Below are 115,343 nucleotides of genomic sequence, written 5' to 3'. Positions count from 1 at the left end.
CAATGGTCGGGATCTGTAGAGTCCATCCACCATGCATCGATCCCCATCTGATGGAGTTTTGATAGATATTTCCAATAGATATCGCGTGCCACAGGCGAGTAGCAGTCATAAACACGTACACCAGACGGATAGTCCTGACGTGGTGGCCACTGGGTAAGTCCCGACTCTGGCCATGTTTTGAAATGGAAGAGCAATCCCTTTTCATCGAGTTCACGATATGGTTTTGTATGTGGTCCGAACGATGCCCATACCGAAATGGTGAGATGTGCATGACGTTGGTGCACCTCATCTATCATAGCTTGTGGATTACTGAACGCATCATTAAGAAACTCCATAGCGTTCCAGTTGTAGTTACCACCCCAGTATTGCCAGTCTTGTATTATTCCGTCGAATGGTATTCCCATTTTGCGATAGCGTCTTACCACGTCGAGCAGTTCGTTTGCCGACTTGTATCTCTCACGACTTTGATGGAATCCATAGGTCCAACGTGGCACCATAGGCACTTTTCCGCTTAGCCACCGCATCTGTCGGATGACGCCATCAGCATCGTTACCATACATGAAATAGTAGTCAACAGCCTTTCCTACCTGACTCTCCAGTTGCAGTGTATCATCGTCGTTGATTGTTGTTGGCGAGTAATTGTCCCAATAGATGCCATATCCTTTAATGCTCTGGAAGAAATGAGTAAAGTCTTCCAGATTAGTTTGTATCATCAGTCTGTGTTCTCCTCTGAGATTCATTTTTCCGCTCTGCATCATTCCCAAGCCATAGATGGGCTCATCTTTTTCCAGTGCAAAAGCTTGTTTTACGCGATACGATCCCTTGTCTATACCCTCTGTAATAGGCGTAAAGGCAAAGTCTCCTTCAGTCATAAGCGTTGTACCGTCGGCTTTTGCAAAGCTTACCTGTTGCGATTTATCATCCACGGTAACGGTCAATGCATTCGTCCGATAGACTGTTTTGCCATCCGCCTTCTTGACACTGACCGCCACTTTTTGCGGTGTAGCCGTTATAACAAGGCTTTTCTTTTCTGCAAACTGCCCATCTGTAGTCTTCTCCACATGTACCACAGTAGGTGAGAAGAAGGTGATTTTCTGTGCTTCCATGCTTTCGAAACAAAGCAATGCAAGAGTGATAGAGATAATTTTCTTCATTGTTATTAGTTGTTTTATTTGAAGTTGATAAGCGCCCTCATTAGGGCTTTTCAGTTAGTATATTGGTTACAAAGGTAGTATATTTCTTTGATTTCTGATAAAAAAGCATGGTTTTTCCATTCAAAAATAAGAATTTGTAACTATATTAAATACAATGAAACACACGAAGTTAAATTTTATAAGCACCAAATGCCAATTGCTCATGATTCTGTCAAACGCTGCGTATGTGGCTTGTAGAAGTCACATAGAAGTCTTGCAGATATAAGAAAAACGAGTTTTTCTTTTGTACTTCGCTCACTTAATCGTACCTTTGTGACTACGTCGCGAAGGTGAAATGCACCTCGGAAATACAAAAGAAAATGGTCTTTTCTTTTGTATTTCGCTCGGTTTGCACTACCTTTGCACCTTGTATAATAATACAGATATGAGTTTAACAAATATTGTACGCCACATCTTCGTGCATCGCATGCATGAACTGGAACGCCATCAGAAGGAGGGCGAAGCCCTTCAGTGCGAGGTGTTGCACCGCCTGCTTGCTCAAGCATCCAACACCGAAATAGGACGCAAATATGCATTTTCAGCCACGAAAGACTATGATACTTTCGTGCGAAACTGCCCCGTCAACACCTACGAAGAACTGAAAGAACAGATAGATCGCATGCGCCACGGAGAGACAAATATCCTCTGGAACGGACGTGTGAAATGGTATGCCAAATCGAGTGGCACTACGAACGACAAGTCGAAATTCATTCCTGTCAGCAGCGACGGTCTGAGAAATATCCACTACAAAGGTGGCTTCGACTCTGTAGCCCTCTATCTCCGCAACAATCCTCAATCTCGATTGTTTGACGGCCGCGCATTGATTTTAGGCGGCAGCCATGCTCCCAACTATAATCTGCCAGATTCTTTGGTAGGCGACCTCAGCGCCATTCTCATCGAAAACATCAATCCTTTGGCAAATTTGGTGCGCATTCCGAAGAAGAAGACCGCATTGCTTGAAGACTTTGAAGTGAAGCGCGACCGCATTGCCCACGAAGCACTCCACAAGAATGTGACCAACATATCAGGCGTTCCCTCATGGATGTTATCGGTATTAAACCGTGTCATGGAGATTTCTGGCAAGACCCATTTGGAAGAAGTATGGCCCAATCTTGAAGTATTCTTCCATGGCGGAGTGGCTTTCACCCCCTACCGCAAGCAGTATGAACAACTTATCACGTCACCCAAAATGCATTATATGGAAACGTATAATGCGAGCGAAGGATTCTTCGGCCTACAGGATGACCCATCCGACAAAGCGATGTTGCTCATGCTCGACTATGATGTTTTCTACGAGTTCCAAGAGATGGGCACCGACAACATCGTTCCGTTATGGGGCGTTGAAAAGGACAAAAACTATGCCATGATAATCACTACATCATGCGGATTATGGCGATACATGATCGGTGATACCATCCGATTCACCTCCACCAACCCATATAAGTTTGTTATCTCAGGTCGTACCAAGAGCTTTATCAACGCTTTTGGCGAGGAACTCATCGTAGATAATGCCGAACAGGGGCTGGCTTATGCCTGTCAACAAACAGGTGCCGAGGTGCTGGAATACACCGCAGCCCCCGTTTTCATGGATGCCAATGCCAAATGTCGCCACCAGTGGTTGATTGAATTCAGCACCCCTCCAGCCGATTTGCAGCAGTTCTCCGACCTGCTTGACCGTCGCCTACAAGAGCTCAACAGCGACTATGAAGCCAAACGCTATAAGAATATCACCCTGCAACATCTGGAGATTATCCCTGCCAGAAAGGGACTTTTCAACGATTGGCTTAAGCAACGCGGCAAATTAGGCGGTCAGCACAAAGTGCCACGCCTAAGCAATTCGCGTGAACATATCGAACAGCTTCTCAAACTGCAATCATGAACAGACCCACAAACAGACACTTCCAGTTGATACTCATAGCAGCCCTATCCCTGCTGATGGTGGCATGCGCACGTATGGGACAACCCGATGGCGGATGGTTTGACGATGATCCACCCCGCATCATCGGCTCCAATCCAGCCGATCAGGCTGTCGGTGTGAACTCCAAAAGAATAACCATACAGTTTGATGAGTATATCAAGCTGGAGGATGCCACACAGAATGTTATCGTCTCTCCACCACAATTGGAGATGCCCGAGATTAAGGCAACGGGTAAAAAGATTGTTGTTGACTTGAAAGACTCACTAAAGGCCAACACCACCTACACCATCGACTTCAGCGATGCCATCAGCGACAACAACGAAAACAATCCGTTGGGCAACTACACCTTCACCTTCTCTACCGGTGAACGCATCGACACTTTCGAGGTGGCAGGAACGGTGCTCGACGCCTCAAACCTCGAACCTATCAAAGGCATACAAGTTGGGCTCTATGCCGATCTGGCAGACTCAGCGTTCCGCACCAAGCCCCTTTTGCGCGTTGCCCGTACCGATGGCAGAGGCCGTTTCGTCATCAAAGGTGTTGCACCTGGCGAGTATCGCGTCTATGCGCTACAAGATGCCGATGGCAATTATATGTTCAATCAGAAGAGCGAGATGGTGGCTTTCTCCCATACCACCTATAAACCGTCAGCCGGACCAGATATCCGACAGGACACCATCTGGCGTGATTCCTTGCGTATCGATAATATATTGCGAGTGCCATACACCCACTTCTATCCCGACGACATCATCCTTCTGGCCTTCCAAGAAGTTCAAACCGACCGCTATCTGCTGAAACAACCAGAGCGAAAAGATGCCGACCGCTTCACTTTATATTTCAGTTATGGCAACCCACAATTGCCAGAAATACGCGGCTTCAACTTCGATGAGAAAGACGCCTTCGTTCTTGAGGCCAGCGAAAAGAAGGACACACTGACCTATTGGTTGCGCGATACGGCACTGGTCAACCAAGATACGCTATCCATGCAACTCTCCTATCTCATGACCGACTCTACCGGAGTACTCGTCACACAGATTGATACGGTAGATGTGATAGCCAAAACCAGCTACGCCAAACGGCAGAAAGACCTGAAAAAACAGGTTGAGAGTTGGGAAAAGGAGCAAGCTAAACTCAAAAAGCAAGGCGAGCCCTACGACAGTATCATGCCGCGCGAGCCACTTAAAGTGCAGTATAACGTGCCCGGCACCATGGCACCAGACAGTCGTCCCACCATCAATATGCCCGCTCCACTGGCTCGATGCGACACCGCCTCTATCCACCTATATACTAAGGTTGATACCCTTTGGTATCGTGTGCCCGTTGATGTGCAGCGTCGCGACTCATTGCTCCGCACGTATGATGTGCTTGCCGAATGGACAGCCGGTAGCGAATACAGCTTAGAAGTAGATTCCGCCGCCTTCGAAGACATCTACGGCAACGTATCGAAACCCTTCAAACAAGGCATTAAGATCAGCACCCTCGATGAGTTCTCGACCATCGTCTTGCAACTCGCAGGCGTCACCGACACCACCTATGTGGTAGAGTTGCTCGACCAAAGCGAGAAGACCATCAAGCAAGTGCGTACCGAAGCCAATGGCGATGCCGTATTCTTCTATGTCAAACCCGGTGGCTATTACGCACGTGCCTTCCGCGATCGCAACGGCAATGGCGTATGGGATACAGGCAACTACGATGCCAACTTACAACCAGAGGAAGTATATTATTTCCCCGGACGCATAGACTGTAAGGAGAAATGGGACATCACCCGCCCTTGGAATCTTACCGCCACACCGCTCAACATGCAGAAGCCCGGCGAGATAACCAAGCAGAAACCGGATAAAGAGAAACAGAAGTTACTCAATAGAAATGCCGAGCGCGCACGTCGTTTGGGTATTTCCTACTACAAGAACGGCGTGTTGCAAACCGCTAACAACAACTCTAAATGACGATAAAAGATGAAACACCTGAATACCAACGGCAGACGCCTATTGCTCATGCTGATGCTCTGTCTGCCACTTTTCTCACACACCGTCACCACCTCGCAAGCGCAATGTGGCATCCACAACACCGCCTTCAAATCGGGCGAGTATCTCTCCTACGACCTCTATTTCAATTGGAAATTCGTATGGGTGAAGGTCGGCACGGCATCTATGTCCACCGTACAATCGACCCACAAAGGTGTGCCTGCCTTCCGGTCGAGCCTCATCACGCGTGGTAACGACAAGCTCGACAATATGTTTATCATGCGCGATACCCTGCTATGCTACACCACTACCGATATTACCCCACTTTATTACCGCAAAGGAGCACGCGAGGGCAAGCGCTATTACGTAGATGAGTTATGGTATAGCTACCCTAAGGGAAACAGCCACTTGAAGATGCATCGCATCGATGCCGACGGTAAACACCACTGGAAACAAGCAGAGTATAAGGACTGCATCTACGACATGATGAGCATTTTCCTTCGTGCACGCAACTTCGACACATCCAAGTTGCGCAAGGGCGAGAATATCCCCATGCCCATCAGCGATGCCAGACACCTAAGCAACTCATGGTTGAAATACGGCGGAAAGACTACGCTGAAGATGAAAAACAGCAATGCGAAGTTCCGTTGTCTGATATTCTCATTTATCGAACGTGAGGACGGCAAGAACCACGAACTCATACGTTTCTTCGTCACCGACGATAAGAATCACCTGCCCGTACGCTTGGATATGTTCCTTTCGTTCGGATCTGCCAAAGCCTATCTCACAGGCATGAAGGGTCTGCGCAACGAACTCACTTCAAAAGAGAAATAATTCCCAGCATACAAAAGTCAACCTCATGGAAACCGTAGAACTCAGACATCTCACCATCGGGTATATCGTCAAAGGACAGCAACGCATCGTGGTCAGCGATATCAACGCAACCATCAATGCCAGCGAACTGACTTGTTTGTTGGGGCAGAACGGTATCGGCAAATCCACACTGCTGCGCACTTTGTCGGCATTCCAACCCGCCCTTTCCGGCGAAATCTATCTCGACGGCACTCCGCTGACAGCCCTTTCGTCGCGCCAACTCAGCAAGAAAGTGGGTGTAGTACTGACTGAAAAGCCCGATGTGCGCAATATGTCTGTAGAAGAAATGGTAGGCATGGGGCGTTCGCCCTATACCGGTTTCTGGGGTTCACTCGATGCTGACGACCACCAAATGATAGACGAAGCCATCCGTTTGGTAGGCATCGACCGGCTTAGACGCCGTCCAGTTCACACGTTGAGCGACGGTGAACGCCAGAAATGTATGATAGCCAAAGCCCTTGCGCAGCAAACACCCACCATCTATCTCGATGAGCCAACAGCCTTTCTCGACTTTCCCAGCAAGGTTGAGATGATGCAATTGCTGCGACGACTGGCACACGAACAACAGAAAACGATATTTCTTTCCACCCATGATGTAGAACTCGCCATGCAGTTGGCAGACCGCATTTGGCTGATGGAACCCGACCGTTTGAGCATCGACACCCCTCACCAGCTCGCCGCCGACGGTTCGCTGAGTCGCTTCATCGAGCGCCCTGGCATACATTTCGATACTAACGATATGACCATACGGGTGGCACGTCAGACATGAACGAGCCGCCCTATATATATAAATAAGGTGTAGCCCTACACCTTGACAGGCATTACTTCACTTATTACCAAACATCCAACGATTCCTAAACTCTCCAGAAGAATAAGACAATGATAGAAGGACACGGTGACGATCTCTACCGCTACAACAGTCAGGTGCGCATCAATTTCAGTTCCAACATCTGCCAACAGACAGACCATACAGCCCTGAAAGCCCATCTTGCCAACCATCTTGACCTTGTAAACCACTATCCGGAACCTCAGCCTCGGAAGCTCGAAGAACAGTTGGCCGAGTATCACGACATCCCTGCCGAATGCGTGATGGTGACCAGCGGTGTGACCGAAGCCATCTATCTCATAGCCCAGATGACGCGTGGCGGCATGTCTGTCATCCCCCAACCCACTTTCAGCGAGTATGCCGATGCTTGTCGCCTCAACGAACATATCATCAGCTATGAGTATGAAAACGACCAGAAGTTGCTGCCTACGCGCCGCATCTACTGGCTCTGCAATCCTAATAATCCAACAGGAGGAGTGATGACCGAAGGCATCATCGACCATCTTATCGCCACCAATCCCATCCACCTTTTCGTGGTCGATCAGTCGTATGAAGGTTATACCGCCGCAAAATTAGTAGATGTGAAACAAGTGATGCGCTATCCCAACCTCATTCTGCTCCATTCGCTGAGCAAGCGTTATGCGGTGCCGGGCATGCGTGTAGGCTATGTGACAGCACATCCTGAGATATTGCGACACCTCCGCCAGTACCAGCGCCCATGGTCGGTAGGAGCCTTGGCTATCGAGGGTGCACGCTTTCTGATCGCTCAAGACAAGCCCGCCATCAGCGACCTTGAGGGACTGTTGAAAGAGACCGCACGCCTTCGCGATGCTTTGCGTGCCCTCCCTGGCATCAGCGTTTACGACACCGACAGCACTTTTATGCTCTGTATGATAGAGCAAGCCAGCAGCCTTCAACTGAAGAATTGGCTGATAGACCATGAGGGCATTCTGATTCGCAACTGTTCAAACTTTGCCAATCTATCGCCCCACCACTTCCGCATAGCCACCCAGAGTCCTGAAGAAAACGATGTCCTCATCAGTGCTTTGCATCGCTTTCTGAACGAATAGAGTCATTGCGGCTGACCAGTCGCTATGTCTTGTCAGCACATGAGAATACTGGATAGAGGTCTATGCGACTTCCATCCATTGCCTATCGGATAAACCTTGGTAGATTATTGTCGTGAGAAAACAGAAACAACCCCCGTTGGCCCGGTACAATTGACCAGTGCGTATTGTTCCAGTTTATGGTCGTCTTTACCGCCATTGACCACTATGCCCCGATTGTTGAGCATATATTGTCGCTTGCAAGTGGGACAGGTCGCCATGCCTTTATGATCCATTTGGATGATATACTTGCTACTTCCCAGCGAATTGCCGTTTCTCACACAGTTTGGACACTGTGCATCATAAGCAATAAATCCGCCGTTTGGCGTCGTATTAAAAGTTTGATAGCCCACAATGATGCCGTTGCTGAGTCCGAGCTGATAGTGGCTCTCGCTCTCTGCCGCCGTTTCGCGCTGTGTGGATGAAAGTCCGTCAGAATTGGTAAACACGAGGTGTTTCGCTCCTTGTCTTACGCTTTCGGTGATATGACAAAATATGCCACGCGACATGCTGTTGGTGGCTGTGGCGAGTGTTTGGTCGAGATGGAGTCCGTTATCATAGACAAAGCGACAGGGCCATGCACTGAATTCAGGGTCTGTGGAGCATGCCGTTGCCATCAGCAGTACTGCCACACCTGCCGTAAGGCGCCTTGTCCAAAGAGAAAGGTGCCCTGTCCAAGCAGAAAGTCGCCTTCCCGTTGGTGTTGACACAACGGTAGGGCGACTATCCATATTATAATGTTTGCTATAGCCTTCAGCCATATTGTTCTGTTGTTTGCCTTATGGTTTAAGCGTTTTCCAACAGCGATTTTTCTGCATCGGTGACACGGTTGAAACCGAAACCTCCAAGCACTTGCTGCATCAGATCGGCTATCTTGTCGTTGCAGAGATTGCCTATCGAACCCTCATGCGTATGGTGTATGTCCTTGTTGGGTGTGAAAGTTCCAGCCTCGATATCGAGCCCAACCTTCTTATACGCATCGCGGAAGGGCATTCCGGCAGCAGCCAAACGGTTGACTTCCTCTACGGAGAACATCGGGTCGTACATGGGATTGTCGAGAATATCCTCGCGCACTTCAATCTTATTGATGATGTATGCCGCCATCTGCAAACAGTCTTTCAGTTCGTCGAAAGCAGGCAAGAACACCTCTTTGATAATCTGCAGATCGCGGAAATAACCCACGGGGAGATTGTTCATGATGAGTGTCACCTGTTGTGGCAAAGCCTGAATCTTGTTGCATTTCGCACGGATGAGTTCGAAGACATCGGGATTTTTCTTGTGGGGCATGATGCTACTTCCGGTGGTACACTCTTTTGGAAGTTTCACAAACGAGAAGTTTTGCGAGTTGAAGAGACACGCATCAAATGCCATTTTAGCAAGTGTTCCTGCTATAGTAGCCATGGCAAATGCCACGTTGCGCTCCATTTTTCCTCGTCCCATCTGCGCATAAACCACGTTATAGTCCATAGAATCGAATCCCAAGAGGTCTGTGGTCATCTGTCTGTTGAGTGGGAACGACGATCCATATCCTGCTGCTGATCCCAACGGGTTACGGTTGGTCATCTTGTATGCTGCTTGCAGAAAGAGCATATCGTCTGCCAACGACTCGGCGTAGGCGCCAAACCATAGTCCGAAGGATGATGGCATTGCCACCTGCAGATGGGTGTAGCCCGGCATGAGCACGCTTTTATACTGTTCGCTCTTAGCGAGCAATTCGTCGAAAAGCACTTTCACCCCGTCTGCCAGTTCCATGAGTTGATGGCGTGTAAAGAGTTTCAAATCCACCAATACTTGGTCGTTGCGTGATCGGCCTGAGTGTATTTTCTTACCCATGTCGCCCAGTTTTCGTGTCAACATGAGTTCCACTTGTGAGTGTACATCCTCCACTCCGTCTTCTATGCGAAATTCGCCGCGCTGGCAAATGGCATATATTTGTTTGAGTTCAGCCAACAGTTGTTTCAGTTCGTCGGCTTCCAAGAGGCCAATACTCTCAAGCATAGTGATATGTGCCATAGATCCCATCACATCGTAGGGTGCGAGGTAGAGATCCATCTCACGGTCGCGTCCCACGGTGAAGCGCTCTATTTCTGCATTCACCTCAAAGTTCTTCTCCCAAAGTTTATTCATCTGTCGTGTATAATATATAATCGGTGTAAGGGTTGATTGGCAGAGGTGTGCCTACAAGGTGTAGGGCACCTGTGCCAAAGCAGTGGCAACTTTCTCTACTCCATCCTGCAGTGGACCGCTCACCATGCCTTTGAGCATGAATGGGATGTCGGCCTTTACGGTGACACGCATCTTGCTTTCGTGGTCGTTGACGGGCAGCACCTGTATCCAAAGGTTGAAGGGTACTGGCGATTTCTCTGCTTCAAACTTCACACACTTATTGTCTTCACGCTCTATGATGCGCAGTTTCAGAAGTCCTACCGGTGGCACATTGACCTGCACACTATCTTTGTCAAACTGAAAATCCTTCAGTTTGTCTTCGGGCACTCGGTCTTTAATACGCTCCAAGTTGGTGAGGTCGCTGATGTTGCGATAAACGTTTTCCACCGGATATGGAATCTGGTGTACGCTGCTTTCAAACTTTGTCATGCCTTCCAAGCAGCTGGGTCCTTACGCCACTCGTTCAACACTTCGATGTCTTCTGGCTTGATATATCCGGTGTCGGCAGCCTGTTCAAGCACGGCAGCATAGTTGCTCAGCGTAATCAGACGCACGCCAGCCTCCTTGAAAGCCTGTTCGGCAACGGGGAAACCATAGGTGAACGATGCCACCATACCAATGACTTCGCATCCATACTGGCGCAGTGCTTCAACGGCTTTAAGACTGCTTCCTCCGGTAGAGATCAGGTCTTCTACCACGATAACCTTAGCACCTTTTTCGATGTGTCCCTCTACTTGGTTGCCCATACCGTGGTCTTTTGGTTTCGGACGAACGTAGGCATAGGGCAGTCCGAGCTGGTCTGCCACGAGAGCTCCTTGTGCTATAGCACCTGTGGCAACACCAGCCACAGCCTCTGCCTCAGGGAAATTCTCCTGAATGGCGTGGCACAGTTCGAGTTTTACAAACGAGCGCACGTCGGGATACGACAGTGTTTTGCGGTTGTCGGTATAGATTGGTGACTTCCAACCAGATGCCCATGTAAAGGGTTCGTTGGGTTGCAATTTGATGGCTTTGATATCCATCAGCTTCTTTGCGAACAGTTTTTTGATTGCGTCCATATCTTTGTTTATTTGTTTTTCGTTTTGCAAAGGTACGATTAAGTGAGTAGAATACAAAAAGAAAACACATTTTTCTTTTTGTATTCCACATATTATTTCCGCTTCAAAGCCATATCATTTTCCCCTTGCCGACAACATTCTTTTACCCCATCTATATATTCCTTACGTTCAAAACGTTACGCGTACAGCTCAGCAATTTCAATGAATTTACTCAGCAATTTCAATGAATTTGCAGACCAAGTTCAATGAATTTACTCAGCAAATCAAATTGAATTGCTCGGTAAATCAATTTGTTTTCCTCGGCAAATCAATTTGTTTTCCTCGGCAAATCAATTTGTTTTGCTGAGAAAAGTATCTTTCATATAGGTGTAAACCATTATATTTCATACTATTACACACCATCGGAAACACCTTGGCAAATAGCATATAAAATCGGGAAGCAACCTGCCGTTGACGGCTATGCCTCCCGATAGTATATGGAATATGTATTTTCCAGGGGTTGTCCCGATGGATTATTCGTCGTCGTCAGCCAGTGTGAAGTCGAGCTGTCGCTTCTCTATATTGGCTCTTGCCACCTTGATGCGTACTGCATCGCCCAGTTGGTATTTGTGGTGATGACGTCTGCCAACGAGACAATAGTTCTTCTCGTCGAAGTCGTAGTAGTCGTCGTCAAGGTCGCGCATAGGTACCATTCCCTCGCAGTGGTTCTCGTCTATCTCGCAATAGATACCATACGACTGGATGCCACTGATATGCGCATCGAAGCACTGGCCCAACTTGTCTGCCATAAACTCTACCATCTTATACTTGATAGAATCGCGCTCAGCCTGCTGTGCCACCTGCTCCATGTCGGAACAGTGCTCGCAGAGTTCCTCGTATTTATCTTGGCTGGCACTGCGGCCTCCGTCCTGATAGCGTGTCAACAGACGGTGTACCATCGTGTCGGGATAGCGTCTGATGGGCGAAGTGAAGTGGGTGTAGTATTCAAAAGCCAGTCCGTAGTGACCTATATTATGGGTGGAATACTTTGCCTTCATCATTGATCGGAGAGCAACAATCTCTATCAGGTTCTGCTCTCGCTTACCCTGACACTCGTCCATGAGCGTGTTCAGACTGCGCGAGATCGCTCCTTTGGTGCCGGCAGTCTTCATCTTATAACCAAACTTCACTACAAATTCGCGCAATGCCTCCAGCTTGGTGGGGTCGGGCTGGTCGTGGATACGGTAGGGCAGTGTCTTGGCTTTAACACCTTTCTTCACCTTACCCACACTTTCTGCCACCCACTTGTTGGCTATGAGCATAAATTCTTCAATGAGTTGGGTAGCCTGGTTCGACTTCTTGAAATAAGCTCTGATGGGCTTACCCTTCTCGTCTATATCGAAATGCAACTCTTCGCGGTCGAAGCGCACGGCACCGCCTTTGAATCTGCGCTCACGCAGTATCTGCGACAAGCGAGCGAGGGTGCAGAGCATTTCTGCATTTTCAATGGTCTTGCGCAATGAGGGTTTAGCCTCACACTGCTGCAAGATGTCGAGCACTTCTTCATAGGCATAGCGTCTGTTGCTCTTGATGACGGTGTGTGCAATATGGAATTTCTTGATGTTTGCATTGTCGTCCATCTCGAAAATAGCCGAATAGGCGAGCTTCTCCTCATCGGGGCGAAGGGAGCAGATGAAGTTGCACAGCCGTTCGGGAAGCATCGGGATGGTGCGGTCAACGAGATAGATACTCGTGGCACGCTTCATGGCTTCCTTGTCAATGATAGATCCTTCGGTCACATAATGAGACACATCGGCAATGTGGACACCCACTTCCCAGAGTCCATTCTTCGTTTTGCGAATGGAGAGTGCATCGTCGAAATCTTTCGCATCCTTCGGGTCTATAGTGCAAGTGAACACATCGCGGAAGTCTTCACGACGCTTAATCTCATCAGGCGTGATAGTGGGATCTATCTTTTCGGCAGCATCTTCCACGGCTTTCGGATATTTGTAAGGCAGTCCGTATTGTGCCAATATGGCGTGCATCTCCACATTGTTGTCGCCTTCTTTACCAAGCACATCAATGACTTCGCCCACCATGTTCTTCGATTCCTTCGATGGCCATTGGGTGATTTTCACCACTGCCTTATCGCCATCCTTACCACCTTTGAGTTTTTTCTTCGGCACAAAGATGTCGTGAACAAAGATGTTTCCCTCGGTAACAAGGAAGGCATAGTCTTTTTCCACACGCAGACGACCCACCGCCTGATCGCGCTTATGCGACAAGATTTCTACCACCATTGCCTCCTTGATATGTTTTTCGCGACGTGCCATATAGGCCACTTTCACACGGTCGCCGTTGAGTGCATACATAGAGTTGCGCTCACTGACAAACACGGGCGTGCCGCCATCGTCGGGAAGGAACGAGTTTTTACCATTGGCCTTGCGCACAAAGGTGCCTTCCTGCACTTGTGTTTTGAGGTTGAGCCGGTAACTGTTTTCCGAAACCTTCGAGAGATAGTCGTCCCATGCCATTTCCTCCATCGTGTCGATGGCGAGCATTTTAGCGGGATGGGTTACCAATCGGAGTGCACGGAATATCTGTTTGAACGAGAATGTCTCGTTGGGATTTTCTTGGAAGAATGTCTGAAGCCGCTCCACGAGTTGCTTCTTCGTTATGCGTTTTCCACCTTTTTTCTTATTCATAATCGTAGTTTTTGGATTGTATTCTGCTACAAAGATATGAAAAAAGTCAATTTCTTGTACGCTTCGACGGTTAATTTTCATTAAATTGTCATAGACTGGCTGCCATATCTGACCATCATAACAGGACTAACCGCCACTCACAACAACCCGACACCCCCTCTACGTATCTGCAATGTAATATGGTTCAAAGGGTTACACCATGTCAAAATATGATAAAAAATAGGAACACCACGAAGAATATATCTGTTTTTTCTTTGTTTTCCGATTGCTTAATCGTAACTTTGCAAACTGATTGTCGTAATAACGACTGCACTGCATTTACAAAAGCATACATGACACAGAAACAACAATATACAGGACTGACACCGCAACAAGTGGCAGAGAACCGAAAAAAGTATGGGGAAAACATACTGACCCCACCGGAAAAGGATCCTTTGTGGCGGCAGTTCCTGGAAAAATTTCACGAACCACTCATCATAATCCTACTCGTTGCAGGATTATTGTCAGTGGGAATAGCATGCTACGAACACTACGGACTCGACAAAGGAGGCGAAGTTTTCTTCGAACCCGTAGGCATCTTTGTGGCTATCATGCTGGCTACAGGACTCTCTTTCTACTTTGAATGGCAAGCCAACAAAGAGTTTGCTATACTCAACCAAGTAAACGATGATGAACCCGTGGAGGTGATCAGACAGGGAAACACTACCATGATACCGCGACGCGAACTGGTGGTAGAGGATGTGGTGGTGCTCAACACAGGCATGGAAGTGCCTGCCGATGCCGTCTTGCTGACTTCCACATCGCTGCAAATCGACGAATCGACACTGACGGGCGAACCCATCTGCCACAAAAGTGAACGTCCAGAAGAGGCTGATCCCGATGCCACCTACCCCACCGACCAAGTGATGAAGGGCACGAAAGTAATGGAGGGACATGCCATCTGTCGCGTCACGGCAGTGGGCGACCATACCGCACAAGGCAAAGTGTTTGAGGCTGTACAGATAGACAACAGCATACGTACACCACTCGACGAACAGCTCGGACAACTGGGAAAATGGATCACCGTCGTCAGCTATATCGTGGCTACAGGTATTGTAGTGGGAAGAATCGTGGCATATCTCACTGCCATGGACCATTTTCAGTGGATCGACTTCACCGCTTATATGCTGCAAACCTTCATGATTGCAGTGACGCTGATCGTGGTATCGGTACCCGAAGGACTACCCATGACCGTCACACTGTGTCTGGCCTACAGTATGCGACGCATGCTGAAAAGCAATAATTTGGTGCGCAAGATGCATGCCTGCGAAACTATGGGAGCTACCACTGTCGTCTGTACCGACAAGACTGGAACATTGACGGAAAATCAAATGCGGGTGGATGAGATGAAGCTGTATGGCACAACAGATGCCGACATCGTAGCGGAAGGACTCGCTGTCAACGCTACTGCATCGCTCGACTATTCGAAAAGTGGCGAACCTGCCGTATTGGGAAACCCCACTGAGGGAGCATTGCTGCTATGGCTACACAGCCAAGGCAACGACTATCGCACCATCAGACTGCAGACCACGACACTGGCAGAACTGCCTTTCTCTACCGAACATAAATTCATGGCTACGGTTGTGGAGTCGGTTGCCCGTAAAGGACAACGCATACTCTATGTGAAAGGTGCACCGGAAATCGTCTTTGCCATGTGTCAGACAGCTGACGTGGAACGCAGAGAGATAGACCAACAACTGGCTGTCTATCAGCAACGCGCCATGCGCACACTGGGATTTGCCTATCAGATACTCGAACCGGGAGCACCCCTCCCCATTGTCAATCATAAGCTACAGGCATCCTGTCTGCATTTCATAGGCATTGCAGCCATAGCAGACCCCGTCAGAAGCGATGTGCCACAAGCCATCAACGAATGTATGGAGGCGGGCATTAAAGTCAAGATCGTGACTGGCGACACACCGGGTACTGCTCGCGAGATAGCACGACAAATAGGACTGTGGAACGATCACGACACCGACCAAAGCATCATTACGGGACCTGAATTTGAAGCGCTTTCCGATGAAGAGGTGCGCCTGCGTGTGGAGCAACTGAAAATCATAGCACGCGCACGACCTATGGACAAACGCCGACTGGTAGAAGCATTGCAGAAGAACGGAGAGGTGGTGGCAGTCACTGGCGACGGTACCAACGATGCCCCTGCACTGCGTGCTGCCCACGTGGGACTGTCGATGGGCGACGGAACGAGTGTTGCCAAAGAGGCCAGCGACATCACTATCATCGACAATTCATTCTCCAGCATAGGCAAAGCGGTCATGTGGGGACGGTCGCTCTACCAGAATATTCAGCGCTTTCTACTGTTCCAACTCACAGTAAACGTCACCGCTTGCCTCCTTGTGCTATTCGGTGCGTTCATGGATACTGAGTCGCCACTCACCGTGACACAGATGCTTTGGATCAATCTCATTATGGATACGTTTGCTGCCATGGCTTTGGCATCACTCCCACCATCACACGCTGTGATGAAAGATAAGCCACGCAACAGGTATAAATCCATTCTGACCAAGGAAATGCTAAGAGAGATTGTGGGCGTAGGACTGTTCTTCTTCCTACTGCTGCTCACCATGCTCTATGCTTTCCAACATACCGACATCACCTCGCTGACAGACTTTCTGCAACTGCAACTCAGCAATAAACGACATATCAGCGCTTACGAACTCACATTGCTGTTTACCGTTTTTGTCATGACACACTTCTTCTACCTCTTCAACGCAAGGGCATTCGGAAGTCATCGCAGTGCATTGCATTTCAAAGGGTGTAAGGGCTTGATCACTATCGTGGTCATCATCTTCGTAGGACAAGTGGCAATGGTTGAGACACCGGGCTTCCAAAAGTTCTTCAACGTGGTTAGTCTCCGATGGACTGACTGGCTCATTATCATCGCAGGATCGTCGCTCGTACTATGGATAAGAGAGGCTTGGAACCTGTTGGTAACACAAAAAAGAATATAAAAACAAGAAATAGATTATGGCAAAAGTTAGAATAAACACCTCAGAGGGCAGTATCACTGTGCGCCTCTACGACGAGACTCCAAAGCATCGCGACAACTTCCTGAAGTTGGCCAGAGAGGGATTCTTCAACGGAACGCTCTTTCATCGTGTCATCAAAGACTTCATGATTCAGGGCGGAGACCCTGACAGCAAAGGCGCACCTGCTGGCAAAATGCTCGGTACGGGTGGGCCCGGATATACCATTCCCGCTGAATTTGCATATCCACAGTGCTTCCATAAGCGTGGCGCACTTAGTGCTGCGCGACTCGGCGATGAGGTAAATCCTGAAAAAGAAAGCAGCGGAAGCCAGTTCTACATCGTCTGGGGAAAGACTTACAAACCTCAAGAGCTCCGACAAATGGAGCGACAAATGGCTATGCAACAAGAGCAAAACGTATTTAACCAACTGGCACGACAGAACCACGAACGCATCATGGAACTCAGACGCAACCGCGACCGCGAGGCACTCATGGCGCTGCAAGACCAACTCATAACACAAACAAAACAACAATGTAAGGACATGGGACTGCCTACCTTTACCCAAGAACAGACCAATGCCTATACTACCGTGGGCGGAACTCCGTTCCTCGACGGACAATACACCGTGTTTGGCGAAGTGGAAGAAGGACTCGACGTGGTGGAAAAAATACAAAACACAGAGACACTGCGCGGTGACCGTCCTAAAAACGACGTGACCATGACGGTGGAAATCATCAACGAATAAACTAAAAATGAAGATTCTCATCACTGGAGCCAGTGGTTTCATCGGCTCGTTTATCGTGGAGGAAGCTATCAGACAGGGTTTCGAAACATGGGCGGCTATACGCCGTTCGAGTTCGAAGGACTATCTGCAAGACCCACGCATACACTTCATAGAACTCGACCTTTCATCGGAAAGCAAACTGGTGGAACAGTTGCAAAACTGCTCGTTCGACTATGTAGTGCATGCTGCCGGTGCCACCAAGTGTCTCAACAAAGCCGACTTTGCGCGCATCAATACCAAGGGTACCAAGAATTTGGTTACTGCACTGCGCATCCTACAAATGCCTATACAGCGCTTTGTGTTCATCAGCAGCCTCAGTATCATGGGTGCTATACGTGAAAAACTGCCTTATCAGGAAATCTGCGAAACCGACACACCACAACCCAACACGGCTTATGGCAAAAGTAAACTGCAAGCAGAGCAATGGCTCGACACACAGAAAGACTTCCCATACGTGATACTCAGACCTACCGGTGTGTATGGCCCAAGGGAAAAAGACTACTTTCTGCAGTTTAAAAGCATTAAAGGACACACCGATTTCGCAGTAGGCCACCAACGACAAGATATCACCTTTGTCTATGTCAGCGATGTGGTACAGGCGGTTTTCCTGGCTTTGGAGAAAGGCAAAACAGGCCGCAGATACTTCCTGTCAGACGGTGAAGTGTATCAGTCGGCAGACTTCAGCAACCTCATACATGAGGCATTGGGACGCCCTTGGTGGATTCGCATCACTGCACCGATATGGCTTTTACGCATCGTTACAACATGCGGCGAATGGATCGGACATATCACCGGAAAGGTTACAGCACTTAACAACGACAAGTTTAACATACTCAAGCAACGCAACTGGCGCTGTGACATCACTCCTGCCATCAATGAACTGGGCTACAAACCACAGGTGAAACTGGAGGAAGGTGTGCGCAAAAGCGTGGAATGGTATCAAGCAAAGGGATGGCTATAAACATGCATACACCGAAATTCCTTATCAGACTGGTGGCACATGACAGTCACCCCACACGCGGACTGTTGGCTGTAGAGTGGGCTATGATGCTCTATCTGCTGTTTACACTGGCACTCATGGCATGTCTCTGGCCGCGCATCCAACAGCCTGCACCCATGCTCATAGGACGATTGGCAATGGTCATCGGGGTATTGCTGGCATGGATTATTTATCAATGGAAACCGTGTCGCATCACCCATTTGGCACGAATACTGCTGCAACTCGGACTCCTCTCATGGTGGTATCCCGATACCTATGAGATCAATAAACTATTGCCCAACTACGATCCATACTTTGCGGCGGCTGATCAATGGCTGTTCGGATGCCAACCCGCACTGCTCTTTTCACAGTGGATGCCGCAACATTGGTGGTCGGAACTCATGCATCTGGGGTACGCCAGTTATTATCCGCTGATGGTGGCAGTAAGCCTTTACTACTTCTGCTACCGCTACGAGCGATTTGCAAGAGCCACTTTCGTACTGCTGACATCGTTTTTTGTCTATTACGTCATCTTCGATGTCGTGCCGGTTACTGGTCCGCAATACTACTATCTGGCAGCCGGAACAGACCAGATCGGCGCCGGGGTGTTCCCTGAAATAGGACAATGGTTTATCAACCACACCGAGTCACTGCCCATACCGGGGTGGTCTGACGGTTTTTGCTACCATCTGGTGGCTGCCGCACACGCAGCAGGAGAACGCCCAACAGCGGCATTTCCCAGTAGTCACGTAGGTGTGACAACCATTCTCATGCTATTGGCTTGGAAGAGTGGAAGCCGCAAACTGCTATGGAGCGTAACACCTTTCTATATATTAATGTGTATGGCTACCGTCTATATCCAAGCACACTATGCCATCGATGTGATTGGCGGATGGGTCAGCGGTGTCATCTTCTATTTCGCTTTGGACGGATTTTATCGGAAAAATTTGGAAAGTAGGAAATAAATGCCTAACTTTGCAAACGATAACGAGACACAGTAGAAAAAGGGGATTCCGACATGAGCATAGTCGGAATTCTTTATTTTTTTGCATCTCGTGAAGTTATATTACAAGAAAACAGAAACCTTTTAAAACAAGAACAATTATGGCTTATATGTCACAAGAAGGCTATGACAACCTCATAGCTGAATTGCAGCGATTGGAAAGTATTGAGCGACCAAAGGCCTCTGCAGCAATCGCCGAAGCCCGCGACAAGGGCGATTTAAGTGAAAACAGTGAGTATGATGCTGCCAAAGAAGCACAGGCACATCTGGAAGACAAAATCAACAAATTAAAATCTACCATTGCCGAAGCTAAAATCATCGATACTTCACGACTCAGCACCGACTCGGTACAGATTCTGACCAAGGTGGAAATGACCAATATCATCACCAAAGCCAAGATGACCTATACCATTGTCAGCGAGAATGAAGCTGATTTGCGCGCTGGAAAAATATCTATCCAGACTCCTATCGCACAGGGACTTTTGGGCAAAAAGGTTGGCGACGAAGTGGAAATCAAAATACCACGCGGCACCATCAAACTGCGCATTGAGAACATCTCTATAGCCTAATATCCAAACAAAAAGGCCACAGAGAAGGGTTAAACCATATTAATACAAATGCTTATGGACATCTTTTCAAAGATTGCAGCTGGTGAAATTCCAAGCTACAAATGTGCAGAGAACGATGAGTTCTATGCCTTTCTCGACATCAATCCACTGGTGAAAGGCCACACACTGGTGATTCCCCGCCGTGAAGTGGATTACTTCTTTGACATGGACGATGAGGAGTTGGCACGCTACCAGAAGTTTGCAAAGCGTGTTGCAGCAGCTATCAAGCGCGCTTTCCCCTGTCGCAAAGTGGCACAGGTGGTGCTCGGTCTTGAAGTACCACACGCCCACATCCACCTCATTCCAATGCAGAGTGAGGCTGATGCAGACTTCCGTAGAGAGAAACTGAAACTCTCTGAGGAGGAATTTCAGGCTATTGCCGATAAGATTCTAAATGAGTTTAAGTAGATTTCAGACCGTCTCAAACAAACTCATCCCCGTATTTCATCTGCACTTCGTTCACATATTTGCGAACCAGTGCAGATGAATCTCCTTTCTTACAGATAAGCAATACATTGTCTTCCTCGGCCACAATATAGCCGTCGAGACCGCTGACAATACCCAAACGACCTTTAGGAAGCTTGATAACATTATTGTGCGACTCATCCAATATCACTTCCGAATCGACCACCACGTTATCTCCTTCACCACGACTTCTACATTCATAGATGGCATGCCAAGTACCTAAATCTGCCCAACCGAAGTTGCCGTGCATCACGCAAACCTCGTCGCAGCGCTCTAACACACCTCGGTCGATGGAGAGATTGGCATAGGAAGGATAGTTCTCGCTTACAAATTCCAACTCATCTTCTAAGGTGAAGTTGGGACGCACAGCATCCAAACGCTTCATCACATCGGGGAACAGCTGTCGGAAACAACTGTTCAGATATTGTCCGTTGGCTTGTATAAGACCTGTGTTCCATAGAAATTCACCGCTTTCCATAAACACTTTGGCGAAGTCGCGATCGGGTTTTTCGGTAAAAGACTTCACACGGAAGACCTCTGTAGCGCCTTCCATCGCATCACCCATCTGTATGTAACCATAGCCAGGTTCTGGACGTGTGGGAGTGATGCCTATGGTGAGCAGCGCCTGATGATGCTCCACAAAGCGGAAACCTTCCTCTATATTATGTTGGAAAGCCTCTTCGTTGAGCACAAACTGGTCGCTCGGCGTAATCACCACATTGGCATCGGCACACTGACGGCATATGCGCATGTTGGCCCACAATACAGCCGGAGCAGTGCCGCGACTTACTGGTTCTGCCAAAATGTTGTCGACATTCATGCCGGGCAATTGTTCTTTCACCAATTCGACATACTCTTTAGCAGTTGTGATGAAAATATTTTCTTGTGGTAATATCTTGGTGAAGCGGTCGTAGGTCTGTTGCAACTGTGTGCGACCAGAGCCAAAGAAATCTATAAACTGTTTTGGGTTTTTCTCTCTGCTACAGGGCCAAAGTCTTCTGCCTTTGCCTCCTGCGAGAATGATGCAATATTGTTTGTTGTCCATGTTATAGGCTTTAAAGGAACTATTTTACGGTACGAAGTTAGTCAATTTCTGCATATTGAACAAAAAAATCAATCATTTTTAATAATTTTTCTCCTTTCATAAACAGATATTCAAAGAAATTTTGTAACTTTGCACTCGCTAAATAAGCCCAGATGGCGGAATCGGTAGACGCGCTGGTCTCAAACACCAGTGGGGAAACCCATCCCGGTTCGAGCCCGGGTCTGGGTACAGCAGAGCGGCTAAGTGTTGGTTTCAACGCTTAGCCGCTATTTTTTTTATGAACTAAAAAGTATTGCCGCAGGATGTGTTGACAGTGGTTGCAACTTGTTTGAAAGCAATACTGATACTAAAGGAAGTGTTGCTTCCGGTTGTACAAACGTTGGCTGTTACCTTTGTACTAACCAAAAACACCACTAAGCAATCATATCAACATACAATAATAAACTTTCTTCATTTTCATAGATCTATTAATCATATAACATTTTTGTGACCGCAAAAATCCAAGAGCGGTATTACAATCGTATGATAATCGTATAAATATGGTGTTAAAGGTTAAACCCGAAGTGTTCCACCTATTATATATATACGAACCATTGATGCTGAAAAATGATGTTCAACCTTTCTCCATAAGATAGAAATCGAGCTGTAACACCATATCTATACTTTTACAGCCGAAAAAAAAATCCATATCGGATATGAACAGACTGAAGATTGTTTTGATAACAACAGTATTGGACAAATCAACACTTTACGCCAAACAAACACAACTCAAACGCATGATAGTAGTATCGGATGTACACCTGATGGCACCATCGCTCTTACGACACAAAGGAACGGCATTCGACAGCTACATCGCAAACGACAGGAAAATGCTTGTGGAAAGTACTGAACTATTAGATTCTGTGAGCAACAGCCTGACCAACTATCTGCCGCAAGTTGGTGGTCGATGGGTGGTCGAACTTTCAGACATCGACCACCACCTAAAGTACTATATGATAATGTGATACACACTTCGGTGGTCGAGTGGTCGAAATTTTCTTGAAAACTAAAATAACTGTACACATTAAGCGGTAATGTCCATTCGCCTACGACTTTATTCGAATTCGGTCATTATATTACATGCATGACCATGGATTATTATATTTCTAATGCCCGATTTGTGACTAATATCTTTTAGCTGAAAGGTGTATCGATAAAGCTTATCTAATACTTTTTGGGTGCAAAGATATGAGATGTATGTTTCAAAGATGTGATAGAAGTATGAATATGAAGTTAAAAATCAGTTGATTACCGATGTTATCCACAAAGTTATCAACCTATAAGTATCTATACCCGTTAACACCTGTATATTGGTTTAGAAACAAACAGATATGGCGGAGCGATTACAGCAAACTATTCTGGTTTCAAAACGAGCGATTCTGCAAACTTATAAATAATGATGCCTGCCGTAACAGATACGTTCATGGAGTGTTTGGTGCCCAATTGAGGAATTTCCAAACAACCGTTGCTGGCATCAACAACCTCCTGATGAACACCTTTTACCTCGTTTCCTAATACCACAGCATAACGCTTCGAAGGATCAGGAACGAAATGCTGCAGCTTGGTAGAATGTTCCACTTGTTCCACCGACAACACCTCGTAACCATCGTTCTTCAAAGCATTGACAGCCTCAAATGCCGTCTTGTAGTATCGCCAATCCACAGACTCTTCTGCGCCAAGCGCCGTCTTATGAATCTCAGTGGCAGGCGGTGTCTGACAAATGCCACAAAGATAAACAGCCTCTACCCTAAACGTATCAGCCGTACGAAATACACTACCTATATTATACATAGAGCGGACGTCGTCAAGGACAACCACTAAAGGCAGCTTTTCCGACTTCTTGTATTCCTCAATACTCAGTCGCTGCATCTCTATCGTGCGTATCTTTCTCATAGTTGGCAACAAAATTACAAATAAAAAACGATAACACCAATTATTGTGGATAACTATGTTGATAACCGTGTGGATAACGTGTTAATTATCCACTAATATCCACAACGACATTTCCGGTATATGGATATCCACAGGTTTATACAGTTGTTTTTAGCAACTTTTCCACGCAATTATGATGAAAAAAGATATAAACTTATTAAATTTGCACCAAAATACGGAATTGTGGATAAGTTATTCAGTGGTCTAAAAATCAGCACTTAACTATCAACACCTATTGTGGATAGTGTGTGACCACAAGTTGATAACGAAAAAAGCAAAATATCAATAAGAAAGTTTTGCACTTATCAACAGGCTATTATCATACACATTTCTATTTAAAAATTAAAATAAAAAATAAATAATATAATATTGTGATGTTGAAAAACGAATGGATAAAACAAGGATTCATTGATGAACCTATTGCTGACGGCACCGATCTGAAAAAAGAAATAAGACGGTTGGCGAAGGAGAAGAATGCCTTGATTCTGGCACATTACTACACTCGTGGCGAAATACAAGAGGTAGCCGATTTCATTGGTGACTCGTTGGCTTTGGCGCGTAAGGCAGCCGAAACCGATGCCGACATGATAGTTATGTGTGGTGTTCACTTCATGGCTGAAACCTGTAAGATACTCTCTCCTGAGAAGAAAGTGCTTTGTCCTGATGTGACAGCAGGCTGTTCGTTGGCTGATTCATGCCGTGCAGAAGATCTCAAGAAATATAAAGAGGAGCATCCAGGTTATCAGGTTATCAGTTATGTGAATACCACTGCCGCAGTCAAGGCATTGACCGATGTGGTGGTGACCAGTGGCAATGCCAAGAAAATAGTTGATACCTTTCCTGCCGATGCAAAGTTGATATTTGGTCCAGATTATAACTTAGGATCGTATATCAATTCAGTTACGGGTCGTAACATGCTTCTATGGAATGGCGGTTGCCATGTACACGAGCGTTTCTCGGTAGCAGAAATTGCCAAACTGAAAGCCGATCATCCCAAAGCCCTGGTATTAGCACACCCCGAATGTAAGGGTCCTGTGCTTGCTGTAGCCGATGTAGTGGGTTCTACGGCAGTTCTTTTGAAGTATGCGGTAGAACACCCAGAGCAAGAATACATCGTGGCTACAGAGTCTGGAATACTGCATGAGATGCAGCGCCAGTGTCCCACCACCATGTTCTATCCCGTACCTCCAGAGGTTAGTGAAGGCGGATTGGGTTGTTCGTGCAATGAGTGCGACTATATGAAGAAGAACACTTTAGAGAAGATCTATCATACCCTTCGTCACGAATGGCCTACCGTAGAGGTGGATGAAGCCACAGCTCGCGATGCCGTGAAGCCTATTGAGCGTATGTTAGCATTGAGTTAATGCGTGGAAATAATGGTGATAGGCGGTGCTAAAGCCATAATTCTTCGCCATTTTCTATGTGTGATAAAAAAAGAAAATAACAATTTCTTTTGTATTCTGCTTAGTTATTCGTACCTTTGCAGGCGAATTCCAAATTCCACTGCCGCGATGGTGGAATGGTAGACACGAGGGACTTAAAATCCCTTGGCCAGTAATGGCTGTGCGGGTTCGAGTCCCGCTCGCGGCACGTTTGGATAAGACAAGCCCCGTCGATGTTTCAGTTTTGAAACAACGGCGGGGCTTGCTTTTGTAGGATGGGAAGTAGGGATTTCCCGCATGAGAATATTTTGGAACGTTGGTCTTGCTATTGCTATAGATATAAAAAATGAGGGCCCGATACTTCACAGCATCGAACCCTGCGCAAACTTCAAACAACCAAAAAAAGAAATAGATTTGTTGTTATTGATGTCTATTCATCAGTCTTATATTAGCGGATGAACAATAGTTCACGATATTTAGGCAATGGCCAGCAGGTATCATCAACAATCAGTTCGAGTTTATCAATCTGATATCTGATGGTGTCCATCTTTGGTTCTATCGTGTCATGATATGCAATAGCCTTTTCATGTTCATCGGCAATTTTGTTTGCAACCTTTCTTGCGTTGACAAGTTCTTCTACGCCTTTCTCGATAGTTGATGTGCGTTCAGCAATTTCCTCTATGATTTTAATGTTGCGTGCTGATAGTTTATCAGCTTTGTCAACAGGGAAAATGGCGCGCATATTCTGTACATTATCGAGCAATTTACTTTGGTACTGAGTAGCTACAGGTATGATATGGTTCATAGAAAGATCGCCCAGAACACGTGCTTCAATCTGTATTTTCTTGGTGTATGTTTCCCATTTCACCTCATTTCTGGCTTCCAGTTCCTTCTTACTCATCACGCCGAGTTTCTCAAACATCTCTATACTTGCCTTGTCGAGATAGCGCTCAAAGATCTTCGGGCATGATTTTTCCACGTCAAGACCACGTTTGGTAGCCTCTTCAATCCATTCGTCACTATATCCATTGCCATCGAATCGGATAGGTTTGCAGGTTTTAATATCCTCACGCAATACTTCCACAATAGCGCTGGTCTTATCTTCACCTTTTTCAATGAGAGCGTCAACGCGCTTCTTGAAATTAACCAAAGCTTCAGCAACTGCCGCATTCAGTGCAATCATGGCTGATGCACAGTTGGCTTCAGAACCAACGGCACGGAATTCAAATCTGTTACCTGTGAATGCAAAAGGCGATGTACGGTTGCGGTCTGTGTTATCGATAAGCAGTTCAGGAATCTCCGGAATATCGAGTTTCATACCCTGTTTTCCAGCCATAGTAAATAGATCGTCCTTGTCTGCGAGTTCGATATGGTCGAGCAGTTCGGTCAACTGTTTGCCCAAGAATGATGAAATGATGGCAGGGGGCGCCTCGTTTGCACCCAGACGGTGTGCATTAGTAGCACTCATGATAGAAGCTTTGATCAGTCCGTTGTGCTTATAAACACCCATCAGTGTCTCTACGATGAAGGTCACGAAGCGCAGATTAGCCTCCGGAGTCTTACCAGGAGCATGCAACAATACGCCATTGTCGGTAGATAAGCTCCAGTTGTTGTGTTTACCAGAACCGTTGATGCCATCGAAAGGTTTCTCGTGCAGCAGAGCGCGGAATCCATGTTTGCGAGCTACGCGCTTCATCAACGACATGAGCAACATATTGTGATCGACAGCGAGATTAGTCTCTTCGAATATAGGAGCTACTTCAAACTGGTTAGGTGCTACTTCGTTATGTCTTGTCTTGCATGGAATTCCCAGTTCAAGAGCCTGCATTTCCAAGTCGCGCATAAATGCTGCAACACGCTCAGGAATAGATCCGAAGTAGTGATCATCCATTTGCTGGTTCTTTGCAGAATCGTGTCCCATCAGTGTACGTCCAGTGAGCAAGAGGTCTGGTCGAGCCGAATAGAGTCCCTCATCAACGAGGAAATACTCCTGTTCCCATCCCAAGTTAGATGTGACCTTCTTGACTGTTGGGTCAAAATAATGGCACACATCAGTAGCAGCCACGTTTACTGCATGTAATGCGCGTAGCAGTGGAGCCTTATAGTCGAGTGCTTCACCGGTGTAAGAGATGAAGATGGTCGGGATACACAACGTATCATCGATGATAAACACAGGGCTTGTAGGATCCCATGCAGAGTATCCTCTTGCTTCGAAAGTAGCACGTATGCCACCTGAAGGGAATGATGATGCATCAGGTTCCTGCTGCACAAGGAGTTTTCCGGAAAACTCTTCTACCATTCCACCTTTACCGTCATGCTCTATAAACGAGTCATGTTTCTCTGCTGTGCCCTCTGTCAAAGGCTGGAACCAGTGTGTGTAATGAGTTACGCCATTCTCTTTAGCCCACTGTATCATACCTGCAGCCACAGCGTCAGCTACTTTTCTATCGAGTCTTGCACCGTTGTCTATGACATCAATCATTTTTTCATAGACATCTTTCGGCAGGTACTTATACATTTTCTCGCGGTTGAATACCTTTTTACCGAAATACTCATACGGTCTTTCCGATGGAGCTTTTACGTCGAGTGGCTTTTTCTGAAAAGCCTCTTCCACGACCTGAAATCTTAAATTTGCCATAATCACTGTGTTTTTATTTTGTGTTTGTGTTTTTGTTATTTTGTGTCTGTGTTGTCTGTTATATTGTTGTTATTTCAACCAGTTTTCTATACGTAGCAGTGCTTCGTCGGTTTTCTCTTGTTGTCCGAAGGCAGTCAGACGGATGTATCCCTCGCCACTTGGACCGAATCCCACACCTGGTGTACATACCACATGAGCATCGTATAGCATCTGTTCGAAGAATCTCCAGCTCCCTTCTCCATTTGGTGTTTTCACCCAAAGGTATGGTGCGTTTTCACCTCCATATACTTCCAGTCCGAGTTTAGTGAGTGTCTCCTTCATTTTATGTGCATTGCGCATATAGTAGCTGATGGTTTCTTTCACCTGTTCCTTACCTTCTTGTGTATAGATAGCCTGTGCAGCTCTTTGGCTCAGATAACTTGTTCCGTTGAATTTTGTGCATTGTCTTCTGTACCAAAGGTGGTTCAGTGGAATGCGTTCACCCGTCAGTGTTGACGCTGTAATATCTTTCGGCACCACGGTATAACCACATCTTACACCGGTAAATCCAGCTGTTTTCGAATAGCTATGAAATTCTATAGCACATTTTCTTGCACCTCTTATCTCGTAAATAGAGTGTGGTATAGAGTCATCTTGAATATATGCTTCATACGCCGCATCGTAGAATATGATCGCATCGTTTTTTAATGCGTAGTTTACCCACTTTTTCAATTCCTCCTTAGGAAGTACCGTACCCGTTGGGTTGTTAGGATAGCAGAGGTAAATGATATCTACTCTTTTGTTAGGAATCTGTGGAATAAATCCGTTTTCAGCCGTGCATGGCATGTATAAAACATTTGACCATCGTCCGTTTTCCACTACCCCAGCTCTTCCAATCATTACGTTGGAGTCGATATATACAGGATAGATAGGATCTGTCACACCGATGCTGTTGTCCCATCTCACCAGTTCCTGTATGTTTCCTGTATCGCTTTTAGCACCGTCGTTGATGAATATCTCGTTGATATCGAGATGTATTCCGCGAGGCAGGAAATCGTTTTTCAGGATGGCTTCACGCAGGAAGTCGTAGCCTTGTTCCGGTCCGTAGCCTCTAAACGTGGCTTGTATAGCCATTTCATCAGCTGCGTGGTGTATGGCTTCCACTACTGCTGGACACAGTGGTTGAGTAACATCACCGATGCCGAGCGATATGATGTCGGACTTTGGGTGCATCGTCTTGAAGGCATTCACCTTTTTGGCGATGTCAGCGAACAAGTAATTGTTCGGCAATTTGAGAAAGTGTTCGTTTACTAATGCCATATCTTTGGTTGTTTTAAAAGTTGTCGTTTGTATTCAATTGGTGGGCGGTTCTCCGTCTGGAAGTTCTATTTCTCCTTCGAAAACAAATTCCGCCGGCCCTGTCATATATATATGGTTGTTGGTTTCGTCCCATTTGATAGTGACGTTGCCGCCGTCCATTTCAATGACCGACTCTCTTCCTTTTCTTCCAGTGAGTGCTGCTGCAACCGCTGTAGCACATGCCCCTGTTCCGCACGCCATGGTAATTCCGCTTCCGCGTTCCCATACTCTCATTCTGATATGTCCGTTATCCATGACTTGTGCAAATTCTATATTGCATCTTTCAGGAAAAGCCTCATGGTGTTCCAGTATATTTCCTATTCGTGCAATGTCTATTTGATTCAGTTTTTCTGTGAAGATGACGAAGTGTGGATTGCCCATCGACACGAATGTTCCGGGCCAATCCTCTCCGTCTGCTGTTAAGGTGATTAGTTGTTCCGACCGATTGTCTGAACCTATAAACTGCCTTGTGTTGTACAGTTTAGGTTCTGACATATCCACTGTGACACTGCACACTCTCTCATGGGCAACGTTCAGATGTAATGTCTTAATGCCCGATTTTGTCAACAGTCGGATATCGGTCTTATGGGTTATCCCTTTTTCGTAGAGGTATTTACCAATACATCTTGATGCGTTTCCACACATCATCGCCTCGCTTCCATCAGCGTTGAATATTCTCATGGAATAGTCGGCTTCAGGCATATCCACCTCACCGATGAGCACCAGTCCATCGCTTCCGATGCCTGTATGAGGCTTGCTCCATACTCTGGCAGCCTCTTCAGGGTTGGCTATATTATATAATAAGGTATTGACGTAAATATAGTCATTACCAGCCCCCTGCATCTTTGTGAAATGAACTTTAGCTTTCATCATGCTAATCTTTTTGCCTTTTTTAATTGCTTAATGTCTTATTTCTGGTGCAAAGATACGTCGATTTGATAGTATTTGCAAGTTTATTGCAAGTTTATTTGATAACTTTTTGTGTTATTTTTTTAATTTGAAAGCAAATAGGCTATATTGCTTTCAAATTGTAAGTAACTACAATAAAAACTATAATAAATGCAAACAAAACTAATATTTTATTTTCTTATTGATATAAATATCATTGTTTTACTTACTTTTTGCACTAATTTTGCATCCGAAACAATACAGTTTGTTATCAATACGACATATTAATATAATTAGTAACATTAAAGGTTTAAGGTATGAAAAAGATTGAAGCAATCATCCGCAAAACAAAATTTGAGGAGGTGAAGAGTGCTTTGCTCTCTTCCGACATCGACTGGTTTGAGTACCACGACGTACACGGAATAGGTCAGAGCAGGCAGGAGCGCATTTATCGTGGTGTTCAGTATAACACCGATGTGATAGAGCGTGTAGCGCTAACCATCGTGTGTCGTGAAATGTTTGTCGAACCAACCATCAAAGTCATATTAAATGTAGCCCATACCGGAGAGATTGGTGATGGTCGTATTTTCCTCAGTGAGGTTATCGACACCTATTCTATCCGTACAGGTGAGAACGGCGACACGGTTTTGCGCGATAAGAAATAGTCTGGTTGCGTAATATTGAAACACAACAAGAGAAACGGATAACACAATAACACAAACACAAAATTTAAAAGATTATGAATGAAGTAGGAATTTCTCTCGATACCGTATGGATGTTGTTAGCTGCCATGCTCGTATTTTGGATGCAGCCCGGTTTTGCGCTGTGTGAAGCAGGTTTCACCCGCAGTAAGAACACTGCCAATATTCTGTTTAAGAACTTTGTCGATTTCATGCTTGGTTCGGTATTGTTCTTTTTCGTAGGTTTTGGCTTTATGTTTGGCTCCGATGGCGCTGGTTTCATCGGTGCTCCCAACTGGGGCGACCTTTCTTTTTATAAGAGTGATCTGCCTGTAGAGGGTTTCTTGATGTTTGAAACAGTCTTTTGTGCCACTTCCGCCACTATTGTCAGCGGTGCCATGGCCGAGCGCACAAAGTTCTCTATGTATATAGTCTATAGCTTTATCATCTCTCTGATTATTTATCCTGTGGAAGGCCATTGGACTTGGGGAGGTGGATGGTTGTGCAACGACGCAGCCGAAAGCTTTATGATGACCACTTTCGGACATGTGTTCCATGATTTTGCAGGTTCAGCCATTGTTCATAGTGTAGGTGGTGTGCTGGCATTGATTGGTGCTATTGCCCTCGGTCCCCGTCGCGGCAAGTATGATGCAAACGGCAAGAGCCGTGCCATTCCTGGTCATTCACTCATCTTGGCAGCCCTCGGTGTATTCATCTTGTGGATGGGTTGGTTTGGTTTCAACCCCGGTTCTCAGTTGGCAGCAACGGGTGAAGTAAACCGCATCGCTATCTCTCACGTCTTCCTGACCACCAATCTTGCAGCCGCCTGCGGTGGTATCGCCACGATGTTTGTTACTTGGATGAAGTATGGCAAACCTTCATTCTCACTGACCCTCAACGGTGTATTGGCAGGATTGGTAGGTATTACTGCTGGTTGCGATGCTGTTGATGCTTGGGGCGCCATTATCATTGGTTTGGTTTGTGGCATAGTTCTTGTATATGCTATTGAGTTCATCGACCGGAAACTTCACATTGACGACCCTGTAGGTGCTTCTTCTGTACACGGTATATGTGGTATATTGGGAACATTGATGACCGGTCTGTTCTCTGTCAGCGAAGGACTTTTCTACGGTCATGGCTGGGGATTCCTCGGTGCCGAAGCCTTCGGTATACTGATAATCGACCTTTGGGCAGCAGTCACTGGTGTCATTCTGTTCTACTCTATTAAGAAGATTCACGGTCTGCGCGTTAGTGCCCGTATTGAAGATGAAGGTCTTGACATCTACGAACACGGTGAGACTTGCTACAACTGATCCTCTCTCTTGAGAGATCACAACAATAGTATTAATCAATAAAAAACATGAAGACGATGAAAAAGAATGTATTGCTTATATCGGTAGGACTGCTTTTTGCAGTCGCTACCGCCCATGCACAGGACAAAGTAGAAACCACTTTATCTGCCGATGTAGTAAACCATTATATCTGGCGTGGTACTGATTGCGGCAATGTAAGTATTCAGCCCACCTTGGGTGTTGCCTATAAAGGCCTGAGTCTTTCGGCTTGGGGAAGTGTCGGACTCGATAAAGACGACAACAAAGAACTCGACCTTACTGCCAGTTACAGTGTAGGTGGATTCTCTATCGGTGTCACCGATTATTGGTTTAATACCCCCGAAAAGCGTTATTTCTACTATAACGCCCATGGCACCAGCCATATCTTTGAAGGATATGTGAGCTACGATTTCGGTCCTGTTTCAGCAGCTTGGTACACCAATTTTGCAGGCAACGACGGTGTCAACAAAGACGGTGACCGTGCCTATTCATCTTATTTCGAAGTCAACGCTCCGTTTAAGTTGGGCGGTGTAGATTGGACAGCCACAGCCGGTGCGGTGCCTTTTGCCACCACCACTTACAACACTTCAGGTTTTGCGGTTACCAATCTTGCCCTCAAAGCCTCTAAAGACATTCAGATCACCGACCACTTCACCCTGCCTATCTTCGGTCAGGTGGTGGCCAATCCCAGTGATCAGAAAGCCTATTTCGTGTTTGGATTCACCCTGCAGCCCTAAGTGGCTGCAGGCTAATCCAGCCACTCCCCTATCCTAACCTCAACGCAAACATAAAAACAACAATATCATCATGTGTGGAATAGTAGCCATCTTCCATGTGGAAGAACAAACGCAAGCCCTTCGCGACAAGGCCTTGCGCATGAGTCAGAAAATACGTCATCGTGGTCCAGACTGGAGCGGTATCTATTGTGGAGGCCATGCCATTCTCGCCCACGAACGTTTGTCTATCGTCGATCCTGAGTCAGGTCAGCAACCTCTTTATAGTCCCGATCGCTGCCAAGTGCTTGCCGTCAATGGCGAGATCTATAATCATAAGGACCTTCGCGAGCGCTATAAGGATCAATACCAATTTCAAACCGGTTCCGATTGCGAGGTTATTTTAGCCTTATATCGCGATCGTGGCATCGATTTCCTTGAAGAATTGAATGGCATATTCGCTTTCGCACTCTACGACGAAACGCGCGATGAGTTTCTCATCGCCCGCGATCCGATAGGTGTCATCCCTCTTTATATCGGCTATGATGCCGATGGCAAGGTCTATGTAGCCTCTGAATTGAAGGCGCTCGAAGGTCAGTGCGACCACTACGAACCATTCCTGCCAGGCCATTACTACTGGAGTGGCGAGGGAAAGATGCATCGGTATTACCATCGTGATTGGATGGATTACGACCAGGTGAAGGACAATAAGGCCAGTGTGACTGCTATCCACGACGGTCTTGAAGCCGCTGTACGCCGCCAACTGATGAGCGATGTACCCTACGGCGTGTTGCTCAGCGGTGGTCTTGATAGCAGTATTATCTCAGCCGTAGCCGAGAAATATGCCGATATGCGTATTGAAGACGACAGTAAGACCAAAGCCTATTGGCCCCGTCTTCATAGTTTTGCCGTTGGATTGAAGGGAGCGCCCGACCTTGCCAAAGCCCGTTTGGTGGCCGACCACATAGGCACTGTCCACCACGAAATCAACTATACCATTCAAGAAGGCCTTGATGCCATTCGCGATGTCATCTATTTCATTGAGACCTACGATGTCACTACCGTACGTGCTTCTACTCCGATGTATCTCCTTGCCCGTGTCATCAAGTCGATGGGCATTAAGATGGTACTCTCTGGCGAAGGAGCCGACGAGATATTCGGCGGTTATCTCTATTTCCACAAAGCGCCCGATGCGCGTGCTTTCCATGAAGAAACGGTACGCAAGCTCTCTAAGCTTTATCTCTACGACTGCCTCCGTGCCAACAAGAGTCTTGCGGCATGGGGTGTGGAAGGTCGTGTACCATTCCTCGACAAAGAGTTTCTCGACATCGCTATGCGCACCAATCCTGAGGCAAAACTCTGTCCCGGCATGATGATGGAGAAGAAGATTTTGCGTCAAGCCTTTGCAGATATGTTGCCCGATGAAGTGGCATGGCGCCAGAAGGAGCAGTTCTCCGATGGTGTGGGCTACTCGTGGATCGACACGCTGAAAGCCGTTACCGCAGCCGCTGTGACCGACGAACAGATGGCACATGCCGCCGAGCGCTTCCCCATCAATACACCACAGAATAAGGAAGAGTACTACTATCGCAGTATTTTTGCTGAGCATTTCCCTTCCGATAGTGCAGCTCGCAGTGTTCCAAGTGTGCCAAGCGTGGCATGCAGCACTGCCGAAGCATTGGCATGGGACCGTTCGTTCCAACATCTGAACGACCCCAGTGGTCGTGCTGTGAAGGGTGTTCACGAACAGGCATATTAAGTCTGTGTTTTCTCCAGCCGATGTTTTTATGCTGGCAACAATGTCAGGTAGTAGTACTTTCTACAGTTTTTCAACTCCAAACAGTTGATATCCCCTACTCTTTTCAGTCTCCGACACGCTGTTTGTCGGAGACTGTTTTTCTTTCATTCCGCATCACTTCTCAGCCGTAGCTGACAGTTGTTTCAGCAGACAGTGGGTTGCGTATCGTCCTGATACCCTGTTTTTCAGTGGTTTTTTGATGTGGCGTAACCTATTGGTATATAGAAGATTAAATACCTATAAGCGTCATGTGGTTCAGCAAACTCAATGAATTTGCTGACCAATTTCAATGAATTTGCTGAGGAAATTCAATGAATTTGCTGACCAAACTCATTGAAATTGCATAGTCATCAACGTCATTCAGCATCATTGAGAACGTCATTCAACGTCATCGAGAACGTCATTCAGCATGGCTGCAAACGTCATGTAGTTGAGCAAAACAAATTGATTTGCCGAGGAAAACAAATTGATTTGCTGAGGAAAACAAATTGATTTGCTGAGGAAAACAAATTGATTTGCTGAGGAAAGTATGTTCCAAAGTGTTGAAACGTACATTATATCAGTACGTTATGCTTATTGTGTAGCAGTGGCAACAAAGGTCTTTTGTCCTACTGTGGTTTATTGTCATTTGCCAAAGAACGGCACTTCGTCCTGCCAATACAAGTGGGTATAGCTCGCCACCACATTGCCTTCGATGATAAACGGCGAAGGCGTTTGCTCATTGCGAGCGTTGAACACATCGGCGCCGGAGTGGGGCAGTGGCGGCAAAAACTGGGAGTAATGAAACTCATGACCGCGATATTCCTTCTCTCCAACTGTCACGCGGCGATAGCCTAAAGATAGTTTTCGGTCGCTCTTTCGGCTGCCAATAGAGTAGGGCAGTACGCCACACATCTCATAAGTACCTTCGTCGCTGACGATATCCTTGCAGAGATACATCATGCCGCCACACTCCGCCAGTATCTTTCCGCCACTGATGGCATAGCGGCGTATGCTCGCTCTGGTTTGTTGGGCGCGTTGCAATGCCTCTGAATGCTGTTCGGGATAGCCTCCCGGCAGATAGAGTAGGGTGGTGTCCGCCGGTATCGGCTGATTGTCTTCGGGATTGAAAAAGGTAACCCTGCCCAAGCGTTGCAGTAAATCGATATGGTGCTGATAGACAAACGAAAACGAATCGTCGTTGCGAGCCACTACGATGTGGCAGTCTGATAGTGGTCTATCGGTGTGATGGTCGATAGTTTCCTGCGGTCTCTCGCCACTTGTCAGCAGCAACAACCGGTCTATATCCACATGCTGTTCCACAAGGTCTGCCATCTCGTCCATATCCGTGGTACGACTAAAGTCCAGTCCCAAATAGCGCGACGAAGCCTCCGCTTGTCGCTGGCGCGGTACACATCCCAGACACACCAACCCTGCATCGGCTGCCGCCTCACGCAGCATGAGTTCGTGGCGTGGACTTCCCACCTTATTGAATATAACACCCTTGACATGGACATCGGCATCGTAACGCGCCAAACCCTGTAGCAGTGGTGCCACCGAATAGCCCGTATGGCTGGCATCCACCACCAGTATTACCGGCAAATGGAGTGTGGCTGCCACATGTGCCGCACTGCCTTGCTGGCGCTGAAAGCCGTCGAAAAGTCCCATCATGCCCTCCACCACACATATATCGGCATCGCGCGAAGCCTCAGAGTAGATAGCCTTCACGTGCGAATCTGTCGCCATGAAGAGGTCGAGGTTGTACGACGATCGGTGGCACGCCATACCGTGATATTTTGTATCGATATAGTCGGGACCGCACTTAAACGGTTGCACCACCCTGCCGCGACGCACCAGCGCCGCCATCATACCAATGGAAATGGTGGTCTTGCCCGACCCAGATGCCGGTGCCGCTATTAGAAATTGGGCGAAAGTATGCTTCATGGGTGCGAAATTACAAAAAAGGAGGATAATAATCCGATTTTTCTATGATTTTTTTGCCATATAACATAAAATGACTACATTTGCACCCGGAAAGAAAAGGCAATCAACGGCAGATGCCGTATGATGCAAGGGAATCCGGTGAAAGACCGGAGCTGTACCTGCAGCTGTAATCCCCCTTTGAAGCAAGTTTGTCAGTATAACGCCACTGAGGCAACTCGGGAAGGTATGACAGACTGGGGAGAGCCAGAAGACCTGCCTTATATGTTCTATCTCAGGCAAACGCCCAGACAAGACATTGCGCCCTCAGGATTAAGGGTTGACAATTTCCTATTTTATTTTAGAATGAATTATAAGGGTATTATGACTTGCAGAAACATTGCGGGTCTGCTACTTGCTATAGTAGTGTGTCCGCCGGTTTTAGCACAGAAAACCATTGAGAGCAAGGAGTCGCTGCAAGAGGTTGTGGTGACAGGAACTGGTACGCGCCACTTGTTGAAAGATGCTCCGGTACAGACCGAAGTCATCAATCGGCAGGTGCTGAAAACCTTTGCCGGACGCAGCATCGAAGACATACTCTCCCAGTTGTCAGCATCGTTCGACTTCGAACAGGGCGACATGGGATCGCAAATGCAGATGAACGGACTGGGCAATTCCTATATCCTAATACTCATCGACGGTAAGCGCCTGCATGGTGATGTAGGCGGACAAAACGACCTCGGACTTATCGATCCCAACAATATTGAGCGCATCGAGATTGTCAAGGGTGCCTCGTCGGCACTCTATGGAAGCGATGCCATAGCCGGAGTCATCAATATTATCACCCGTAAGCATAATGAAGGCGTGATGCTTGAAAACAAGACACGCTACGGATCGCATAACGATGTGAGACAGCACAACGGCATTGCCCTGCGCTTTGGACAATGGAAATCATACACCAACTTTCAACTTCAGCACAACGACGGATGGCAGAATACCGCCACCGAACATACACCAAGTTCGGCAACACCCGTCACCGACTCGAAAAGCAAAACTGCAAACGAGTTTACCAATTGGCAGATAGCAGAGCGGTTGGCATGGAATCCTACCCAACAATTAGAACTCTATGCCGAAGGATCATGGTATCAGAAGGGTATATACCGCAAGAGCGGCAAATATCCCAAATATGATGTCTATAACTACGACCTAAAGTATAAGAACGCTTCAGCCGTTGCCGGCATGCAATGGACCACTAATCGCGGTGACCTCGTCACGGCAGATGTCAGTTGGAACAAACATGCCTATTACCACGCTTTCACCTCGACAACACTGGCAGAAGGCTTCGATGAAGATGGCAACTTCATTCTCGACTACCCCTATTTCACCGGACAAAAACTGCTGATGAGCAATCAGGAGCGCACCATGTTTAATCTAAAAGGTGTGTTTGCACTCACCCCAACCAACAAACTCAGCGCCGGTATTGAGGCACGCTACGATTATCTCAAAGCTCCTGCAAGCATCAAAGGACGCACCGCCGACGATAATACCGAGGCCATCTATGTGCAAGACGAACTCCAACTGCTGCACATCCTCCAGGTGACAGCCGGACTCCGACTCAACCGCAACGAGAGTTTCGGATGGAAACTTACCCCCAAACTCTCTACCATGCTTAAACTTGGCGACTTCAGACTTAGAGCATCGTGGAGCCAGGGATTTAAGACACCCACCATCAAAGAGCTCAATTACCAGTATGCACGCGACATGAGCGGCATCATTCTGTTTTTGGGAAATCCCGACCTGAAGGCACAAACCAGCAATTACTTCTCGCTAAACGGCGAATATACCATAGGTCATTTCAACGTATCTGTTACGGGATATTATAATAAGGTGGATGATATGATAGCCTTGGTAACCATACCCAAGAGCGAAGCACCAGACGTTTACCGCCAACAGTATGGTGAGATGCTCAGTAAAGTGCGTCGCTATCACAACATGGAAGATGCCAAAACCTATGGTGTGGATGTCAATCTGCGATACACCACAGACCATCTGAGTATCGGGGCAGGGTATAGTTACCTTGATACCAAAGCCAATATCTACGACACCACACACGACAGAATGGTCAATGTCACCATCGATGGCATGGCACACCATAAAGCCAACGTCTTCGCTACATGGAACCATCAGTTTGCCACCAACTATCAGATGGGTGTCGGCATCTATGGCAAGATGTCAACCAAACGCTACTATCAGACCAACGGCAACGGTAAGGGATACCAGATATGGCGTCTCAGCACCACCCACGACCTTGGAAAAAGCAAACACATGACCTACCGTATAGAGGCTGGAGTGGATAATATTTTCAACTATGTGGATAAAACTCCACACGGATTACACCTCGGTACCAATACATCGGGTACTACGCTTTTCGCCTCGCTGACTGTCAGATTTGCGAAAGGAAAGAAGATTAGAAACATTTTTAATAATCAACATTATAACAAACAAAAAGACAATGAAGAAGATTAAATTTCTCATGATGGCAGCCGTAGCATTGCTGACTGCCTCAACATTCGTTGCTTGTGGTGACGACGACGATGACTCCAAGGGCGGACAACTGTCAAACATGGAGCGTTACCAGCAGGAAGTAGATGCTACCGTTAAGTCACAGAAGAAAAACGACAAGGCAATTCTCGTCGTTGCATTCGGTTCGACATGGCAGCAGGCATACGATGCTTTCGACCTTACCGTAGAGGAATACAAGAAAGAATTCCCTGGTTACGACGTCTATCTGTCGTTCTCTTCAGCTATCTGTATCAACCGTGCTATGGCTGGCGAACACGTAAAGCCCCGCAACTTCTATGAGCCAAAATACTGGCTGGAGGCTTTCGGACGTGTGCAGTATAAGGAAATCATCGTTCAGTCTATGCAGGTGATTCCCGGAGAAGAATACACACGTGTCATCAATGCTATGAAAGACTTCGCTAACAACTCTAACGGCGACCTCGACGACAAGTATCTGAGCACCATGACCCTTAAGCTGGGCTATCCTCTGATGGCTGAATATCCTTCAGATGTGAATAAGTTGGCTAAGGCACTCAACGACAACTTCAGTTCTTATGCACAGAAAGGCGCTATGTTGTTCATGGGTCACGGTAACCCCGACACCTACGATACCTACAAAGCTAATGTTCGCTACACCCAGTTGGAAACAGCCCTGAAGGCTTACAACTCTAACTACTATGTAGGAACTGTTGATATGAAGGAGAACTTCAAAACTCACGTTCACCAGCGCATGGCCAACGATGGCATCACCAGCGGTAAGGTATATTGCGCTCCGCTGATGTCTATCGCCGGTGACCACGCCCACAACGATATGGCTGGTGACGACGATGCTTGGGACAATGGATTTGAGACCAACGACGAAGGTGAGGTTGAAGACACCAGTTGGAAGATGTATTTCAAACACATGGGATACACCATCGAGGACGATAGCTATACCGACGACAAGGGAATTGTAAAGGGTCTGCTTGAGTTTGCCAATGTCCGCGCACTCTATAAAGCACACACCAAGAACGCTGAAACTGTGGATTACTATCACTCAAAGAACCCCGAATAAACCAGAAACAAACATAAAATCTGATAAACTTTGAAGACCAACAGACTACTCGTTATCTTCGCCTTATCAGTAAACGCAATAGTTGCATCGGCACAGATCCACAGCAAAAGCGGATCGGCAGATGCTGACAAACAGATGAGCCTCAATCCCGTTGTAGTGACGGGGTCGGGGCATCATCAGCGTTTGGGAGTCACTGCTACACCGGTGCACGTACTCTCGGCGAAGGAAATCAAAGAGCAGGGCATCACTACATTTGCTGATGCGCTCACACATACTATGCCGCAACTTTCCATGGCACCTAATGCCATGGGGTCGCAACTCCGTTTGAACGGACTCGGAGGAAAGTATATTCTCATCCTCATCAATGGACATAAACTCAGTGGAGATATCTCCAACAACGCAGATCTCAATCGCATCAACATGGCAAGAGTGAAGCGTATAGAGGTACTCGACGGTGCGGCAAGTTCACTGTACGGCAGCGATGCCATCGCAGGAGTAATCAATATCATCACAGACCAACCTACAGGCAATCTTGTCAGTGCCACTTCCAACTCGCGGGTAAGTGGGAAAGGACAGTTTACCGAGCAGGTCAATGTAGATATCTATAGCCATGGATTCGGATCATACACCTCCTTTTCACACGATAGGGCAGACAGTTATCGCATCAACCCACTGGAATATGTGAAGGGAGAAGAGGACAAAACACAGCAATCGCTGTCGCCCTTGTTTACTGGATATAGAAACAATCTGGTCAGTCAGCGCTTCACTTGGCAGACAACCAAGCAACTGGCATTCAATGCGGGTATGGAGTATGGATATAAAAAGACTGACCGTCCCAATACAAACCCCGACATCACCGGTGGTCTCGACTATGAAATGCGCTATAAATCGCTGCGCTGGAATGTGGGAGGAATATACAAATGGAACTCAAGAAACTCCATTCAGACGGATTTTACAGTAGATCGTTACCGCTATGGAAAGGAGTATGACGTAGAAACCAAAACCTACAAGGTGGGCGATTATGTGCAGTCGAAGAAGCAACGCACCATGGATGGCGAGGTGAAAGCCATACTCGGACTCACCCAAAACTCTACAACCATCTTCGGTGTTGATTGGCGCAACGATATGTTGGTGACTACATCAGGAAACATAGACAATAATGCCTATACCCTTTCTGGTTATGGACAGCACGAAATGGCATTGCCACTACACCTCAAAGCTACCGTTGGTGCACGCTATACCTACCATAAGGAGTTTGGTAGCAGACTGACACCAAAGGTGGCACTGATGTTTAGCAACGGACCTATACGACTCAGAGCAACCTATAGCAACGGATTCAGAGCTCCCGGACTCGACGAACTCTATTACCGTTACTTCTCTGTCAATCGCGGAAAACCACAGGTGTCGTTTGGCAACAAAAACTTGAAATCGGAAGCCAGCCACTATGTATCGCTGGGAGCAGAATATCGCGTTAGCCGCTTCTCGCTGTCGGTCATGGGTTATATCAACCGCATCAACGACATGATTATCAAGGATAATATCAAGCTCACTGACCCATTGCGTGAGATGCTGAAGGCTGAATTTCCTGAAATGACAGATGAACAAGCCAACAAAATGACGTCTTATGCACACTATGTCAATAGCGACAAGGGTGATGTGAAAGGACTACAGGTCAACATCTACGCTAATCCTGTCGATGGATTCAACTTCAATGTGAACTATGCCTATACCTATGCACAATCGAAATCGGGCGACGAATGGCAGATTCTCGACCGCAGTATCAAGAATGCACTTACGCTGTCGGCAAGTTATAGCCGCGCTTGGGGCATCTACCGCTTGTCGGCTAATGTCAATGGCAGACTACAATCGAAAACCTATTATGCGGCTTACGAGGATGCACCGGGCTATGGGGTGTGGAATATCAATACCACACACACCTTCTCGCTGGCTCGCCATCTGACCGTAGAGCCCAGTTTGGGTATAGACAACATATTCAACAAGACGGACAACCGAATAGACAGCAGCCTGCGACGCTATGCACTCTATTCACCGGGACGTATGTTGGTAGCTGGATTAAAAATTAAGTTATGAAACAAATCATCGTTGTAGGAATAGGTCCGGGAAGTATGGACGACATGACAATGGCTGTGCGAGAAACCCTCGCACAAGCCGATGTCGTGGTGGGATATAAGTTCTATTTCCAGTTTATAAAACCCTTGCTGCCCGATACCGCACAGTGTATCGACACTGGAATGAAGCGTGAGTATGAGCGTGCAAAAATAGCTTTTCAACTGGCAGAACTGGGCCATCAGGTGATTGTCATGTCGTCGGGCGATGCCGGCATCTATGGCATGGCATCGCTGATATGGGAGATGAAGGCGAAAAGTCAGTCGGATGTAGAGGTTATCGTGCATCCGGGCATATCCGCTTTTCAGAAGGCAGGCGCCTTGTTGGGCGCTCCTGTCAGTCACGACTTCTGTGTGATTTCACTCTCTGACCTGATGACTCCATGGAATCTTATAGAACGTCGCATCACTGCGGCAGCACAGGCAGACTTTGTGACTGCCGTCTATAACCCACGTTCCAACGAGCGCTATTGGCAGTTGGGACGTCTCAAGGAGATATTCCTCAACGCGGGCAGAAGTCCTGAAACCCCCGTCGGCTATGTCAGGCAGGCTGGGCGTGAAGGAGAAACGGTAGTGCTTACCACGCTCGGAAAGCTCAATCCGGATGATATTGATATGCTGACCATCGTCATCATAGGTAATTCGCAGACCTTTGCCTTTGCCGACAAGATGATAACACCGCGTGGCTATATACAGAAATATGGTCAGAAAGAGAGTGAAAAGTCGATAGGTGCGGGTATTATGACCGAGAGTTTTCACACTATTCTATCAGAGCTGCACCGCAAAGACTATCCCACCGACCATCGTTGGCTATTGCTACATGCCATCCATACCACTGCCGATTTCGAAATGGAGAATGTGCTCTATACAGATCAGGGTGCTGCGGAGTGCATCTTTGAGCGTATCAGACAAGGAAAGCTCAAGACCATCGTGACCGATGTCACCATGGTGGAGAGCGGCATACGCAAGGGTGCTTTGCAACGGTTAGGACTGGAAGTGAAGTGCTATCTACACGATTCAAGAGTGGAACAGATAGCAGCCCAACAGCATATCACACGGACACAGGCTGGCATACGACTGGCTGTGGAGGAACATCCCGATGCACTATTTGCCTTTGGCAACGCACCTACAGCACTTATCGAACTTTGCGAACTGATGCGTAAGGGTAAAGCACGACCGCAAGGTATCGTGGCTGCACCTGTTGGATTCGTACATGTGAAGGAGTCTAAGTATATGGTGAAGAGTTTTGCTGACGTACCCAAGGTCATTGTTGAAGGGCGCAAGGGTGGCAGTAATATTGCTGCAACACTGTGTAATGCCATCATGACACTCGACGACGCCATTCAACTCGTGCCGGGAAGAGATTTATAATAAAACACAATCGATGATGTTACAGTTTACAGTCATAGGTATCAACGACCATCCCAATCCAGTATTTCCTTCAGAAGTGGAACAGCTTATCGCTACATCGACGGTGTTTTCGGGTGGAAGCCGACATCATGAAATCATGGCGGAACGGTTGCCACATGGTGCACAGTGGATAGATATCACCGTTCCGCTTGCGGATGTGTTCAGGCAATATATGGCATGTGAGGGACACATCGTGGTGTTTGCATCTGGCGATCCATTATTCTATGGTTTTGCAACAACGTTGAAAAGACAGTTTCCTGAGGCTCCAATCCGCGTCGTACCCACGTTTCATTCCCTCCAAATGTTGGCACATCGACTCGTTTTGCCCTATCACGACATGACGCTTGTATCGCTCACAGGAAGACCATGGAATGCCCTCGATGCGGCACTGATAACTGGAAAACAGAAGATAGGATGTCTCACAGACCGTCACCATACGCCGGCTACCATTGCACAGCGCTTGCTGGACTATGGTTATGACAACTACGAAATAGCCATTGGCGAACACTTGGGAAACCCACAGACGGAGCATATCTGTCAAATCAGTATTGAACAGGCGGCATCGCTCTCTTTTGAACAACCAAACTGCTGCATACTGTTGCAGAAAGAATTCCGTGAAAATGTTCCCATGGGAATACCCGACGAGGATTTCTCCATACTTGATGGCAGACCCAAGATGATTACCAAGATGCCCTTCCGACTGTTGAGCATCCAACAGCTGGGACTCCATGCCGATAGTGTGCTGTGGGATGTGGGATTCTGTACTGGTAGCATATCGATAGAAGCCAAACGGCTCTATCCCACAATAGATATTGTGGCATTTGAAATAAGAAAGGAGGGGGAGGCGCTCATGCGCGAGAATACGCGCCGATTTGGTACTCCAGGCATACAGACTGTCATAGGCGATTTCATGCTGCAGCATCTTGATACGTTGCCCAAACCTACCAGTGTGTTTATCGGAGGACATGGCGGAAAACTCAAAGAAATGATGGCAAAACTCTGTGAAGTGTTGCCATCGGGAGGCTGTATGGTGATGAACTGTGTGACGGAAGAGAGCAACAGACTCTTTGAAGAAGCCTGTCAGAGCCTTCCGCTCACACCACAAACGCCATTACACCTGACACTTAACGATTATAACCCTATAACAATAAGGAAATGCATCAAGCAATAATTATCCTTTCGGAAGATCAGCGGATGCTGGCAGAAACGATGGCCAGAGAGACCGATGCCGATATCTTGTCGGTAAAAGACGTGGAAAAAAGCTGGAAATACTACGAGGCTTTTGTATTTATTGCCGCGCTGGGCATCTGTGTACGTACGATAGCACCGCTCTTGGAAGACAAGCATACTGATCCTGCAGTGGTTTGTGTAGATACCTGCGGACGCCATGCCATTGCCGTGGCATCAGGACATGTGGGGGGTGCCAACGAACTCACCCGGCATATTGCACATATCATAGGGGCAGAAGCTGTCATCACTACGCAGAGTGACTTAAATGATTTGTGGCCTCTCGACATATTGGCACAACGCTTTGGATGGGTCATGGCTGATACACACATCAATCAACAGATTGCTCTGTTTGTTGCCCAACAGCCTACCGCATTGTTGTTGGAAACAAGAGACAAGGGTACTGACTGGATGGAAAGCCATTGTTTGCCACACGTCAGCGTGTTCTATCATGCGGAAGACATCGACATGGAACGCTATAAACTACTTTTGGTGGTGGGGCCTGTAATGCCCGAAACTCAATTGCCGACCGTGTGGTATTCGCCTAAGTGCCTGCATGCCGGCATCGGACTGGCACATCAAGCGCCCATCACTCACTTGCAAAGCATCTGCAAGTGTATCAGTGATCATCGCATCATGCAGCAGGCAATCGTCGCTTGGCATACTATTGATGTGAAAGCTGACGAACCTATCATACGAAAACTACAGGAAGAAGCGCCTGTGCAACTATTGACTGCCGACGAACTCAATACCAAGGAGGTGCCCACACCCAGCGCAGTGGTGGAAAACCACGTAGGCACTAAGAGCGTTTGTGAAGCTGCGGCTATGTTGGGAGCAGCCACCAACGACTTGTTGATGACCAAGCAGAAGGGTACACACTGGACACTTGCCATGGCTGTCGAACCTCGCTATGAACGTCGTGGACACGTGGAAATAGTTGGGGCAGGCCCCGGTGATCCTGATTTGGTATCTGTGCGCGGACGCCGTTTCTTAGAGACAGCAGACCTTATATTATATGCTGGCAGTCTTGTACCGCGCGAACTCACGCTCTGTGCGAAGGATGGGGCTGTGGTGAGAAGTAGTGCTTCGATGGCATTGGAAGAGCAATGCGAACTGATGAAATCGTTTACCGACCGTGGACTCTTAGTGGTGAGACTCCATACGGGAGACCCTTGTATCTTTGGAGCTATACAGGAACAAATGGCATTCTTTGATGACAATGCCATCAGTTATCATATCACACCGGGCATATCATCGTTCTTGGCGGCTGCAGCAGAGTTGCGCTCGCAGTTTACCATACCTAAGCGTTGCCAAACGATAATACTTACACGCGGTGAAGGGCGTACGCCTATGCCTGAAAAGGAAAAACTGCATCTCCTCGCACGAAGTCAAAGTACGATGTGCATCTTCCTCAGTGCATCTATTGTGGATGATGTGCAACGGCAGTTGTTGCAGGAGTATCCGTCCCATACACCCGTTGCTGCATGCTACCATCTGACGTGGCCTGACCAGCATATCTACCGCGGCAGGCTCGATCAGCTATCTGCTATTGTCAAAGATAACCATTTGACATTGACCACCATGATTGTTGTGGGAGAGGCTATCGATAATCGACATGGATTGTCGGAACTATACAGCAGTCATTTTACACATCTTTTTAGAAAAGCTACAAAGGAATGATACTGGTATTGGGAGGTACCACAGAAGGACGAAAAGCCGTTGCCGAACTGGAAGAGGCTGGTAACATTTTCTACTATTCCACGAAGACGGGAGAGCAGGAAGTGGAACTTTGTCATGGCATTGCCATACAAGGTGCCATGACAGAAGAGGCTATGTTGGCGTTTTGTCAACAGAAGCAGATACGTCTGCTGGTGGATGCTGCCCATCCTTTTGCCACCATACTGCACTATACGGTGGCAAGGGTGGCAAATCAATTGCGGTTGCCCGTCATCAGGTTTGAACGCATCTTTCCTCCACGTGATACGGACATCACATGGGTGGATTCCTATGACGACGTGGTACAACTATTGAGCAAACAACCTGGAACGACAGTGGAAGCCACTACGGGGGTACAGAGTATTGCCCGGTTGAAAGTATTGGAAAACCATGGCATCAAGATGTATTATCATATTCTGGACCGACCATCGAGCCTGATCAAGGCTTTGGCTTGTGGTGTGAGCATGGATCAACTCATCCGATACGGACAGGAAAATCAACTCCATGCAGATGTCATGATACTGAAGGAGAGCGGACTTTCGGGTGGTTTCCAACAAAAGGTGGATGAAGCCAGACGGCGCAATATGAAGATGATTGCTATCCGCAGACCAGCTATGCCGCAGTCGTTTCAGAGTGTAAACGGTGAACATGGACTGCGATTGATGGTAGAAAAACTGTTGCCTGAGTTCTTTCCGCTACATAGCGGGCTGACTACGGGTACTTGTGCTACTGCTGCTGCTGTGGCTGCCTATCGTCAGTTGATGGGCAAACAACAAACCGATACGGTCGATGTCATGCTGCCCAACGGTGAGACAATACCTGTGGCGGTGGGTTATGGCATGGGGTATGCGTATGTGATCAAACCAAGTGGTGACGACCCTGATATTACCAAAGGAGCGGAAATACGTGCTGCGGTGACCTGTACAGGACAGCCGCTTTCCATCAAAGGTGGTGAGGGTATCGGTCGTTTCACACTTCCTGGTTTTGATTATCCACCAGGTGAAGCTGCCATCAACAAGGTGCCGCGACAGATGATACACCGTAATCTTCATGAGGCATCGGTATGTGTGACGCTGTCTGTAGTGGGAGGTGAAGAACTCGCACAACATACGTTTAATCCACGATTAGGCATTGAGGGCGGTATCAGTATCGTTGGTGTGTCGGGCATTATCAAACCTTTTTCAGAGCAAGCCTTCGTTGATAGCATCCGCAAATGTATGACAGTGGCAAAGGCTGCAGGTTTTGATACGGTTGTTATCAATAGCGGTGCGAAAAGCGAAAGAATGGTTCGCAACCGCTTTCCAACATTGCCAGCACAGTGTTTTGTGGAGTATGGCAACTATATCGGTGATACCTTGAAGATTGCGCAACAATTGCAGTTTGCGCAAGTATGTTTGGTGATGATGATGGGCAAGGCGGTGAAATTGGCAGCCGGACATCTGGATACCCATAGCAAGCGTTGTACGATGGACAAAGACTTCATTGCTAAGATGCTGGCAGAGGCTGGATGTGATGAGAATGTGTGCCGTAGGGCGCTGCAAATGACTCTGGCACGTGAACTATGGACTATCGTGCCCGCCGACCGCCAACAGGCTTTTATCGATGTGTTGACTGGTTATTGCTATCGGGTGTGTCATCCGTTGTTGCCCAATGGACAGTTGGAGATCATTATATTGAATGAAGAATAACAAAACAAACATAATAACTGACGAACATGAAGAAGTTCTACATTTATCTTTTCATCGCTTTCCTTGCTGTAACAGTGGGGTGTACAGGCAATAAAAAACAACAAGATGGGCAGTCTGCCGAACTGTCAAAAGCTACCGACAGTCTGAGTATAGTACAGCCAAAATATGCCAAGGGATTCCATGTGGAATATCCCGGTAACGGCATCCGATTAGTGGAAGTGAAGGACCCACAGAAAGGAAAAGGTATGACCTATCGTTTTGCACTTGTCAATAGAGGTGCCACTGATGAGATTCCTGACGGATATACTAAGATAGAGGTACCTGTGCGTAGTGTCGTACTGATGACCATGTTGCAACTTTCAAACTTTACTGTCCTTGACGCTACGCAAGTGGTGAAGGGTATTACGGGTACAAAAAATCTCTTTGATAAGCAGATCAAGGCTCGTGTCAAAGCTGGTGATATTGTGAAAATAGGTATGGAAGGCAACTTTGATCCCGAACTGGTGATGGCTGCCAAACCTGATGTGATCTTCATATCGCCATTCAAACGAGGTGGTTATGATGCCATCAAGAAGACTGGTGTGACGCTTGTGCCACATCTCGGCTTTAAGGAACTCGACCCGTTGGGACAGGCTGAATGGATTAAGTTTGTGGCTCTTTTCGTAGGCAGGGAGCGTGAAGCAAATACTGTTTTTCAGGAGATTGCCGACCGCTATGAGGCGTTGAAGGAGAAAGTGGCAAAGGCTAATGACAAACGTCCTACTGTGTTTAGCGGTGAAATGCACGGTGGTAACTGGCATGCTGTAGGCGGAAAGAACTATTTGGCACAGATCTTCCGTGATGCAGGTGCAGACTATGTTATCCAAGACGATAATACCGGAGGTGAGCCCATCGACTTCGAAGCGATGTATGTCAAGGCTGCGCAAGCCGACTATTGGCGTATTCTGAATAGTTTTCCGGGTGACTTTTCCTATGAAGCACTTGCTAAATCGGAACCTCGTAATAAGCTCTTTAAGGCTTATAATGACCGCCACGTGATCTATTGCAATATGAAACGCCAACCGTATTACGAGATTTCTCCTGTCTGTCCTGATAAGGTTTTGGCTGATTTCGTTGCCATTTTCCATCCCGAACTCATGCCGAAGGATTACAAACCGACATTCTATCATCTGTTGAAACAATAATATAGCTATACAAGTGAAACATCGTCCTGCCATCATGATGGCTTTCACTCTTGTGGGAGTGGCCGTCCTTTTCCTGTTCAACATCCTTATCGGAACGGTAACGATACCTTTGCGTGCCGTGACAGACATACTCCTTGGACTCGATACTACGGGATATGATGCCACGGAGGTTACCATCTGGAGTAATATTATATGGAACTCACGATTTCCACAGACGCTTACGGCGCTCTTGGCAGGCGCAGGTCTGGCGGTGAGTGGACTTCAGATGCAGACCGTTTTCCACAATCCTTTGGCAGGACCGTCGGTGCTTGGTGTGTCTAACGGTGCTTCGCTTGGTGTGGCATTCGTTGTGCTGTTGAGCAGTTCCATTGGTGGTGTGGCATTGAGTAGATTGGGTTATGTGGGCGATGTAGCTATGACTATTGCCGCTATGGCTGGTTCATTGCTCGTATTAGCACTCATCATATTTGTGGCAAGATACGTACAGGGAAATGTTACGTTGCTACTTATCGGTGTGATGACTGGTTATCTTGCCACATCTATAATAGGCATTCTGAAATTTTTCAGTGCTGAAGAGGATGTCAAGGCGTATGTGGTGTGGGGATTGGGATGCTTCACACGCACCAGTGGCACACAACTTATGGTCTTTACCGTTATGATGGCGGTGTTGTTGCCTATGAGTATGCTGCTCATCAAGTCGATGAACATGTTGCTATTGGGAGATAATTATGCACGAAATTTAGGACTTGATATCCGTCGCTCACGCACCTTGATTATCGTTTCTTCGGGTTTGCTTGCTGCTGTAGTGACTGCCTATTGCGGTCCTATCATGTTTATTGGATTGGCTGTACCCCATCTGGCGCGTGTTTTGTTTCGCACCTCAGACCATCGATGGTTAATGCCTGCCACCTTGTTTTCTGGTATTATGCTTACGTTGATATGCTGTTTGTTGTCGCGATTGCCCGGTTTTGAAGGCGCTCTGCCCGTCAATAGTGTGGCAGCACTGGTAGGTGCTCCTATCGTGGCGATGATGCTTATCAAGCGTAAATAGCAAATGAAAGCGTGCAGACACGAATGGATTCGGTCTGCACGCAATGGTTTTTGTGTTTGTATTGTTTGTGATGTTATTTCTTGAGGAAGTCATCCACCTTGGCGGCAGTCTGTTTACCGCTTGCTAATGCACGTACCACAAGACTGGCGCCATTGGCAGCATCGCCGCAAACGAAAACATTCTTGGGATACTGTGGATGTTCGGGCTTGAGGAATCCCATAGCGAGTAATACCAGTTCGGCTTTGATAATCTCTGGTTTTCCCTTTTCCACCATGAGTGGACGACCGCCCTCTGGATCGGGTTTCCAATCTATTTCTTGCACGCGTACACCAGTCAGTTTACCGTCCTTGCCTATGAATTCAAGTGAATTGATATTCCAGCGACGGGTGCATCCTTCCTCGTGGCTACTCGTAGTTTTGAGAGTTCTGGGGTATGCAGGCCATGGATTTTTAGGATCTTCTGGTCCTACAGGTGGCTTAGGCATGATTTCTATCTGTGTCACGCTCTTACAACCCTGACGGTGGGCTGTACCAATACAGTCGCTACCGGTGTCACCGCCACCAATGACGAGCACGTCTTTACCCTTAGCGGTGACGATTTCGTCTTTCTTAAACTCTATACCATCGAGTATTCTATTCTGTTGTGAGAGAATGTCGAGTGCAAAGTGAACTCCCTTGAGTTCGCGTCCGGGAATCTTCAAATCGCGTGCTGTTGGTGTACCGGTGGCAATCACTACGGCATCAAACTCGTTGGCGAGCGACAGATGCTGTAGGTCGATATCGGCTTCAAATACAAACTTAATACCTTCATCATACAACACTTTCATGCGTCGGTCTATAATGGCCTTGTTGAGTTTGAAGTTGGGAATACCATAACGCAACAGACCTCCGGCAGCTTCATGACGGTCATAGACGGTCACCTCATAACCCTTTAGATTCAAATCATTAGCTGCTGCTAGGCCGGCAGGACCTGCTCCGATGACAGCCACGCGTTTGCCGTTGCGCTTGGGATGGTGGGTAATAACATAACCCTCACGGAATGCGGCTTCTGTGATAGAGGCTTCATCTTCTCGGTTGGTAGTGGGTTCGTGTTCTATCAAATTGAGAATGCACGCTTTCTCGCACAATGCTGGGCAGATGCGTCCTGTGAATTCAGGGAACGGATTGGTGGCATTGAGTAGCCGATAGGCAAGTTCCCAGTCTCCACGATACAAAGCATCGTTCCATTCGGGTGGTTTGTTGCCCAGCGGACAAGCCCAGTGGCAGAATGGAACACCACAGTCCATGCAGCGTGATGCCTGTGCTTTGCGTTCCTTGGTATTGAGCGTTTGCTCCACTTCACCGAAGTCGTGGATACGGTCATGTATTGGACGATAGCCAGCTTCTTGCCGGTGTATCTCTAAGAATGCTTTTGGATTTCCCATAGTTGTCTATTGTCTTTCTGTGCTTCAATGCTTAATAGTCTCTTTGCATATCAGCGATTTTCTGTCTGAGTTTGTTCATTTGTTCTTCTTGCAGCACGCGTTTGTATTCGATAGGAACTACTTGAATGAAGTCCTCTACGTAACGCTGCCAGTCATCGAGCATGGTACGTGCCAGTTTTGAACCGGTGTACAGATAGTGTTGTCTGATGAGTTCGTGTAGTTCCTTGCGGTACTGTGCTTCTTCTACAAGGTTGATTTCTACCATATCCATATTGCAGAAATAGTCGAAGTTATGGTTTTTATCCCATACGTAAGCAACACCGCCCGACATTCCTGCAGCAAAATTGCGTCCTGTCTGTCCTAAAACGACGACGCGTCCGCCTGTCATATATTCGCAACAGTGGTCGCCAGCACCTTCTATAACGGCTATAGCTCCTGAGTTTCTTACTCCGAAACGTTCGCCAACCTTACCATTGATATAGAGTTCGCCGCTTGTAGCACCATAAAGTCCGGTATTTCCTGCAATGATATTATCTTCTGCATTGAAGTTAGATCGTACTGGAGGCAGTATGGCAATACGTCCGCCTGATAGTCCCTTTGCGAAGTAGTCGTTGGTTTCGCCTTCCAGTTTGAATGAAATACCCTTGTTGAGGAATGCACCAAATGACTGACCAGCCGATCCTTTGAACTTCACATTGATGGTTTGGTCGGGTAATCCTTGCTGTCCATAGCGGAGGGCAATGGTTCCTGCAAGTGTTGCGCCAACGGCTCGGTCGGTATTTCTGATGGCAAAGTCAAGATTGACTTCTTCCTGACGCTCTATGGCTGGCTCTGCACCGCGTATCATCTGTGCATCGAGCGAAGTTGTGTCAGTGTGCATTTCGCTGGTTGGGATATGGCAGAGTGCTGTCTTACTGTCACCCTCTTTAAAGAGCAGACGTGTGAAATCGAGCACAGGTTTGTGGTCTGTTGTTGTCTCTGTATCCTTTACCACAGCAAGTTCTGTATGTCCCACGATATCGTTAAGGCGACGGAAGCCCATTTCAGCCAAATATTCGCGTACTTCTCTTGCAAGGAAAGTGAAGTAGTTGACGAGATATTCGTAGCGTCCGATGAAGTGCTTACGCAGTTCCGGATTCTGTGTGGCAACACCCATAGGACAGGTGTTGAGGTTACATTTGCGCATCATCATACATCCTAATACGATAAGTACGGATGTGCCGAAACCAAACTCCTCGGCACCCATCAGTGCCATGAGTATGACATCGCGTCCGGTTTTGATTTGTCCATCAACTTGGAGGCGTACCTGTCCGCGTAATCCATTCTTTACCAAGGTCTGCTGAGTTTCGCTCAGTCCGATTTCAGGCGATATTCCAGCAAAGCGCATACTGCTGGCAGGTGATGCGCCTGTGCCGCCTTCAGCACCGCTGATAACGATAAGATCGGCCTTTGCCTTTGCTACACCGGCAGCAATAGTTCCTACACCACTTTCTGCAACGAGCTTGACGCTGATGGCAGCGCGAGGGTTTACGTGTTTCAAATCAAAGATGAGTTGAGCCAAATCTTCGATAGAGTAGATGTCGTGGTGTGGTGGCGGAGAGATAAGACTGATACCCGGAATGCTGTGACGTGTCTTTGCAATGACCTCATTGACCTTGAATCCGGGCAACTGACCACCTTCGCCAGGTTTTGCACCCTGTGCTACTTTGATTTGAATTTCTTCTGCATTGACAAGATATTCAGTTGTGACACCGAATCTACCACTGGCCACCTGCTTGGTTTTAGAAGATAGAGAGATGCCGTCAACGGTACTGTGAAAACGTTCAGAGTCTTCACCGCCCTCACCAGTATTACTTCTTGTTCCCAGCAGATTCATAGCCAGACAAATGGCTTCGTGTGCTTCTTTCGACAGTGCGCCAAATGACATTGCACCTGAAACAAAGTGCTTGACAATGCTTTCTACGGGTTCTACCTCTTCAAGAGGGATAGGATTCTTCTTGAAACCAAGGAAGTCGCGGATGAAGATGGGGTCTGCTTTGTCATCCACCAAGTGTGTATATTCCTTGAATTTATCATAGTTGCCTGTGCGAGTAGCAAGTTGCAAGGTGGCAATAGTTTCTGGATTCCATGCATGACGGATACCGTCTTTGCGCCAATGGAACTGTCCTAAATTGGGCAAGAAAGCCTCGGCTGCTGTTTCTGCATCGTTTCCGGTGGCGAAAGCCTTGTCGTGTAGTATGATAGCATCGCGTGCGATACGTTCCAAACCGATACCACCAATGGTGCTCACCTCTGTGCCGAAATATGCCTTCAGGAGACTCTCGTTGAGTCCGATGCTCTCGAATATCTTAGCACCGCGATAGCTACGGATGGTAGAAATACCCATCTTAGCCATAATTTTAAACAGTCCTTTCTTGACAGCCTTGATATAATTGGCCTCGGCTGTAGTATAGTCTTCCTGTATCTTGTGGCGCTTGACGAGGTCGTCGAGTATGGCAAACGTCATATAAGGACACAGCGCTGAGGCGCCATAGCCTAAGAGCAGAGCAGCATGCATCGTTTCACGAATCTCGCCACTTTCAACGATAAGGGCGGTTTGCACACGCTTTCCAACGCTGATGAGATAATGGTGGACGGCACTGACTGCGAGTAATGATGGGATGGCAGCGTGGTCTTGATCTACTTCACGGTCTGATAAGATAATGTAGTTGTAGCCTGCATCAACCGACTGTTCTGCATCGTGGCAGAGTTTCGATAGTGCATCGCGGAGTCCATCTTCACCCTTTTTACATTCAAAGAGCATGGGAAGCTTCACGGTGTTGAATCCTTTATAGCGAATATTGCAGAGTATATCGAGCTGAGTGTTATTCAAAATGGGGTGGGGGAGACGCACCATCTTACAATTGCTCTCGTCTGGAGTGAGGATGCCAGCGCCTACACGACCGATATACTCCGTGAGCGACATGACAAGTGATTCGCGGATAGAGTCGATAGCAGGGTTTGTGACTTGGGCAAACTGCTGACGGAAATAGTTGAAGAACGTTTGTGGACGATTGCTCAACACCGCCAATGGTGTGTCGTTACCCATGGCAGCGGTAGGCTCAACACCATTGACTGCCATCGGTGCGATGGTGCCATCGACATCTTCCTCGCCATAACCGAACATCACTTCTTTTTGCAAAAGGTTATCTACGCTGTTGGCTATATGGCGACCGCTCTTGAGTTTCTCCAACTGGATACGGTTGGTAGAAAGCCATTGGCGATAGGGATGCTCCTTGGCGAGCTGTTCCTTGATTTCGCCATCATAGTAGATTTTGCCCTCTTGGGTATCGATGAGCAAGATTTTACCTGGTTGCAAGCGACCTTTTTCAGCCACTTCCGTAGGATTGAAATCGATTACTCCTGCCTCAGAAGCTACTACCATCGTATCGTTTTTAGTAATGGTATAGCGTGCAGGACGTAGGCCATTGCGGTCGAGCATACCACCGGCAAAGCGCCCATCGCTAAAAAGTAGAGCTGCCGGACCGTCCCATGGCTCCATCAGAATAGAGTGGTATTCATAGAAAGCCTTAAGATCTTCGGATATTGGGTTCTTGTCGTTGAACGATTCAGGCACAAGAATACTCATGGCATGAGGCAATGACAGACCACTCATCACAAAGAATTCTAATACATTATCAAGTGATGCCGAGTCGCTCATACCCGGCTGTACGATGGGCGAGATTGCTGGAGTAAGTGGTGAATCCTCTTTCAACAATACGCTTTCGCGTGCCTGCATCCATCCACGGTTGCCGCGTATGGTGTTTATTTCACCATTGTGTGCCAACAGTCGGAAAGGTTGTGCGAGCGACCAAGTGGGGAAGGTGTTGGTACTGAAACGTGAGTGTACAAGTGCCAGACCACTGGTGAAATAGGGATTTGAAAGATCGGGAAAATACTCACGCAGCTGTTTGCTGGTGAGCATTCCCTTGTAAATGATGTTTGTGTTGCTTAGCGAACAGATATAGAAGTCTTCATCGCTGACGCGATGTTCTATCTTTTTGCGGATGACATAGAGTGTGCGTGGAAAGTCGGCAACGCTGTCGTCGGCAACTCCAGTAACGAAAACCTGCTTGATGTCGGGTTCATTGCCCAGTGCTGCCTGTCCCAAACATTCGGGATTGACGGGCACGTTACGCAGATGCATTAACTGCAACCCCTCGCGCTCTATTTCTTCTATCATAATAGAGAGTATCTCTTGTTGGCGTTCCTTGTCTTTTGGAAGGAAAATCAAACCTGTTCCGTACTTTCCTTTTTCAGGTACAGGAATGCCTTGAAGCAGTATAAACTCGTGGGGAATCTGCAACATGATACCTGCACCATCGCCGGTTTTCTTGTCAGCGCCCTCTGCACCGCGGTGCTGCATATTTTCCAGCACTCGTAAAGCATTATCTACTAATTCGTGACTCTTATTGCCATGGATGTTGACCACCATGCCCACACCGCAGGCATCATGTTCATAATCATGTTGATAAAGCCCTTGTTGTTTGTTGGTTTGCTTACACTTTGTCATATTATCCTCTATTTAAACTTTCGTTCTGCTTGCAAAATTACAAAATAAGATAGCAATATGATAGGATAAGCGGTGGTTTTCTATCTACAAATGAAAGCTTGCAAACGAATTGTAAGCAATATATATAAGATTGCTTACAATCTAACAAAAAATATCCATATATTATTTAAAATATTAAGAAACATGTAAAAAATGGATTTATATGCCGTTTTTTCGCGCAGAATGTTTAATTTTGCAGTTATGAAACAGCGTCTTTTCCACTTTGTATTGTTGCTTCTGCTGATGACTTTTGGTCAGCAGCAGGAGGTTTTTGCCGTGGAAAGATGTAACGAATCGGTGCCTGTTTCCGACCAGATCTATGATAATGATAGCAAACATCAACCTTTGGGTGAGGCACTGTTGACAGATGTTTATGATGGCTATCGTATTGCTATGCCACGCTTGTTGCGCTTGCCCACCATGGGCGGTGGGCATCCTACAGGCCAGCGATTAGTAGCCGTTTCGCTGAAAACCCCAATCATTCTTATACATGATCACTATGATGGGCGTCGTCGCCAAGAGGTGTCACCCCATCAGAGTGCCGTCTCGTGCCAGTATTATATCATTGCACTGAGGCGGATTCTGCGTTAGCAGTGTGTTTCTTTATTGGCCTTCTTGGCCTATAGCACATTTATTTATTTATTTTAAGAAACACATTCTAACATCAAAAAACAATGGCAAATTATAAACACATGGAGATGGCTGAGGCTCTCTCCAACGATTCTCGTATTAATATCAGTCGTGGTTTTCTCGGATTGAAGACCAATCTTACCTACGCCCCCACATCATCTAAAATCAATCTGAAGGTCAATGAGTATGCTCCAGATATGGAAGGCCGACTCACACAACTGCTTCAGACTGACGGTAAGACGATGCGTAGCGAAGTGGAAAAGGGTAAGTTGCCCACTGTTGCGGTTGGACCTTTCCGCTTGGAAATAGCTTGTTCGCAAGACTATGAATACCTTGCAGTTCAACTTTTCCGTTTTTCCAATTTCAACTATTCGCCCATGACAGAGATGAAAGTCTATGAAGGCGATGACGCACTGGCAGTCTCTGCGCTACTTTGTTAAGCGCTTTTATATATGTTGATAACAGGGCTGTTGCATCTCGATGCGGCAGCCCTTCATGGTATGTGGCTGACACTTTGTAAGTCGAGAAACTCTGGGTTGTCTCCATAAAGACAATCTTTTTGCTACGACTTCTCTTGTATTTGTTTATAGAAAAGGTGTAGAGTTCGAAAAAATAATGTATCTTTGCAGTCGAATAACTGCAACGCTAAATGATAGAAAACAAGGTATATAAATCGAGAGTGGATACTTGGCTCGTGATATTATTCATGTGCGTTATCGGCTTTTTGATATGGCAGGTGATAGTCACCAACTATGAATGGATAATTGTAGTGGTGACGGTGTTGATGACATGGCTCTTAGTAGATCTGTTGCTGCATACCGACTATACCATTGGAGAAGGGGTGTTGAAGGTGAGGTGCGGCATGTTTATCGGATGGGATGTACCTATCGACAAGATACTGAAGATAACGCCTTGTCGTACGATGCTTAGTTCGCCAGCATTGAGTCTTCAGCGCATTTGTATTTTCTACAACCGCTTCGATGATATTATCATATCGCCCAAAAACAGTCAGGAGTTTGTACAAGAACTGCTACGACAGAACCCTAATATAGAAGTGAAAATATGATGACCGAACATAATATGGTCGAATACCAGAAAATGGTGCGCGGCGAGGAGTATAATGCTTGTGATTCGTACCTTATACAACTATTGAATAAATGTAAGGAAGATTGTTGGGAATACAACCAGATACGTCCAACCGATTTGCAGGCACGCAACTTAAAACTGCAACAGATGTTGGGAACCAGTGAAACTGATACCTTTATTGTACAACCGTTCTGGTGTGATTATGGTACAAATATACACGTGGGTAAGCGTTTCTTTGCCAATTTCAATTGGACTGTGCTCGACGAAGCACCTGTAACCATAGGCGACGACTGTTTTATCGGTCCCAATGTTGGCATCTATACCGCTTGTCACAGTACTAATCCTGAGGAGCGTAACACACGTCGTGAATGGGCAAAACCAGTCACCATTGGCCATAGTGTGTGGATTGGTGGTGGTGCTACTATTCTTCCCGGTGTCACCATTGGCGACAATGTGACGATAGGAGCGGGTAGTGTGGTGGTCAGCGACATCCCTTCTAATGTGGTGGCAGTGGGTAATCCTGCTCGTGTTATCAAGCATTTGAAATGAGTTTTCCAGCAAGATAACCGATATAGTGCTATATCAGTGGGCTACACAGCTTATTCTGTAGCCATTCTGTAGTGTTTGGGTGAAAGTCCCGTGTGCTTCTTGAAGAATGTGCCGAAGGTGGAAGCATTGGGAAAATTCAACTCGTAGGAAATCTGTTGAATCGACATATTGGTATTCTTCATAAGGAAAATGCTACGGCGGATAATGGCTTTGAAGAGCAATTGTTGAACAGTGTTTCCGCATAGCGATTTCACCATGACAGATAAGTATTTTGGTGTAAGACACAGTTGATCGGCATAGAATGCCACACTGCGTTCACGCATGTAGTTGTCTTCAATGAGCTTGAGCAACGACTCGAAGATTTCTATCTTACGTGCCATATCCTTGCCTGCAACTTTATACGACATGGAGAAGATACTGCATAGTCGGTAAGTGACTGCCAGCAATAGGAGTTTTTCTTCGTAGGCACTATACGGACTGGTGTCTTCTTGCTGCTCCAATGCCTGCAACATGCGGGCATAAGAAGCAAGCATATTCTCAAAACCTGTATGGATAATGTGGCATGCTTTAGGATAGATGGTGGCATAGAGGCGCATGGTGACTACAGTATTGCCTAACATGGGGCGTATGTTTTCGCTGTGGTAGAAGAGTAAAGTGAACTGTAAATCGGAAGAACTTTCTGTCACTTGAAGCATGATGCCCTTTGACAGGAATACGGTTTCATCTGCTTTAGTAGTATATGAAGTGCCATCTACACAGAAATGAAACGTTCCCTGATGACAAACCACTATACCCACATAGTCGGAATAGAAGGGTTCGGTCAGCCAATGGGGAAAGGTGCTGGCGTTGCAGATGATGATGTTTTCGGTCTGTTCCATTTATTGTTTCTTTGCCCAAGTCATGAGAACGATGACCGTTCCCATGACCTTATTTGGTGCAAAGATAACAAAAATATCATTCTTTCCCGATGAAAGTCTTGCTTTTTTTGATATTTTGCCCCACTCTTATTTTGCCCCAAGTGAACTGACATCTACATTCTTGAGCAAATATTCGCGAGTGAGTTCCTTCAGATTGCGCTTGCGCCAAGGGATGATAAGCATCAGTAGCGCACAGGCCATACACCCATAGAAAGTCCAGCCGGCCATCTCCTTAATGGTGGTCAGCGTGGCTTGCACCTGAATCTTACCCTTGACGCTCATGGCTGCCATGTGTTGTGCTTCGGTCTCGTTCTTGCCTTGATGCTGCATGCCCCGAATTGTTTGGTCGTAGGTGGTGGCAGTCTCGATACTGGTGCGATCGAAATCCTGTGCGAAGCGTGTGACATAATACTGTTGACGGTACTGAAGCACATTACTATAGAGTGCAGAACCGATACTTGGTGCAATGACCATACGCACGGTGAGCATGATACATACCCAGGTGGACATAAATCGATAGGGCATGCGTTGGTTGGCAATAGTGGATATCAGCGAATAGAGCAACATCATTCCGGTGGAGCGGATAATGACGGGCCACTTCATGCGTTCATACATTCCATCGTTTTGAACCTCGAAATACATGAAGAGGGCGTATGCACCGATAAATACAAATCCAAGGGCATACATCCATTTCAAGTGGACGTTTTTGGCTCTGGCTATAATGGCAAAGATGAGTCCAACGGTATAGCCCACCATTACCCAATTGCCCAAAGTGGCATTCTGCCAGTTGTCTATCTTCATGCTGACATTGGTGAACACATTGACGAACATGCTGCTTGAATTACATAACATCAGCAGAAAGAACAGCATGATACCATAGTTGACGACCCTTACTTTAAATACCTCCATGATGAAATAAGGTGATCGGCGTGAGGCTTCCAAATAGATAAACAACCCCGTAAAGACGATGCATATCAGTGTGGAGAGGCAGATGGATTTGTCGTCAAACCAGTCTAATGTTTTGCCAAACACCATGACATAGACAAACGAGCAAAGCATAACGCTGAACACCGTGACATTGCCAAACTTTGAAAAGGATATGGGGAATTTTGGCAGTGCATATTCATGATAGGGCATGGTGAAGAAGACGATGATGATGCCTGCAAGCATAAATGCCATCATGAAATGATAGACATACTGCCACTCGTAAGCGTAGGCCAACCAAGCTGTAAGCCATGTTCCGAGTTGTCCGATAATCATAAAGAAAAGGTAGATGACCGGTTGTGATACCATCTTTTCGCTATCTGCAGCATCCCAACCTTCCTCTGTTGTAGGTTCACAACCTGGTGTGAGATTACGTGTGGCTTCTATGCCGAAAGCATACTTGATGAGTACGAAGAGATGGGCCATCAATAGCGTTTGGCGCACAAAACCCATGAGCAGACTGCACAAACCGAGAATGAAAAGCGATTCGGTCATAGCACAGACATAACTCAGCAGAAAGAGAATGGAGAAGCCTACGATACACATCATCTTCTCTCGTCGGATACACACTAAGTCATAGAAGAATGGCGAAAATGCTGCCATACCTATTGAGGTGCAGAAGCTGGCAAAGACGATATACTCCGACTGGATGCCGAGTCCGCTCATCATCTCACCGCTGTTGGCGGCATAGACACCACCCATAGTGATCATCGGTACGAAGAGGATGATCATAAAGATGATGCCAAGTGGTTTCGGCACCCAACTGTAAAACGGATAATTCTTATACTTTTCCGACATCTTACTATTTTCTCTGGGCTTTGACGATTACCATCATACCTGCGGCAAGGCGGGCATTGTCCTCTTTGCTGATATTGGTGAAGTCGATGCGTACTGGCACGCGCTGCTGAATCTTTACGAAGTTGCCGGCAGAATTGTCGGTAGGAACAAGTGAATACTTAGCGCCTGTGGCACCGGAAATGGCGGTAACGGTGCCTTCAAACTCCTTGTCGTGCATAGCATCTACGCTGATACGCACCTTCTGACCTACGTAGAGGTGCTCTATCTGGGTCTCCTTGAAATTGGCTACCACCCATTTCTGATTGTCGGGGACAATATAGGTGATGGTGGTTCCTGCATTGACCATCTGGCCTTCCTCAATAGATCGGCGTCCCAATTTACCGTTGCAAGGGGCCACAACAACACAGTAGGAGAGGTTTAACTTGGCCATTTCAACTGCTGCCTGAGCACGCTCGATGGCGGCAGCAACGTTTTGCTTGCGAGTGGTCACCTCGTTGACGCCTTTATAAGCAGCAGCTTGTTGCTTCTTGACGGCTTCGAGTTTCTTTTTCGTGGCGGCATATTCCACTTCCAGTTGTTCCAGTTGGATTGGGGTTGCGGCTTTCTTGGCCACCAAATTGCGGTAGCGTTCGCAGTCTTTGGCAAGTTTGGCGAGGCGCACTTCTATCTCATCGATAGAGGCAGAATAGATAGATGCCGAGGTCTCGGTGGTTTGCTTGGTGGCATCGATGACGTTGGCGCCAGCCAAAGCATCCTTCAGCGCAGCCTCTGCCTCCATCAGACGGATGCGGTATTCTCGGTCGTCGAGAATGAGCAGGGTGTCGCCTTTATGCACTTCTTGATGCTCTCTGAAACAAACTTTGGCTATGTAGCCTGATGCACGGAGGTTAACGGGAGAGATATACTGCTCTATCTGGGCATCGTTGCTCGACTCATTGGAAGAGTAATCGAAGAAGAGACAGCCGATTTTCCATAGACCATAGGCAAGAATGGCAATGCCGATAAGACTGACTACGAGGCGACGGCCTCTGAGCTTCTTAAACTCCTTGGCATTTTCTTCCTGTACTGTTTCTACGTTTTCCATTTCTTTATTTTCTTTGTTTTCCTTGTTTTCCATATCTTCGTTTTGTTTTGTTCGTTGTTATTGTATGATAATATAGTTTGAAAATGGCTTTATTTCACTTGGTCCAGTTGACCGGTGAGTTTGAGAAGTGACAGGTTGGCTATCTTATAGCTATAGCAGGCTGTAAGATAATTATTCATGGCTTCGCTCATACGCATCTCGTCTTGGAGTACTGCGGTCATCGAACTGACACCTTCTTTATATTGGTCGGCGGTCACGCTATATACATCTTGTGCCAAAAGATAATTGTCTGACTGCTTTTTGTAGTTGCGTTGGCAGTTGTTTACTTCGCTGACAGCATTGATATAGTTGGCCTGCATGCCTTTCAGGGCATTTTCATAGCCGATACGTGCATTGTCTTCTTCTATCTTGGCACGTCTGATTTTAGAGCGTTTCTCAAAACCGTCGAAGATGGGAACGCGCACCTGAAGGCCTAAACCGTTGGAGCCATACCAATGGTTGGAATCGCCCGAATGGAACCAATGTTCAAACTTATCGGTGAAAGCTGAGTACATCAGACTGCCGGTAAGGCTTAGTGTGGGAAGATAGCCGTCTTTGGCAAGCTTGGTTTGCTTCTTGGTCAATTCCTTTTTCTTCTCAAGCAGTTGCAGTTCGTAGAGGCCGGTATTGAGGCCGTTGGCCTTCACTTCCTCTATCTTGGCAGGCTCCATGTCGGTCACTTGGATGGCCTTGTCGGCAGGATAGTCGATGACATATTTTAGCATGGTATATTGCTGATCGAGCATGGCAACGGCATTGTCGCGCTGCACGGTGAGGTTTTCGATATTGAGGTTGACGCGCTTCAAATCTACTTCAAGGCTCATCTGGTTGTCGTAGAATGCTTGGGTGATGTCGCGCAACTCTTCCAAACGCTTGATATTATCGTTCACCAAGCGAATTTGCTCTAATGTGTTTTGCGCCATATAATAGGCTTTGGCGGTCTGCACGATGAGATCTTCGCGCGCTTTCTCATAAGAGAGCTGGTTCAGATGGTCAACAGTTTTGGAAATGTCGATAGCTGTAAGCACCATTTGGTTGTAGAGGGGCATCTGTAATTGTAAACCTGCTGAGGCATTGTATTGTAGGGTTTTGGTCACATTGTAGGACTTACCGTATGCCGAACCATCGGTGACAGATACTGGTGGAGTGAAGTTGTCGTTGAGCTGTGCCACTGCATTGATCTGTGGATACAGTTTGGCGCGGTTTTCGCTAATGGTTTGTTTACCTTTTGCAACCTCATTTCGACTGATTTTCAACGAGAGATTGTTGTCTATCGCCATTTGCAAACACTGGTTCAGCGTAAGGGTCTCCTGTGCTTTGACCATTGTGATTGCACAGAGAGCGATACAAAAAAACAATACTTTTTTCATCTTCTTATGCTTGATATATTTCTTCTGATATTCTAAACTATAACTAATCGAGCGCAAAGTTACGACTTTTCCATCACATCATACTATTCATAAATTACTACATAATGTTCAAAATTTCCATTTCTACCTTTTCTTTCACTTATTGTGCTGATTTTCATGGCGAATAAATGTGTTGTCGGTTGATAATAAGCATGTTTTCTATTGACGGCAGCAAGGTTGCTTTGTGGGCATCATTGTAAATCCGTGTCGTCCAAGAAAGTATTACTACCTCAGCACGCAGTTATTTTAGTTTTCAGAAAATTTCGACCACTCGACCATACCTATAGTATAACGTGCAGTATATTAGAACTTTAAGTGGTGGTCGATGTCTGAAATTTCGACCACACATCGACCATCGGATTGCCATCTATCATCAACACGGACCAGCTAAGCGATTGATGTATAAATGGGTTTACTATAGTTTATCAGCGTTTTTTCAGACCTTGATAATACTTTTATCAAACGTTGGATAACACCTTTATCAAACGTTGGATAATACTCTTATCAAACGTTGGATAATACTTTTATCAAACGTTGGATAATACTTTTGTCAAACGTTGGATAACACCTTTTTCAAACTTTGAAAAGACCTTTTTCAAACGTTAGACGATATCTTTGCCAAACCTTAGGAAATACCCTTACCAAACGTTGGACAATACGTTTTGCCAAACGTCTGGAAAACCATGGCAAAGCGTTATTAAAAGAATATCGATCTGTTTTATTTCTGAGCGACATCGAATAGATATAAGTTTTGCGGATATACTTTCGTGGGAATTATGACCGATATAAAATAATCGCCCGATAGGATGTTGAATCCACATCGGGCGATGGATAGGGTCTTATTGTTTGTTAGAACTGTAAGTGTAGTCTTTTCGGAAGACATACACTTTGATGCATTTCTTTTCTATCTTGCCGTTGGCAGAAGTGCTGTCATTTGTCTTTAGTGTTTCTATCTCTTCGGTGAAAGTGAAGATTTGATTGTTTGCATCTGTTGAGATATTGAAAGTTTTCTCGCTTACGTTACCTTTCGAACCGCTAACGGTCAGGGTGTTGGCGGTAAGTTTCCATTTCGTGAAATCTTCAAAACCACTAAGGGTGCCGTTTCTTTCAAACTTGGCTGTACCTTTTCTGTCGGTTCGGTGTTCAACAACCTTGTTGTTCTCGTAGTTGGTGACATCGACGCTTACATCCCATTTGCCGCAAATCCAGCTTTGAGAATCATCTGTTTTTGAGTCATCATCTCCGCAAGATGTGAACATTGCAGTAAGGGTCAAACATACCAATAGGGTAGTGACGGTCAGAAAGAGTTGTTTCCTTTTCATTTTGTTTGGTGTTATATAGAATAATGTTTAGAGTTCTATTGATTCTTGTCTGATGTTTAGTGGGCCTCAAGCCAGTTGGCTCCCCAACCGCTGTCGGCTACCAATGGAACATGGAGTTCGATGGTTCCTTGCATCTCTTCGAGTACGATGCGCTCCACTTGCGCACGCTCTTCAGGATAGACAGAGAAGTTGAGTTCGTCGTGTACCTGGAGAATCATCTTGCTGCGGATTCCTTCCTGTTGGAAACGTTGGAAGATGCGTATCATTGCTACCTTAATGATGTCGGCTGCAGTTCCCTGTATAGGAGCGTTGATGGCATTGCGCTCGGCAAATCCGCGCACCACGGCATTGGCACTATTGATGTCGGGCAAATAGCGGCGACGGCCAAACAGGGTAGTGACATAACCTTGTTCGTGAGCCAGCGCTTTGGCCTTCTCCATATAGTCATGCACTTGTGGGAAAGTATCAAAGTATCCGTCTATCAGTTGTTTAGCCTCACTACGGTCGATGTCAAGACGCTCGGCAAGACCAAACACGGTGATGCCGTAGATAATTCCGAAATTGGCGCGCTTAGACTTGGAGCGCTCATCGCGAGTAACCTCGTTGATATCTTTTTTATAGATGTTGGCAGCTGTGGCAGCATGCAGGTCCTTGCCTTCGCGGAATACCCGAATCATGTTTTCATCCCCACTTAGATGTGCCATGACACGTAGTTCAATCTGACTATAGTCGGCAGAGAAGAAAAGGCATCCAGGTTCGGGGATGAATGCTTTACGGATTTCTTTGCCATCTTCACCTCGCACAGGTATGTTTTGTAAGTTGGGATCGCTTGACGAAAGGCGTCCGGTGGCTGTGATTGTCTGGTTGAATGAGGTGTGGATGTGGCCGGTACGGGGATTGATGAGTCGGGGGAGTGCATCGATATAGGTGCCCAAGAGTTTCTTCAATCCACGATGTTGCAGAATCTTATCTACTATCTCGTGTTTGTGGCGTAACTGTTGGAGCACTTCTTCACTTGTGACATACTGTCCGGTCTTGGTTTTCTTGGGTTTTTCAACAATCTTCAGTTTACCAAACAGCACATCGCCAACTTGTTTGGGGGAGGCAATGTTGAATGTTTCGCCTGCCAAGGTATAGATCTCTTGTTCTATAGTGTTTATGCGTTCGGTAAGTTGTAATGAGGTATCAGCCAATGATGACGCATCAATACATACACCATTCATTTCCATTTCTGCCAATACAGGCATCAATGGCATCTCGATATCGTAGAACAGGCGGTCAGCACCATATTCTTTGAGTTGTGGCTCAAGGTGGTTTTTCAGTTGAAGAGTAATGTCTGCGTCCTCGGCAGCATATTCATAGACCTGTTCGGGAGTGAGGTCGCGCATCGAACGTTGCTTTTTTCCTTTCGGTCCTATCAGTTCGTCGATGTGGATGGTTTGGTAGTGGAGATATGCTTCTGCCATGTAGTCCATGTTGTGGTGCAGTTCGGGTTGGAGAAGATAATGGGCTATCATGGTGTCGAACATCGGACCTTGCAGATGAATGTCATAGTTGCGCAACACTTCCAAATCGTATTTTAGATTTTGTCCAACCTTTACTATTTTGTCGCTCTCATAGATCGGGCGGAAAATTTCAACTACTTTTTGTGCTTCGGCTCTATCTGCTGGCACTGGTACGTAATACGCTTCGTGTTCCTTTGTCGCAAAGCTCAAACCTACGAGTTCTGCGTCTATTGCTGTTGTCGAAGTGGTCTCTGTGTCTAGACTGACATTTTCAACTGTCCTAAAATAGTCACAAATGCGTTGCATTTCTTCCTCATTATCAACAAGATGATATTTGTGAGGAGTGGTTTTTAAGCTCTCAAAACTCGAAAATTTTGAGCTTTCCGCACTCTCGGGCGCAAATTCTGCAAAGAGAGAGAGCTGAGGATTAGCAGATGTTTGAGTATTTTTAGATTTTTTAAGAATCTTGTTGGCAAGGCTCTTAAACTCTAATTCTTCGAGTAAACGACCCAGTTCTTCCTCATTGGGGTGACTCACCTTCAATTCGTCAAGGTTGAGTTCGACGGGAACATCGGTTTTGATTGTGGCGAGGAAAAGTGATAGGCGGATGTCATCGACGTGGTTTTCGACTTTTGTCTTCAATGCACCTTTCAGTTCTGAGGTGTGGGCAAGGAGCTGGTCGATGTTTCCAAATTGGCCGATGAGCTTGGCTGCTGTCTTTTCTCCAACACCTGGGCAACCTGGAAAGTTGTCGGCTGCATCGCCCATTAAGGCGAGCAAGTCGATGACGGCAGTAGGCGAGGGGATGTTGTATTTGGCTTTCACTTCTTCTGGTCCCATTACTTCATAACCACCGCCATGTCGTGGACGATAGATGTGCACGTGTTCTGTCACCAATTGGCCATAGTCCTTATCGGGCGTGAGCATATAGGTGTCAACACCCAACTCGCCTGCCTTTGTGGCCAAAGTACCTATCACATCATCAGCTTCATAGCCATCAACTTCAAGGATGGATATGTTCCATGCACGCAAGAGGTCTTTGATGATGGGAACAGACTTGCGGATGTCTTCTGGAGTTGCCTCACGTTGTGCTTTGTATTCTGGGAATGCTTCGCTGCGAAATGTGGGTCCATGAGGGTCAAATGCCACGCCAATGTGTGTGGGTTGCTCTTTCGTAAGTACTTCCTGGAGGGTGTTTACAAACCCTACGATTGCTGAAGTATTCAGCCCCTTGGAATTGATACGCGGGTTCTTGATAAAGGCGTAATATGAACGGTATATCAGTGCGTAAGCGTCTAAAAGGAATAGTTTATTCATAACATTTTCTATTTTCTGCGTAAAATTACTAAATAATTTCTCATTACTGCGAGATTTTCACTATTTTTGCATTAAATTTCTGCGATTATGGATCATTTATCACTTATTAAGCACCCAATAGAGAAGGAACTCAACGATTTTATTGAGTTGATGAATAGTAATCTCAAACATGATGAAGCTTTGCTTTCTCAAGTGTTGGATCACATCAGACAACGAGGTGGAAAACGTATGAGACCTATGTTGACTTTACTCGTAGCGAAGAACTATGGGCAGGTATCGGTAGAGACCCAGCATGCTGCTGTAGGTCTTGAGCTACTGCATACTGCTTCTCTTGTGCATGATGATGTGGTGGATGAAAGTGATGAACGACGCGGACAGGCATCGGTTAATGCTACTTATAATAATAAGGTAGCTGTACTTGTGGGTGATTTTATACTTTCTACTGCGTTGCTCAATGTTGCTAAAACAGGTAATAAACGTATTGTGCAGAACCTCTCTGAACTCGGACGGACACTTGCTGCAGGTGAAATACTACAACTGTCGAACATTCAAAATCAGGACATTAGCGAGGAAGTTTATTATCAGGTTATCAAACAGAAAACGGCTGCGCTCTTTGAAGCATGTTGCGTAATCGGTGCCTTATCTACTGGTGCATCCGATGAAGAAATAGAAAAAGCTGGCGAATTTGGACAGACTTTGGGTGTTATGTTCCAAATCAGAGATGATATATTTGATTATTATGATTCTAAAGAAATTGGCAAGCCCACAGGAAACGATATGATGGAAGGTAAGCTAACGCTTCCTGTAATATATGCACTTAATCATACACCAATGGAGTCGATGCTGACTTTGGTACGTAAAGTAAAAGAAGGCACAGTCAATAAGGATGAAATTGCGGTACTGGTAGAGTTTGCGAAGAATAACGGCGGTATTGAATATGCTGAACAAAAGATGTTGGAAATGAGTAAGATATGTATGTCTTACATCAACAATAGCGTAAAAGAAAAGGCAGTCAAGGATGCCTTGACTGCCTATGTTGACTACGTGATAGAGCGTCGCCTTTAGAAGAACTTGGTCTCATGACCTACCACCTCGCTCAAAAGCAGGTTGGCAAGGCGTGATGTGCCCATACGGAACCATTGGTTGGTGAGCCATTTTTCACCCAAAACTTCCTTGACTATAGTGTACATCGTGATGGCGTCCATGACGGTATTGAGACCACCAGCAGGCTTGAAACCTATCTGGATGCCTGTCTTATCATAATATTCCTTGATAGCTTGACACATGACATAAGCAGCTTCCGGGGTTGCAGCGGGTTCTAACTTTCCTGTTGAGGTCTTGATATAATCTGCTCCTGCATACATAGAAAGGATAGAGGCCTTCTTAATATTGGCTGTTGTTTTCAAGCATCCAGTTTCAAGAATTACCTTCATCTTCTTCTCTCCACATACATTCTTCAGTTCGGAGATTTCATCTGCCACTTCTTCATAGTTGCCACTTAGGAATTTTCCTACTGGCATGACAATATCTATCTCTGTTGCACCATCCTTTATTGCAAGGGCAGTCTCTGCTACCTTTACCTCGATAAGTGCCTGTGATGAGGGAAAACTGCCGCTCACGCAGGCAATCTCTACTCCATCAACTTCAAGTGTTTCGCTAACTGTTTTAGCAAAACAAGGATAGACACAAATAGTGGCTACATGGGGTAGTTCTGGATATTGCTCGTCAAACTGGTTGACGCGCTCGGTAAATGCAAGTACACTATCCTCTGAATCGGTGGTCTTCAACGTTGTAAGTTCAACACTACCCATGAGGAATTTTTTCACCTCAAGGTTGTCGTTTTCATGAACTTTCTCTGCGATAATCTTGCGGACTGCGTCACGCACTTCTTCGTCGGATACTTCACAATTGTAGAGACTCAAAGCTTTTTCGTATTTGTTCTCGTCTTGTTTCTTGTTCAGTTTCTCTGCCATATTGTTCTTTTTTTATTGTTGTTTTTTTATTTGTAAATGAAATATTGCCCCTTGGAGGGGTGGGGCAATGACTTTTAGTTATTACTTCAACTTTGGGTTGTTGATGTGGCGTGTGGCGTCGCGTTGTGTTTTCTTTGCAAGGTTACGTGCCAATGCTTCTGTAAGGTCCACACCTGTTTGGTTGGCAAGGCATAGTAACACCCATAACACATCGGCCATCTCGTCGCTAAGGTCACACTTTTCACCTTCTTTGAAACTCTGATCGCCATATTTCCTGGCTATGATACGAGCCAGCTCACCTACCTCTTCTGTTAGGCAAGCCATATTGGTAAGTTCGGAGAAATAACGTACTCCGTATTCTTTGATCCAATTGTCAACTGTTTCTTGAGCTTCTTTTATAGTCATTATTTAGAAGTATTTACATGTTCAAAGATAGTTCTGACTGTTCTTCAAATATTGTATAGATAAGCAAGATGATGAGTACTATTATTGCGCAAATTCGAAATATAATCCCAAATTTTTTAGATGTTTCTGCTTGACGAAAAGGGTGGGGGAAATCTATGTATGTGTTGATGCTAAAGCCTAACACAATCAATAGCCCTCCTATTAAACCATACCATGGATTGTATGTATCCCATGATTTTCGTGTGAAGATCATCACTAAGCCCACTATGTTTAAGATATAGGCTATAGTTGACCACTTTTCTTCGGTTAAAACCCTTTTAATCATCAAGCTTATCTGTTTCTATTTGTTAGCTATTCCTTGTTTTTAGTGTCCATGCAGATGGTAACAGGACCATCGTTCAAGAGTTCCACTTTCATGTCTGCCCCAAATTCTCCTGTGCCAACAGGCTTGTTCATCGCTTCACTTAACTTACTGCAAAATTCCTCGTATAGAGGTATGGAAATCTCGTGACTGGCTGCACGAAACCACGATGGCCGGTTGCCTTTCTTATAGCTTGCATATAGTGTAAACTGGCTTACTACGAGTGCTTCACCATCTTCTTCCATAATAGAACGATTCATCACTCCGTTTTCATCTTCAAAGACTCTTAGGCCTACTATCTTTTTTACCAGCCATTCCACGTCTTCAGAAGTATCTTCTTCACACACTCCTAATAGGATAAGATAACCTTTACCAATTTTGGAATGTAATGTGCCTTCTATTGTTACGCTGGCATGCTGTACGCGTTGTATTACTACTCTCATGCTACAAAGGTACGATTAAGTGAGCGAAATACAAAAGAAAATCCCATTTTCTTTTTTATTTCCGAATGTTAGTACCTAAGCGCTGTAGTCGCAGAGGTACGATTAAGTGAGCGAAATATCAAGTAAGCGTTGTCTTACTCCTTACTATTATAATAAAGGTTTTTAAAATGATAGGTTTGTTTAACTATTACTTTGGTTGTTTTTTTTGTTAATGAATATGCTTTTTTTTCTATCTAAAGCCGTTTGATTAGTATTGTGGATAAACTCTCTATATATGTTGCTCGTTGTCTCTGAGCGGCAAATTAAAGTGTTTTTCGGGCATGTTTCTTTGCTGGTTTATCTTATGCTGCATGGTTATTGACTCAGACCGATCTTTTTGTGCATGCTTTATGGTTTGTTGAAATGCTCAAAGATAATATTTGCTTTGGCTTCGCCCACAATCTTATTTAGGGTATTTAAGTCTGCTTCGCGAATACGTTTTACGCTTTTTAGTGCCTTCAAGAGACTGTCTCGCGTTTTAGGACCAATACCTTTAATATCGTCCAGTTCGCTGTGGAGTTGGTGCTTGGAACGCTTGTCGCGGTGGAATGTAATTGCAAAACGGTGCACTTCATCTTGTATTTGAGTGAAAAGTCGGAACAGTTCTGAGTCTGTCTTCATTCCAATTACCCTTGGTGGAAATCCGTAGAGCAGTTCATTAGTTCTGTGACGGTCATCTTTTGCCAATCCTGCGATAGGAATGTCTAGTTTCAATTCATCTTGAATGACTTCGCGAATAACCTCCATCTGCCCCTTTCCACCATCGGCAATAATGAGATCAGGTAGAGGTTGTTGTTCGTCTATCAGACGACGATAACGCCTACCAACTACTTCCTTCATGCTTGCGTAGTCATCTGCACCAACCACAGTCTTTATATTATACTTACGATAGTCTTGTTTTGAAGGTTTTGCCTTCTTGAAAACGACGCATGCAGCCACGGCGTCTGTACCGCTAATATTGGAGTTGTCGAAACATTCTATCTGATATGGAAGTTTAGGCAAATGGAGTGCGTCCTGTATTTCTTTCATCAGTCGTACTGATTTCTGTTCAGGATTTAACTTTTCTGCTTGCTTTAGTCGGTCAAATTTATACTGTTTCCCGTTCATAAGGGAAAGATCGAGAAGCGTTTTCTTGTCGCCGCGTTGTGGTACAGTAATGGTTACTCCCTCCAGATTGCAGTTTATTTCCTGTGGTAGTATAATCTCCCGCGCATTGCTTTGAAAGCGTTCACGCATCTCTACAATCGCCAATTGAAGCAATTCTTCATCGCTTTCATCCAAGCGCTTCTTATATTCAAATGTGAAGCTCTGGTTGATTGCGCCATTCGCTACATGGATATAGTTGACGAAAGCAATTTTTTCGTCATTAGTAATCGTAAGTACATCAACATTATTAATCGTATGGCTTACTACTTCGCTCTTCGAAACAAATTGGTCGATGAGCAAATATCGACGTTTCACTTCTTCTGCCTCTTCAAACCGTAATTCCTCCGCCAAAGCCATCATTTCGTCTTTCATGGCGCGTAAAACATCACGCGTGTTGCCTTTTAGAATCTCGCGGGCCTGTTCGATGTTACGTTGATAGTCTTCCATACTCTGTTTACCAATGCATGGCGCACCGCAATTCTTCATGTGGTATTCCAGGCAAACCTGATATTTACGTTGCTCTACGCCATCCCAGGTGATGGGAAAACGGCAACTGCGGGGATGATAGAGCTTTTTGATAAGATCCAACACGGCATTCATCGAAGCCACATGAGAATATGGCCCATAATACGTTCCCCATTTCTTATTGATTGTACGCGTGCTGAAAATACGAGGAAGATACTCTTTGGTGATGCAAATGCTGGGGTAGGTCTTGCCGTCTTTAAGTAGTACGTTGTATCGAGGGTTATATTTCTTAATGAGAGAATTTTCCAATAATAGCGCGTCCTCTTCGGTGTTTACTACCGTATAGCTTATATCGTGAATCTTCGATACAAGTACTTTTGTCTTGAAACGATCTACTTCTGTGTGAAAATAGGAAGAGACGCGCGATTTTAAGCGTTTGGCTTTGCCTACATATATTATAGTGCCATTTTCGTCGTAGTACTGATAGCTGCCCGGTTTCTCTGGCATATTCAGCACAATAGATTTTAGTCTTGCAATGCGCGCCTCGTTCTCTTCTTTAGTCATGTTGCTGTTGTTTCACGTGAAACAGGGGTGTATGAGAATGATTTAAATAACCATCAAGGTTGTTACTTCTACGTCCTTTTCAAGGCAATCGCGTCCGTGCAGTCCTTCGTCGGTTATTTCGATGATAAAGTTCATATATACTTTCTTGGGATGGAAGTGGTTCACGAGTTTTAAAGTTGCCTTTGCGGTTCCACCGGTGGCAAGTAGATCGTCGTGGATAAGAACTACGTCGTTTTCATCGATAGAGTCGATGTGCATTTCAACGGTGTCTACTCCGTACTCTTTAGAAAAAGACTCTTTGATAACCGTAGCGGGGAGTTTTCCAGGTTTTCTTGCCAATACAACACCTGCGCCGAGTTTAGTAGCTAGGGCAGCGGCCATGACAAAACCGCGGCTTTCGATGCCTACAATTTTGGTGATTCCCTTGTCTTTGTAGAGTTCATACATTTCATTGACCATAATCTTCATGCACTCTGGATTCTTATAGAGTGTTGTTACGTCGCGGAAATTAATGCCTTTCTTCGGAAAATCCGGAATGCATCGAAGATTTTCCAATAAAACTGGGTTGTTCATAATCGTGTAATTTATTTAATATTGTTGTTGTTTCACGTGAAACTTTATCTTCCTAACAGCACGAGTAACACGTTGATATCGCTGGGGGATACGCCAGGTATGCGACTTGCTTGCGCGAGTGTTTCGGGGTTTATTGCAGTTAGTTTCTGTCTTGCCTCTGTGCTTAATTGCTGAAGCTCGTTATAATTGAAGTGGTCTTTGATGCGGATATTCTCCAAACGGTGCATTTTGTCGGCTACGATACGCTCGCGCTCGATGTAACCTTTATATTTGATATGTACCTCGGCAGCCTCTTTGATTTCCTCTCTGCGGTTTGGTAAGCGGTCGAGTTGCTCTTTCAGTTCGGGAATGACCTCCTCAAGTTTGTCGATGTTGAGTTCGGGTCGTGTGATCAAGTCTTCAAGTTTGCAACCATAGACGAGTGGGGTAGAACCCATTGCCTCCAGCGCTCCGTTGATGAGACGGGGTTTAATGGGGAATGTTTGGCAGAATCTTTCGATTTCTTCGATGCATTGTTTCTTCTCCATCCACCAGTTGAATCGGTCTGTTTTAGCCACGCCGAGTTGGTAAGCCTTCTCGGTGAGGCGTGCGTCTGCATCATCTTGTCGGAGCAGAATGCGGTATTCTGCTCTTGAAGTGAACATGCGGTAGGGTTCGTCGACACCTTTTGTGACGAGGTCGTCGATGAGTACGCCGATATAAGCTTCGTCGCGATGCAGAACGAGCGGTTCGCCTCCTGTGCAGAATATAGCGGCGTTGATTCCGGCAATGGTACCTTGTCCGCCAGCCTCCTCGTATCCTGTTGTACCGTTCACCTGTCCTGCCATGAACAGTCCAGATATGATTTTCGATTCCAACGAATGTTTCAGTTGGGTTGGGTCGAAGAAGTCGTATTCGATGGCGTAACCAGGTCGATAGACTTTGATGTTACGGAAAGCAGGAATTTGTCGCAAGGCTTCTATTTGTACCTCCATCGGGAGTGATGATGAAAAGCCGTTCAGATACATTTCGTTGGTGTCGGTTCCTTCTGGTTCGAGGAACAGCGGGTGCTGTTCGCGGTCTGCAAACGTCACGAGCTTGGTTTCTATCGAAGGGCAGTAGCGTGGACCTATGGATTGAATCTGTCCATTATAAAGAGGAGAGTCTTTAAGTCCAGAGCGCAGAATCTCGTGCACCTTAGCATTTGTGTTGCAAGTCCAACAGGTCAGTTGAGGTAACACTCTGTGTTTGCCCATATAGGAAAATTGGTGAAAATCGTGTTCTCCTTCTTGAACTACCATCTCGTTGAAATCTACCGAACGGCGGTCTATGCGCACAGGAGTTCCCGTTTTCATGCGTTCTGAACGAATTCCGTGTCGGGTAATACTTTCGGTAAAGTGGGGAACTGCCGGTTCTGCGATACGTCCACCCGGCACCATGGTACGTCCGATGTGCATCAGTCCGTTGAGGAAAGTGCCCGCTGTGATGATGATCGCTTTGGCACGCAGTTCCACACCCCATATTGTTTTCACACCTACGGCACATTTGTTCTCCACCAAGAGTTCGTCTGCTTGGTCTTGCCAAATATCGAGATTATCGGTTTTGTCGAGTATGTTTCTCCATTCCCAAATGAATTTTCCTCGGTCGCATTGTGCTCGTGGGCTCCACATGGCAGGTCCTTTGCTTCTGTTGAGCATACGAAACTGAATGGCAGTAGCGTCTGTCACGAGACCCATCTGTCCGCCGAGCGCGTCTATTTCTCGCACGATTTGTCCTTTGGCAATGCCTCCCACAGCCGGGTTGCACGACATTTGTGCTATTTTGTTCATATCCATGGTGACGAGACAAGTCTTTGCTCCCATGTTTGCCGAAGCGCATGCTGCCTCGCATCCAGCGTGTCCGCCTCCTATCACCAGTACGTCGTAATGAAGAATCATAGATGAATGATGTTTTATTATTCCGTGTGCAAAATTACAAAAAAAAGTTTTCAAGTAGTGTACTAAAGTATTAAAAAAGCATATTATGCAGTCTGATACGATTGGTTTCTGTATTGTAGTAAGAGGCTGAAACGGTGGTTTGTGGAGCAGGCGATAGGTTTGATAGATTGTTTGCCCCACTATGCAGGTAGGTTGTTACTCCCAATATTTTCCCATTGTAGTCCGCAGAATCATGGGACTTAGTTGGGACTTAGTTGGGACTTACAGCAGACTTATTTGAGGCTTTTCACGTATTTGCACCAGACTAACCGCGTATGGCTTATGACGACATCCCGAATGCATCCCGAATGCATCCCGAAGGTAAACGAAACGATAGAATTATTCAAAAATACGAAGTGAAATAGCGCGCATCAATACATAGTATAATATATAATATTGTGATGATTTTAACGAAAACGTTTGCGTGGTTCATTGTTTTTTAGTAATTTTGTCGGCAGAAAGCGCAAAAGCTTACTTATTAGTGGGTATTGTGCGAATATGCCGTGAGGCAAAGTTCCTTTGTATAAACAACAAAATTAAATATTTAATTAATTAAATTTCAACATTTTATGTGGTTAATCAATTCATCAATTGGTCGTAAGGTTGTGATGTCCGTAACGGGTATCGCGCTGATCCTGTTCCTGACATTCCACGGATGCATGAACATTGTTGCGCTGTTCTCTGGCGAGGCTTACAACTGGATTTGTGAAGCTCTTGGTGCCAACTGGTATGCTGTAGTAGCTACCTTGGGATTGGCTGCCTTGGCAGTAATTCACATTGTTTATGCATTCATCCTGACCGCACAGAACCGTTCTGCCCGTGGTTCGGAGCGTTATGCTGAGACAGAAAAGCCCGCAAAGGTAGAATGGGCTTCTCAGAACATGCTCGTTCTGGGAATCGTCGTTGTACTGGGTCTGCTGCTCCACTTGTTCAACTTCTGGTACAACATGATGTTTGCCGAGCTTATCGGTACCACCATGGGTCATCTGCCTTCAGATGGTTTCGCCTTTATCATCGACACGTTCCAGAACCCAGTCTATGTAGTGCTCTACATCGTTTGGTTGGTAGCTCTGTGGTTCCACCTGACCCACGGATTCTGGTCAGCCATGCAGACTATCGGTATCAGCGGCAAACTTTGGTTCAACCGTTGGCGCGTTATCGGCAACATCTATGTGACTCTGCTCATCCTTGCTTTCATAGCAGTAGTAGTAGCTTTCGCTGCTGGACTTGCTCCCAGCCTGTGGTAGTATAGAGCAGGATTAATGTCAAATCTTTAATTACTTTTGAATTATGGCAAAACAAATAGATTCGAAAATCCCTGCCGGACCAGTAGCCGACAAATGGAAAGAGTATAAGGCTCATCAGCGTCTGGTCAACCCAAAGAATAAACTGAAACTCGACGTCATCGTGGTTGGTACCGGTCTTGCCGGTGCTTCTGCCGCAGCCTCTTTGGGTGAGATGGGTTTCAATGTTATCAACCTCTGCATTCAGGATTCTCCCCGTCGTGCACACTCTATCGCAGCACAGGGCGGTATCAATGCAGCCAAATGTTATCAGAACGACGGCGACTCAGTATATCGTCTGTTCTATGACACCGTAAAGGGCGGTGACTACCGTGCCCGCGAAGCCAACGTATATCGTCTGGCAGAGGTGTCAAACAATATCATCGACCAGTGTGTAGCTCAGGGCGTACCTTTCGCACGTGAGTACGGCGGCATGCTCGCCAACCGTTCTTTCGGTGGTGCACAGGTATCACGTACATTCTATGCAAAGGGTCAGACCGGTCAGCAGCTTCTGCTCGGTGCCTACAGCTCACTCTCTTGCCAAGTACAAGCTGGTAAGGTGAAGCTCTACACCCGCTATGAAATGGAAGACGTAGTAATCGTTGACGGACGTGCACGCGGTATCATCGCCAAGAACCTTGTGACCGGCGAACTCGAGCGCTTCACCGCCAATGCCGTAGTAATCGCTACTGGTGGATACGGAAACACCTACTTCCTTTCTACCAATGCTATGGGATGTAACTGCACCGCAGCAGTACAGTGCTACCGCAAGGGCGCATACTTCGCAAACCCCTCTTACGTACAGATTCACCCCACCTGTATCCCCGTACACGGCGACAAGCAGTCTAAGTTGACCCTGATGTCAGAGTCACTCCGTAACGATGGACGTATCTGGGTTCCTAAGAAACTTGAAGACGCTAAAGCCCTTCAGGCTGGCACCAAGCAGGGATGGGAAATTCCAGAGGAAGATCGCGACTACTATCTTGAGCGTCGCTATCCAGCCTTCGGTAACCTCGTACCCCGTGACGTAGCCTCACGCGCAGCTAAGGAGCGTTGCGACAAGGGCTACGGTGTAAACAATACCGGACTTGCCGTATTCCTTGACTTCTCTGAGTCTATCAACCGTCTCGGCCTCGACGTTATCATGCAGCGTTATGGCAACCTCTTCGATATGTATGAGGAAATCACCGACGTATTCCCTGGCGATGTAGCCAACGAAATCAACGGTGTGAAGTACTACAAGCCCATGATGATTTATCCCGCCATCCACTATACCATGGGTGGTATCTGGGTTGACTACGAGCTGCAGACCACCATCCCCGGTCTGTTCGCCATTGGTGAGTGTAACTTCTCTGACCACGGTGCAAACCGCCTCGGTGCTTCGGCATTGATGCAGGGTCTGGCCGACGGATACTTCGTATTGCCTTACACCATCCAGAACTACCTGGCCGACCAGGCTGTATGGGCAAAGGTTCCTACAGATCTTCCCGAATTTGAGGAAGCTGAGAAGGCTGTCAACGCTGAAATCGACCGTCTGCTCAACATCAAGGGTAAGCGCTCAGTTGACTCAATCCATAAAGAACTCGGCCACATCATGTGGGAATATGTAGGTATGGGTCGCACCGCAGAGGGACTGAAGGAAGGTTTGAAGAAGATGCACGAGCTCGAAAAAGAGTTCGACACCAACCTCTTCGTGCCCGGTAAGAAGGAAGGACTCAATGTCGAACTCGACAAAGCCATCCACCTCCGCGACTTCTTCACCATGGGTGAACTCGTAGCTTTCGACGCTCTTTCACGCAACGAATCTTGCGGTGGACACTTCCGCGAGGAATATCAGACCGAGGAAGGCGAAGCTAAGCGCGACGACGAGAATTACTTCTATGTAGGTTGCTGGGAGTACAAGGGCAAAGGCAACGAGCCCGAACTCATCAAAGAGCCACTGGAGTATGAGGCAATCAAGGTACAAACACGTAACTATAAGAACTAAGCATCATGAATATATCATTTACCATCAAGTTCTGGCGTCAGAACGGACCCAAAGACCAGGGCCACTTCGATACTCACGAGATGAAGGACATCCCCGATGACACCTCATTCCTCGAGATGCTGGATATCCTCAATGAGGAACTCATCAACGAAGGCCAGGAGCCTTTCGTATTCGACCACGACTGCCGCGAGGGTATCTGCGGTATGTGCTCGCTCTATATCAACGGTACACCACACGGTAAGACCGAACGTGGCGCCACCACCTGCCAGCTTTACATGCGCCGCTTCAAAGACGGCGACGTTATCACCGTAGAGCCTTGGCGCTCGGCAGCCTTCCCCGTTATCAAAGACTGTATGGTTGACCGTGGAGCCTTCGATAAGATCATGCAGGCAGGTGGATACACCACCGTGCGCACCGGTCAGGCTCAGGATGCTAACGCTATCCTCATCCCGAAGGAAGACGCCGACGAGGCTATGGACTGCGCTTCATGCATCGGTTGTGGTGCTTGCGTAGCCGCTTGTAAGAACGGTTCTGCCATGCTCTTCGTATCATCTAAGGTTAGCCAGCTCGCACTCCTTCCACAAGGTCGCGTAGAGGCTGCACGCCGTGTGAAGAACATGGTTGCCAAGATGGACGAACTCGGATTTGGTAACTGCACCAATACCCGTGCCTGCGAAGCAGTTTGCCCGAAGAACGAGACCATCAGCAACATTGCACGTCTGAATCGTGAGATGATCAAGGCAAAACTTGCCGATTGATCTGATTCTTAGATAATTTATCACTTGAACCGTATCAGTCCCTATTGGACATGATACGGTTCATTTCATTTCCCGTCCCCATCTGTTGGTTAGCATAAGCAATAATCCTAAATTCCTCAAATATCATCCCCACCAAGCAGTAGGGTGGTGCAAAGGCGCATACAGAAATGTCGGTTTTCGGTTTTTTCCGACCACTCGACCACACCTATACCATAATTCTTTGGCAATTATAATTTTAATGTTGTGGTCGATGCCCATTTACTCGTGTTTTCGACCACACTTCGACCACACATCCACCACCCGATAATAAAATAACTTGTTTATAGCATTAGCGTCCTCTAAACGAACGTTATTTTTCGCTTTCCCAAATCACAGGCAAAAGTATTGCAAAACGTTAGACAAGGATATTGCAAAACGTTGGTCAAAGTCTTATCAAACGTTGACAGAGATCTTGCAACCATTGGATAAAGGTTTTACCAACCGTTGCGCAAAGATCTTATCAACCATTGTGCAATGGTATTGTCACACGTTGCATAAATGGCCTGTGTGGCGTTTTATAGGAAAATGAGGTATTCCCTAAGGATAGTCGTGCTATGCCCGCTTAGCGCGCCTGTAAATGCTTTCTATGGGTATTGTAGAGCCGTTGACCATCATCTTCGTAGTAATTACTCCATTGGCAATCGCTGTTAGCAAGTTTATATCGCCATTTTGCTATAAGTTAATGTATCATAAATATGTCTTGTGTAACCTGCAGACACTCAACAATAGTTACTTAAAGGTAAGTAACTATCTTCTGATTGCCCTCTTGTGGGAAAGGTAGAAACGTAGTAATTTTGCAGCGTCAAACCAAACAAATACAAAGTATATGAATCAGACAGAATTACAGAAAACAGGCAATGGCTACACCGTAGCTACAGTAGGAAACCTCGCCACCTTTGAAGGTAAGGCCTTTGTGAAAGACATCGTCGGTACTACCGGAATGGAAGTATCGTTTGGAACGCTTGCGCCCGGTCAGGCTATTCCGTTCAATCACTACCACAAACAAAACGAAGAACTCTATATCGTAGTTAGTGGAACAGGTGTATTTACGCTTGATGGCATAGAAGAACCCGTTGCATCTGGCAGTCTGGTGAGAATTGCACCGGCCGTAAGCCGTTGTACCAAGAATACTGGCAACACTCCCTTAGTATATATCTGCATACAAGCCAAAGAAGGTTCTCTTGAACAATATACAGCTACCGATGGTGTGGTAGAAGAATAAGCAAACACACGCAGGATAATTAAAAACCAAGGCGGGGAAGACAATAAACGTGCATCTTCTCCGTTCATGTTTTTATGGAAGATACTACCACAATGTTTCTAAACGAAATGTTTCCCAATTGCCCCGTGCGCAATATCTTGGCACGTGTAGGTGCAAAATGGTCGTTGATAGTGATGCACGAATTGTTGCAACACCACGAACCTATGCGCTTTTCAGCACTCCAAAAATCCATCCCCGACATATCACAAAAGATGCTTACCACCACGCTGCGTGACCTTGAAGCCGATGGATTCATTATCCGTAAGGTATATCCTGAAGTGCCACCACGCACAGAATATAGCATGACACCACGTGCTTGTTCGTTTATGGAAGCCTGTCGTCCTATGATACAATGGGCCATCGACAATTTCTCCGCCATCATCAAAGACCGTGAAAGCCGCGGTTAGTTCGTCTTTCTTCAGTCGTCACCACTTTCTCTGTTACTACAGCTTTTGTCGTGATGTCACGTATGTCATAGGCATTGTCCCCCTTCGTCTTGTTGCCAACATATATTTTTTCTTTTTCTTCTGCTTATTATTTCCGTTTGTACCATTTTATAAGAGCTATATGAACATAAAAGAATAAAAATTAAAACCGATAGCCTTTTATATTTTATAAGGTGTAAATGGCACAAAAAATAGGGGTTTAAAGTTCCAAAATATATGGTATGGCAAAAAAGTGGGTCTGTAGTGTGGCTATACAATATTTGCTTTCGCTTGCAAAATGTTGTACCTTTGCAATCGCAAGTCAGACGTCAGACACGCAAGAGAAAAACACAAGTTTAACCTTTAAAAGAAAAACACTATGAGCATTAATTACGAAGTTTACAAGAACAACAATTCAAAGAACAGCGCCTATGGAAAGTATTTTGGTCGTGTAGTAATCAAGTCTATTGTCGATACCGATACTCTTGCCGACCTCATCCAGCAAAACGTATCAGTCAAGGAGTCGGATGTTTATGCCGTACTGAAGGAGTTGAAGAATGCCGTTCGTCAGTCTTTCGACAACGGAAATGCGGTTCGCATCGAAGGCTTGGGCATCTTCAAGCCCACCATTTCCACTTCCTGTGTGGAAAAGGCAGCCGACTTTTCTGCCACCAACATACGCAAGAAGAAGATCCGTTTCATCCCCGAAACCGTCACCGAGCCCATGTCTCTGACTCGTACTGTTGATGGCAAGGTTGTAACTGTCAATACCCGCGTGCGCATCAAGAAGTTGTTGCAAGGCGTTAAGTTTACTGAGTGTCGCAAGTATGCAGCACCTGAAACCAACAAAGAGTAGGCCTGTTGCACTATCATGAAAGTCAATCGCAAATGATAGAAATCCCCTTCTTATAAGTTCGCCCCATCCGTAATCATGCGGATGGGGCGATTTTTTTTATCTCGTAATCGGATGTTTGATCGAAAGATGGTATTGCTGATTGTTGTTTTAGTCGTTTTTGATGCGTATTTCGCAGTTGTCGAGCGATTCAATAATCGCCATCGACTCTATCTGACTGATACCCTCTTTCTGGAGCAGTTCCCTTCCGTGTTGGAACTCTTTTTCAATGATAAATCCCATGCCCTCTATAGTAGCGCCAGCCTGTCGGCATAGGTCAACCACACCCTTACCAGCATTTCCGTATGCCAAGAAGTCGTCAATGAAGAGCACATGATCTTCCGGACCTAGATATTCCTTGCTGATCACAACGGTATAGTCACGTTGTTTGGTAAACGATGTCACGGTGGTGGAATACATATCGTTCATGGTCGAAGGTTTTTTCTTCTTGACAAACACCACAGGCAGCTCCATCATATATCCCAACATGATAGCCGGCGCAATGCCAGAAGCCTCTATGGTGATAATCTTGTTGACGGGCTTGTGTGCGAAACGTTTGATAAACTCCACAGCAATCTGTTTCATCAGGTAAGGGTCCATCTGATGGTTGATGAACCTATCTACTTTGAGTATGCCTCCTTCGAAGCATCTTCCATCCTTGAGGATGCGGTCGCGTAATACTTTTAATGCCATTTCCTGTTACGTTGTAGTTATTTTGTGCAAAAGTAAGACAATTTTTGCAATTATCCAACGATAGCGGCGGAATGATGGTTGTTTTATAGAAAAAATATGCTATCTTTGTTGCATGAATAACAAAACAACGATAGAAATACGTCCTGCCCGTATTGAGCAGTCGGCAGCCATTGCACGATTGGTGATGATGGCAATGACGGAAGAGTGCTGTCTTCACTTCTGTGGTGAGGGTGCCACGATTGATGATTTTCTCACGATGATGACGTTGCTGGTGGAGCGCGAAGACAGCCAGTATAGTTATTGCAACACGCTGGTGGCTATGGATGGCGACAGTGTGGTAGGTGCGTTAGTGTGTTATGATGGCGGCGGGCTCCGTGAGTTGCGCCAGCAGTTTGTGCGTTATGCCCTTGAATATCTGCATCGGAATCATTCCAATCTCGATGATGAGACGCAGGCAGGCGAACTTTATATCGACAGTTTGGCAGTAGATCCCGTCTATCGTGGTCGTGGCATTGCCACCCATTTGCTCAATGCTTCCTTGGAAAGGGCACGTCAGATGGGCCTTCCTGGTGTTGGTCTGCTTGTAGATAAAGGCAATCCCAATGCCGAACGCCTATATTTATCTTGCGGATTCCGCTATGTTGATGACAACCAATGGGGTGGCCATGCCATGCGCCATTTGGTGCGTCCTGTAGAATGACCTCTCAAACGCCTTTTGGTTAAGCCCTAATCGGTCATTAGACCATCTATATGATTATTGCAGTCTTTTGTTTCTTATGAGGTGATTTTAGTCCGTTTTGTAATTGTCATAGCATGCTATGATTCATTCAAAGCCGAACAATATCCATCTTCCAAAAAATACAAGATCAAGCCAATCATACCAATAGATTTGGGGTAAATACGACTGGTTGGCCGTTGATGATTAGAATTTAATCATCAGTTCGGCCACCAGTTTATCTTGTTCACTCTCTTTGGCAATACCGCCGTTGGGATACCAATACCGCTCGTAGTTGAGGTGAATTTCTGTGGGCAGGTATGGGTTGCGGATGCCGAAGGTCAGTCCCAGTGTCATGCGATGGCGTGCATAGTCGCTGATTTTCAATCGTGTGGTTTCGTTGTTGTCCGCATCGAGTTCAAATCCTTTCTTACCGTCAGCATGGTTGCCCATATAGTCGTAACGAGCCAGGTATGATACGCTTTGCATGAACCAGTCCTTGTTTTTTATCGGCATTTTGTAGATGACCATGGCGTTCACGGCGTCACAGTCGTCGAAAGCATCGTGTGCATATTGTTTGTGTAGGTATTCAGCTTCGAGGTGCCATCCGTTAGTTTCGTAGAAAGCGCCGAAGTCAAGCGATGTATATTCAGCTTTTCGGTCGGCAATAGCAGTATGCTGAATGCTAGGCACGATAGCCAGTCCTTCTACTGGAAACCATTGCAGTCGTGCAGAGTAGTTCAAGTCTTTGTTCCATGCAGTCTTTTGGTTGTCGAGGTTGCTACCGTTGAACATTCCCGCATCTGCAATTGCCAGAGTTCGTCCCTCTTTGTTTTTGAAGGTATATCCCAGTTGCAGTCCCACGTCGCGCATATCTCCCACCTGTTTGGCGATGAAGCTACGGTTGGCGAAATACTGGTTGGCAGGATTGCGGTGTGCGTCGATGGTGAAAGGCAAACGCTGTTGTCCGATGCTGACTCGCAGTTGTTTCCATGGCAACAGTCTTACCCATGCGTCCTTCATCTTGATGGATGATTCGTCGCATAGATCGACCTCCAGTTTGTATTCCGACCGTTTCGACAGTTTACCGCTGATACTCATTCGTGCGTTTCTCACCTCAAATCGTCCAGCATTCATCTCCGGTTGATACTCGTATTTACCGCGCAACACACCGTGTAGGTTTACCAAGCTGTCTCGTTGTTGCGCGTGACAGATAGCTGTACCTATAATATATAAGAGTACAACGAGGATTGCCAATCTGATCCATCCCACTATGGTGCGGATGTGATCTGCTTTCTTTTCATCCATAATGTAATAATTGTCTTTCATTTTTTGTTTGTTTTGTTATTCTGCTGCAAAGGTAAAACGACGGTGTTACGGAAAAGTGTCGAACATGTTAAGAACGTGTTACAGTCGAGCGCTGTAACAGAAATGTAACAAGGTTGTCACACGGCTGTAATCTATGTGACGTAATTTTGCGGCAGAAATCAACAAAATATATCAAATAAAAGATGGAAACAATCTACATCGTAATTGTCGCATTCCTGCTGATACTGGCAGTATTCGACCTTTTCGTCGGAGTCAGCAACGACGCCGTAAACTTTCTGCAGTCTGCCATTGGCGCCAAGGCAGCTCGCTTTCGTACCGTATTGATAGTAGCATCCGTTGGTGTTGCTGTAGGCGCTATGATGTCGGCAGGCATGATGGATGTTGCCCGTCATGGCATCATGCACCCTGTCAACTATTCGTTTCATGAGGTGATGGTGGTGTTTCTTGCCGTGATGGTGACCGATGTCATCATTCTCGACGTGTTCAACACCTTAGGCCTTCCCACCTCAACCACCGTATCTTTGGTATTTGATCTGTTAGGTGGTACCTTCATTCTGGCACTTGTGAAGATGGCAGGCGATCCCACTTTGGCACTTTCCGACCTTCTCAATAGCGACAAAGCCCTATCGGTCATTGTTGCCATCTTTGTCAGTGTAGCCATAGCCTTTGTTTGTGGTGTATTGGTACAATGGCTATCGCGTATCATCTTCACGTTCCGCACCAAGAATCACAAGGTAGCCGAGTCGGTATTTGGAGGTATCTCGTTTGCCATTCTTGCCTACTTTGTGTTTATCAAGGGCTTGTCAAAGTCGCCTGTGTTTGCAACTGAAGCCAAAGTGTGGATAGATGCCAATACCACGATGTTGCTGGGCGCTGTCTTTGCTGCCGCCACTTTATTATCCTATCTGTTGTTGCTGATGCGTGTCAGCGTGTTCCGCTTGGTTGTGTTGATGGGCACTTTCGCCCTCGCCATGGCATTTGCCGGCAACGACCTCGTCAACTTTATTGGTGTTCCTCTTGCCGGTTTGTCATCCTATCAAGATTGGGTAAGCCACGGTGCTGGCAATGTTGATACGTTTATGATGGGTTCCTTGATGGAATCCGCCAAGTCTCCGTTCCTTTATCTGATGATAGCCGGTGGTGTTATGATTTTTGCCATGGCCACTTCTAAGAAGGCACAGAATGTAGTAAAGACCTCTGTCGATTTGAGTCGTCAGGACGAGAGCGACGAAATGTTTGGTACTTCTCGCGCCGCTCGCAGTATCGTTCGCGTCACACAGGAGTGCGGTCAGTTTCTTGTGCGCTATTTGCCCAAGGGCATGATGCAGCGCATTGACAGCCGTTTCAACAAGGAAGAAGTCGTTTTGAAAGACGGTGCCGCCTTCGATATGGTTCGTGCTGCCGTCAACTTGGTATTGGCTTCAGTACTGATTGTTATCGGAACCAACTTCAAGTTGCCCCTCTCTACTACCTATGTCACTTTCATGGTAGCCATGGGTACCAGTCTTGCCGACCGCGCTTGGAGTCGCGAGAGTGCTGTGTTCCGTGTGACCGGTGTGCTGAGTGTGATTGGTGGATGGTTTGTCACCGCCGGTGTAGCCTTCGCCACCTGTGCTTTAGTCTGCCTGACCATCTATTTTGGAGGTTTCATCGCCATGTTTGCCTTCATGGCACTCGCCGTTTTCCTGCTTATTCGCAGCAATATCCAGTATGCCCGCAAGGCCAAGAAGGCGAGTCCCGAAGATGCTTCGTTCAAGTTGATGATGCGCAGTCGCGATCCAGAGATCGTTTGGGATGTGCTTTGCAAACATGTGAGTCGCACACAGAGCGGCACCTGCGAGTTTGCCCTCGACCAGTATAACGATATTGTGGAGAGTTTCTCCGACCAGAATCTTCGTGGTCTTCGTCGCGTACATCGCGCGCTAAACGATAAATTGGATGAGTTGACCAAGATACGCCGCCGTGAATTTTTAGCCTTGCGCCGTTCTCCATCCCAGATTTCTCTTGAGCGCAATACCTGGTTTCACCTTGGATTCAACAGCAACCAGCAGTATATCTACTGTCTGAAACGTATGCTCGATCCCGCCAAGGAACATGTTGACAACAATTTCACTCCGCTGCCACAGAGCTACCGCGACGAGTTTGAACCCATGCGCCAGCGCATCAACGACTTGATGAAGACCACCGCCCAGATGCTCGACACCCGCCGTTTCGACCGTTACCGCGAGACGATGCTCGAAGCCGACAGTTGCAAAAACACGCTGTCAGTCTATCGTAAGCGCCATATCGACCGCATGCAGCGCTCTACCAACAGTGCCGAATACAAAGTATCGCTCATCTATTTGAACATCCTCCAGGAGAGTCAGGAGCTTCTGAGCATCATGCGTCACCAGTTGCGTGCAGGCAAAAAACTGCTAAAACCCGATGAAGAAGAGGTTTTGGTTGATTTTTAATCATGAAACGTAGCAACATACGCAAAAAATCACTATATTTGCAACGATGAAAGAAGATAATAAGACCTATAAGATACTCGTAATAGATGACGAACAAAACCTATGCGAGATACTTGCTTATAACCTCCGTAACGACGGTTATGAGGTGACCGAGGCCAATTCAGCCGAAGAGGCATTGGAGTTGCCGTTGGCAGCTTTCGACCTCATGTTGCTCGATGTGATGATGGGAGGCATGTCGGGATTTGACTTGGCACGCCGCCTCAAAACCGAGGAAAAGACAGCTCATATCCCCATCATCTTCCTTACGGCCAAGGATACCGAGCAGGACATGCTCCACGGCTTTGGCCTTGGTGCCGACGATTACATAGCCAAACCCTTCCGCATTATGGAGGTGTTGGCACGTGTAAAGGCAGTGCTCAACCGTAGCACACACAGCACGCAGGTATCGCCTGAAACGCTGCGTTACGATCACCTGGTGCTCAATCTCAACACCAAGACCGTTTCGGTAGATGGCGAGGAAGTGGCATTTACCAAGACCGAATTTGAGTTGTTGCGCCTGTTGTTGGAGCATAAGGGTCGTGTGTTCTCTCGTCAGGAACTCATCGACCATGTTTGGCCCAGCGATGTGATGGTGCTCGACCGCACCGTCGATGTCAACATCACCCGAATGCGCAAGAAGATAGGTCGCTATGCCCCGTGCATCAGCACGCGTTTGGGCTACGGCTATTACTTCAATCCCTAATCTGAAAGTATCCGTTCGGTGTCAGACAATGACTGTTTGACACCGTTCGGTCATCAGATACCAACGCACAGAACATATCAATTCCATCATCACCTCTTCTTCGGTATTAGTGCCGAAAAACAACGAAAACCCTTTATCATCATGTCGATAGGCAATAAGTTTTCCTTGCAGATCATATCTGTATTCTGCATTTTTGCTGTGGTGTTCATCCTTTTCCAGCATCACCGTGAGAAAGAATTTAAGATAGAGCGCCTCAACACACAGTTGCAAGACTACAACGAGCAACTCTGTCAGTCGCTAACAGCTGCAGGCGATCACTCCGAACCCGCTATTGCCAGTTTTGAGCGCCGCCACCACATGCCTGGTTTGCGACTCACGCTGATTAGCGAGCAAGGTTATGTGCTCTATGACAACACGCGCAAAGACTATAGCGACATGGGCAACCACCTGCAGCGCAAAGAGGTGCAAGAGGCATTGACACAGGGCAACGGTTCCGACATAGACCGCCGCAGTGCCAGTACGGGCAAGGAATACTTCTATTCAGCATCTTATTTTCCCAAGCAACACTATATTGTGCGTTCGGCATTGCCCTACGACCACACCCTGACCGAAGCACTCCAGGCCGAGCAACGCTACATCTGGGTGGCCCTTGTCATTGTGGCATTGCTGTCGTTTCTGCTGTTCCGTTTCGGCAAGCGTCTCGATCGCAACATCAACCAACTGCGCATCTTTGCCCAGCGAGCAGCCGCCAATGAGAGTCTTGACGTAGAGGACTTGGCAGAGTTTCCCGGCGACGAACTGGGTGAGATAGCCGAGCGCATCATCAAAATCTACCGTCGTTTGCAATACACCAAAGAGGAGCAAAACCGGCTGAAACACGAACTCATACAGAATGCAGCCCACGAATTGAAAACCCCAGTGGCAAGTATTCAAGGCTATATCGAGACCATTCTGACCGATACCAAGATGACCGAGGAGAATCGCCAACTGTTCTTGGAGCGCAGTTTTGCACAGACGCAGCGTCTGACAGCCATTCTTCAAGACATCTCAACGCTTCACCGACTCGATTCCGGAACCATCGCCTACGAGTTCGAACCCGTTGACATCTACGAAACCGTCAGTCACATTCAGCAGGAAACAGCCCTCCAGTTGTCCGGGCGCCGCATGACATTTGTCAATCAACTGCCATCGCCACTCATCGTGCGAGGCAATGCTTCGCTGCTCTACAGCATCTTCCGCAATCTCACCGACAATGCCATTGCCTATGCCGGCGATGGCACCACCATCACGCTGACCGCCCGTCAGACCGGCGACTATTGGCATTTCTGTTTCTCCGACAATGGCGTAGGTATTCCGCAGGAGCATCTCATGCGCATTTTCGAGCGTTTCTATCGTGTGGATAAAGGTCGTAGCCGCAAGATGGGAGGTACCGGGCTGGGTCTTGCCATTGTAAAGAATGCTGTTATCATGCATGGCGGCACCATTACAGCCTGTCGCAACGAGGATTCAGGAGTACGCTTTGTGTTTGATATACATTGTTGATAGATAGTCTGTTGAGGCTTGTTGGCAGTTGCTTGAAAGGTATTTCTCTCTGCAAATTCAATTGATTTGCTGAGTAAATTCAATTGATTTGCTGAGTAAACTCAATTGATTTGCTGAGTAAATCAATTTAATTTGCAAACCAACACAATAGGCACACACCATCATGACAAGATATTTGACTGTGCCAAGTCATACGGTTTTTAGTTGTATGGCTATGGCTTTTTTGTTGCAACAATGTTGCTTGTGATGGGTGAAACACAAGAAAAACAGTTTTTTCCTTTGTGTTTTGCTTACTTAATCGTACCTTTGCGACAAGGAAATAACAACCATTATGAGTATGATAAATTTAGAGTTGCTTACCATAGATGTTTGTGCCGTGGCAAGAAGAGTGGCAGAATACATTCGCAACGAACGTCGCAACTTCAATCAAAACTGCGTGGAACACAAACAAGCACACGATTATGTGTCGTATGTGGATAAGCAGTCGGAAGAAAAAATCGTTGCCCAACTGCGACAACTATTGCCCGACGCAGGTTTCATCACTGAAGAGAAATCGGCAACCTATCAAGGAGAAGACTACTGTTGGGTGGTTGACCCACTGGACGGAACAACCAATTTCATACACGCCTATCCTCCTTATGCCGTGAGTATCGCACTGATAAGCGGAAAAGAGATACTCCTTGGCGTGGTGTGCGATGTGTCCACAGCCTCTTGCTACTATGCCTGGAAGGGCGGGGGAGCATGGATGAACGGCAACCGCATACATGTCAGTGACCGTCAGCTCGATGATGCGCTGCTCTGTCTGCAATTGCCCTACAACAACGAAGCCTACAATCCCGTTGCGAAACATCTCATCGACACCTTCTATGGCCGGGTGGCAAGCATCCGCATGATAGGATCTGCCGCCATAGCACTATGTCTGGTGGCACAGGGATGCCTCGATGGCTATATGGAGAAGTATATCGGTCAGTGGGACTATATGGCAGGTGCCATCATCGTCAATGAGGCAGGTGGACGAGTCAGCAACTATGCCGGTAGCACCGATTTCACTGAGGGCAACGATGTTGTAGCCACTAACAGACTTGTCCACGACGATATGTTGAAAGCTGTTGCAGGAGTCTGAAAAGATGTCAAATGGTAGCTAAATGCCCCTTGAAATGTTATTTTCTGTTGCAAACCAACGTATTGTGGCATAAATTGTTTACCTTTGCATAGCATACTAATAAAGAATACAGCAAACAATAGTACAATATAAAACAAGAAACGAAAGATGAAAATAGCATTGATAGGCTACGGCAAGATGGGCAAGATGATAGAACAGATAGCCCGCGAGCGTGGCCACGAGATTGTGAGCATTATCGATATTGACAATCAGCAAGATTTTGATTCACCCCAATTCCAGTCGGCAGATGTCGCCATTGAGTTCACCGCACCACAGGCAGCCTATGGCAACTATCTCAAAGCATTTAGTCACGGTGTTAAAGTGGTAAGCGGTTCGACCGGATGGATGAAAGACCATGGCGATGATGTGCGTCGCATGTGCTGCGAAGAAGGTCAGACACTCTTCTGGGCATCCAATTTCTCCATCGGTGTAGCCATCTTCTCGGCTGTCAACCGCTATCTCGCAAAGATCATGAACCAGTTCCCACAGTATGATGTGGAGATGGAAGAAACCCACCACGTGCATAAGCTCGACCATCCCAGCGGTACAGCCATCACACTTGCCGACGAGATCGTGGAGCGTATCGACCGCAAGGAAGCATGGGCAGAAGAGACCACCGACCCCAAAATGCTGCGTGTGGATCATATCCGTCGCGGCGAGGTGGCAGGCATACACACCGTGCGCTACGACTCGGATGCCGACATTATCACCATCACCCACGATGCCCATAGCCGCAAAGGCTTCGCACTTGGTGCCGTGCTTGCTGCCGAATACACCAAAGACCATCAGGGACTGCTCACCATATCAGACATGTTTAAATTCTAAATCATGGAGAAGAAAGAAAAGGAAAAACTCAATATGAAGGTGCAATGGACTAAGTTTGCCATTGTCATCATCCTCTATCTCTTGTTTCTCGTATGGTTGAAATCATGGCTCGGACTCATCGTCGTACCATTCATCTACGATATCTATATCACCAAGAAGATACGTTGGCAGTGGTGGAAAGACGCTGAAGGCCCCGTCAAGTTCATCATGTCGTGGATCGATGCACTGGTGTTTGCACTCGTGGCAGTATATTTCATCAACCTGTTCTTCTTTCAGAACTATGTCATTCCATCAAGTTCACTTGAGAAATCACTGCTGACGGGCGACTACCTCTTCGTTTCGAAGATGAGCTACGGACCACGCATTCCAGAAACACCACTCACACTTCCACTCACACAGCATACACTGCCCATCTTCGAGTGTAAGAGCTATATCGAATGGCCACACTGGGACTACCGTCGAGCCAAAGGTTTTGGAAAAGTGAAACTCAACGATATCGTGGTGTTCAACTATCCTGCCGGCGACACCCTGTGTGCCGCACCACAGTATCAAGCCCAAGATTTCTATCAACTCTGTTATCAGTTGGGATACCAGATATATCCGCAGCGTCCAAATCCCGACTCCCTCTCTGCCATGCAGCGCCGCATGTATTTCGACTTCATCTATCAGGCAGGCAGACAGGAAGTGGAGCGCAATCAGGCTGAATACGGAGAAATCATTACCCGACCAGCCGACCGCCGCGAAAACTATGTGAAGCGCTGCGTAGGACTGCCCGGACAGACCCTGCAAATCAAAAACCGCATTGTCTATCTCGACGGCAAAGCCAACAAAGAGCCCGACAATGTGCAGTATGCCTACAATCTGAAGCTCAAGCAAAACCTGCCCGAAGAACTCATGGAAGACTTAGGTATTACCATGGAAGACCTCATGTCGCTCAATACGGCAGGATATATGCCTTTGACAAAACGCGCCGTCAGCACACTTGCCAAGAGAAAAGATCTGGTGGAGAGCATCAAAATATCTGATGACAACAGCACACTCGACATCTACCCACTCAACGGCAATACCCACTGGACTCGCGACAACTATGGTCCGGTATGGATACCCGCTAAGGGACAATCCATCCAACTGACACTCGACAACCTGCCCATCTACGAGCGTTGCATACGTACCTACGAAGGAAATACCCTCGAAGTGGCTGACGGGAAAATCATCATCAACGGTAAGGTGGCAACAAGCTATACCTTCAAGCTCGACTACTACTGGATGATGGGCGACAACCGCCATAACTCGCTCGACTCAAGATACTGGGGATTTGTGCCCGAAGACCATATCGTGGGCAAGCCCATCTTCATCTGGTGGAGCAGCGATCCCGATAGAAACGGTTTCGGCGGCATACGCTGGAGCAGATTGTTCCGCTTTGTTGATAACATTAAATAGTATATAATGGCTAATTGGCTGAAGTTCGTGATAGCTCTTGCATCGGCATTCCTGCTGATGCTGGCATTTCGCGCTTTAGCCTTCACGCTATATACCGTGGACGGACGAGCACTCGCACCGGTATTCATCAACGGCGACAGACTCATCGTCAGCCGATGGAGTTATGGCTTGCGCATAGATGGCGGACGACTGTTGCCCTACAGCCGACTGCTGCGCGAAGGCGTCAGACGCGGCGATATCGTGGCATTCGACATGCCAGGCGACTCTGTCAAAGGCATCTGTGTGGCACGCTGTACCGCCATTCCTGGCGATACCATCCACACCACCAACGGACCGCTGATAGTCCCCGGACGCATCACATGCAGCGCCTTCGACTACTATTGGCTCGAAGCTATTGCCGATGACAACCCCGTAGATTCACGCCATTTGGGATTCATCAGCGAGCGCAACATCATCGGAAGGGTGGCTGGCATACTCTACAGTCACGACGATACCAAGAATATCTTCGAGGGTTATAGTCCAGAAAGGAGTGCAATATGGTAAAAACGGCAGTATTGCAAACAGCCTATTTCGGTCCTATACAGTGGTATCAGAAGCTCCACCGATACGACCGCACCATCATTGAGCAACACGACTCCTATCAGAAACAAACCTACCGCAACCGCTGTATCATCGCTACGGCCAACGGATTGCAGGCTCTCACAGTGCCCGTAGAACGGTTGGCGGACGGACACGAGGTGAAAGACCTGCGCATCAGCGACCACAACCAGTGGCGCCGCACACACTGGAATGCCCTTCAGAGCGCCTATAGCGAGAGTCCATTCTTTGAATATTATGCCGATGATATCCGCCCATTCTATGAGCGGCGAATCGACTATCTTATAGATTTCAACGAGGAAATCAGACAGACTGTATGCCAGCTGATTGACATCAGTCCCGCCGTGGAATACTCCACGGCATATCTGCCTGCCGATACTGCCCACGGCAAAACGGCACTAACGGCTGTCGGCGATGGATCCTACGACGATTTCAGACAGGTCATCCATGCCAAACATCCTTTGCCCGATGCCGATTTCCAACCTCGGCGCTACTGGCAAGTGTTTGAGCGGCGACACGGATTTCAGTCCAACCTCTCCATCCTCGACCTGCTTTTCTGCATGGGTCCAGAATCTGTATATTATCTATAATCATTATATTATTAACTTAAACACCACGACTATGAGAAAACTCAATGTGAAAGTAGCAGCATGGCTGCTCATCGGTTGCCTCGCAACCAGTTCGTGTATCGGTTCTTTCAGTCTCTTCAACAAGTTTGCTAAGTGGGAGACTCAGATGACAAACAATAAGTATGTCAACGCTATCGTTGGCTTCATCCTCACTCCTATCGTGGGCGGCTTGTGTCTGTTTGCTGACTCTTTGGTGCTCAACTCTATCGAGTTCTGGACAGGATCAAATCCCTTGGCTGATGTTGGAAAGACGAAGCAGGTGATGGGACAGGATGGTCGCTACTATGCTGTGACTACGCTGAAAAACGGATATGAGGTCAAAGCGCCTACCGGAGAAGTTACACGCTTCATCCACGACCAGAAAACTGACTCTTGGTCAATGGAGCAGGACGGCGTTGTGAAGGAAATCTTCCGCTTCAACGGTGATGGCACTATCATGGCAAATATCAACGGTGAAACCGAAAGCTTTACCCTCAATCAGGAAGGTGTAAACAAGGCTCGCCTCATTGCCAACAGCGACATCTTCTTCGCTATGAATTAATTTCATTGCTAAGCAACATAAAAATCTCCCGTCCGGATTGGGCGGGAGATTTTTTATGCCTATTCTCTTACTTATTACGGACTTAAAATTTGTCCTTGGTCACTATATCGTCTTTCCACAAGTGATCCTTGGGGAAGGGCTTGCTGTTCCCTGCCTTTTCCTGTGTCAGTGGGGCTTCAGCATCACTCCAAAACGGATGGGAAGCGGGAAGTCCAAGGGGCATGAGCGACAAAGAGGTCATATCGCTGTCATTGTGGGGCTCTGTGCTGCCGTTTCGCTCAATGCTGTGATCTATCGCGAACTGCAGAAAAACGACGAAAAACCTGTCGTTGTTGAATAACACAATCGATATTGCCAATCGACGCAATCGATATTGCCAATCGACACGAGCGATATTGCCAATCGACGCGAGCGATATTGCCAAAGCGTATTGGTGATATTGAAATCAAAACAATAAAAAAGGGAAGTCCGTTGTGGACTTCCCTCTTCCTTTGTAGATGTTCATCAGCTGTTATACATGGCTGAGGTGCCGAGTGCGCCAAGTAGTGCACTGAGTACTGCGATAATTGCTTTGATGATGGTTTGCCAATTCTTTTTCATTGTTTTCATGGTGTTTTTGAGTTAGACATGTTGTTGATAATCTCGTTGCATCCGGATTGCAGGTGCAAAGTTAATGTTTTTTAGAGGCGAAAGCAAATTGTCTTATCCCCCACAGGATACCTCGTTTTTTGCCAAGCCCCCCACACCTTATTTATATAAAAGGGTGGGAGACAAGTGTCCAGCAGTGCTGACATACGATTCTGGCATACTGCCTTTCGAGCATATTGATAGTTCGTAGGCCCTCTGCCAGTAGGCGCTTAGAGATAGACAGGGCGTGCATCGTGGCGGTTGGGATGGCGTTTGGTGTAGCTGACGTGTAGCCAAATACATCCGTTTGCCATTCGGTGTTCGAACAATAGCTGGTCGAAATCCAGGTTGTTGCGGATGTAATCATACATCTTTCGCCCCACTTCCCTGTTGCTGATGTGTAGGTCGGCTGCCTCACCCAACAGGTGTTGCGAGCAAATCACACCGCCAACCGCGTTGTTCAACCGTTTGCTGCGGAATCCGCTGGTCACTCTGATGACTCCAAAGCGCTTTCGCAGCGGTTCGAGCACCTGTTGACATAGGTTGCGCAGACATTCGGTTTGTGCCTCGTCGGGCGTGTTGTCAATGTTCAACTGCATGGCAGTGCCCGATGCAGTCATCTCTCTGAGCGAGAAATGTTCGCTCAACTGGCTTTGTTTGGTGTTTTTCATGATATTAAAAATTATTCGGTTGTTATGATAAGAGTGTGTTTTTGGGTTAATTGAAAATTGTTGGGCAGGCATTTCCCGCCCCGTGTAATCATCGTCCCACATACTGGTTGAGTAGTGAATCACCGTTGTTGTTGGTCATTGTAAACAGGTAACGGTCCAGAAACGAACACTGTCTGACACCTTTGCGCTGCGTGGCCTGGTTAGCACACCGTCGGGCATAGCGGGGCTGTTTGACATGCAGTTTGTTGCAAATCTCGGTTGCCATATCTCTAAACGTGCAGGGACATCCGGTCTTGTTGACGATGTTTCCTTCTTGGAACACCAGGAGTACCACCTCCATGAGATCGCTGATGGTACTGTTCCAATGCAGGTTAGGACTGTTCGGACTGTTTAGTAGTTGGCAAAAATCTTGTGCCAGTTTCGTACGTGCCATTCTTCTTTGTTGTTTGATCATCAACTGCTGCTCGCTCGAAGCAGGGTTTAGCGGGGTTCTGTAATTGTAGTTCATAGTATAAAAGATTATAGTGAATAATGTTTTTCGGTGGCAAAATTACTTGTAGTTTGTGCACAATAAGTTCACTTTCTATTTTTCTTAGTTAAAAAATGTTTTATATTAACATCTGTTAAGCAATAGCGCCTTTAGTATTTTCCTTATTGTTCTCATGGGTTTATAACACGCTATAAAGCCCATTTCAACAGCTTTTTTGCCTTTGTAAGGCATGGATGAAACAAAGTACAATATATTTGTAACATCTGTGAATGGTAATCAGCCACAAATTTTTTAATTTTGCAAGCAACTAAGCCAACTGTATTTGAAAACAATAAAACTATAAAGTAATAATGGCACAATTTGAATCTCAAAATGAAACGAAAGGCTTCTATAAGCTTTCGTGGTTGCAGCGAATCGGTTTCGGTTCCGGCGATTTAGCTCAGAATCTGATTTTCCAGACTACCTGCATGTATCTGCTATTCTTCTACACCGATATCTACGGACTCGATGCTGTCGATGTATCGGTCATGTTTACGGTGGGAAATGTGGCTAATGTGATATGGGACCCTATTGTTGGGGCACTCATCGACAAGCACAATCCTACATTGGGTAAATACAGGGCATACCTGGTTTATGTCGGCATACCACTATCGGGTTTTGCCATTCTGTGCTTCTGGAACGGCTTTGCACCGTCGTTGCTCTATGCCTACGTGACGTACATTGCCATGACATTGCTCTATACTTTCATCAATGTGCCCTATGGTGCGCTCAACTCTTCACTGACCCGCGACACCAACGAGATAACCATTCTCACCTCAGTGCGTATGTTTATGGCAAACTGTGGTGGTCTGGCAGTAGGCTCAGGTCTGCCACTGCTCATTGCTTACTTTACCGATGAGCAGGTGGAAGGACTGCCTAAAGATCCTGGCGCATGGTTTACCACGATGACAATCTATGCTTTGGTGGGTCTGTTGCTGCTGCTGTTCTGCTTCACACAGTGTAAGGAACGTGTGGTAATGAATGCAGAAGAGAGTGCCAATGTGAAGGTCAGCGACCTTTGGATGGAGTTTTTCCATAACCGTCCATTGCGTATCATAGCCTTCTTCTTCATCACAGCCTTTGCTATGATGAGTATTGGTAATGCTGCCGGTGCTTATTTCATGAACTGCAATATGCACGGCACTTCCGAGCAACTCTCCATATTCATGGGACTTGGTTCGGCGCCTTCATTCATCTTCATGCCACTGGTGCCAATGATTAAAAGAGCTATTGGCAAGAAGAATATGTTCTATGTATTCCTCAGCATTGCCATTATCGGTATGGCTTTCCTCTATATTGTGGCAAAGATGGATGCACCGAGCATGACACTTGTTTATGTGGCTCAGTTTGTGAAATCTACTGGTGTTATCGTTGCCACTGGTTATATGTGGGCACTGGTGCCAGAGGTAATCTCTTATGGTGAATACAAGAGCGGAAAGCGTATTGCCGGTATTGTCAACGCCCTGACTGGAATATTCTTCAAAGCTGGTATGACACTCGGCAGTGTGGTTGCACCTGCTATCTTGGCTTACGTAGCTTATAATCCAAAGAGCGTCGAACAGACACCATTTGCCGAGGAAGGAATCCTCTGGTTGGTATGTGTGATACCTGCTGTTCTGTTGGTTTTGGCTATGTTTATCATCTCTCGTTATGAGTTGACCGACGATGTAATCGATGAGATTAACATGGAAATTGAAAAGCGTGAGACTGCCGATGCTATAAATTGATAGGCTGTGTGGCGTGTGGTTTTATGCCCACGCTTAATGAAATAGACTACGGGTCGTGTGCATAGGCATGCGACCCGTAGTGTTTATAGGCGCTATTTATTTTTTGTAATCTACCGAACTGCCTTCTGTGGTAAAGCGACACCATATTATATATAAACAGCAATCGGTATTGTTGATAGTGATAATAGTCCTTGCTACATCCTATCACCATATTGTATAAACAACTATCAGCCCCATCTGAGGAATCACAGATGAGGCTGACGAATTGATATAATGCCGATGGAATCGGCTAAAAATGAAGAATATTAGTGTTCGATAGCTATTTCAAACGGACTGGCAGGAACGGCTTTTGCCGATTGTAAGCGTGCTTTCAATGGGTTGTCCTTAAAGGCATAACGCACGCGGACAGGGTTGGCAACAGGACTCTCGATAGTGACTGTGGTGCCATCGCATGTGGCTTTGGCGTTGACAAAACGGCCTGAAGCGTCGCAAACTTCAAACTCTGGCTGTTCGCCCGACAGCATGGGTTGGTTGAAGCTGACGGTTACTTGGCGCTCGTTGGCTGTTGCTTTCACGGGTTGTGGCGACAGCCATGCCTTCTTGCCATATACTAAATGATCCATGCAAGCGCCTACACGATCAGCAACCTCCTTTTTGCGCAACGGATGGATATCTACCGTTTCACCCATATCGATGGCTACTGCCAGTTCGGCAAACGGGTCGTTGATGGCTACCAGACGCTGTGCTTCACGCAGTCGTGCCCATGCCGAGCGAGGCTGAGGCTGTTCGCTGGGCGCCATGAAGTTTGCCAATTGTACGATGCAGAACGGCAGTTGTTCGTTGTTCCACAGTGCGCGCCAGTTGCCCATCATCTTTTTCAGCAGTTTTCCATATACGGCAGGGCCATTGTCTTCCACCCATCCATCGTTGGTACCGGTATTCGATTCACCTTGATACCACACCACACCATTAATAGTATAAGGTGCCAAGGGGTAGAGCATAGCATTGTAAAGTACCGAAGGCAAGTTTTGTATGGATGTACCGCCACTTGGACAGGTTGTCATCAATGCTCCTTCCTGCACTTTCCATTGTTCGCTGAGACGCAGGGTGTCGCCATCTTCAAAGATGAGCATATAGGGTTTTTCGTGGATGAAATGGGGTATTCCGTATTTGCTGATGAAGCGTATGGACAGTACGTTGTCACCTTTGTGGAGCAAACCGGTAGGAATCTGGTAGCGGCGTGGCGGATATTGATAATAGGTGCGACCCACCTCGCGACCATTTACAAAGGTGTAATCCATGTCGAAGAGGGTTCCCACCAACAGTCGCGCTGCTTTTCCGGCATGCTTGCTGTCGATGTTGAGGTGTTGGCGAAGCCACAGCGACCCCCTATAGTTGCCATGGTAGCCTTGTGTCAGCGTGCTGTATTGGTTCACGGTGCGCCAGTCTTTATCGTTATAAGCCTCGCTGTTCCATCCTTCAGCCATGCCTTTGTCGCTCTTGTCAAGCAGTTCAGACCATCGGTTGTTTGCCATATTGTTGGCTTTATCCTGTGCTGCAACCATCTCCGGATTATCGTACAGCATGGTTTTCTGTACCATTATGGGAAATTCAGACAGTAGTGAATCGGCAGAAATCCAAGCCTCGACGGGTGTTCCACCTAAGGAGTTGCAGATCACTCCTTGTGCCACACCGGTTTGTTCAAACATCCTTTTGGCAAGAAAATAACTGATGGCGGAGAAACCCTTAACGTTGGCTTGTGTCAATGGTTTCCAACTTGTGGGTAGCACATCGGCTTTCGGAGCATGGGTGTCCTTATCTGTTTGTACGCGGAAATAGCGTATCTTGGAGTTCTCATAATGGTCGATTTCATCGGGATACTGTGGATATACGCGCTCAATAGTGACATCCATGTTCGATTGTCCGGCGCACAACCACACGTCGCCAATCATCACATCATTGATAACCGTAGTGCCAATGGTCAGTTGGTAAGGTCCGCCAGCCTTCTGTGGTGCAAGAGTGGCACGAAAATGTCCGTCGGCATCAGCCGTTACCATCGTTTTCTGCTTGTGCAGCCTGATGCCTATCTGCTGTCCGGGTTGGGCATCGCCCCATATTACGGTGGGTTTGTTGCGTTGCACCACCATACCATTTTGAAAGAGTTGTGGCAGTCGCACTTGTGCTGTACCGCTCATGGCGATGCACAAGAGTGTAAGGAGAGTAGTGGAAAGTCTTCGTTTCATTTGTCTTATAGTTTTTTGTTTTTTCTCTTGCAAACTTACATAAAAAAAGCGATGAAAACGAAAAAAAACATGGATTTATCCCGAAATGAAACAAATGATGTGGTATTGTGTGACACCATCAAATGAAAGTGAAGCAGAAAAGTGTTATCTTTGCACCGTAAAACTACGCTTAAAGCATCAATGAAACATCTAAGAACAGCACTCCTGACAACAGCCACAGTCGTGGCAACTGCTGCTTTTGCGCAGCAAATCACCTTGAAAGACGCCTACCGTGACTATTGGAATACTGGCGTAAGTGTTAACCAGTGGCAGGTGAAAGCCAACTCAAAGAGTCTGGCAGATCAGACTATTACCGGCGGAATCGATACCGATCAGACTATAGATTGGGATGTTATCGTCCGTAATTTCAATTATGTAGTGGCTGAAAATTGCATGAAATGCGAAGTTATCCACCCCCAAGAGGGTGTCTATGACTTTACGCTTGCCGATCAATTTGTAGATAAGGCACGTGCAGCAGGACTGAAAGTGCTGGGCCATTGCTTGATTTGGCACTCGCAATGTGCCCCATGGTTCCATTATGACGAACAAGGGAACCTCGTTTCGCCTGAGGTTTTGAAGAAACGCATGCGCGAGCATATCACCACTATCGTCAGTCATTTCAAAGGAAGAATCGAAGCCTGGGATGTGGTCAATGAGGGATTTGAGGATGACGGAACACTTCGCAAGAGCCTCTTCTATCAGATTCTGGGTGAAGACTACATACCTCTGGCATTCCAATATGCCCACGAGGCAGACCCAACAGCCCAACTTTACTACAACGATTTCTCGATGAATAGGGCGACAAAGGTGGAAGGTGTAGCTCGATACTTCGCTCCACTCATCCGCAAAGGACTGCCCATTACCGCCATCGGCATGCAGGGGCATCTCATACTCGATGATAACAACTATGTAGAGGAATACGAACATTCCATCAAGACCATTACCAGTTTGGGCGTAAAGACCTTCTTCTCAGAGCTCGATCTGTCGGTGTTGCCCAATCCGTTTGGCTTTGCTGGTGCCAATATCTCCGATATGTTTGCCTATCGTCCAGAGATGGATCCCTATAAAGATGGTCTCCCTGCAGCGAAGAAGAAAGAGGTGGAAGACTTCTGGACTCGTTTTTTCCAGATGTTGGTGCGCCATCGCGACGATATTCTGAGAGTCAATTTCTGGTGTCTGAACGATGCTTGTTCGTGGCGAAACGACTTCCCCATCAAGGGTCGCACCGATTATGCCACACTCTTTGACCGTCAGAACCAACCCAAACCGGAGATCCAAGCCATCATCAATGTGGTGCGCCCTGAAGGTGGTGACTGCTGTAAAGCAGCAGCAAAGATCAAAGGCAAGAAGAAAACAAAGAAATAAATAACTAATAAAACAACTGACTATTATGGCAAAACTACCCCGTTACCTATTTCCGAAAGATTATATGGCTGACCCTTCAGCCAATGTGTTCAACGGTAAGCTATACGTCTATCCCTCACATGATAGGGAGAGCGGTGAGGCTTTCGATGATGATGGCGGTCATTTCCAAATGAAAGACTACCACGTATTGTCGTTCAACGATGTGGAAAACGATGAGGCTACTGACCATGGCGTAGTGCTCGATGTAGAGCAAGTGGCATGGGCAGAGAAGCAGATGTGGGACAACGACGTGGTAGAGAAGGATGGCAAATACTATCTGATATTCTCTGCAAAAGATTATAATGGCGTGTTCCATCTTGGTGTGGCTGTGGCTGATTGTCCCGAAGGACCGTTTGTGCCGGAACCACAGCCCATCCGCGGCTCGTTCAGTATCGACCCATCGGTATTCAAAGACGATGACGGACAGATTTATTGCTATTTTGGCGGACTCTGGGGCGGACAGCTTCAGTGGTACGGCGACAATGGCGTAACTCCCGTTCCAGGTGAGCAGGGCGTTGTGATGGGCCCGGCTCCCGACAAAAAAACTCCGTTGGTATTGCAGGAAGGTACACCAGCACTGCCCAGTCGTGTGGTTCGCATGAGCGACGATGTGAAGCAGTTTGCTGAAGCACCACGCCCAGTTCTCGTGGTTGACAAAGACGGACAGCCCCTTAAGGCCGACGATCCTCACCGTTTCTTCGAGGCATCGTGGATGCACAAGTATAATGGTAAGTACTATTTCTCATATTCTACTGGTGACTCCCACTACCTCTGCTATGGTATTGGCGACAATCCTTACGGACCGTTCACCTATCAGGGTGTGATACTCGATCCTGTTGTGGGATGGACCACTCACCATTCTATCGTAGAGTTCAAGGGTCAGTGGTATCTCTTCTACCACGACTGTGTGCCCAGCAACGATAAGACATGGTTGCGTTCACTGAAGGTACAACGCCTCTTCTACAATGAGGATGGCACCATTCAGAAAGTTATCAACGAGTAGCCAGACCATACTGGCAACTGCCAATCCTAAGTATAAGAGGATGCTATAGAGCTTTTGCTCCGTAGCATCCTCTTACTGTCTGATGGCTGTTTCTGCCGTAGTTTCTGGCGAAACGCGCTGTGTAGCTCTATTCGTAGATGAGTGTTTGCAACCGTTCAGGATCAAACGTATAGCGTGCCACATCGAGCAGTTGGTCGGCAGTCAAGGCGTCAATCTGCTGGAGTAGCAAGTCGATGTCGCGCTCCTTGCCGTAGTGCAGATACGATTTGGCAATGTCGAGTGCATACTGTTCGCGGTTGTCGCAGGCTATGGCAATCTGTCCTTTCAACTGTTGCTTTGCATCGTGCAGTTGTCGTTGACTGAGCGGACGCTGCATCAGTCGGTCCAGTTCGTGGTGAACCAGTCGCAGGCAGCGCTTCACATCGTGGTGGTCGCAACCGAAATATACCGACCACACCCCTGTGTCGTGATAGCTCGCCATGCTGCTTTCTACGGTATATACCAGTCCGTTGCGCTCGCGCAGCGACAGGTTGAGGCGTGCATTCATACCCGGTCCGCCCAATATGTTGTTGAGCAGATAGAGTGGCAGACGTCGCTTATCGTCGAAACAGAAGGTGCGACAGCCCAGCATGACGTGTGCCTGATGGGTGTTTCGTTGCACGATATGGGTATGCTCTCCCGGGTCGGTATAAGTTTCGGACAGGTCTGTAGAGCCCGATGAAATGGGCGCTTTTTCGTCGCTTTTCATCGTTGTGCCTATGGCGTCCGCGTGGCGTTCCAGCAGTTTGATGAGCTTCTGAAAGTCTATATCGCCGTAGGCAAAGAAGATGGCATTGTCAGGGCGATAGTGTTTTCTGGTGAACAGACGTGCATCGTCGGCAGTGAAGTGTGCCACCACGTCGCGACTGCCCAGTATGTTGTGGCCCAAAGGGTGTCCGCAGAACAGCAAGTTCTCGTAGTCATCGTAGATAAGTTCGGCAGGCGAGTCGTTATAACTCTCTATTTCGTCGCATATCACATCCAGTTCGCGCCCCACTTCAGTATCAGGATAAGTGCTGTGGAATACGATGTCGCACAATAAATCTACCGCCTTGGGCAGGTGGTCGCGCAGTATAGCAGCGTAAAACACCGTGTCTTCCTTGTTGGTAAAGGCATTGAGGTCGCCACCCACACGCTCCAGTGTGTTGAGAATCTGTAGTGCCGAGCGCCGTGCAGTGCCTTTGAAAGTTACGTGTTCGCAGAAGTGGGCAACGCCTTCTTTGCCCGTTTCTTCCTGGCAGGACCCCGCGCGCACGCCGATTCCGCAATATACAACGGGCGAATCAGATGGCAGATGGATTACTCGGAGACCATTGTTGAGTGTATAGGTGTGATAGTTGTTCATCTCAAAAAACAATATTTCGTTTGCAAAATTACAGCTAATAATTGAGAAAAAGCCATAAATGGATGGAGGATATTAAAAAATGGTTGGATTTCATCATTGTTTTCACGACATGACATAACTCGACCCAGTTCGGTTCCGATGAAAACGTTCATAAAAAATATTTTTTTCTTTTTGTATTTACGCAAAATTGCGTTAACTTTGTCTGCTATATAGAAACAACAACACACAAATGCTATGCGAAAAGTAATAGGAATAGGCGAAACGGTGCTCGACATCATCTTTCGCGACGAGAAACCCATCAGCGCACTGCCTGGTGGTAGCACTTTCAATGCCATCATCTCTCTCGGACGTTCGGGAGTGAAGGCGAGTATGATTAGTGAGACTGGCAATGACCGTATCGGACAAAATATCATTAAGTTTATGGAAAGCAATGGTATCGATGCTTCCTACGTCAATGTCTATCCTGAATCAAAGTCGCCATTGTCGTTGGCATTTCTCAACGACCACAACGATGCCGACTATATTTTCTATAAAGACCATCCCCACGATCGCATAGACTATGTCTATCCTGAGGTTAATGCCGATGACATCGTGCTTTTCGGCAGTTTCTTTGCTCTCAATCCTGTCATCCGTCCCCAGGTATATGCCTTCCTTGACTATGCTCGCCAACGTGGCGCCATACTTTATTATGACGTCAATTTCCGTGCTTCTCATAAGAACGAGGTGATGAAGGTGACGCCCAATCTGCTCGACAATTTAGAGATGGCAGATATTGTGCGTGGCAGTTCGGAGGATTTCGAAATACTCTTCCGCCAGCATGATGCCGACACCGTTTATCGTTCGCAGATAGCCTTCTATACCAAAAAGTTCATCTATACCCGTTCGGCAGATCCTGTTGAGGTGCGTGGTGATAGTGGTTTCAGCAAGCAATATCCCGTTTTGCCCACTGAAACGGTCAGCACCATCGGTGCCGGCGACAATTTCAATGCAGGTTTCATCTACGGACTCATCAAGAATGGCATTACCCGCCAGCATATTGACCAAGGGCTTACCGAATCGCAATGGGACGCTCTTGTATCGTCAGCTCTTGATTTCTCGGCAGAGTGTTGTAGGGATATTTACAATTATGTGTCGGAGGAATATGGCGAAAAGATGCGGAAAGGTTTGCAGAATAATGGTTTGTGATGCATGAAATAACCGAATATAACTGGAGAAACAAACATCCGTTTCTCCAGTTTATATATCAGGTTTTATGGTCGCTAACTATTATATGCTTGTGACGAAATATTGAAATTCTTGAAAAGAAATTATTTTCAGGGTTCTAACAAACCTTGATAATGTTTTTATCCAACGTTTGACAAAGGTGTTATCCAACGTTTGACAAAGATGTTATCCAACGTTTGATAATGATGTTATCCAATGTTTGATAAAGGTGTTATCCAACGTTGTAAACAAGTCCTTTCAACGTTGTAAACAAGTCTTTTCAAACATAAGAAACAAGTACTTTCAAATATTAGAAACAGGTGTTGTCGCTATTAGTTTACTTCGCTGTCTAAACAGTCATCATCTTAACAACAACAAGCGCATAATGGTCGATGGGTGGTCAATCGGTGGTCGAAAAAACACTCAGAGAACAATCGACCACCACTATAAACGGGTAATTTACAGAGAGTTATGCTATGTGGTGGTCGAGTGGTCGATTTTTTCGACATCGCGTGCGCGTGCATACATACGCATGCGTGCGCACGAGAACGATGTAGATTCTATTTCTTTCCTACTTCATGGTCGATTCGGGTTAAGGTCACAACTTCGGCATCTGTACCATCTTTGTTATATTCGCTCACGAGAATATACTTCTCATTACACGCAACACCATAGCAACGACCATTTGATTTCTGAATCTGAGTTCCCCAATATGCCTCATCATCATTAAGAAGTTTGGTGTTATTGCCATTGACGGTATAGGATTGGTTGACCATAGCACCCATGAAGACATAGAGATTGTTCACGTGAAGTTCGTCAATGCCGAGTGCATTGATATGGTCGATATATACCTGTTTCATGGGATGGTCGGCATGTGGGATGGCATCCTGTGGCATGCTCCATCGCTTGAGTTTCGGAAACCACTGCAGTAGTTGTTGCTTGTATTCACACTTTGTGAGTTGTTTTCCCATGTTCTTGTTGTATTCATCTACAAACATTGAACAATAATCTGCCATCTCTTCCATAGTGTAGTTGCCGGTAAATGCCCCGTCTTTATAGCAGTAGATGCAAAACTCTTCACTCTTGCTGCCATCGGTATTGGTACCAAGAATATCGTCTGTCAGCGGCATACCGCAGCTTTGGCAAAATCTCATTTCTTTCTTATCCATATTATAATAGTGTTGATTGATATCCAATTGCAAAGGTATGGATATTCCGAACAAACCATTTTAACGTAACGGAAAAGATGGCATGTACATGAATGATTTTGCAACGAAGGAAGATCATGCTGCAACAGCCTATCGCCGAAAGGTAACCATATATGTGTTTTTTACTTCTTCTTTTCTCCCATAGCCGATGTTACTTGATCTCTCTAATCAACATGCCAGGATAGAAATCTTTACCGCTGACCTTCTCAAAAGTTGTGAATCCCAATTCTGCACCTTCTGCCTTTTCCTCTTTTGCCATAAAGCGGTTGTCCCAAATCAGATTTTTTGCAGGACGTATAACACCAACACGCTTATATTCTATGTGGCCTTTATCGTCTTCTACAGCCTCTAAGACTTCAAAACGACTCTTCTCGGTAATACCTTCTTTCTTTCCAATTTCACATTTCAAAGGTGCAACGGCCAATAATGGTGACTTAATCTTGAATACATCGAAGTTCTTCTGGAGGTTTGCCACATTTTCATCCAAAGCCCGTTGACAAGCCTTGCGCACCATGACCTGTGGCTCTGATTCGTTGATACCCATGAAAGAAATGTCTTTGCCACTGCTTTCCTGCATGCCAAGGAATATCAGTGTGAATTTGCCTCGGTTGTTTTCGAAGTTTTGTTTCTTTCTATCGTCTATAGTGTCTGTATATATTTCATTATAAAAGAACGATGAGATATCTTTATCCCACACCAATTGATAAAGGTAAGTGTTGATTTTAACATTGAATCCTTTGTATGTGGCGATAAGTGTTCCTAAATCATCCTGACCAATGGTGTTGGAACCATTCAGAATATTGTTGGTTTGAATAGCAGCACTCACTATTCCGCCAATAACAGCAGATCCGGAACTTTTATCTATATAGCGAATATCGTTGATCAATACAAATGTACTGCCGATTAACTCCTCGCCAGCATCCTGCAACAGCGCATCTTTGCGCACAGAAAGGGCAGCAAGGCGTTTCTCCATTTCAGATGCATTATTATAGCCACGCTCTTGAACAAGGTTCATACTACAAATGCCTGTGGATTTCTTGCGCTGAAACCATCGTGCAACAAGGCGACTCGCAATGTGTTGCTGCTGAAGAATCAGGTCGAAGTCGTTCATCTTTGCTTTGTCAGACAAGTCGTTGATCTTGAAACCATAATGATGATCAAGTTCCTTCATCTTCAGTTTTCGTTCTGTGGTATAGAAGACTCTCTTTCCTACATTGTGGTCGTTATATTTGTCAGGAATAGGCATAGCATTGAAAGCCTGTTCTATTTCGGTGGAAAAAGCTAAATCGCGGTGACATATCATAAAAGAATATATCGACCCTCGTCTGTATAGAAACAAGGAGTCTTCTTGCTGGGCGAACCCAGCAGAAGAAACCATTGTCAGTAATATGATAAATCGTAGTCTCATACGTTTTAATAATCCCAGTCTTCGGAAAGGTTGTCATAGATCTTGGGTGCCTCATCTGGAGCTTCTTGCCACAGCCCATTCTTCTTGAGATACTTAGCATTTTCCTGTATGATCTTAATCATCTCTTTTGGTTTCTCATTTATATCCACCATTTTGATATCCGCAGGAATCTCAAATTCAGAATCGTCAACAGGGCGCATAGTAATTTTCTTTAAAGTGCTGGAGATATTAAACTGCATGTCCATATTGAGCATTTCCGATGTAGATTGAACGACAATATTTGATGTGGATTTCAAAACTCTGCTTTCTGCCAGTGGTGTATTGCCTTTTCCCGCTGTAACAGAATCAGGGATAACAGCCCATTCGCAGTGGACGTTTGTCACAGCATGGTTGTCCAAAGTATCTGACACTAACTCATACTTTACTTTATATACATCACACTTGTAACTGTCAACCATCATTTCACCGGTCTTTTCTATTTTTGACTGGTTGATAGTCACACCACCAATTGTTGTTCCTCCTTCTCCTGTGGCATTATTAGCAGCATCAGTGAAGTAATAGCCTTTTTTGATGTAGGGATAATAGATGGCAGTTTTTGTCACATTTCCATTTGTCTGAGTAATCGTAACACTATTTTTACCACCATGATGCTCGCGTATCTTTGATCCTTTAATAAGAAGGGTGGTGGTACAGATGCCGTTGTAAAAATCAGGATTATTATCAACGTTCTTCTTGATAATAGATCCCGCTATCATTTTGGCAATAATATTCTTTGTTTTGAGTTTGGTCTTTACCTTTTGGTAAGAGTTTACTTTAGACACTATTTCTCCTTCAAATGGTTTTGCTTCATTGGTTTGGGCTGTACTGTTTCCTATTCCTAAAATAAGAAGTAACGCAAATGTAAATACTGTTTTCTTCATAATCATAATTTTTTTGAGGTTATTGTAATATTGATATCTGTTTTTATATATTGAAATATGAGTTGTTGTTTGATTCTATTCGTTTCGGATAGCAAAATATTCATATCCACTATCTGTTGAAGAAGACTCATTAATTAAATTTCCATTTTTGTCATACGCTTCATACTCAATTTTTTCTTCTGCTATAGTTTTTCCAAAATACATCTTGTCTATTCCGTTTTCCATATAAGTGCCTCTGAATTCAAGATCATAAGTCAAGGTATGTTTTTCTATTCCATAACAATTACCCACCATCGGGTATTTTATAGTAAAACTACAAGTCAAAGTAGCAGTGTTCTGACTTGTTTTAGTGTAATTATATGTTATAGGTTCTGTCAAACCATCCCATTCACAACCCTTTGCGAAGAGCGCCTTTCCTGTTTCGTCGAAATAAAGATTGTAGTATCTGTCTATTTCGCAGTTAAAACGGCAATTCTTCAGTTGTTTCGGTGCTTTGTTTTTGAAAGCAGCCCTTCTGTTAAGAGTAACCGTTTCGCCTTGCATCTTTAGTGTAATTTTATCACGTTCTATTTTATAGTCAGTAATGGTAAGGCTCCCTTCTCCAGTTTCGATAATTAAAGGAGAACTATTGCCATTGTAGATGATTTTGCCACTACCTTCCCATTCGATATATTCACTAGACTCCGGTTCTCCGGGATTTAGTCCGATATTAATTATTTCGTTGATTACCTCGTATGTGCCATCTGGTTGAATGACCCATTGAGCATAGTCACCTTGCCAAATTCCTGCAAGTGATGCTTGGACAGAAGCTGTTCCATTGTCATCGTTTGAACAACTACTGCAAACTCCTTGCATGATGCATACGGTAAGAATGCCTAAAAAATACTTGAAGTTTAAATTTTTCATATTCATTGTTTCGGGAGTTATAAGTTAAATTCTGCTTAAAGATATTTATTTATCTAAGAATAGAAGTTTGGTCTCTGTCTGTGGCATGTTCTCTGCGTAGGCTTTAGCTACTTCCTTGGAAGCATCGAGGCGACGTTGCTCCATATCGATGTTGTCGTCCATGACTTTTAGTGCAATATCCCATGGCGTATTCAGTTCAGCCTTCTCTTTGATTTCCTCAAGAAGTTTGATAGCAGCCTCATAACTTGATGATTCGGGATCTATCTCTGCCAACAGATTGGCGGCTTCGATAGCAGCATCACTATTTGTACGACCAGACCAAATGGCAACGGCTTTGGCCAATAGTCGTTCGCCTTCGGTGTTGATACGGTGCTGCCATACTTCCTTGACACATGATAGCGCACGATCATAGGCTGCTGCACATTCGGGAATAATGAGCAACTCGTAGATGGCTTCATCATACTTTCGGGTCTGGTCCAACATCTTGGCACGGGCAATGATACGGTCTGCTTGTGCATCATAGTATGCAACAATCTTTTTTTGAGATTGAGCTATGAAGTCTGACAATCCTTGATGACGTGGCGTCAGCCGTTTTACGGCATCGCTGAATGCGGCAGCATCACTCTGACCGACACCATCGAGTTGAGTGGTATATGCCGAGAATACAACACCATCGTCAGCGTTGAGCACCTTTAGGTTGAGTTGTATCTGACAGACTGTTTGGCGGGGAGGACCTGCTGTGATGCTCTTGCCTATGATTTCATATTCAGGGACCAATGCAAAACTATGGAGTCCTGCCATTGCCGATACACCATTCGTTGTCAACAACTGGCGCAGTTTGCCTGCTACCACTCGTTGGTAAGATACTGGAATGGCAGACGCACCAGACTGGAATGCAATGCCAATAGGCAGACTGCACTCTTGAGCCTGAACGGAAAGTGCCGTTGTGCAGGCTATGATAAACGATGCAATATATTTCTTCATAGTCGTAATACTTTATTTTTCTCCAACAATAAGCAGACAGCGACCCAGTCCACGGTTGACCACCTTAGTGGATATGTTGCGTGGGGCTCCTTTCAGATATTTACGTAGTTCGCGTGCAAAACCTTCTGCATCCATAGCCATACCGTTGGTGTGGTAGAGTGGGATGCGAACTTGATCGAAGAGCAGATAGTTTTCGGTGGCATCGCTCTTGTTGAAACGATGTTCTACGGTATTGTTTGCCATCCATTCGGTAATCAGTTCGCCAAGTTCCTTACCATCATACTCTGTTTCGAAATCGAGTTCTTGTCCGTTGTCTGGAATCTGTAATTCGATAACAACCTCGCGGCCTTTGGCAAGAAGGTCATCGAAGTGCTGGCGGAGCAGAGATGTGAAACTGTCCATGTGGTCTTGTACCGCCTCTTCTATGAGCACTGGAACTTCTGCAGAGAATGATGGTGCTCCAGTTCCTTCTGCACCAGCAACCTGCTTGTTACTATAGGCATCGAGTCCGCGGAGATTGTAGGTAATGGAACGTTTCGGCCCATTGACATTCACTCCCCAATCTACTTCTAAGATAATGTCGGCACGAGCCGTGCGACGCAAACGATCAACAGGACTCTCTGCCAAACCAACACCTGAGGTCTTGGTACGCATCACACTGTTCTCTTGATTGAGACGTTCTATACTTTTGATGGTCTGTGAGAGGTCCTGCAAAGGGAAACCACGTTCTGCCATGAGTGTATTGATTTTGGAGATGACCGCCATCAGGTCGCGGTTTTCCTGTAGTGCCTTCTTATAGTTGGGAATCATTTCCTTGATGCCCATTATATCTACAGTATCCATACAATGGTGTTCGTTACACCAGACATCACTTGGCACAACCATCAATTTCGGCAGTTTGGCCTGTCCGAACGATGGCATGGCAATTGCCAACAATGCTATCAGTATAATGTTAATCCTTGTGTTCATTATTATAGCGTGTCTATTTATAGTCTTTCTGAATAATTTTATCTTTGATGAGTCGTTGGCGCAACTGTGGACATTTCACGGTTACCACAATGCTCCATCGGGTTCCCAACGTACTCTCGGTATGTTCTCTTGACTTTTTCTTCTTTTTCTCATCCTTGAAAGAAACATATTTCTTGAAGCGGTTGCCGTCGGCAAAGAACTTGTTGAAATAGGCTTCGTGACGTTCGCGAGCATTGACTTCTGTCAGCATAGGACGTGTGTTGCAACCTTCCATGCCAGCATGAATACCCTTGAAGAGAATGTCACGTACGGCAGTTTTCATAGCTTGTTCTACCGCATCTTTCTTCTTGCTGCCGAATCCCCATACACGTAGTGTCTGAGTGCCATCTTCCTCCACACCGAGACATTGGGTCTCGAATCCTACTCGTGGCGACATGGCCACTTGTGCCTTTGCACCTGCCATCATAAATATGGCGATGCTGATGAGAATGGTTTTCTTCATAATGTTTCGTGTTAGGGTTAAAATCCACTGTTTAATCGTTTCACCACTCCTGCTGCTTCTAAATCTTTGCGGAGTTGTTCTTTGGATACAGAGATGATGCCGGTAACGATATACTGTTTGCCTTGACGCACTACCTGCATAGATCCTTCTATCAGAGTGGCATAAGCCTCGCATCCTCCTCCTTTGCGGAAAAAAGGAATAAAGAAGTCGCTATACTGTTGTTCAACCATGGCACTACCCGCCATTGGCGGTTGCGAAATGCATCCACCGCCACCTGAATAGCCTCGGAATAACACGCCATGGATAGCGCAACGCTTTAGGATATTGTCGCCGATTTTTTTTTTATCGCCCCCGGCTTTCTCTTTTACAAAAAAAAAACCTTGTTTTGCTGCCCCGCCACAACTTACTTCATATATAAGTGGTTTGTCTTTTTCTTTAGCCTCCATTGTGATTGGCATAGCAACCAATAATAGGAGGAGCACCCGTATCGTCCAGTCTCTCATAATGGGTATAGTTTTTAGTTATTTTTTTAATCATTTCCTACTTGCAAATTTACTGTGTTTTTTTAGATTCTACAAGTCGCCAAAATACCCATATACGATGACAGGTAATAAGTGCAGATAAGAGGAAAAAATTGGTTGATAAGAGGACAAAAATATTTTTGCGTCAACTTTGCAAGTGTTCGGAAATAAAAGAAAATTTCTGATTTTCTTTGTATTTCGCTCACTTATTCGTACCTTTGAGACTTTGTCTCTTAGGTAGGCTGCACCTCGGAAATAAAAGAAAATTTCTGATTTTCTTTGTATTTCGCTCGGTTTGCACTACCTTTGCACACGAATTTAGACCATGTGTATGATGGTCCGCAGGATTTTTGGAAGGTTTTTGCACCCTGATGATCCCATATCGTTAGTGTGGGATAATGGCTGGGAGGGTGAATTCAGCCTTCTTTATTAGCAATATTATCAAGGTAAAAAAACATTGAAAACATTTGAAGAATTGGGCGTCAGCGAAGAGATTCGCCACGCTATTGACGAGCTTGGATTCGAACATCCAATGCCAGTACAGGAAGAAGTAATCCCTTATTTGTTGGGTAACAAAAACGATGTCATTGCATTGGCACAGACAGGAACAGGTAAAACTGCTGCCTATGGACTGCCGTTGTTGCAGAAAACTGATGCATCGCGAAAAGAAACACAAGCCATCATCCTTAGTCCTACACGTGAACTCTGTCTGCAAATTGCTGACGATCTCAACAGTTTTGGAAAATATATCGACGGCATGCATATTGCCGCTGTATATGGTGGAACGGATATCGGTTCGCAGATACGTACACTAAAACATGGTGTGCAGATTATCGTTGCCACACCAGGACGTCTCATCGACCTCATCAACCGTGGAGTTGCTAAACTCGATCAGGTGAATAATGTAGTGCTCGACGAGGCAGACGAGATGCTCAATATGGGATTCTCTGACAGTATCAATGCTATTTTCGAGTGTGTGCCTGCCGATAGAAACACGTTGCTTTTCTCGGCTACTATGAGTAAGGATATTGAGAAAATAGCACTCAACTATCTGCACGACCATAAGGAAATTGTGGTGGGATCACGAAACGAAGGTGCTGAACACGTGAACCACATCTATTATCTGGTCAATGCACGTGATAAATATCTCGCATTGAAACGAGTGGTAGATTTCTATCCTCGCATCTTTGCCATTATCTTCTGTCGCACTAAGATAGAAACACAAGAGATTGCCGACAAACTCATCAAGGATGGATATAATGCCGAGGCACTCCACGGAGACCTCAGTCAGCAACAACGCGACCTGACCATGCAGAAGTTCCGCCAGCACACCGTACAGTTCCTTGTGGCTACCGATGTTGCAGCACGAGGCCTTGATGTGGATGATCTTACCCATGTTATCAACTACGGATTGCCCGACGATATTGAGAGCTACACCCATCGTAGCGGTCGTACCGGACGTGCAGGCAAGAAGGGAACGTCTATCTCTATCATCCATACCAAAGAGAAATTCAAGGTGAGACAGATAGAGAAACAGATTGGTAAGGACTTTGTGGATGGTACGTTGCCTGCTCCTGAGGAGATTTGCAAGAAACAGCTTTTCAAGACCATGGACGATATTATGAAGACTGATGTTGATGATGAGCAGATTGCTCCCTATATGGAAGAAATCAACCGTCAGTTTGAATATATCGACAAAGAGGATATTATCAAGAAGATGGTGACAATCACCTTCGGTAAATTTCTCGACTATTATAAGAATGCACCCGAAATCATCAAGCCCGATAGCCGTAGTGCCAAGGCTGCAAGGGGCGAAGGTAAAGCAGACGGCAACCGTCGTACTCGTCAGA

General features: G+C 46.4%; 93 protein-coding genes, 2 tRNA genes, 1 pseudogene and 1 riboswitch (2 of these 97 only partly in view). Of the genes and pseudogenes, 55 read left to right on the top strand and 41 right to left on the bottom strand.

Annotated features, from left to right (window positions below):
• On the bottom strand, nucleotides 1-1,154 hold the 5' end (the start) of the coding sequence (locus CIK88_RS04920) for a TIM-barrel domain-containing protein (RefSeq protein WP_094434919.1). 1,234 nt of this gene lie to the left of the window's left edge; only the first 1,154 of its 2,388 coding nucleotides appear in the window; it begins with the start codon at nucleotides 1,152-1,154; its stop codon lies beyond the left edge, outside the window.
• 424 nt (nucleotides 1,155-1,578) lie between these two features.
• Here CIK88_RS04920 and CIK88_RS04915 point away from each other — a divergent pair, with 424 nt between their 5' ends.
• From CIK88_RS04915 to CIK88_RS04895, 5 genes and pseudogenes are all read left to right on the top strand, one after another.
• Nucleotides 1,579-3,072: a GH3 auxin-responsive promoter family protein gene (locus CIK88_RS04915; protein ID WP_094434917.1), complete on the top strand. Its 1,494-nt coding sequence runs from the start codon at nucleotides 1,579-1,581 to the stop codon at nucleotides 3,070-3,072.
• Nucleotides 3,069-5,057 carry an Ig-like domain-containing protein gene (locus CIK88_RS04910; RefSeq protein ID WP_254046655.1) on the top strand — a complete coding sequence of 663 codons (1,989 nt, stop codon included), beginning with the start codon at nucleotides 3,069-3,071 and terminating at the stop codon, nucleotides 5,055-5,057. The genes CIK88_RS04915 and CIK88_RS04910 overlap by 4 nt, the downstream gene beginning before the upstream one ends.
• 9 nt (nucleotides 5,058-5,066) lie before the next feature.
• Nucleotides 5,067-5,909, top strand: a complete 843-nt coding sequence (locus CIK88_RS04905) for a DUF3108 domain-containing protein (protein ID WP_094391004.1) — start codon at nucleotides 5,067-5,069, stop codon at nucleotides 5,907-5,909.
• Between the two features lie 25 nt (nucleotides 5,910-5,934).
• Nucleotides 5,935-6,702, top strand: a pseudogene (locus CIK88_RS04900) (ABC transporter ATP-binding protein); the annotation flags it as partial.
• 125 nt (nucleotides 6,703-6,827) lie between these two features.
• Complete coding sequence (locus CIK88_RS04895) at nucleotides 6,828-7,844, top strand: aminotransferase class I/II-fold pyridoxal phosphate-dependent enzyme (protein WP_094391006.1); 1,017 nt, start codon at nucleotides 6,828-6,830, stop codon at nucleotides 7,842-7,844.
• Between the two features lie 104 nt (nucleotides 7,845-7,948).
• Here CIK88_RS04895 and CIK88_RS04890 read toward each other — a convergent pair whose 3' ends face one another.
• From CIK88_RS04890 to rnr, 5 genes are all read right to left on the bottom strand, one after another.
• Nucleotides 7,949-8,641: a hypothetical protein gene (locus CIK88_RS04890; protein ID WP_144007230.1), complete on the bottom strand. Its 693-nt coding sequence runs from the start codon at nucleotides 8,639-8,641 to the stop codon at nucleotides 7,949-7,951.
• Between the two features lie 25 nt (nucleotides 8,642-8,666).
• On the bottom strand, nucleotides 8,667-10,007 hold the full coding sequence (gene argH / locus CIK88_RS04885) for an argininosuccinate lyase (protein ID WP_094391008.1): 1,341 nt from the start codon (nucleotides 10,005-10,007) through the stop codon (nucleotides 8,667-8,669).
• Between the two features lie 51 nt (nucleotides 10,008-10,058).
• Nucleotides 10,059-10,475 (bottom strand): polyketide cyclase, encoded by a 417-nt coding sequence (locus CIK88_RS04880; RefSeq protein ID WP_094391009.1) that lies wholly within the window; start codon nucleotides 10,473-10,475, stop codon nucleotides 10,059-10,061.
• The gene (gene pyrE / locus CIK88_RS04875; RefSeq protein WP_094391010.1) at nucleotides 10,472-11,104 is read right to left on the bottom strand and encodes an orotate phosphoribosyltransferase; all 633 of its coding nucleotides are present in this window, start codon (nucleotides 11,102-11,104) and stop codon (nucleotides 10,472-10,474) included. Before pyrE ends, CIK88_RS04880 begins: the two co-directional genes overlap by 4 nt.
• A 512-nt stretch (nucleotides 11,105-11,616) precedes the next feature.
• A complete protein-coding gene (gene rnr, locus CIK88_RS04870) occupies nucleotides 11,617-13,788 on the bottom strand; it encodes a ribonuclease R (RefSeq protein ID WP_094434915.1) in 2,172 nt (723 codons plus the stop codon).
• Nucleotides 13,789-14,120: 332 nt separating this feature from the next.
• On the opposite strand from rnr, the gene CIK88_RS04865 reads away from it, so the two are divergent.
• The 6 genes from CIK88_RS04865 (at nucleotide 14,121) to CIK88_RS04840 (ending at nucleotide 20,596) form a co-directional block, all read left to right on the top strand.
• A complete protein-coding gene (locus tag CIK88_RS04865; protein ID WP_094434913.1) occupies nucleotides 14,121-16,796 on the top strand; it encodes a calcium-translocating P-type ATPase, PMCA-type in 2,676 nt (891 codons plus the stop codon).
• A 16-nt stretch (nucleotides 16,797-16,812) separates the two neighbouring features.
• On the top strand, nucleotides 16,813-17,559 hold the full coding sequence (locus tag CIK88_RS04860; protein ID WP_371591509.1) for a peptidylprolyl isomerase: 747 nt from the start codon (nucleotides 16,813-16,815) through the stop codon (nucleotides 17,557-17,559).
• Nucleotides 17,560-17,566: 7 nt separating this feature from the next.
• Nucleotides 17,567-18,559, top strand: a complete 993-nt coding sequence (locus tag CIK88_RS04855; RefSeq protein WP_094434909.1) for an NAD(P)-dependent oxidoreductase — start codon at nucleotides 17,567-17,569, stop codon at nucleotides 18,557-18,559.
• Nucleotides 18,550-19,542 (top strand): phosphatase PAP2 family protein, encoded by a 993-nt coding sequence (locus CIK88_RS04850; RefSeq protein ID WP_094434907.1) that lies wholly within the window; start codon nucleotides 18,550-18,552, stop codon nucleotides 19,540-19,542. The genes CIK88_RS04855 and CIK88_RS04850 overlap by 10 nt, the downstream gene beginning before the upstream one ends.
• Before the next feature lie 139 nt (nucleotides 19,543-19,681).
• Complete coding sequence (greA, locus tag CIK88_RS04845) at nucleotides 19,682-20,149, top strand: transcription elongation factor GreA (protein ID WP_094391016.1); 468 nt, start codon at nucleotides 19,682-19,684, stop codon at nucleotides 20,147-20,149.
• A 54-nt stretch (nucleotides 20,150-20,203) separates the two neighbouring features.
• Nucleotides 20,204-20,596 (top strand): HIT family protein, encoded by a 393-nt coding sequence (locus CIK88_RS04840; RefSeq protein ID WP_094391037.1) that lies wholly within the window; start codon nucleotides 20,204-20,206, stop codon nucleotides 20,594-20,596.
• 13 nt (nucleotides 20,597-20,609) lie between these two features.
• Here the strand turns inward: CIK88_RS04840 and CIK88_RS04835 are convergent, their stop codons facing one another.
• Nucleotides 20,610-21,698, bottom strand: a complete 1,089-nt coding sequence (locus CIK88_RS04835; RefSeq protein WP_094434905.1) for a mannose-1-phosphate guanylyltransferase — start codon at nucleotides 21,696-21,698, stop codon at nucleotides 20,610-20,612.
• A gap of 146 nt (nucleotides 21,699-21,844) precedes the next feature.
• On the opposite strand from CIK88_RS04835, the gene CIK88_RS04830 reads away from it, so the two are divergent.
• Nucleotides 21,845-21,926 (top strand) — tRNA-Leu (locus tag CIK88_RS04830).
• A 467-nt stretch (nucleotides 21,927-22,393) separates the two neighbouring features.
• Nucleotides 22,394-22,702, top strand: coding sequence for a hypothetical protein (locus CIK88_RS04825; protein WP_094434903.1), 309 nt, complete (start codon nucleotides 22,394-22,396; stop codon nucleotides 22,700-22,702).
• Between the two features lie 388 nt (nucleotides 22,703-23,090).
• Here CIK88_RS04825 and CIK88_RS04820 read toward each other — a convergent pair whose 3' ends face one another.
• Nucleotides 23,091-23,630 carry an RNA methyltransferase gene (locus CIK88_RS04820; protein ID WP_094434901.1) on the bottom strand — a complete coding sequence of 180 codons (540 nt, stop codon included), beginning with the start codon at nucleotides 23,628-23,630 and terminating at the stop codon, nucleotides 23,091-23,093.
• 413 nt (nucleotides 23,631-24,043) lie between these two features.
• On the opposite strand from CIK88_RS04820, the gene nadA reads away from it, so the two are divergent.
• Together nadA and CIK88_RS04810 are read left to right on the top strand one after the other, a co-directional pair.
• The gene (nadA, locus tag CIK88_RS04815) at nucleotides 24,044-25,033 is read left to right on the top strand and encodes a quinolinate synthase NadA (RefSeq protein WP_094391020.1); all 990 of its coding nucleotides are present in this window, start codon (nucleotides 24,044-24,046) and stop codon (nucleotides 25,031-25,033) included.
• 141 nt (nucleotides 25,034-25,174) lie between these two features.
• A tRNA-Leu gene (locus CIK88_RS04810) sits at nucleotides 25,175-25,259 on the top strand.
• A gap of 240 nt (nucleotides 25,260-25,499) precedes the next feature.
• On the opposite strand, the gene CIK88_RS04805 is transcribed toward CIK88_RS04810, so the two are convergent.
• From CIK88_RS04805 to dapF, 3 genes are all read right to left on the bottom strand, one after another.
• Nucleotides 25,500-27,689 carry a glutamine synthetase III gene (locus tag CIK88_RS04805; protein WP_094434899.1) on the bottom strand — a complete coding sequence of 730 codons (2,190 nt, stop codon included), beginning with the start codon at nucleotides 27,687-27,689 and terminating at the stop codon, nucleotides 25,500-25,502.
• Between the two features lie 69 nt (nucleotides 27,690-27,758).
• The gene (locus CIK88_RS04800) at nucleotides 27,759-28,988 is read right to left on the bottom strand and encodes an LL-diaminopimelate aminotransferase (RefSeq protein ID WP_094434897.1); all 1,230 of its coding nucleotides are present in this window, start codon (nucleotides 28,986-28,988) and stop codon (nucleotides 27,759-27,761) included.
• Between the two features lie 33 nt (nucleotides 28,989-29,021).
• Nucleotides 29,022-29,897 carry a diaminopimelate epimerase gene (gene dapF, locus CIK88_RS04795; RefSeq protein WP_094391023.1) on the bottom strand — a complete coding sequence of 292 codons (876 nt, stop codon included), beginning with the start codon at nucleotides 29,895-29,897 and terminating at the stop codon, nucleotides 29,022-29,024.
• Between the two features lie 335 nt (nucleotides 29,898-30,232).
• Between dapF and CIK88_RS04790 the strand changes: the two genes are divergently transcribed.
• From CIK88_RS04790 to asnB, 4 genes are all read left to right on the top strand, one after another.
• Nucleotides 30,233-30,580 carry a P-II family nitrogen regulator gene (locus CIK88_RS04790; protein WP_094391024.1) on the top strand — a complete coding sequence of 116 codons (348 nt, stop codon included), beginning with the start codon at nucleotides 30,233-30,235 and terminating at the stop codon, nucleotides 30,578-30,580.
• Between the two features lie 74 nt (nucleotides 30,581-30,654).
• A complete protein-coding gene (locus CIK88_RS04785) occupies nucleotides 30,655-31,908 on the top strand; it encodes an ammonium transporter (protein WP_094434895.1) in 1,254 nt (417 codons plus the stop codon).
• Nucleotides 31,909-31,955: 47 nt separating this feature from the next.
• Nucleotides 31,956-32,663, top strand: a complete 708-nt coding sequence (locus CIK88_RS04780; protein WP_094391026.1) for a hypothetical protein — start codon at nucleotides 31,956-31,958, stop codon at nucleotides 32,661-32,663.
• A 70-nt stretch (nucleotides 32,664-32,733) separates the two neighbouring features.
• Nucleotides 32,734-34,398, top strand: coding sequence for an asparagine synthase B (gene asnB / locus CIK88_RS04775; RefSeq protein ID WP_094391027.1), 1,665 nt, complete (start codon nucleotides 32,734-32,736; stop codon nucleotides 34,396-34,398).
• 663 nt (nucleotides 34,399-35,061) lie between these two features.
• Here the strand turns inward: asnB and CIK88_RS04770 are convergent.
• Nucleotides 35,062-36,360: a cobyrinate a,c-diamide synthase gene (locus CIK88_RS04770; protein ID WP_094434893.1), complete on the bottom strand. Its 1,299-nt coding sequence runs from the start codon at nucleotides 36,358-36,360 to the stop codon at nucleotides 35,062-35,064.
• Between the two features lie 80 nt (nucleotides 36,361-36,440).
• A riboswitch (cobalamin riboswitch) is annotated at nucleotides 36,441-36,635 on the top strand.
• Between the two features lie 85 nt (nucleotides 36,636-36,720).
• On the opposite strand from CIK88_RS04770, the gene CIK88_RS04765 reads away from it, so the two are divergent.
• Genes CIK88_RS04765 through CIK88_RS04725 form a run of 9 tightly spaced genes read left to right on the top strand, consistent with a single transcriptional unit; the run spans nucleotide 36,721 to nucleotide 50,354 of the window.
• Nucleotides 36,721-38,862, top strand: coding sequence for a TonB-dependent siderophore receptor (locus CIK88_RS04765; RefSeq protein ID WP_094435048.1), 2,142 nt, complete (start codon nucleotides 36,721-36,723; stop codon nucleotides 38,860-38,862).
• A complete protein-coding gene (locus CIK88_RS04760; protein WP_094434891.1) occupies nucleotides 38,849-39,952 on the top strand; it encodes a sirohydrochlorin cobaltochelatase in 1,104 nt (367 codons plus the stop codon). The genes CIK88_RS04765 and CIK88_RS04760 overlap by 14 nt, the downstream gene beginning before the upstream one ends.
• A gap of 30 nt (nucleotides 39,953-39,982) precedes the next feature.
• Nucleotides 39,983-42,043, top strand: a complete 2,061-nt coding sequence (locus CIK88_RS04755) for a TonB-dependent siderophore receptor (RefSeq protein ID WP_094434889.1) — start codon at nucleotides 39,983-39,985, stop codon at nucleotides 42,041-42,043.
• Entirely contained in the window at nucleotides 42,040-43,449 is a 1,410-nt protein-coding gene (gene cobJ, locus CIK88_RS04750) for a precorrin-3B C(17)-methyltransferase (RefSeq protein ID WP_094434887.1), read from the top strand. The genes CIK88_RS04755 and cobJ overlap by 4 nt, the downstream gene beginning before the upstream one ends.
• Nucleotides 43,450-43,462: 13 nt before the next feature.
• Nucleotides 43,463-44,659 (top strand): precorrin-6y C5,15-methyltransferase (decarboxylating) subunit CbiE, encoded by a 1,197-nt coding sequence (cbiE, locus tag CIK88_RS04745; RefSeq protein WP_094434885.1) that lies wholly within the window; start codon nucleotides 43,463-43,465, stop codon nucleotides 44,657-44,659.
• Nucleotides 44,644-46,395: a precorrin-4 C(11)-methyltransferase gene (gene cobM, locus CIK88_RS04740; protein WP_094434883.1), complete on the top strand. Its 1,752-nt coding sequence runs from the start codon at nucleotides 44,644-44,646 to the stop codon at nucleotides 46,393-46,395. The genes cbiE and cobM overlap by 16 nt, the downstream gene beginning before the upstream one ends.
• A complete protein-coding gene (gene cbiD / locus CIK88_RS04735; RefSeq protein WP_094434881.1) occupies nucleotides 46,392-48,119 on the top strand; it encodes a cobalt-precorrin-5B (C(1))-methyltransferase CbiD in 1,728 nt (575 codons plus the stop codon). The genes cobM and cbiD overlap by 4 nt, the downstream gene beginning before the upstream one ends.
• Nucleotides 48,120-48,145: 26 nt before the next feature.
• Entirely contained in the window at nucleotides 48,146-49,303 is a 1,158-nt protein-coding gene (locus CIK88_RS04730) for an ABC transporter substrate-binding protein (protein ID WP_094434879.1), read from the top strand.
• A gap of 13 nt (nucleotides 49,304-49,316) precedes the next feature.
• The gene (locus tag CIK88_RS04725) at nucleotides 49,317-50,354 is read left to right on the top strand and encodes an iron chelate uptake ABC transporter family permease subunit (protein WP_371591505.1); all 1,038 of its coding nucleotides are present in this window, start codon (nucleotides 49,317-49,319) and stop codon (nucleotides 50,352-50,354) included.
• 73 nt (nucleotides 50,355-50,427) lie between these two features.
• Here the strand turns inward: CIK88_RS04725 and CIK88_RS04720 are convergent, their stop codons facing one another.
• Together CIK88_RS04720 and gltB are read right to left on the bottom strand one after the other, a co-directional pair.
• On the bottom strand, nucleotides 50,428-51,777 hold the full coding sequence (locus CIK88_RS04720; protein ID WP_094434876.1) for a glutamate synthase subunit beta: 1,350 nt from the start codon (nucleotides 51,775-51,777) through the stop codon (nucleotides 50,428-50,430).
• A 31-nt stretch (nucleotides 51,778-51,808) separates the two neighbouring features.
• On the bottom strand, nucleotides 51,809-56,329 hold the full coding sequence (gene gltB, locus CIK88_RS04715) for a glutamate synthase large subunit (RefSeq protein ID WP_094434874.1): 4,521 nt from the start codon (nucleotides 56,327-56,329) through the stop codon (nucleotides 51,809-51,811).
• 240 nt (nucleotides 56,330-56,569) lie between these two features.
• Between gltB and CIK88_RS04710 the strand changes: the two genes are divergently transcribed.
• The 4 genes from CIK88_RS04710 (at nucleotide 56,570) to CIK88_RS04695 (ending at nucleotide 58,633) form a co-directional block, all read left to right on the top strand.
• Complete coding sequence (locus tag CIK88_RS04710; protein WP_094434872.1) at nucleotides 56,570-56,959, top strand: hypothetical protein; 390 nt, start codon at nucleotides 56,570-56,572, stop codon at nucleotides 56,957-56,959.
• An 83-nt stretch (nucleotides 56,960-57,042) separates the two neighbouring features.
• Nucleotides 57,043-57,438: a hypothetical protein gene (locus tag CIK88_RS04705; RefSeq protein WP_094389992.1), complete on the top strand. Its 396-nt coding sequence runs from the start codon at nucleotides 57,043-57,045 to the stop codon at nucleotides 57,436-57,438.
• 209 nt (nucleotides 57,439-57,647) lie between these two features.
• Nucleotides 57,648-58,064 (top strand): PH domain-containing protein, encoded by a 417-nt coding sequence (locus CIK88_RS04700; RefSeq protein WP_094434870.1) that lies wholly within the window; start codon nucleotides 57,648-57,650, stop codon nucleotides 58,062-58,064.
• Nucleotides 58,061-58,633 (top strand): sugar O-acetyltransferase, encoded by a 573-nt coding sequence (locus CIK88_RS04695; protein ID WP_254046850.1) that lies wholly within the window; start codon nucleotides 58,061-58,063, stop codon nucleotides 58,631-58,633. Before CIK88_RS04700 ends, CIK88_RS04695 begins: the two co-directional genes overlap by 4 nt.
• 50 nt (nucleotides 58,634-58,683) lie before the next feature.
• On the opposite strand, the gene CIK88_RS04690 is transcribed toward CIK88_RS04695, so the two are convergent.
• The 6 genes from CIK88_RS04690 to polA form a co-directional block, all read right to left on the bottom strand.
• A complete protein-coding gene (locus CIK88_RS04690; RefSeq protein ID WP_094434868.1) occupies nucleotides 58,684-59,511 on the bottom strand; it encodes an AraC family transcriptional regulator in 828 nt (275 codons plus the stop codon).
• Between the two features lie 126 nt (nucleotides 59,512-59,637).
• Entirely contained in the window at nucleotides 59,638-61,332 is a 1,695-nt protein-coding gene (locus CIK88_RS04685; protein ID WP_094434866.1) for an MFS transporter, read from the bottom strand.
• A gap of 4 nt (nucleotides 61,333-61,336) precedes the next feature.
• On the bottom strand, nucleotides 61,337-62,449 hold the full coding sequence (locus CIK88_RS04680) for an HlyD family secretion protein (RefSeq protein ID WP_094434864.1): 1,113 nt from the start codon (nucleotides 62,447-62,449) through the stop codon (nucleotides 61,337-61,339).
• Between the two features lie 56 nt (nucleotides 62,450-62,505).
• Nucleotides 62,506-63,825 carry a TolC family protein gene (locus CIK88_RS04675; protein ID WP_094389987.1) on the bottom strand — a complete coding sequence of 440 codons (1,320 nt, stop codon included), beginning with the start codon at nucleotides 63,823-63,825 and terminating at the stop codon, nucleotides 62,506-62,508.
• Between the two features lie 878 nt (nucleotides 63,826-64,703).
• Nucleotides 64,704-65,186 carry a hypothetical protein gene (locus tag CIK88_RS04670; RefSeq protein ID WP_094449308.1) on the bottom strand — a complete coding sequence of 161 codons (483 nt, stop codon included), beginning with the start codon at nucleotides 65,184-65,186 and terminating at the stop codon, nucleotides 64,704-64,706.
• 56 nt (nucleotides 65,187-65,242) lie between these two features.
• Nucleotides 65,243-68,008 carry a DNA polymerase I gene (polA, locus tag CIK88_RS04665; RefSeq protein ID WP_094434860.1) on the bottom strand — a complete coding sequence of 922 codons (2,766 nt, stop codon included), beginning with the start codon at nucleotides 68,006-68,008 and terminating at the stop codon, nucleotides 65,243-65,245.
• Nucleotides 68,009-68,095: 87 nt separating this feature from the next.
• Between polA and CIK88_RS04660 the strand changes: the two genes are divergently transcribed.
• The gene (locus tag CIK88_RS04660; protein ID WP_094434858.1) at nucleotides 68,096-69,073 is read left to right on the top strand and encodes a polyprenyl synthetase family protein; all 978 of its coding nucleotides are present in this window, start codon (nucleotides 68,096-68,098) and stop codon (nucleotides 69,071-69,073) included.
• Here CIK88_RS04660 and deoC read toward each other — a convergent pair.
• The 6 genes from deoC to mnmG all read right to left on the bottom strand — a co-directional run bounded on the left by deoC (nucleotide 69,070) and on the right by mnmG (nucleotide 75,893).
• Nucleotides 69,070-69,981, bottom strand: coding sequence for a deoxyribose-phosphate aldolase (gene deoC / locus CIK88_RS04655; RefSeq protein WP_094434856.1), 912 nt, complete (start codon nucleotides 69,979-69,981; stop codon nucleotides 69,070-69,072). The two genes, CIK88_RS04660 and deoC, sit on opposite strands and share 4 nt — an antisense overlap.
• 81 nt (nucleotides 69,982-70,062) lie before the next feature.
• The gene (locus CIK88_RS04650) at nucleotides 70,063-70,386 is read right to left on the bottom strand and encodes a nucleotide pyrophosphohydrolase (RefSeq protein WP_094389982.1); all 324 of its coding nucleotides are present in this window, start codon (nucleotides 70,384-70,386) and stop codon (nucleotides 70,063-70,065) included.
• Nucleotides 70,387-70,737: 351 nt separating this feature from the next.
• A complete protein-coding gene (gene dtd / locus CIK88_RS04640; protein ID WP_094434852.1) occupies nucleotides 70,738-71,190 on the bottom strand; it encodes a D-aminoacyl-tRNA deacylase in 453 nt (150 codons plus the stop codon).
• A 387-nt stretch (nucleotides 71,191-71,577) separates the two neighbouring features.
• Entirely contained in the window at nucleotides 71,578-73,404 is a 1,827-nt protein-coding gene (uvrC, locus tag CIK88_RS04635) for an excinuclease ABC subunit UvrC (RefSeq protein ID WP_094434850.1), read from the bottom strand.
• A 42-nt stretch (nucleotides 73,405-73,446) separates the two neighbouring features.
• Nucleotides 73,447-73,977: an adenine phosphoribosyltransferase gene (locus tag CIK88_RS04630; RefSeq protein ID WP_094434848.1), complete on the bottom strand. Its 531-nt coding sequence runs from the start codon at nucleotides 73,975-73,977 to the stop codon at nucleotides 73,447-73,449.
• Between the two features lie 44 nt (nucleotides 73,978-74,021).
• Complete coding sequence (gene mnmG / locus CIK88_RS04625) at nucleotides 74,022-75,893, bottom strand: tRNA uridine-5-carboxymethylaminomethyl(34) synthesis enzyme MnmG (protein ID WP_094434846.1); 1,872 nt, start codon at nucleotides 75,891-75,893, stop codon at nucleotides 74,022-74,024.
• 608 nt (nucleotides 75,894-76,501) lie between these two features.
• Here mnmG and CIK88_RS04620 point away from each other — a divergent pair.
• From CIK88_RS04620 to CIK88_RS04595, 6 genes are all read left to right on the top strand, one after another.
• On the top strand, nucleotides 76,502-77,179 hold the full coding sequence (locus tag CIK88_RS04620; RefSeq protein WP_094391560.1) for a succinate dehydrogenase/fumarate reductase cytochrome b subunit: 678 nt from the start codon (nucleotides 76,502-76,504) through the stop codon (nucleotides 77,177-77,179).
• Between the two features lie 43 nt (nucleotides 77,180-77,222).
• On the top strand, nucleotides 77,223-79,202 hold the full coding sequence (locus tag CIK88_RS04615) for a fumarate reductase/succinate dehydrogenase flavoprotein subunit (protein WP_094391559.1): 1,980 nt from the start codon (nucleotides 77,223-77,225) through the stop codon (nucleotides 79,200-79,202).
• A 5-nt stretch (nucleotides 79,203-79,207) separates the two neighbouring features.
• On the top strand, nucleotides 79,208-79,960 hold the full coding sequence (locus CIK88_RS04610; protein ID WP_094391558.1) for a succinate dehydrogenase/fumarate reductase iron-sulfur subunit: 753 nt from the start codon (nucleotides 79,208-79,210) through the stop codon (nucleotides 79,958-79,960).
• 865 nt (nucleotides 79,961-80,825) lie between these two features.
• Entirely contained in the window at nucleotides 80,826-81,221 is a 396-nt protein-coding gene (locus CIK88_RS04605) for a cupin domain-containing protein (RefSeq protein ID WP_094391557.1), read from the top strand.
• A 92-nt stretch (nucleotides 81,222-81,313) separates the two neighbouring features.
• Nucleotides 81,314-81,667: a helix-turn-helix domain-containing protein gene (locus tag CIK88_RS04600; RefSeq protein WP_254046681.1), complete on the top strand. Its 354-nt coding sequence runs from the start codon at nucleotides 81,314-81,316 to the stop codon at nucleotides 81,665-81,667.
• 397 nt (nucleotides 81,668-82,064) lie between these two features.
• A complete protein-coding gene (locus CIK88_RS04595) occupies nucleotides 82,065-82,541 on the top strand; it encodes an HU family DNA-binding protein (protein ID WP_094391555.1) in 477 nt (158 codons plus the stop codon).
• Between the two features lie 147 nt (nucleotides 82,542-82,688).
• Here the strand turns inward: CIK88_RS04595 and xpt are convergent, their stop codons facing one another.
• Nucleotides 82,689-83,270, bottom strand: coding sequence for a xanthine phosphoribosyltransferase (gene xpt, locus CIK88_RS04590; RefSeq protein WP_094434844.1), 582 nt, complete (start codon nucleotides 83,268-83,270; stop codon nucleotides 82,689-82,691).
• Between the two features lie 112 nt (nucleotides 83,271-83,382).
• Between xpt and CIK88_RS04585 the strand changes: the two genes are divergently transcribed.
• On the top strand, nucleotides 83,383-83,970 hold the full coding sequence (locus CIK88_RS04585) for a GNAT family N-acetyltransferase (protein ID WP_094434842.1): 588 nt from the start codon (nucleotides 83,383-83,385) through the stop codon (nucleotides 83,968-83,970).
• Between the two features lie 222 nt (nucleotides 83,971-84,192).
• Here the strand turns inward: CIK88_RS04585 and CIK88_RS04580 are convergent, their stop codons facing one another.
• Complete coding sequence (locus tag CIK88_RS04580; protein ID WP_094434840.1) at nucleotides 84,193-85,314, bottom strand: porin; 1,122 nt, start codon at nucleotides 85,312-85,314, stop codon at nucleotides 84,193-84,195.
• Between the two features lie 182 nt (nucleotides 85,315-85,496).
• Here CIK88_RS04580 and CIK88_RS04575 point away from each other — a divergent pair, with 182 nt between their 5' ends.
• From CIK88_RS04575 to CIK88_RS12365, 10 genes are all read left to right on the top strand, one after another.
• Nucleotides 85,497-87,767, top strand: coding sequence for an inorganic phosphate transporter (locus CIK88_RS04575; protein ID WP_094434838.1), 2,271 nt, complete (start codon nucleotides 85,497-85,499; stop codon nucleotides 87,765-87,767).
• Nucleotides 87,768-87,813: 46 nt separating this feature from the next.
• Entirely contained in the window at nucleotides 87,814-88,509 is a 696-nt protein-coding gene (locus CIK88_RS04570) for a response regulator transcription factor (RefSeq protein ID WP_094391550.1), read from the top strand.
• Nucleotides 88,510-88,527: 18 nt separating this feature from the next.
• On the top strand, nucleotides 88,528-90,051 hold the full coding sequence (locus CIK88_RS04565) for a cell wall metabolism sensor histidine kinase WalK (RefSeq protein ID WP_254046849.1): 1,524 nt from the start codon (nucleotides 88,528-88,530) through the stop codon (nucleotides 90,049-90,051).
• A gap of 337 nt (nucleotides 90,052-90,388) precedes the next feature.
• Entirely contained in the window at nucleotides 90,389-91,174 is a 786-nt protein-coding gene (locus tag CIK88_RS04560) for an inositol monophosphatase family protein (RefSeq protein WP_094434834.1), read from the top strand.
• A 147-nt stretch (nucleotides 91,175-91,321) separates the two neighbouring features.
• Nucleotides 91,322-92,038 (top strand): 4-hydroxy-tetrahydrodipicolinate reductase, encoded by a 717-nt coding sequence (gene dapB, locus CIK88_RS04555; protein ID WP_094391547.1) that lies wholly within the window; start codon nucleotides 91,322-91,324, stop codon nucleotides 92,036-92,038.
• Nucleotides 92,039-92,041: 3 nt separating this feature from the next.
• Entirely contained in the window at nucleotides 92,042-93,478 is a 1,437-nt protein-coding gene (gene lepB / locus CIK88_RS04550) for a signal peptidase I (protein ID WP_094434832.1), read from the top strand.
• 6 nt (nucleotides 93,479-93,484) lie between these two features.
• A complete protein-coding gene (lepB, locus tag CIK88_RS04545) occupies nucleotides 93,485-94,021 on the top strand; it encodes a signal peptidase I (protein WP_094391545.1) in 537 nt (178 codons plus the stop codon).
• Nucleotides 94,015-94,665 carry a WbqC family protein gene (locus CIK88_RS04540; RefSeq protein ID WP_094434830.1) on the top strand — a complete coding sequence of 217 codons (651 nt, stop codon included), beginning with the start codon at nucleotides 94,015-94,017 and terminating at the stop codon, nucleotides 94,663-94,665. Before lepB (CIK88_RS04545) ends, CIK88_RS04540 begins: the two co-directional genes overlap by 7 nt.
• Nucleotides 94,666-94,696: 31 nt before the next feature.
• Complete coding sequence (locus tag CIK88_RS04535) at nucleotides 94,697-95,245, top strand: DUF3332 domain-containing protein (RefSeq protein WP_094391543.1); 549 nt, start codon at nucleotides 94,697-94,699, stop codon at nucleotides 95,243-95,245.
• 196 nt (nucleotides 95,246-95,441) lie between these two features.
• Nucleotides 95,442-95,585: a hypothetical protein gene (locus CIK88_RS12365; protein ID WP_158214641.1), complete on the top strand. Its 144-nt coding sequence runs from the start codon at nucleotides 95,442-95,444 to the stop codon at nucleotides 95,583-95,585.
• Between the two features lie 164 nt (nucleotides 95,586-95,749).
• On the opposite strand, the gene CIK88_RS12360 is transcribed toward CIK88_RS12365, so the two are convergent.
• The 3 genes from CIK88_RS12360 to CIK88_RS04520 all read right to left on the bottom strand — a co-directional run bounded on the left by CIK88_RS12360 (nucleotide 95,750) and on the right by CIK88_RS04520 (nucleotide 97,051).
• On the bottom strand, nucleotides 95,750-95,845 hold the full coding sequence (locus CIK88_RS12360) for a smalltalk protein (protein WP_158214640.1): 96 nt from the start codon (nucleotides 95,843-95,845) through the stop codon (nucleotides 95,750-95,752).
• Between the two features lie 257 nt (nucleotides 95,846-96,102).
• Entirely contained in the window at nucleotides 96,103-96,543 is a 441-nt protein-coding gene (locus CIK88_RS04525) for a D-Ala-D-Ala carboxypeptidase family metallohydrolase (protein WP_094434826.1), read from the bottom strand.
• Between the two features lie 88 nt (nucleotides 96,544-96,631).
• On the bottom strand, nucleotides 96,632-97,051 hold the full coding sequence (locus tag CIK88_RS04520) for a hypothetical protein (protein WP_094391541.1): 420 nt from the start codon (nucleotides 97,049-97,051) through the stop codon (nucleotides 96,632-96,634).
• 332 nt (nucleotides 97,052-97,383) lie between these two features.
• On the opposite strand from CIK88_RS04520, the gene CIK88_RS04515 reads away from it, so the two are divergent.
• Entirely contained in the window at nucleotides 97,384-98,799 is a 1,416-nt protein-coding gene (locus CIK88_RS04515) for an MFS transporter (RefSeq protein WP_094391540.1), read from the top strand.
• Between the two features lie 305 nt (nucleotides 98,800-99,104).
• Here CIK88_RS04515 and CIK88_RS04510 read toward each other — a convergent pair whose 3' ends face one another.
• Nucleotides 99,105-101,042 (bottom strand): sialate O-acetylesterase, encoded by a 1,938-nt coding sequence (locus CIK88_RS04510; protein WP_094434824.1) that lies wholly within the window; start codon nucleotides 101,040-101,042, stop codon nucleotides 99,105-99,107.
• Nucleotides 101,043-101,222: 180 nt separating this feature from the next.
• Here CIK88_RS04510 and CIK88_RS04505 point away from each other — a divergent pair, with 180 nt between their 5' ends.
• Complete coding sequence (locus tag CIK88_RS04505) at nucleotides 101,223-102,446, top strand: endo-1,4-beta-xylanase (RefSeq protein ID WP_094434822.1); 1,224 nt, start codon at nucleotides 101,223-101,225, stop codon at nucleotides 102,444-102,446.
• 25 nt (nucleotides 102,447-102,471) lie between these two features.
• Nucleotides 102,472-103,488, top strand: a complete 1,017-nt coding sequence (locus CIK88_RS04500) for a glycoside hydrolase family 43 protein (RefSeq protein WP_094391537.1) — start codon at nucleotides 102,472-102,474, stop codon at nucleotides 103,486-103,488.
• Nucleotides 103,489-103,615: 127 nt separating this feature from the next.
• Here the strand turns inward: CIK88_RS04500 and CIK88_RS04495 are convergent, their stop codons facing one another.
• Complete coding sequence (locus CIK88_RS04495) at nucleotides 103,616-104,872, bottom strand: pitrilysin family protein (RefSeq protein WP_094434820.1); 1,257 nt, start codon at nucleotides 104,870-104,872, stop codon at nucleotides 103,616-103,618.
• A 234-nt stretch (nucleotides 104,873-105,106) separates the two neighbouring features.
• Between CIK88_RS04495 and CIK88_RS04490 the strand changes: the two genes are divergently transcribed.
• On the top strand, nucleotides 105,107-106,057 hold the full coding sequence (locus tag CIK88_RS04490; protein ID WP_094391535.1) for a carbohydrate kinase: 951 nt from the start codon (nucleotides 105,107-105,109) through the stop codon (nucleotides 106,055-106,057).
• 578 nt (nucleotides 106,058-106,635) lie between these two features.
• Here CIK88_RS04490 and CIK88_RS04485 read toward each other — a convergent pair.
• The 8 genes from CIK88_RS04485 to CIK88_RS04450 all read right to left on the bottom strand — a co-directional run bounded on the left by CIK88_RS04485 (nucleotide 106,636) and on the right by CIK88_RS04450 (nucleotide 113,475).
• A complete protein-coding gene (locus tag CIK88_RS04485; RefSeq protein ID WP_254046848.1) occupies nucleotides 106,636-107,244 on the bottom strand; it encodes a zinc ribbon domain-containing protein in 609 nt (202 codons plus the stop codon).
• A gap of 190 nt (nucleotides 107,245-107,434) precedes the next feature.
• Nucleotides 107,435-108,691: a hypothetical protein gene (locus CIK88_RS04480; protein WP_254046847.1), complete on the bottom strand. Its 1,257-nt coding sequence runs from the start codon at nucleotides 108,689-108,691 to the stop codon at nucleotides 107,435-107,437.
• A gap of 5 nt (nucleotides 108,692-108,696) precedes the next feature.
• Nucleotides 108,697-109,611 (bottom strand): hypothetical protein, encoded by a 915-nt coding sequence (locus tag CIK88_RS04475; RefSeq protein WP_144007486.1) that lies wholly within the window; start codon nucleotides 109,609-109,611, stop codon nucleotides 108,697-108,699.
• 75 nt (nucleotides 109,612-109,686) lie between these two features.
• Entirely contained in the window at nucleotides 109,687-110,523 is an 837-nt protein-coding gene (locus CIK88_RS04470) for a hypothetical protein (protein ID WP_094434814.1), read from the bottom strand.
• A 39-nt stretch (nucleotides 110,524-110,562) separates the two neighbouring features.
• Nucleotides 110,563-111,501 carry a hypothetical protein gene (locus tag CIK88_RS04465; RefSeq protein ID WP_094434812.1) on the bottom strand — a complete coding sequence of 313 codons (939 nt, stop codon included), beginning with the start codon at nucleotides 111,499-111,501 and terminating at the stop codon, nucleotides 110,563-110,565.
• Nucleotides 111,502-111,513: 12 nt separating this feature from the next.
• Entirely contained in the window at nucleotides 111,514-112,470 is a 957-nt protein-coding gene (locus tag CIK88_RS04460) for a DUF6175 family protein (RefSeq protein WP_094434810.1), read from the bottom strand.
• A 13-nt stretch (nucleotides 112,471-112,483) separates the two neighbouring features.
• Nucleotides 112,484-112,972 carry a hypothetical protein gene (locus CIK88_RS04455; RefSeq protein WP_094391528.1) on the bottom strand — a complete coding sequence of 163 codons (489 nt, stop codon included), beginning with the start codon at nucleotides 112,970-112,972 and terminating at the stop codon, nucleotides 112,484-112,486.
• A 17-nt stretch (nucleotides 112,973-112,989) separates the two neighbouring features.
• On the bottom strand, nucleotides 112,990-113,475 hold the full coding sequence (locus CIK88_RS04450; RefSeq protein WP_144269577.1) for a hypothetical protein: 486 nt from the start codon (nucleotides 113,473-113,475) through the stop codon (nucleotides 112,990-112,992).
• A gap of 475 nt (nucleotides 113,476-113,950) precedes the next feature.
• Here CIK88_RS04450 and CIK88_RS04445 point away from each other — a divergent pair, with 475 nt between their 5' ends.
• A protein-coding gene (locus tag CIK88_RS04445; RefSeq protein ID WP_094434806.1) for a DEAD/DEAH box helicase crosses the window boundary here: on the top strand, nucleotides 113,951-115,343 show its 5' portion. The gene runs 539 nt beyond the window's last position; only the first 1,393 of its 1,932 coding nucleotides appear in the window; it begins with the start codon at nucleotides 113,951-113,953; its stop codon lies beyond the right edge, outside the window.

Origin of the sequence: Prevotella sp. P5-50, assembly GCF_002251295.1 — a bacterium.
In the GTDB taxonomy this organism is placed as follows: Bacteria; Bacteroidota; Bacteroidia; order Bacteroidales; family Bacteroidaceae; genus Prevotella.
Note: the sequence above shows the minus strand (reverse complement) of the source record. Positions and strands in the feature narration are given on the sequence as shown.

Bases quoted from the DNA above. Each gene is read 5' to 3' on its own strand.
- CIK88_RS04680 (WP_094434864.1), bottom strand. From the start codon at position 62,449: ATGGAAAACAAGGAAAACAAAGAAAATAAAGAAATGGAAAACGTAGAA.
- greA (WP_094391016.1), top strand. From the start codon at position 19,682: ATGGCTTATATGTCACAAGAAGGCTATGACAACCTCATAGCTGAATTG.
- CIK88_RS04780 (WP_094391026.1), top strand. From the start codon at position 31,956: ATGAAGACGATGAAAAAGAATGTATTGCTTATATCGGTAGGACTGCTT.
- CIK88_RS04605 (WP_094391557.1), top strand. From the start codon at position 80,826: ATGAATCAGACAGAATTACAGAAAACAGGCAATGGCTACACCGTAGCT.
- CIK88_RS04895 (WP_094391006.1), top strand. From the start codon at position 6,828: ATGATAGAAGGACACGGTGACGATCTCTACCGCTACAACAGTCAGGTG.
- nadA (WP_094391020.1), top strand. From the start codon at position 24,044: ATGTTGAAAAACGAATGGATAAAACAAGGATTCATTGATGAACCTATT.
- CIK88_RS04470 (WP_094434814.1), bottom strand. From the start codon at position 110,523: ATGAATATGAAAAATTTAAACTTCAAGTATTTTTTAGGCATTCTTACC.
- CIK88_RS04865 (WP_094434913.1), top strand. From the start codon at position 14,121: ATGACACAGAAACAACAATATACAGGACTGACACCGCAACAAGTGGCA.
- CIK88_RS04615 (WP_094391559.1), top strand. From the start codon at position 77,223: ATGGCAAAACAAATAGATTCGAAAATCCCTGCCGGACCAGTAGCCGAC.
- CIK88_RS04840 (WP_094391037.1), top strand. From the start codon at position 20,204: ATGGACATCTTTTCAAAGATTGCAGCTGGTGAAATTCCAAGCTACAAA.
- polA (WP_094434860.1), bottom strand. From the start codon at position 68,008: ATGAATAAACTATTCCTTTTAGACGCTTACGCACTGATATACCGTTCA.
- CIK88_RS04835 (WP_094434905.1), bottom strand. From the start codon at position 21,698: ATGGACAACAAACAATATTGCATCATTCTCGCAGGAGGCAAAGGCAGA.
- CIK88_RS04510 (WP_094434824.1), bottom strand. From the start codon at position 101,042: ATGAAACGAAGACTTTCCACTACTCTCCTTACACTCTTGTGCATCGCC.
- cbiD (WP_094434881.1), top strand. From the start codon at position 46,392: ATGATACTGGTATTGGGAGGTACCACAGAAGGACGAAAAGCCGTTGCC.
- CIK88_RS04500 (WP_094391537.1), top strand. From the start codon at position 102,472: ATGGCAAAACTACCCCGTTACCTATTTCCGAAAGATTATATGGCTGAC.
- CIK88_RS04520 (WP_094391541.1), bottom strand. From the start codon at position 97,051: ATGAACTACAATTACAGAACCCCGCTAAACCCTGCTTCGAGCGAGCAG.
- CIK88_RS04620 (WP_094391560.1), top strand. From the start codon at position 76,502: ATGTGGTTAATCAATTCATCAATTGGTCGTAAGGTTGTGATGTCCGTA.
- CIK88_RS04915 (WP_094434917.1), top strand. From the start codon at position 1,579: ATGAGTTTAACAAATATTGTACGCCACATCTTCGTGCATCGCATGCAT.
- CIK88_RS04490 (WP_094391535.1), top strand. From the start codon at position 105,107: ATGCGAAAAGTAATAGGAATAGGCGAAACGGTGCTCGACATCATCTTT.
- CIK88_RS04650 (WP_094389982.1), bottom strand. From the start codon at position 70,386: ATGACTATAAAAGAAGCTCAAGAAACAGTTGACAATTGGATCAAAGAA.
- cobM (WP_094434883.1), top strand. From the start codon at position 44,644: ATGCATCAAGCAATAATTATCCTTTCGGAAGATCAGCGGATGCTGGCA.
- CIK88_RS04710 (WP_094434872.1), top strand. From the start codon at position 56,570: ATGAAACAGCGTCTTTTCCACTTTGTATTGTTGCTTCTGCTGATGACT.
- CIK88_RS04575 (WP_094434838.1), top strand. From the start codon at position 85,497: ATGGAAACAATCTACATCGTAATTGTCGCATTCCTGCTGATACTGGCA.
- CIK88_RS04730 (WP_094434879.1), top strand. From the start codon at position 48,146: ATGAAGAAGTTCTACATTTATCTTTTCATCGCTTTCCTTGCTGTAACA.
- mnmG (WP_094434846.1), bottom strand. From the start codon at position 75,893: ATGATTCTTCATTACGACGTACTGGTGATAGGAGGCGGACACGCTGGA.
- CIK88_RS04585 (WP_094434842.1), top strand. From the start codon at position 83,383: ATGAATAACAAAACAACGATAGAAATACGTCCTGCCCGTATTGAGCAG.
- CIK88_RS04785 (WP_094434895.1), top strand. From the start codon at position 30,655: ATGAATGAAGTAGGAATTTCTCTCGATACCGTATGGATGTTGTTAGCT.
- CIK88_RS04525 (WP_094434826.1), bottom strand. From the start codon at position 96,543: ATGAAAAACACCAAACAAAGCCAGTTGAGCGAACATTTCTCGCTCAGA.
- CIK88_RS12360 (WP_158214640.1), bottom strand. From the start codon at position 95,845: ATGAAAAAGAATTGGCAAACCATCATCAAAGCAATTATCGCAGTACTC.
- CIK88_RS04760 (WP_094434891.1), top strand. From the start codon at position 38,849: ATGAAGAAGATTAAATTTCTCATGATGGCAGCCGTAGCATTGCTGACT.
- rnr (WP_094434915.1), bottom strand. From the start codon at position 13,788: ATGAATAAGAAAAAAGGTGGAAAACGCATAACGAAGAAGCAACTCGTG.
- cbiE (WP_094434885.1), top strand. From the start codon at position 43,463: ATGATGTTACAGTTTACAGTCATAGGTATCAACGACCATCCCAATCCA.
- CIK88_RS04770 (WP_094434893.1), bottom strand. From the start codon at position 36,360: ATGAAGCATACTTTCGCCCAATTTCTAATAGCGGCACCGGCATCTGGG.
- CIK88_RS04560 (WP_094434834.1), top strand. From the start codon at position 90,389: ATGATAAATTTAGAGTTGCTTACCATAGATGTTTGTGCCGTGGCAAGA.
- deoC (WP_094434856.1), bottom strand. From the start codon at position 69,981: ATGGCAGAGAAACTGAACAAGAAACAAGACGAGAACAAATACGAAAAA.
- CIK88_RS04670 (WP_094449308.1), bottom strand. From the start codon at position 65,186: ATGAAAAGGAAACAACTCTTTCTGACCGTCACTACCCTATTGGTATGT.
- CIK88_RS04465 (WP_094434812.1), bottom strand. From the start codon at position 111,501: ATGAAGAAATATATTGCATCGTTTATCATAGCCTGCACAACGGCACTT.
- CIK88_RS04685 (WP_094434866.1), bottom strand. From the start codon at position 61,332: ATGTCGGAAAAGTATAAGAATTATCCGTTTTACAGTTGGGTGCCGAAA.
- CIK88_RS04790 (WP_094391024.1), top strand. From the start codon at position 30,233: ATGAAAAAGATTGAAGCAATCATCCGCAAAACAAAATTTGAGGAGGTG.
- CIK88_RS04690 (WP_094434868.1), bottom strand. From the start codon at position 59,511: ATGGAACAGACCGAAAACATCATCATCTGCAACGCCAGCACCTTTCCC.
- dtd (WP_094434852.1), bottom strand. From the start codon at position 71,190: ATGAGAGTAGTAATACAACGCGTACAGCATGCCAGCGTAACAATAGAA.
- CIK88_RS04495 (WP_094434820.1), bottom strand. From the start codon at position 104,872: ATGAACAACTATCACACCTATACACTCAACAATGGTCTCCGAGTAATC.
- xpt (WP_094434844.1), bottom strand. From the start codon at position 83,270: ATGGCATTAAAAGTATTACGCGACCGCATCCTCAAGGATGGAAGATGC.
- CIK88_RS04580 (WP_094434840.1), bottom strand. From the start codon at position 85,314: ATGAAAGACAATTATTACATTATGGATGAAAAGAAAGCAGATCACATC.
- pyrE (WP_094391010.1), bottom strand. From the start codon at position 11,104: ATGGACGCAATCAAAAAACTGTTCGCAAAGAAGCTGATGGATATCAAA.
- lepB (WP_094434832.1), top strand. From the start codon at position 92,042: ATGGAGAAGAAAGAAAAGGAAAAACTCAATATGAAGGTGCAATGGACT.
- CIK88_RS12365 (WP_158214641.1), top strand. From the start codon at position 95,442: ATGGGAAGCGGGAAGTCCAAGGGGCATGAGCGACAAAGAGGTCATATC.
- CIK88_RS04480 (WP_254046847.1), bottom strand. From the start codon at position 108,691: ATGAGACTACGATTTATCATATTACTGACAATGGTTTCTTCTGCTGGG.
- CIK88_RS04820 (WP_094434901.1), bottom strand. From the start codon at position 23,630: ATGAGAAAGATACGCACGATAGAGATGCAGCGACTGAGTATTGAGGAA.
- CIK88_RS04505 (WP_094434822.1), top strand. From the start codon at position 101,223: ATGAAACATCTAAGAACAGCACTCCTGACAACAGCCACAGTCGTGGCA.
- CIK88_RS04720 (WP_094434876.1), bottom strand. From the start codon at position 51,777: ATGGGAAATCCAAAAGCATTCTTAGAGATACACCGGCAAGAAGCTGGC.
- cobJ (WP_094434887.1), top strand. From the start codon at position 42,040: ATGAAACAAATCATCGTTGTAGGAATAGGTCCGGGAAGTATGGACGAC.
- CIK88_RS04455 (WP_094391528.1), bottom strand. From the start codon at position 112,972: ATGAAGAAAACCATTCTCATCAGCATCGCCATATTTATGATGGCAGGT.
- CIK88_RS04460 (WP_094434810.1), bottom strand. From the start codon at position 112,470: ATGAACACAAGGATTAACATTATACTGATAGCATTGTTGGCAATTGCC.
- dapF (WP_094391023.1), bottom strand. From the start codon at position 29,897: ATGAAAGCTAAAGTTCATTTCACAAAGATGCAGGGGGCTGGTAATGAC.
- uvrC (WP_094434850.1), bottom strand. From the start codon at position 73,404: ATGACTAAAGAAGAGAACGAGGCGCGCATTGCAAGACTAAAATCTATT.
- CIK88_RS04805 (WP_094434899.1), bottom strand. From the start codon at position 27,689: ATGGCAAATTTAAGATTTCAGGTCGTGGAAGAGGCTTTTCAGAAAAAG.
- CIK88_RS04890 (WP_144007230.1), bottom strand. From the start codon at position 8,641: ATGGCTGAAGGCTATAGCAAACATTATAATATGGATAGTCGCCCTACC.
- CIK88_RS04700 (WP_094434870.1), top strand. From the start codon at position 57,648: ATGATAGAAAACAAGGTATATAAATCGAGAGTGGATACTTGGCTCGTG.
- CIK88_RS04705 (WP_094389992.1), top strand. From the start codon at position 57,043: ATGGCAAATTATAAACACATGGAGATGGCTGAGGCTCTCTCCAACGAT.
- CIK88_RS04660 (WP_094434858.1), top strand. From the start codon at position 68,096: ATGGATCATTTATCACTTATTAAGCACCCAATAGAGAAGGAACTCAAC.
- CIK88_RS04825 (WP_094434903.1), top strand. From the start codon at position 22,394: ATGAACAGACTGAAGATTGTTTTGATAACAACAGTATTGGACAAATCA.
- CIK88_RS04600 (WP_254046681.1), top strand. From the start codon at position 81,314: ATGTTTCTAAACGAAATGTTTCCCAATTGCCCCGTGCGCAATATCTTG.
- CIK88_RS04485 (WP_254046848.1), bottom strand. From the start codon at position 107,244: ATGGATAAGAAAGAAATGAGATTTTGCCAAAGCTGCGGTATGCCGCTG.
- CIK88_RS04850 (WP_094434907.1), top strand. From the start codon at position 18,550: ATGGCTATAAACATGCATACACCGAAATTCCTTATCAGACTGGTGGCA.
- CIK88_RS04450 (WP_144269577.1), bottom strand. From the start codon at position 113,475: ATGAGAGACTGGACGATACGGGTGCTCCTCCTATTATTGGTTGCTATG.
- CIK88_RS04515 (WP_094391540.1), top strand. From the start codon at position 97,384: ATGGCACAATTTGAATCTCAAAATGAAACGAAAGGCTTCTATAAGCTT.
- dapB (WP_094391547.1), top strand. From the start codon at position 91,322: ATGAAAATAGCATTGATAGGCTACGGCAAGATGGGCAAGATGATAGAA.
- CIK88_RS04475 (WP_144007486.1), bottom strand. From the start codon at position 109,611: ATGAAGAAAACAGTATTTACATTTGCGTTACTTCTTATTTTAGGAATA.
- CIK88_RS04855 (WP_094434909.1), top strand. From the start codon at position 17,567: ATGAAGATTCTCATCACTGGAGCCAGTGGTTTCATCGGCTCGTTTATC.
- CIK88_RS04695 (WP_254046850.1), top strand. From the start codon at position 58,061: ATGATGACCGAACATAATATGGTCGAATACCAGAAAATGGTGCGCGGC.
- CIK88_RS04540 (WP_094434830.1), top strand. From the start codon at position 94,015: ATGGTAAAAACGGCAGTATTGCAAACAGCCTATTTCGGTCCTATACAG.
- CIK88_RS04860 (WP_371591509.1), top strand. From the start codon at position 16,813: ATGGCAAAAGTTAGAATAAACACCTCAGAGGGCAGTATCACTGTGCGC.
- CIK88_RS04675 (WP_094389987.1), bottom strand. From the start codon at position 63,825: ATGAAAAAAGTATTGTTTTTTTGTATCGCTCTCTGTGCAATCACAATG.
- CIK88_RS04630 (WP_094434848.1), bottom strand. From the start codon at position 73,977: ATGAACAACCCAGTTTTATTGGAAAATCTTCGATGCATTCCGGATTTT.
- CIK88_RS04765 (WP_094435048.1), top strand. From the start codon at position 36,721: ATGACTTGCAGAAACATTGCGGGTCTGCTACTTGCTATAGTAGTGTGT.
- CIK88_RS04910 (WP_254046655.1), top strand. From the start codon at position 3,069: ATGAACAGACCCACAAACAGACACTTCCAGTTGATACTCATAGCAGCC.
- gltB (WP_094434874.1), bottom strand. From the start codon at position 56,329: ATGACAAAGTGTAAGCAAACCAACAAACAACAAGGGCTTTATCAACAT.
- CIK88_RS04570 (WP_094391550.1), top strand. From the start codon at position 87,814: ATGAAAGAAGATAATAAGACCTATAAGATACTCGTAATAGATGACGAA.
- lepB (WP_094391545.1), top strand. From the start codon at position 93,485: ATGGCTAATTGGCTGAAGTTCGTGATAGCTCTTGCATCGGCATTCCTG.
- CIK88_RS04880 (WP_094391009.1), bottom strand. From the start codon at position 10,475: ATGACAAAGTTTGAAAGCAGCGTACACCAGATTCCATATCCGGTGGAA.
- CIK88_RS04800 (WP_094434897.1), bottom strand. From the start codon at position 28,988: ATGGCATTAGTAAACGAACACTTTCTCAAATTGCCGAACAATTACTTG.
- CIK88_RS04535 (WP_094391543.1), top strand. From the start codon at position 94,697: ATGAGAAAACTCAATGTGAAAGTAGCAGCATGGCTGCTCATCGGTTGC.
- asnB (WP_094391027.1), top strand. From the start codon at position 32,734: ATGTGTGGAATAGTAGCCATCTTCCATGTGGAAGAACAAACGCAAGCC.
- CIK88_RS04905 (WP_094391004.1), top strand. From the start codon at position 5,067: ATGAAACACCTGAATACCAACGGCAGACGCCTATTGCTCATGCTGATG.
- CIK88_RS04595 (WP_094391555.1), top strand. From the start codon at position 82,065: ATGAGCATTAATTACGAAGTTTACAAGAACAACAATTCAAAGAACAGC.
- CIK88_RS04610 (WP_094391558.1), top strand. From the start codon at position 79,208: ATGAATATATCATTTACCATCAAGTTCTGGCGTCAGAACGGACCCAAA.
- argH (WP_094391008.1), bottom strand. From the start codon at position 10,007: ATGAATAAACTTTGGGAGAAGAACTTTGAGGTGAATGCAGAAATAGAG.